Origin of the sequence: Mesorhizobium sp. B2-4-13 (assembly GCF_006658535.1) — a bacterium.
Classification (GTDB): Bacteria; Pseudomonadota; Alphaproteobacteria; order Rhizobiales; family Rhizobiaceae; genus Mesorhizobium; species Mesorhizobium australicum.
In genome coordinates, this window is record NZ_VFVB01000010.1 from 1 (window position 1) to 115,343 (window position 115,343).

Consider the following 115,343-nt stretch of genomic DNA (forward strand, 5'->3'; position numbering starts at 1 on the left):
GGGGCGGGGTGCGCAATGTGCTGGTGGGCGCCGCGCTGATCGGCATCCTGCTCAACGCCATGACCATCATCGACATTCCGCTGCTCTACCAGAACCTGATCAAGGCGGCGATCCTGCTCGGCGCCATCATCGTCGACGGCATCATCAATCCGCGCGACGAACAGACCGCGCAACAAGGTGACATTTAGAGCAGATGGGCTAGCCCATCTTGCTCTGGGGTACCCGGTGCGATCGCGATGATCGGCCGGCAATGAAACCGAACCAGAGGATGAGACATGAAACTGATCAGAACACTCATGGCGGCAGCCACGGCGCTGGCCGTCACCGCCTTCGTGGCGCCGACCTTCGCCGCCGACGATCCAGGCCCCGCTGCCTATGCACAAGCGCTGAAAGGCAAGCGCGTCATGCTGGTGCCGCTGGCGATGGGCTTCGACCTGGCGCAGGGCTGGGCGCATTATCTGAAGAAGGAAGTCGAAGCCTGGGGCGGCACGTTCGAAACGCGCGATCCCAACTGGGTCGTCGATGCCGGCGCGCAGGCGATCACCGACGCGATCTCGTCCGACACCCGACCTGATGTGCTGATCATCCATGCGCCGGACCTCAACTCCTATTCCAAGCTTATGAAGAAGGCGCAGGCCGCCGGCACCTATGTGATCCTGGTCGACAATCCGGCGAATTTTCCCGCCGATGCCTTCGTCGGCAGCGACTGGGACCGGCTCGGCCAGCTCGAGGCGGAAGCCGCGATCAAGGGCTGCGGCGAGAACTCCTCCAAGAAGATCGGGCTGGTGCAGGGCGACCAGGCCAACTCCTCCAGCCTTTACCAATATGCCGGCATCATGAAGGTGCTGGACAAGCATTCCGACTTCAAGGTCGTGGCCAAGCCCGATTCCAACTGGGATGCGACGACCTCGCGCAACGTGACCACGACCATGCTGCAGCAGAACCCGGACATCTGCTCGATCATCGACTTCTGGGATGGTGATGCCACCGGGGCGTCGGCCGCGATCCGCGACGCCAAGCTCGACGGCAAGGTGTTTTTGGTCACCACAGGCGGCGGCGAAAAGGCGGCCGATTGCGACAAGCTGAACGACGGCACCTACGGCGCCGTGGTGATGACCGATCTTGCCCGCCAATCGGGCGACATGAACGCCATCATCAAATTCCTGCTGCAGAGCGGCCAGCCGGCAGGCACCTCCCACACCTACATCTACACGCTGGAGAAGGCAACGACCAAGGCCGACCTCAAGCCCGACAGCTGCTGGGACCTGAAGGCGCTGCAGGCCGAAGCAGCGGCGAAGTAAGCTGATCGTCTGCAACCGATATCGACGAGGTGGCCGGATTGTCCGACCACCTCTTTCTCTTGTGGCCCTAGACCTGGCAGCAGTGACCCGATGAGCTTTCGCGAACGCCTCCAGTCCTGGCGCTACAATCTCGTGCCCGACCATCTCGTCGGCGAGATCCTGACCAAGCGCTGGACCGACAACGCCATTCCCTTCCTGGCGCTGGTGGTGACATTGGCGACTTTCGGCTCGATCATTCCAGGCTTCTTCAAGCTCTCTTCCCTGCAGGAATCGACCCGCCAGCTCGGCGAGTTTTCGATGGTCGTCACCGGCATGACGGTGGTGATGCTGGGCGGCGGCATCGATCTCTCGGTCGGTTCGATCTTCGCGCTGTCCTGCTTTTCCGCCGTCTATGTCTTCTTCATCCTCGAACAGTCGATCTGGCTGGCGCTGGCCGCCTCGCTCGCCACCGGCCTCGTGTTCGGCGCAATCAACGGCTACCTCGTCGGCTATCTCAGGCTGCGTGCCTTCCTTACCACGCTGGTGACCTTCATCTTCGGGAGGGCGCTGTTCGATATCCTGGTCACCACCTATGCCGCCGATGTGCAGCTTTCGACCGCTACGTCCGACGTGCTCGATTTCATCGGCGACAGCACTTTCTGGGGCCTGTCCGTCTCGGTGTGGCTGGCGATCATCCTCGCCGTCGTCACCCATATCGCGCTGACGCGCTCGCGGCCGGGCTGGCATGTACTGGCGGTCGGCGGCTCCCGGCGTTCGGCGCACAATGCCGGCATCCGGGTGCGCCGTACCGTGTTCATGACCTATGTCTTTTCCGGCTTCTGCGCCTCGATCGGTGGGTTTCTCATCGCCTGCCGGCTGAGCGGGGCAGGGCCGGGCACTGGCCTCAACCTCGAGATCATGGCGCTGACGGCGGCGGTGGTCGGCGGCGTCAGCCTCGGCGGCGGGCGCGGCTCGGTGATCAAGGGCCTGATGGGCGCCATCATCGTGCTGACCATGACCAACGGGCTGATCCGGCTGGGCTATGGCACCGGCACCAACCAGATGGTGCTCGGCATCATGCTGGCGGTGGCGGTGACCATCGACATTCGCTGGCTCAAGAACCGCCACAAGGTACTGAACGAGGTCTATGTCGCGCCGGTCTATCTCAAGATGGGCGAAACCCAGTCCGCGGTGCCGGGTTCGGGCACGCCTTACGCGCTCGACAACCGGCTGTCGGCGGCCGACCATATCGGGCTCGGCGAACTGGAAGGGCCGGAAGACGTCATCCTCGACCGCGACGACAATCTCTATTGCGGCACGCGCCATGGCGAGATCGTCCGCTTCTTCGCGCCGGATTATGTCAGGTCGGAGGTGTTCGCCCATATTGGCGGCTTTCCGCTGGGCTTGGCCTTTGACAAAGGGGGCAATCTGATCAGCTGCGTCGGCGCGATGGGGCTCTATTCCGTCTCTCCGGATCGCGCGGTCAAAAGGCTGTCGGCCGAGACGTCGCGCTCCTGGACCTCGATCGTCGACGACGCGCGGCTGCGCGATCCCAATGATTGCGATATCGCGCCGGACGGCCGGATCTATTTTACGGACTCGACCAAGCGTTATGACGCGCATGACTGGGCGCTGGACTCGATCGAGAACCGCGCCACCGGCCGCCTGCTGGTCTACGATCCCAGGGATGGGTCGACAAGGACGCTGCTCGACGGCTACCGTTACACCAATGGTGTCTGCATGGCGCATGACGGCAAGTCGCTGTTCTTCGCCGAAAGCTGGGCCTGCCGCGTGCATCGCTATTGGCTGGAAGGGCCGAAGGCGGGCACCGCCGAATGCGTCATCCGCGACATGCCGGGCTACCCCGACAACATCAACCGCGCGTCGGACGGCAATTACTGGATGGCGTGGCTGGGCATGCGCACGCCGAGCTTCGACCTGTCGCTGCGCCACCCCGACATGCGCAAGCGCATGACGCGCCGGCTGCCGCAGGACGAATGGCTGTTCCCCAACATCAACACCGGCGGCGTGGTGAAATTCAACGAGAAGGGCGGCATCGTCGAGGCGATGGGCGACTTGACGGGCGACGCGCACCCGATGGTCACCTCGATGCGCGAGCACAAGGGATATCTCTTCGTCGGCGGCATCCTCAACAACCGCATCGGCCGCTATAAGGTTTCCGGCGCCGACCCGAACTGGACCAGCTCCGCCTCGTATTGGGGAGCACAGCCATGATCCTCGACCCAATCCTGGATATGTTTCGCGGCAAGGCGGTGACCATCCCGCCGCTCGACGGCGCCTTCCGTCCCAACACGCTGCTCGACGATGCGCCGGCTTTTGTCGGATTGACCGAACCGGACAATCTACTGGTTGCCGACGGCCGGCTGCTAGCCTCCAGCGGCGGCGCCATCTATTCGCTTGCCGCCGACACTGAGCCGAAGGTTGTCGAGACCTTTCCTTCCCCAATCACGGCGCTGGCTCTGTCGCCATCGGGCCAACTGACGGTGGGGCTCGAAAGCGGCAGGCTGCTGACATCGGGCAAGGAAGTGTCGCTGCCGGCCGGTGTCAGCTGCATCACCGCTCTTGCCTATGCCGAGGACGGCACTTTGTGGTTGGCCAACGGGTCGACCGAGCATGCGCCATCGCAATGGGCCGCCGATCTGATGAAGAAGGGCGCATCCGGTTCGCTTTGGAAGCGAAACGCGGCAGGCGGCGAGTTCCGCAAGATAGCCGGCGACCTCGCCTTTCCCTACGGGCTCCACCCCATCGGCGGCGATGTGCTGGTCAGCGAAAGCTGGCGCCATCAGCTTGTCCGCTTCGACGGTGCGACCGGCAACCGTTCGACCGTGATGACGCATCTTCCCGGCTATCCCGCTCGGCTGTCGCCGGCCGGCGATGGCGGGGCGTGGCTGACCTTGTTCGCGCCACGCAACCGGCTGATCGAATTCGTGCTGCAGGAAACGCACTACCGCCAGGACATGATCGACCAGGTGCCGCCGGCTTACTGGATCGCGCCGGCGCTTGCCTCCAGCCGCAGCTTCCTCGAACCGCTGCAATGCGGCGGCATCCGTACCATGGGCATCCACAAGCCGTGGTCGCCGAGCCGCTCCTACGGGCTGGTGGTCAGGCTCGATCGAGACATGCAGCCGCGGTTCAGCCTGCACAGCCGCGCCAACGGCACGCGCCACGGCATTTGCAGCGTGGTGGAAAAGGGCGGCCAACTGTTCATTGCTTCCAGGGGTGGCGATTGCGTGCTGGCCGTCGACCTCGCCTCGGGAGGTTTCTGATGGAACCAATTATTCGCCTCGAAAACGTCACCAAGAATTATCGGGGCGTTCCGGCAGTCAAGAATGTCAGCTTCGAACTGCGCAAGGGCGAAATCCACGCACTACTCGGCGAGAACGGCGCGGGTAAATCGACACTCACCAAGATCATCGCCGGCGTGGTCGACGCCACATCCGGCAGGATGTTCCACAAGGGCCGGGAGATCGCCTACGCTTCGCCGCATGCCGCACTCGAGGCCGGCATTGCCATGGTGTTCCAGGAGACCAGCCTGGTGCCGTCGATGACGGTGGCGCAGAACCTCTATCTCGGTACTGAAAAATTCCTCAACCGGCTGCGCGGCACGTATATTTCAGCACAGCAGTTCCTGCAGTCGCTGAATTTTCCCGTTGATCCGAACGCGATGGTGGCAACGCTGGGCGCGGCCAAGCGGCAGATGGTCGAGATCGCGCGCGCGGTGCACCACAATGCCGAGATCATCATCTTCGACGAGCCGACGGCGACCCTGACGCCGGAGGAAAAACGGCATTTCTTCGCGCTGATCCGGCGGCTGAAGGCGAACGGTGTCTCGATCGTCTTCATCAGCCACGCGCTGGAAGAGGCATTGATGATTGCCGACCGCATCACCATCCTGCGCGACGGCGAGCTGGTCATCACCGACGACACGCCGGCCTTCGACCGCGACAGAATCGTCGCCGCCATGGTCGGGCGCACTTTGTCAGGGCAGATCTACCGCCAGCGCGACGAAGCCAAGCTGCGCAAGGCGGGCCGGAGAGTGCTGTCGGTGCAGGACATTTCGATGAGCAATGTCGTGCGCAACAACTCCTTCTCGATCTTCGAGGGCCAGATCACCGGCGTGTTCGGGCTGATCGGCTCCGGCCGCACCGAGACCTTCAAGATCGTGTCGGGCATCTACAAGCGCGATTTTTTGCGCGGTGGTACAATCGAACTCGACGACAGGCCGGTGCGCTATCTCGTGCCGAGCGAAGCGGTGGCGGACGGCATCGTCTATGTCACCGAGGACCGCAAGAGCGAAGGCATCTTCGAGACGATGAGCATCGCCGAGAACCTGTTTGGTGGCCTGCTGGCGGCCGGCCGTGAAAAGGCCTGGGTGATCAACCAGCAGGAGATGCACGTGCTATCGGCCGAATGGACGAAGACGCTCAACATCAGGGCGATCAACGACAATGCGCGCGTGGTCGAACTCTCCGGTGGCAACCAGCAGAAGGTGGTGATCGGCAAGGGGCTGGTGCAGCAGCCGCACATCGTCATTTTCGACGAACCGACGCGCGGCGTCGATGTCGGGGCCATCGCGGAGATCCACCAGATCATCAACCGGCTGGCCGACGAGGGATTGGCCGTGGTGGTGATCTCATCCTATTTGCCGGAGGTCATGAACCTGTCGGATCGGATACTCGTATGCCGGCAAGGCCGCATCGTCGAGGAGTTTTCTCCGGCGGAGGCCACGGAGGAGAAGATCATGTACGCGGCGGTGCACTAGGGGGCGGGGAAGGCGGATGATCGCACCGTTGGATGGAACACCGGAGGTTAGCCGCCTCATCCGCCATTTCGTCATCCACGGGCGGAGCAAGGAGCGTAGCGACGCGGCGCAGACCCGAGGATCCATGCCGGGACTTCGAAGCGTAGCAGCGGTGCAGAATTCTGCTTCGCTGCACTCCACGGCTGGCGTCACGGCATGGATCCCAGGGTCTCCGCGACGGCGCTTCGCGCCTGCTTCGCCCAGGGATGACGAAGTTTAGTGCTTCGGCAAATCTGCAAACGCTTTTGCTCATCGAAAGCTGAATTAGAAGGGCCGGTTAGCCGCCTTTGCTCGAGACCTGAATCAACGACCTGATCCGCCGATCCAACGAAAGGAAATGCCATGGCCACCACAAGACTGCTGAGCGATGCCGAGGTGGAAAAAATCCCGGCGGTGAAGGCGGTGTTCGACGACATCAGGGCGACGCGCAAATCGGATTTCGTCAACAATTTCTGGCGCGGGCTGGCCAATGATCCGGCGGCGCTGAAGCGGATCTGGGAGCAGTTGAAGGTCGTGATGGTCGCCGACAGCGCCATCGATCCGCTGACCAAGGAGATGATCTACATCGCGGTTTCTACCGCCAATGGCTGCTCCTACTGCGTGCATTCGCACACGGCGGCGGCGCGCGCCAAGGGCATGACAGACGCGCAGCACGGCGAGTTGGTGTCGATCATCGGGCTCGCCGGGCAGACCAATCATCTGGTCACGGCCATGCAGATCCCGGTCGATCCGCAATTCGAGGTGAAAAGCTAGCCGTCAGCCAGCCTATCGGCATGGCGGGGAACATTTGTCCCCTGCCTGTTAAGGAAGTGACATGTAACGGCACTAAGGAGACCCACGCGAAGTCGCGCCGGTGGGTTCCCGGCAGCCGGCTCTCGCAGTGGAGCCGGCATGAAAATCGTCCAGATCACCGATACCCATTTCAGCCCGACCAAGCCGCATTTCAACGGCAATTGGGAGCCGCTGGCCGCCTGGATCGCGCAAAGCGGCGCCGATCTCGTCATCCACACCGGCGATCTCAGCGTCGACGGCGCCGACAAGGACGACGACATCGGCTTCTGCATGGAGCTGATGCGGGAAATCTCGGTCCCGATGCTGCTGGTGCCCGGCAATCACGATGTCGGCCATCTCCCCGGTTCGTTGCAGCCGGTCAATGCGGAACGCCTGGACCGCTGGCGCCGGCTGGTTGGTCCTGATTATTGGACGGAGGACGCCGGAAACTGGCGATTTATCGGTCTCGACAGCCTGCTGATGGGCTTTGATGATGCCGAGGAAGAGGCCCAGTTCGAATGGCTGCGTGCGGCGCTGGAAAGCCGTGGCGGCCGGCGTGTCGCGCTCTTCGCCCACAAGCCGCTGTTCATCGACGCGCCCGGCGAAGATGACACCGGTTACTGGAGCGTCCGCCCGGCACAGCGGCAGCGTCTCTACGATCTCATCGGTGCCCATGATGTGGCGCTTTTCGCCAGCGGTCACCTGCACCGGGCATGGCAAGGCAAATACGAAAACACCGCGCTGGTCTGGGGTCCGTCGGCCGCCTTTGTCGTCGGCGACATGGAGCGCGACATGCCGGGCGAGCGGCTGCTCGGCGCCGTCATGCATGAATTCGACGACACGGTCGCCAGCGAGATCGTCGCCATACCCGGTATGACCGTCCACGTCCTCGATGACGTGGTCGAGGAAGTCTACCCGCACGAGGCGCACAAGGTCCGCAAGAAGGTCGCGTCATGAGCGCGCTCTCGCTTCGCGGCCTGAATAAATCCTTTGGCGGCAATGCCGTCCTGAACGGCGTCAGCCTCAATGTCGAAGCGGGCGAGTTCATCGCCCTGGTCGGTCCCTCGGGCTGCGGCAAGAGCACCTTGCTGCGCATTCTTGCCGGGCTTGATCATGCCGACAGCGGCGAGATCTTCGTTGCTGGCAAGGACATGTCTGCGGTCGCCGCGGCCGATCGCAACATCGCCATGGTGTTCCAGTCCTACGCGCTCTACCCGCATCTGACGGCCGGCCAGAACATCGCGGTTCCCTTGGCCATGAAGCGGCTGAGCCGGACGCAGCGCCTGCCGCTGGTCGGCTCCGCATTGCCGGGCCAGAAAGAAATCCGCGCTGGCATTTCGCGGGATGTCCGCGAGATGGCGACGGTACTCAAGATCGATCATCTGCTCGACCGCAAGCCTGGTCAGATGTCGGGCGGGCAGCGGCAGCGTGTCGCCCTGGCGCGCGCCATGGTGCGGCGCCCCTCGATCTTCCTGATGGACGAGCCGCTTTCCAACCTCGACGCCAATCTGCGGGTGCACGCCCGTGGCGAGATCGTCGAACTGCACCGCCGCGCCGGCGTGCCGACGCTCTATGTGACGCATGACCAGGCCGAGGCACTTTCGATGGCCGACCGGGTGGCGGTGATGATCGGCGGCAATCTGCTGCAACTCGCCGCGCCCGAGGCGATCTACAACGATCCGGCCCATATCGAGGTCGCCCGTTTCGTCGGCCAGCCCAGGATCAACATCATACCGGCACTTGCCGAAAATGGCCGTGTCAGCTTCGAAGGCATCCGGTTGGCCCTGATGGAGAAGGTGGCAAACGGCCCGGTCAGCCTCGGCATCCGGCCCGAATTCGTCAAACTGTCTCCCAGTGGGCGGAGCGGCCTTGCCGGGCGGATCGAGCGCCTCGAATTCCTCGGTTCGGAAGTCATTGCCCATTGCCGGCTCGATGCGACCGGCGACATCGTCATCGCCAAGCTGGCGCCGCACGAGGCGAGGGACCTGATTGCGGGAATGCCGGTGGGTATCCTCCTTCCACCCGAGCATGCCATGGTCTTCGGGCCGGAGGGAAAGCGGCTGCGCACGGCGAGCGCCGCGCCCGCACGCCAGGAGCCGGCCTATGTCTAGCGTCGCGCTGGCTGGCAATGTCCCGAGCGCCGCGGCCCTCCACAGGCGCAGCGAGGACCGCACCGCCTGGCTGCTGGCGGCCCCGGCGATCGTGCTCTTGCTGCTGTTCGTGCTGCTGCCGGTGGTCGCCGTCATCTTCCTCGGCTTCACCGATTTCGAACTCGGTTATGGCAAATTCCGCCTGGTCGGCTTCGAGAATTACGCGCATCTCCTGACCGACCGCACCTTCCGCAGATCGCTGTGGAACACATCGGTCTATACGGCGATCGTCGCACCGGTCTCGATCGTGCTTGGCCTTGGCGTCGCCTTGCTGATCGAAGGCGAACCTCGGGCGCGCGGTTTCTTCCGCACCGTCTATTTCCTGCCGGTCGCATCGCTGATCGTCGCTATGGCGACAGTCTGGCAATATCTCTTCCACCCGACCATCGGGCCACTCAACGCGCTGCTTGCGCTGGTCGGCATTCCTGGCCCGAACTGGCTCGGCGCCTCCAGCACCGTGCTCTACAGCCTGTCGATCATCGGCGTCTGGCAGTCGGTCGGCTTCAACATGGTTCTGTTCCTGGCTGGCCTGACGGCGATCCCGCGCGAGCTCTACGCCGCTGCTCACGTCGATGGCGCGAAATCGGCGCTCGACCGGTTTTTCCTGGTCACCTGGCCGATGCTCGGGCCGACGACGCTGTTCGTCGTCACGATCAGCATCACCAATGCGGTGAAGGTCTTCGAAACCGTGAAGATGCTGACCGATGGCGGGCCCAACAAGGCCTCCGAAGTGCTGCTGTTCACCATCTACCAGGAAGGCTTCGTCTACCTGCGCGTCGGCTATGCCTCGGCAATGACCGTCGTCTTCCTTGCGATCCTGGTCGTGCTGATGCTTCTCCAATACCGCGTGCTCGACCGGCGGGTGCATTACACATGACCAGCCTGCCTGCCGGCCGCATCATCCGTTTCGCGCTGCTTTCGCTGGGCGCGCTGATGATCCTCGCGCCTTACATCTTCATGATCTCGACCGCGGGCAAGACGCAGAGCGACATCTTCACCTCGTCGCTGTCGCTCATCCCGCAGCATTTCTATTTTGCCGAGAATTTCGCCAAGGCGCTGAGCAAGGTGCCGATGGCAACACTGCTGTGGAACGGCGTCGTCGTGTGCGGCCTGATCTTCTTCTTCCAAGTGCTGGTCGCGATTCCCTGCGCCTACGCCATGGCCAAGCTGAAATTCCGTGCCGCGCGGCTGATGATGGTGCTGGTCATGCTCGGCCTGCTGGTACCGATCCATGCCACGGCGCTGCCGCTCTATGTCGCCTTCGACAGGATGTCGCTGCTCAACAGCTACACCTCGCTGGTGGCGCCGTTCACCATCTCGGTGTTCGCGATCTTCATGTTCCTGCAGTTCTTCCGCGCCATGCCCGACGACCTCATCCACGCAGCAAGGCTCGACGGCATGTCCGAGCTCGGGATCGTCGCGCGCGTCATCGTCCCCAACGCCTGGCCGGCCGTCACCGCGTTTGCGATCTTCTCGGTGGTCGCCCACTGGAACGATCTCTACTGGCCGCTGATCGTCGTCAGCAAGCAGGCCTATGCCACGCCGCCGCTCGGCCTGATGTATTTCCGCGCCGCCGAGGCGGGCGACGACTACGGCGCGCTCATGGCCGCCACGCTGATCATCACCCTTCCACTCGTCGTCGCCTTCCTGTTCGCACAGAAGCGCTTCGTCGAAGGCATCACCATGACCGGTCTCAAAGGCTGACCGGGTCGAACCAGGAGCACGAGCACATGAAGCAACTTTCCAGGATACTTGCAGCGGCGGCGATCTCGCTGACGACAGCCCTTCCGGCCTATGCCGACACGACGCTGACGGTCCATTATCCGATGCCCGGCTTCTTCAAGAACGTGATGGACACGATCTCGAAGAAGTTCATGGAAGAAAATCCCGACATCAAGATCCAGTTCGCCAGCCCGTCCGCCACCTATGAGGAAGGCATCCAGACCATCCTTCGCCAGGCCGGCACCGACGAAATGCCCGACATCACCTTCATCGGTCTCAACCGTCTGCGCATGCTCAACGAACGCGACGTCGCCGTCGATCTTGGCCCGCTGGTCAAGAAGGAAGGCAACATGGCTGAGCTCGGCTTCTCCGACACGATCCTGAAGCTGGCGCAGGTCAACGGCAAGCAGGTCGGCCTCGCCTTCGCCACTTCGAACCCGATCATGTACTACAACGCCGACCTGGTGAAGGCCGCCGGCGGTGATCCGGACAATCCGCCCAAGACCTGGGACGAGGTGATCGCGCTCGGCGGCAAGATCAAGGCGCTCGGCAATGGCGTCGACGGCATCGACTTCCGCTGGCAGGGCGATGACTGGATGTTTTCGGCGCTGCTGTTCGGCGCCGGCGGCAAGATGCTGAACGAGGACGAAAGCAAGGTCGCCTTCAACGGGCCGGAAGGCGAGAAGGCAGTCGAGATCCTGCAGCGGATGGTGAAGGAGGGCGGCATGCCGGTCTTCACCAAGCCGGCTGGCGAGCAGGCGTTCGCGGCCGGCAAGGTTGGCTTCGAGTTCCAGACCACCGGCGCGCTGGTCAACACCATCAAGAACGTCGGCGACAAGTTCACGCTGCGGACGGCCAAGATCCCGCTGATCGATGCGGCCAACGGCCATCTGCCGACCGGCGGCAATGCCGTGGTCATCCTGACCAAGGATGCCGCCAAGCAGGACGCCGCCTGGAAATTCGCGAAATTCGCCGCCGGCCCTTATGGCGCGTCGGTCGTCGTGCCCGGCACCGGCTATGTCCCCAACAATGAACTCGCGGCGAAATCGCCGGAATATCTCGGTGATTTCTACAAGAAGAACCCGCTGTTCCAGGCCGGGCTCAGCCAGATGCCGCTGATGGTTCCGTGGTATGCCTTTCCGGGGACCAACGGTGTGAAGGTGACACAGACCATCGTCGACAATCTGTCGCGGATCGTCGACCAGTCGGCGACGCCCAAGGAAGCGCTCACCGATGCGGCAAGCGACGTCGAAGGCATGCTGCCGACGCAGTAAGGACTTGCCAGGGCATCGCCGCGCCAATGGCGCGGCGAACTCCCTGGCGGTCAAGCCGGCCGGTAGATCCGCTCCGCCGTATTCCAGAAGATATCAGCCTCGGCCGCCGGACCGTGCTTCGCTACAGCCGCGCGGTGGGCCTTGATCAGTTCGGCGTGGCTCGTCCACAACTTCTCGATGGGGAAGTTGGAACCGAACATCAGGTGATCCGCGCCCAATATCTCGATCGCGTTGTCGACGATATAGGCGATCAGCGCCGGGTCGTTGCGGTGGACGAAAGTGCCGAGGCCAGACAGCTTGGCGTAGACGTTCGGCGCCGCCGACAGCGTGCGCAGCCCAGCCTTCCAGTCTTCGGTGGTTTCCTGATCCATGCCGGTCAGCATGCCGGCGTGGGTGAGGATGAAATTTGTCTCTGGATTTTCTCCGACCAGCGTCAGCCCGTCCGTCATCTGGGCAGGAAAGAGCTGCAGGTCGAAGGACAGGCCATAATCCTTCAGCCGTGCCACATTGGCCCGTACCCTGGGGTCGATCACCTGATCGGGGCCAGTGGCGAAGCGGAAGGCCGGGGTCTCGTGCCAATGCAATTGCATGCGCACGCCGCGCAGCAGCGGATATTTTTTCAAGCGGTCGATCTGGGGTCTGATATCGTCCACCGTCATGTCGGTGTAGCCGACGATGGCGTGCGGCCAGCCGGTTTCATCTGCCGTTTTCTGCAGGAAGGCGACTTCCTTTTCGAAGTCCTCCTTCGCCCAGTTGGTCTGGACGTAGACCGCTTTCTCGACGCCGGACCCTTGCTGGTCGGCGAGAAACTCCTCGATCGGGTAGTCGCGGCGGATCGGCTCGTAGGGGCCGAAGATGCGCGGCACCATCGGCCCGACCAGCCAGGGCTGGTCCTGCTGGCGCCAGATGTGGAAATGCGCGTCGATGGCTTTCTGCATCACGATACCCTTTTCCAGATTGTCGCCGCCCGTGGAGCAGGGCGGGCGAGCGACAGGATGAAATCGGTGAGGCCGGCGAGCGACGAGCCGTCGACCAGATCGTCGAGATCAGGCAGGATGGCCCGCAGCGCGGCCGTTGCCGGCTGGAAGCGCGGGTCGCCGGCCAAAGGTGTCGCCAGCGACAGCCGGAAAGCACGGGCGCTCAGCCGGCGCATCGCCGTCTCCAGTTCGGCATGGTCGCCGCGCTCCAGCGCGTCGGACAGGATGATCACCGCCGCACCACGTGCGAAGGCGGAAAAACGCGGCACGGAGAGGAAAGCAAGCAGCGTTGGCCCCATGCGGGTGCCGCCGTCCCAGTCGTCGACCTGGACGGCCGCGCGCGCCAGCGCCTGCTCGCGGTCGCGGATGCGCAGCGCTGACGTGATGCGGGTCAGACGCGTGCCGAAGGTGAAGATCTCGGCGCGGTCAGCGCCTTGCACGGCGGCATGCGCGAGCTTGAGATAATCAGCAGTGTGCAGTTTCATCGAGCCGGACACATCGATCAGGATCAGCAGTTTGCGCGGCACGGTCTGGCGGCGGCGCAACAAGGGTGAGGGGACATCGCCATCGGCGCTGACGATTTCCCTGAGCGAGCGGCGCAGGTCGAGCTTGCCGCGCGAATGAGTGCGCACCGTGCGGAAGGAGCGGCGGGCAGGCAGGGCACTCGACAGTTGACGGCGGAAGGCGGTCAGCCTGTCGTCGTCGCGCTGGAAGGCGCGGCTGCTCAACTGTTCGATCGCCGAGGATAGCTCGCCGCCTTCCTGTCGCTGCTCGGCTTCGATCCGCTCGTCGTCGGCGCCGCCATCATCCTTGACGCGGGTTTCCTCGTCGCTGTCGCCTTCCACCACGGCTGATGTGTTGCCGTAAAAATGGCTTTGGAAATGCGCCTCGAATTCGTCGCGGCGGTCAGGTGGCGGCGCCAGGGTGGCCAGCGCTGCCTCACGGATATCGGCCATCGAACGGGGCCCGAGCAGCGTCACGGCCTGCATGAAGCCAGAGATTTGCTCCGGGGCGATTCTAAAGCCGTAGCGGCGCAGCAGTTGGCCGAAGCCAAGGAAGGGCGTGGCGGCGGGAGGTACGCTCTCCTCGCCCCGTTTACGGGGAGAGGATGCCGGCAGGCAGGTGAGGGGCAGCGCCGACTTCTGGCCATCGTGGCGCCGCCCCTCATCCGCCCCTTCGGGGCACCTTCTCCCCGTGAACGGGGAGAAGGGATCGTTGACGTCCCGGCTCACGCCAGTGCCTCCTGGACGATGCGCCCAAGCTCGGGGGCGATGTAGGAAAGATCTTCCTCGTCCTTGATCAATACGCCGATGGCGCGGCGGAAGGCTTCCGGCCACGGGCTGCCGCCCTTTTCCAGGATCGTCGCGGCATTGGCCCATTCGACGGCCTCGGCGATGCCGGGCGGCTTGGCGAGCGGACGGGCGCGGATGGTCTGCACGGCGGCCGCCACCGCGCGCGCGGTAGCCTCCGCGACATCGCCAGCACGCAGCATGATGATGGCGGCCTCGCGTTCGGCGTCGGGGTAGCCGATCCAGTGATAGACGCAGCGGCGGCGCAGCGCCTCGGCGAGTTCACGGGTGCGGTTCGAAGTCAGGATGACGATCGGCTGTGCGGCGGCACGGATGGTGCCGCGCTCGGGGATGCTGATCTGGAAGTCGGACAGGAATTCCAGCAGCAGCGCCTCGAATTCATGATCCGAGCGATCGATCTCGTCCACCAGCAAAATACGCTGCCGCGGCGCCTTCAGCACCTGCAGCAGCGGCCGGGCAATCAGGAAACGGTCGTCATAGATATCGATCTCGTGCTCGCCGGCATGGCGGATGGCGAGCAGTTGGCGCTGGTAGTTCCACTCATAAAGCGCATGCGCGGCGTCGATGCCTTCATAGCATTGCAGGCGCACCAGATCGCGGCCGAGCAGCTCGGCCATCGCCTTGGCGGCTTCCGTCTTGCCGACGCCCGGCGCGCCTTCGAGCAGCAGTGGCTTGCCCAGCCGGATCGCCAGGAAGATCGCGGTGGCGAGGCTGTCGTCGGCCAGATAGCGCGAGGCGGCGAGGCGCTCGGCCACCGCCTCCGGCGAGGTCGCGACCGTTTCGGCGTTTCCCTCGGGCATGTCGGTCCTCAGTTAGCCGCTTGCGCCTTGAGCGCGCGCAAAATGCGTTCGGGCGTGATCGGCAGCATGTCGATACGCACGCCGACGGCATCGAAGACGGCGTTGGCGACCGCCGGGATTTGCGGGTTGGCGCACATTTCGCCTGGTCCCTTGGCGCCATAGGGGCCATCTGCCGAGGGCCGCTCCAGCACGATGATTTCGGTTTCGGCGAGGTCGCCGGGACCAGGCATCAGATACTGGTTGAAGTCGGTGCCGCCATGGTCGCGGTTGGGATAATAGGGTTCCGTCGTCTCGTAGAGCGCATGGCTGATGCCCATCCAGGAGCCGCCGACCAGCTGCTGCTCGACCATTTTAGGGTTCAACGCGCGGCCGATCTCGAAGACGTTCTTGACCGTCAGCACCGTGACCTCGCCGGTTTCGTCGTCGACTTCGACCTCGGCCACCGTGCAGGCATGCGCGTAACAGGTCGACGGCTTCATCGCGCCGGTCTCCTTCTCCGGATAGGAGCGCGGGATCAAAAACATGCCACGACCTGAGATCGAGCGGCCGCGCTTGAAATGCGCCGACAGGGCGACATCGAAGATCGAGATCGATCTCTGTGGCGCGCCCTTGACCAGTATGTTACCCTGGCCGTCGGTTTCGAGGTCCGAGGCATTCACTTCCAGTTCCTCGGCCGCCACTTCAAGCATCACCTGGCGGGCTTCCCTGGCGGCCTGGATGACCGCGTTGCCGGCGCGGTGTGTGCCGCGCGAGGCGAAGGTGCCCATGCAGTGCGGGCCGGTGTCGGTGTCGGCGGTGTCGACGACGACGCGGTCGGTCGGCACGCCGATCGTCTCGGCGCAGATCTGCGCCATGATCTGCTTCATGCCCTGGCCGAGATCGACGCTGGAAAGTGTGACCATGAAATTGCCGGTCGGGGTCGAATGCACCAGCGCCTGGGTCGGGTCGCCGCCAAGGTTCATGCCGGTGGGATAGTTGATCGCGGCGACGCCGCGTCCACGCCTGATCGCCATCTCAAGCTCCGTTCTTGTACGAGGACATCGCCATGTATTTCTCCGCCACCGGCCAGTGGGCGGCGCGCGAGGCTTCCTGCATGCATTCGATGAGTGCCGCGCCCTCGGTCGGCTGGCGATGCGCCTTCATGTCGCCGTCGCGATAGGCATTGATGAAGCGGAATTCGAGTGGATCCATGCCGATCAGCCGCGCCAGCTTGTCCATCTGCACCTCCAGCGCGAAATCGCCGATGGTGACGCCGAAGCCGCGCATGGCCGACGACGGCGTGCGATTGGTGTAGACGCAGTAGGTGTCGATCCAGACGTTGGGGATGGTGTAGGGACCGGGATAGTGCCCGGCGCCCTTCTGCGCGCCATAGGGCGAGTGGCGGGAGTAGGCACCGGCATCGGTGTAGCCGGTGACCTTCCGTGCGACGATGCGGCCATCGTTCATGACGCCGTCCTTGATGACGACTTTTTCGGCCGCGCGGGGCGAGGAGATCTGCATCTCCTCCTCGCGGCTGTAGATAAAACAGACTGGTCGCCCGGTTAGTTTTGCGCCGAGGATGGCAATCGGCTCGACGATGACATCGACCTTGCCGCCGAAACCGCCGCCGACCGTGCCGCCGACAAAATGCAGCTTGCTGCCCGGCATCTGCAGGATGATCGAGGTGTTGTCGAGGGTGAAGAACATCGCCTGTGTGTTGGTGTAGCAGGTGAAGCGGTCATTGCCCTCGGGCGCCACCACGCAACCGGTGGTCTCGGTCGGCGCGTGCTCGATGGGCGAGGACTGATAGCTTTGCTCCAGCACGTGATCGGCCTCGGCAAAGCCCGCCTCGACATCGCCGAAGCGCACCTTGCGGCACGCGCCGCTGTCATAGAGGTAATAGTTCTGGCCGTGATACTCGTTGACGATCGGCGCGCCGGGCTTCAGCGCTTCCTCCATGTCGAACACGGCGGGCAGCACTTCATAATCGACCTTGACCTTGGCGGCGGCTTCCTGGGCGGCCCGCTCGGTTTCGGCCAGCACCGCCACCACGGCCTCGCCCTTCCAGCGTACCTTACCGTCGGCCAGGACCGTCTCGTCTTCCGGTCCGACCTGGATCAGGATCAGGATCGTGTAGACATTGTGCGGCACGTCCCTGGCCGTCAGCACCTTGACCACGCCCGGATGTTTTTCGGCCTCCGACGTGTCGATTGAGCGGATGCGGGCATGGTGATGAGGGCTGCGCACCATCTTCAAATGCAGCATGCCGGGAAAGTTGCGGTCGGCGAAATAGGCGGTCTTGCCGGTGACGTGGCCTGGCGAATCCGAGCGTGGCCGCGCCTGGCCGATCTCATGCAGATCGTCCTTGCGGACATCGGCGAAGTAGCTCTTGCGCAATTCCATTTCTTTGGTCCCTCAGAGCATGATGCCGAAAAGTGTGAAGCGGTTTTCGGGCGACATCATGCTCTATCTCTTTGATTTAGAGCCGGATTCGGATTTCAGGTCTGTTCGACCTGAAATCATCCGGCTCTAGGCCGCGTTCTGCGAATTGGCGCGGGCGGCGGTCAGCACCGCCTGGATGATCGGCTCGTAGCCGGTGCAGCGGCAGACGTTCCCGGACAGCGCCTCGACGACGTCCTCGCGGCTGGGATTGGGCGTGTGGTCGAGCAGCACCTTGGCGGCCATGATCATGCCCGGCGTGCAAAAACCGCATTGGCTGGCGAATGTGTCGAGGAAGGCACGCTGCAGCGGGTGCAGCACGCCGCCTTCGGCGAGGCCCGATGTGGTGGTGATCGTTGCATCGTTGCAGGTCTCGGCCAGCGTCAGGCAGGAGAGCCTCAACTCGCCGTCGATGATGACGGAGCAGGCGCCGCAGGTGCCTTGGTGGCAGCCGCCCTTCGGCGAGGTGTCGCCGACCTTGTCGCGCAAGGCATTGAGCAGCGTCGTGCCGCTTTCTATGAATTCGGCTTTTTCGGAGCCGTTGAGCGTGAATTGAACCGGGACCTTTGCCATTCTTCCTCCTTGCGCGCCTGCCCGAGGAGCGGGCAGGCGCGCGCCCTCCCACGGGTGTTATTCGCTCAGCAGCAATCGGCCGAGATGCACCGGCAGCACTTCGGCGCGATACCAGGCGCTGGCGATCGGGTCGGTGATGGGCGAGATGCCTTCAGCCGCGGCAGCCAGCGCCGGTGCGATGCCATCCGGGTCGAGCGTCCTGCCGAGCAGCGCTTTTTCCGCTGCCTTGGCACGCATCGGCCGATCGGCCATGCAGCCGAGCGCGACCCGCGCCGAGGACACGGTCCCGTCTCCAGCCTGTTCCAGAACGATGGCGATGCTCAGCACCGAAATCCCTTTGGGCTTGACCCGCGACACTTTGAGGAAGTGGAAGCTGTCGGCCTTCGCAAGCGTGAAACCGACCGACGTGACGATGGCGCGGCTGTCGTCCCGTGCGGCCAGGAAGGTCTCGATAGGCCTTTCGCCGTCATCGGTAGTGACCGTTGCGTCGAGCGCCAGGAGGGCCACGGCGAAATCGCCATAGGGCGCCGGCGCGAACAGATTGCCGCCGACGGTCGCCATGTTGCGGATCGCCGGGCCGCCGACGGCGCGCGCGGCCTTGGCAAGCTGGCCAAGCTCGGGATGGCGGGCGATCGCCGCCAAGGTCACCGAGGCGCCGATGCGCACCTTGCCGCCGGACAGGGCGATGGCCGATAGGGCCGGGTCGGTGGCGCGGACAAGAGTGGAGACGGAGATATCGCCTTCATTGGCGGCTCGAACTGCAAGCGTGCCGCCTCCGAGATAGCGGCTGCCAGCGACCGTCAGCGCCGCATTGGCGTCCTTCACGGTCGAGAATGTCTGCAATGCCAGCGCCATGGCGCGCTCCCGTAGTTTGCCTCAGCCTTGCTCGGCGAAATGGCTCTTCAACGCGTTGAAGCCGCCCTGGAAGACGTTGGTTCCCATGCCTTCGGCCAACTTGTCCGCTTCCTCGGCGGCGGCGTCGAAGCTGGCGGTCCATTCCGCATAGGTGCGGTCGCCGTCGGTGACGCGCCTGAGCTGCAGCGTCGCCTTGTGGTTGGTGAGGGGCTGCGGCGTTTCCAGGATGGAATAGCTGACGAGGAAGTCGTCATCGGAGAAGTCGAGCAGTTTTTCGCGCAGGCGGGCACCGCTGGCCAGCTGGAAGTTGCGCACGCAGCCGATCGTGCTGGCATCCTTGCCGTCCTCGATATGGCTCTCGACCATGCGTGGATGCCAATCCGGCAGCCCGTTAAAGTCGCGTATGCGCGCCCAAACCTTTTCGACCGGTGCGTCGATGACGCTGGAGATGGTGACTTTGGGCATAAGATGTTCCCTTGCGAATTTCGTTGCGGCAAGGGTAGGGCGCTAGAGCGCACAGCGCTTATCAATGCGTCTTGAGCATCTATCAACCAGTCTGAAAAACAGATGGCTGCCGGCTCAGGCCATTGCCCGCGCGGCCTCGCGGTAGAGCGTCGGCGGCACGCCGACATGGTCACGGAAGAAGCGCGAGAAATTGCCTTGCGTGGTGAAGCCGAGATTGCAGGCGACCGAGATCAGCGGCTCCCGCGACCATTGCAACTGCCGCACCGCTTCCTCCATGCGCAGCGTGTTCCAGTAGACGTTGGGCGTCAGGTTGGTCTGTTCCTTGAACAAGGCGAAGAAATGCGGCCGCGAAAGGCCAACGGCGCGGGCAACGTCGTCGAAGGAGATGCGTTCGCAGACATTGGCCTTCATCAGCTGGATCGCCTTGCGGACGCGGAAATCCTGCACGGTGTTTATGCGGCCGCGCGCTTCCTGCGGCGCCGAGGCGTCGGCGGCATCGAGCACCGAGTCGATGAAGCGCTCGATCTCGTAATTGGCGACATCGTCGACGCTCTCATTGTCGGTGAGATGGTCGAGCAGGCTGGCCGCCGCCTGGTGCAGCCAAGGTTCGAGCGCGATCGCCGCCCGCGAAAACAGCGGCGCGCTGGATGGCAGGTCGCGCCTGCGGCGGGCCCAGTCGGGATCGATGTAGAAGGCGAGAAACAGACCGGGCGTCCCGTTTTGCGCCAGGACATGGCTGTGGGGCTGGAAGGAATTGATGCCGGCGGCGGTGCGAGGGCCGAGGCGGACCGTCTCGCGGCCGATGGTCATCTCGCCGGCGGTGCCTTCGAGCCAGATGATCAGATGTGCCTCGACATGGGCATGGGTGACGAAGTCGCTCGCGACATTCAGGACAGAAACATGTCCGAACCGGCCCCAGTAGAGCCTGATCGCTTCCGTCATGGCATATCCTCCCGCAAGCGACTGGCCTCCCTTCGCCTGCAGGGAGGATTGTGCGGCCGGTTTTCGGCATCCGTCAAGGCATCGGCTGTTGGCCGCTACCAATGGAGGTTGGCTTCAGCCGATTTTCAGACTGAGCGATAGGATCAGAACGAATAGCGCTTCGACGGCGAAGAGCCCCTCAATCGCTGCGCCTGAAATTGCGGATACGGTCGAACAGAACCGCGAGCAGGATGGCGCCGCCGATGAAGGTGCCTTGCCAGAAGGCGTTGATGCCGAGCAAGCCAAGGCTGTTGCGGATCACCTCGATGAGGGCGGCACCGACGATGGCGCCAAAGGCGGTGCCGACGCCGCCGGCCAAATTGGCGCCACCGATGACGGTGGCGGCGATCACTTGCAGTTCCATGCCGTTGCCGAGATTGGTGGTGACAGCGCCGAGCCAGCCGGTTTCGATGATGCCGGCAATGCCGGCCGACAGCGCCGAGATCATGTAGACGGCGACCTTGATCTGGCGCACCGGCACGCCCGTCAGCGTCGCGGCGTGCTCGTTGCCGCCAATGGCAAAGATGTGGCGGCCGAACTTCGTCCAGCGCAGGACAAAACCGGTGATCAGGGCCAAAAGGATCGTGTAGAGCACCGGGTTGGCGATGCCGAACACCCAGGCGCCGCCGCCGAGTGCCAGCAGCTTGTCGTGGTCCGGGCCGAACTGGAAGACGACGGTGTTGTTGGAGGCGACCATGGCGAGGCTGCGGGCGATCGACAGCATGCCGAGCGTCACCACGAAGGGCGGAAAGCCCAGATAGGCGATAAAAATGCCGTTGAAGGCGCCGATGACGAGCGCGGTGGCGATCGAGGCCAGAATGCCGATCTCGATCGAATAGCCGGCATGCATGGTGACGGCCAGCACCATCGAGCACAGGCACAGCACAGAGCCGACCGACAGGTCGATGCCACCGGTGATGATGACGAAGGTCATGCCGAGCGCCACGATGGCGACGAAGGTGATGTTGCGGGTGATGTTGTAGAGGTTCTTCGAGGTGGCGAAGGCATCGGTGGCGAAGGACAGGAAGATGCAGGCCAGGATGACGGCGACCACCACCCAGAAAGTCTGGCTGGAGAACAGGCGCGACAGGAAAGTGTGCTGCTTCTGCGCGATCGTCTGGTCAAGGGTGACTGCCATTATCGACCTTTCCTGCCGGCAGCGAAACGCGCCAGCGCAATGAAACCCGGTTTTATCGCTCTCACGCCGCCTGCTCGATGGCGCCGGTGATCAGCCCGGTGACTTCCTCGGGCGAGCTCGACGCGATCGCCTTGTCGGCGACCTTCCTGCCGCGCCGCATCACGATAACGCGGTCCGCAACGTCGAAGACGTCGGGCATGCGATGGCTTATCAGCACCACCGCGATGCCCTGGTTACGCAGGTTGCGGATGAGGTTGAGCACTTCGGCGACCTGCCGCACCGAGATCGCCGCCGTCGGCTCGTCCATCAGCACGATCTTGGCCTGCGACAGCATTGTGCGGGCGATCGCCACGGCCTGGCGCTGTCCGCCCGACATCTGCTTGACGAGATCGCGCGGGCGCGTCTCGGATTTCAGCTCGGCGAAGATATGGCCGGCGCGCTTGTACATCGCCGCATAGTCGAGGATGCGGAACGGGCCGACGCCACGGCGCAGTTCGCGGCCGAGATAGACATTGGCCGCGGCCGTCAGATTGTTGCAGAGCGCCAGGTCCTGGTGGACGATCTCGATGCCGTGCTGGCGGGCCTCGACAGGCTTATGCAGGATGAGTTCCTTGTCGTCCATGCGCATCGTGCCGTGGCTCGGGCGGAAATTGCCGGCGATCATCTTGACCAGCGTCGACTTACCGGCGCCGTTGTCGCCCATCAGGCCGACGACCTCTCCGGGCTCGATCGACAGCGACACGTCGTTGACCGCCTGGATGGCGCCGAAATGCTTCGAGATGTTGGTGAGTTCGAGAACCGCCACCCGTCTTTGCCTCCCATGCCTGGCCCATCCGCACGCGGACAGGCGACAGCTTCCATTGGCTTTCCCCAGCTCCTCCCGGGGGCAGCGATGCGGTCATTTACGCGAATGGCATCGCGGGCGTCAATTGTCGAACAGGCAATTGTCAGACGAATAGTGCCGTGCAGATTTTGAAAAATCAGTTTTGTAGGACAAATCGCATTGACGTTGGCGGCAAGCCGTTATTAGTTGAGCGTCGGAGGAAGACATGCCGGCTTTGACGACGCCATCGGCGGCGCCAACGGCAAGAAGGTTTTGGCGATCGTGCAGCGTCGTCGCTGGGAGGGTCGCATCTGAAAATGCTTATCGGCCTGGCCGGATTGATTGGGCGCACGCGTCTCAGTCATCTCGCATCCCGGCTGGTTTGTGTGGCGGGCACGCCGTGTCCGTCTGGTTGCAAAGGGAGGACTGACATGAGGAAAACAGTATTGCTCGCCGCCGTCGCCGCCATGGCGTTGGGCGCCGGGCCGGCTTTGGCCAAGAAGCAGCTCGTCATCGTGGTGAAAGGTCTCGACAATCCGTTCTTCGAGGCCATCCACCAGGGCTGCGAGAAATGGAACAAGGAAAACGCCAGCTCGGAATATGAATGCTTCTACACCGGCCCGGCATCGACTTCCGACGAGGCCGGCGAGGCGCAGATCGTGCAGGATATGCTGAGCAAGGCCGACACGGTGGCGATGGCGATCTCGCCGTCCAACGCGCCACTGATCGCACAGACGATCAAGAGCGCCAATCCGTCGATCCCGATCATGACCGTCGACGCCGACCTCGCCAAGGAAGACGCGGCACTGCGCAAGACCTATCTCGGCACCGACAACTACCTGATGGGCAAGAAGATCGGCGAGTACATCAAGAAGGCCAAGCCGAATGGTGGCACGATCTGCACCATCGAGGGCAATCCGGCGGCCGACAACATCTTGCGTCGTGCACAAGGCATGCGCGACGCGCTGACGGGCAAGGAAGGCCTCACGGCACTTGCCGGCGAAGGCGGCTGGACGGAAGTCGCCGGCTGCCCGGTATTCACCAATGACGACGGAGCCAAGGGCGTTCAGGCGATGACCGACATCCTCGCCGCCAATCCCAAGCTCGACGCGTTCGGCATCATGGGCGGCTGGCCGCTGTTCGGCGCGCCGCAGCCCTACCGCGACCTGGTCGGACCGCTCAAGGACCGGCTGGCCAAGAACGACTTCGTCATCGGCGCCGCCGACACGATCGGCGACGAGGTGGCCATCGCCAGGGACGGCCTTGTCACCGCGCTGGTCGGCCAGCGGCCCTTCGAAATGGGCTACAAGGCACCATCGGTGATGATCGACCTGGTCGAAGGCAAGAAGGTTGACGATCCGGTCTTCACCGGTCTCGACGAATGCACCAAGGACACGGTCGACACCTGCATCCAGAAATAGGCCGCGATTTCGGGGCGCTCGCCAACGAGCGCCCCGTTTCCTCCAATTCTTCAACAGGACGCCTTGGTTGGGGCAATCGGAGCCCGGCTTTGACGCGTCAGTGGTTTGGATTTTCGGCAACGGGATCGGTGCGCCGCGCGGGTTTGGATCAATCCGGGTGACTGGCGGCCGACCTATTGGAACGTGGATGCCGGACGAGAAGGCAAAGAAAAAAGCCGGCCGGGCCAAGGCGCAAGCCAGCCACGACCCGGCAGCCATGCGCAGGGTGGATGCGGCGCACTTTCCCGGGTCCAGCGTCCATGCCTCGCTCGCCAGCGAGATTGGCCTCAGGATCGTGCGCGGCGACTATCCGCCTGGCAGCATCCTGCCCAATGAGGCCAAATGGGCCGAAACCTTCAATGTCAGCCGTTCGGCGGTGCGCGAGGCGATCAAGATGCTGATGGCCAAGAGCCTTCTGGCGTCGCGGCCAAAGATCGGGAGTTGGGTCGAGCCGAAGGAGCGCTGGAACCTGCTCGACCGCGACGTGCTGGCCTGGTACGCGACCGCGCCGGATCGCGAAGCGTTCCTTCGCACCGTGCAGGAGTTCCGCCACATCATCGAACCGGAAGCATCCGCCTTTGCCGCAATACGGCGCAGCGACGAGCAGATGGCCGAGATCAGCCTGGCCTGCCGGGAGATGGGCGAGGCGGCCAACCTGCCCGAGCGCATCCGTGCCGACACGCGCTTCCACCTCGCCATCCTGCGGGCCTCGGGCAACGACCTTCTGGTGCCGCTCGGCGTGTTGATCGAATCGGCGCTCGACCATCTCTTCATCTTCACCACACGCCAGGTCGGCGATCAACGGCGGGCACAGAAACTGCACGAGGCGATCGAGAAAAGCATCCGCCTGCAGCGGCCAGCCGCGGCGCGCAACGCCGTGCACAAGCTGCTTGCCGACACCGATGAGGGGATCGGAAGGGGCCGGCGCTAAGGCCAGCCGACCGTCCGGGTCTCAGATCGTCTGCTTCCTTCCATCCTTCGTCGGCATCAGGTCGATGCCATTGACCTTGGCGATGTGCGTGGCCAGCATCGGCACGAACTGCTCGGCCGGGCCGGTTGCGTGAGCGCCGGCGAAGGCGTTCTTGGTGGCGTTGCCGAGCGGATTGGCGATGCCCGCCGCCCCCGCCATCGATTCCAGATAAGTCAGGTCCTTGAAGGCATTGGCTATGGTGAATTTGTGGGCGTCGCGGTCGCCTTCCAGCGTCCAGCGCATGAAGGTCTGATAGAACCCGCAATCCATGCGGCCATTGCGGATGACGCTGTCGAAACGCGGCGGCGAGATGCCGACCTTCTCCGCCAGTGCCAAGGCCTCGGAATAGAGGGCGGCGTAGCCCAGCGAGATGAAATTGTTGAGCAGCTTCATGCGGTGGCCGTCTCCGGTATCGCCAATATGCACGATGCGGCCGGCCCAGGTGTCGATCACCGGCTTGACCCTGGCAAAGACGGCATCGGGTGCGCCGACCATGGCGTCGAGCGTGCCTTCCCAGGCTTCCTTCGGCGTGCGGCTGAGCGGCGCGTCGACATAGTCGACGCCGAGCGCCTTGAGTTCCGCGGCAAGTGCCACGGTCGAGACCGGATCCGAGGTCGAGCAGTCGACGACGACCGCCCCCTTCTTCAAACCCTCCTTGAGGCCATCGGGACCGCGAATGATAGCCTCGACCTCGCGCGAGCCGGTGACGCAGATGAAGACGATATCGGATGCCGCCGCCACATCGCGGGAAGTCGATGCCTCACGAGCGCCTCGGCCGAGAAGATCCTCCGCCGGTTTGCGGTTCTTGCGGCCGAGGAAGGTCAGGGAATATCCCTTGTCGACGATGTTCTTGGCGATGCCGTGCCCCATCAATCCGAGGCCGACAAAGCCGATCTTCTCACCCGTAGCGGTCGTGTTCATGCTGTCTGTCCTGTTCCGTGATTATCGATAATGTCGCCGCTGTTTTAGCCATAGACGGTTGCAGAAAGCAATATTGTCTGACAATACACGTAAATCCCAGGACTTTCGTGGAGACCAGAAATGACGAAGCGGATCATGTTCACCGGCGGCAGCGGCAAGGCTGGGCGCCACGTCGTGCAATATCTGGTGGAGCAGGGTTGCCAGGTGCTCAACATCGACACCAGGCCGCTCGACAATCCCAAGGTGCGCACGCTGATCACCGACATCACCGACAGCGGCCAGGTGTTCAACGCGCTGTCTAGCTATATGGGGCTGCACGAATTCGACCCCTCGCTACGCCCGCAGCCAGTGGACGCCGTGGTGCATTTTGCTGCCATTCCACGCATCATGATCACGCCCGACAACGAGGTGTTCCGCATCAATGCAATGGGCACCTACAACATCATCGAGGCGGCGGTGAAGCTCGGCATCCGCAAGGTGATCATCGCTTCCAGCGAGACGACCTACGGCCTGGTGTTCGCCAACGAGCCGCGCGATCCCGCGTATTTCCCGCTCGACGAGGACTATGACGTCGACCCGATGGACAGCTATGCGCTGTCAAAGATCGTCAACGAGAAGACCGCGCGCGCTTTCGCGCAGCGCAATGGCACGGATATCTATGCCTTGCGCATAGGCAACGTCATCGAGCCGCATGAGTATTCGCTGTTTCCGAAATGGTTCGCCGATCCGGGCTTTCGCAAGCGTATCGCCTGGAGCTACATCGACGCGCGCGACCTTGGCCAGATCACGCTGCGCGCCGTCGAGAAGGACGGGCTGGGCTACCAGGTGTTCAATGCCGCCAATGACGATACCTCGTCCGATCTGCCGACCGCCGAACTCCTGAAGCGGTTCTATCCCGACGTGCCGGTCAAGCGCGAACTCGGTGAATACGAGACGCTGCTGTCGAACCGCAAGGCGCGCGACATGCTCGGCTTCCGCCCAGAGCACAGCTGGCGCAAATACGTCAAGACCGCCTGAGCGAGCTCGAATCACGGCTGGGTTGTGCATAGAGGCCGGCTTTGTGGCCCCACGCCCGCACCGCGCTTGACAGCCTCCCTAAACCGGCCTTTCTGGAATGCATGCGGGACGCGAAGCCGAACAAGGAAAAATCGCCGAAAAAGGCTGTAGCCGCCGATCGTCCGGCCGGTGTTCGGCGAGCCGACGCGGCACGTATTCCGGGCTCCAGCGTGCACACATCACTGGCCAGCGAGATTGGGCTCAGGATCGTGCGCGGCGATTATCCGCCCGGCACCATCCTGCCCAATGAGGCCAAATGGTCGGAGACGTTCAGCGTCAGCCGCTCGGCGGTGCGCGAGGCGATCAAGATGCTGATGGCCAAGAGCCTGCTCGCATCGCGCCCCAAGATCGGCAGCTGGGTCGAACCCAGGGAACGCTGGAACCTGCTCGACCGCGATGTGCTCGCCTGGTACGCGACGTCGCCCGACCGCGAGGTTTTCCTGAAGACGGTGCAGGAATTCCGCCACATCATCGAGCCGGAAGCGACCGCATTCGCCGCCATGCGGCGCACCGACGAGCAGATGGCCGAGATCAGCCAGGCCTGCCGGGAGATGGGAGAGGCGAAAAGCTTGCAGGAACGGACCCGTGCCGACACCCGCTTCCACCTCGCCATATTGCGTGCCTCGGGCAATGATCTGCTGGTGCCGCTCGGCGTGCTGATCGAATCCGCCTTCGATCACCTGTTTGCCTACACGACCCGGGAGCTCGACGATTTGCAGCTCGCCCAGAAGATGCACGAGGCAATCGAAAAGAACATCCGCCTCCAGCGGCCGGATGCGGCGCGCAATGCCGTGCGCAAGCTGCTGGCCAATACCGACAACGTCATCCGTTCGCGATAGATTTCCGCGACACGGCCGTTGGGCGCGGGTGTTCGCGCCTTGGAATTCGAAGCAATTCGGGGCCGGACCGCACAAAATTCAAAAGCCTGTGTCGGATCGGCTGTGCGGTACCCGTCCTTGGGGCATCGAACAGAGACCACGAAGGAGTATCGACATGCCCAGCACCGTACGTCTGCACCGCGTCCTGACCACCAGCCCGGAGAAGGTCTACCGCGCGTTCCTCGAGGCCGATGCGCTTGCCAAATGGCTTCCGCCGAACGGCTTCACCTGCACGGTTCATCACTTCGAGGGCAAGGTCGGCGGTACCTTCAAGATGTCGTTCCGCAACTTCACCACTGGCGACAGCCATTCGTTTGGCGGTGAGTATGTCGAGCTCGTCGCGGGCGAACTCCTGCGCTACACCGACAGGTTCGACGATCCCAACCTGCCCGGCGAGATCCAGGTGACCGTGACGCTGAAGAAAGTGTCCGTGGGCACCGAAGTGAACATCACACAAGCCGGCATTCCAGACGCCATTCCCGCCGAAGCCTGCTATCTCGGCTGGCAGGAGTCGCTGCGGAACCTGGCCAAGCTTGTCGAACCCGAGATCAGACAATAGGGCGCGCAGACCGGCTGTTCCTCACCTCGTTTTTGATGGGGTGAGGAACAAGCTTGAGGAGCCATTGGCGGCGAGGGCCTAATCTTCTTTTGGCCGCCCGAATGCCGCACGCAATTCGTCCTTGGCGTCCTCGAGGATCTTCTTGCGAGCCGCGGGCAGGTTTTTTCCGGCTCTGTTGATATAGAAATTCAGCATCGACATGGCGGACTGGAAGGGCTCGGCCTTGCGGCGGTGGCTGTGTTCGGCCGAACGCTTGAGCGAGGCGGCGATCTTCTTGGCGTCGTCGGATTCGAACACGTGGTCCTCGAGATCCATAGCATCGCTGTGCTCGGTCACCTCGGCCGACCATTTCTGCTTGGTGGCGGTCATGGCTGGACTCCTTTGCGGGTTATCGATCGGAAACTCCAGATGCTGGCGCCGGTTCCCGCGCTCGTACCTCCCTGGAGCCACGGATTTGCCCGCCGTGGCGCTGCTGTGCGCCGAGAATGCGTCGATAGTGGCCAAAACAGCAGCGGTTGAGGCCGCCGACAGGAAACGCCTTTGTCACGAACCGACTTGAGCCGGCCCAGCCCCGGTATCGACAGTTCCTACGCCTGGATGCGCCTGGCCATCTCGATGCTGCTGGCGACGATCGGTGCGGTCGGCATGTGGGCCGTTGTCGTGGTGCTGCCGGCGGTACAGGCCGAGTTCGGCGTCGACCGCGCCGCGGCATCCATGCCTTACACCGCGACCATGGTCGGCTTTGCCGCCGGCAATGTGCTGGTCGGCCGCGCCATCGATCGCATGGGTTACTGGATTCCGGCGCTGTTTTCCTCGATCGCGCTCTCCGCCGGCCTTCTGCTCGCGGCTTTGTCGACCTCGATCCTGCAATTCACCCTTGCCCAAGGCGTGCTGATCGGTCTCGGCACATCGGTGATCTTCGGGCCGCTGATCGCCGATATATCGCACTGGTTCAACCGCCGCCGCGGCGTCGCTGTCACCGCGGCCGCGGCCGGCAACTACCTCGCCGGAGCGATCTGGCCGACCATCATGCCGACGCTGATCAAGGCGGAAGGCTGGCGCTTCACCTATGCCGCCATCGGCGTCTTCTGCCTGGTCACCATGGTGCCGCTGGTGCTTTTGCTGCGCCGCGGCGCTCCGGAAGCGGCAGCCGCCGGCCCGGCCGGAAGCCGGTCCGTGCAGCCGATGCCAATGTCTCCGGCCGCGATGCAGATGCTGCTGGTCGTCGCGGGACTGGGCTGCTGCGTGGCGATGTCGATGCCGCAAGTGCACATCGTCGCCTATTGCATGGATCTTGGCTACGGCATGGCGCATGGCGCCGACATGCTGTCGATCATGATGGCCGCGGGCGTCGTCAGCCGGCTCGCCTCGGGCTTTGTCGCCGACCGCATCGGCGGTGTCAAAACCTTGCTTATCGGCTCAGTGCTGCAATGCCTGTCGCTGCTGTTCTACATCCCGTTCGACGGGCTCGCCTCGCTCTATGTCGTGTCGCTGGTCTTCGGCTTGTCGCAAGGCGGCATCGTGCCTTGCTATGCGATCATCGTGCGCGAATACCTGCCCGCCAAGGAGGCCGGCCAGCGCATCGGCATCGTGATGATGGCGACGATTTTCGGCATGGCGATCGGCGGTTGGATGTCGGGTTGGATCTACGACCTGACCGGCTCCTATGCCGCCGCGTTCCTGAACGGCATCGCCTGGAACCTCTTGAACATACTGGCGATCGGACTGTTCATGTGGAAGGCAAGGCACAGGGCCGCCGTCGCCGCCTGAGGAAGGCCAAGCACGGCCACTTGGTGGCTCGGCTTGACAACGGGCAGTCACTGCGCGACGCCAGGGCGGATGGGTGCGGCAACAGGCCGGTGAGATGGCGACAGCAGGAAAGATCGCATTGCGGGCACGCTTCGATGGCCATGCGCATGGGCCAAGACCGTGATCAAGCCGCGTTCGCGCCGGGGCGGTGGCCGCCCAACCCTGTCGGATGTGGCACGCAAGGCCGGCGTCGGCGCCATCACCGTTTCACGCGCACTGCGCGACCCGGCACGCGTTTCCGAGGAGCTGCGCCGTCAGATCCAGGCCGCCGTCGACGAACTCGGCTATGTGCCGGACCCCAATGCACGCGCATTGGCCTCGGCGCGCGCCGAAGTGTTCGGCGTGCTGGTGCCTTCGCTGACCAACAACGTCTTCGCCGAGGTGGTGCGCGGCATCTATGACAGCCTGTCGGACAGCCCGTTCCGCATCCAGCTCGGCAATACGCACTATTCCGGACTGGAGGAAGAGCGGCTGCTGCAGCTGTTTGGCTCCCAGCGACCGGCCGCGCTCATCGTTGCCGGCATCGACCAGACGCCGGCTTCGCGAAAACTCCTGGAGAATGCCGGTTGCCCGGTGGTTCAGGTGATGGAGACCGGACCCGATCCGGTGGACATGATGATCGGCTTCTCGCATCTCGACGGTGGCCGGACGGCGACCGAGCACCTGATCGAAGCGGGATATCGCCGGATCGGCTTCATCGGTGCACGCATGGACCCGCGCTCGCAGCGGCGTCTGGCTGGTTACCGGGTGGCGATGGAGAAAGCCGGGCTCTCGGACCCGCGCCTGATCACCACAACGCCGGTGCTGTCCAGCGTGCCGCTTGGCCGTGAACTCTTCCGCGATGCGCTTGCCAAGATGCCGACGCTCGACGGCGTGTTCTGCAACAATGACGACATCGCGCTCGGCGTGCTGTTCGAATGCCATCGTGCCTCGATCGAGGTGCCGAAGACCATCGGCATTGTCGGCTTCAACGATCTCGACATGATGCAGGTGGCGTTTCCCTCGATCACCAGCATCCGCACCCATCGCTACGAAATCGGCAGTCGCGCGGTGGCCATGGCGCTTGCGGCGATATCAGGTGACAAGCCGCAGCAGCGGGTCGTCGACCTTGGCTTCGAGCTGAAGCGCCGCGAGAGCACAGCCCGCTGAAGCATTTTAGAACCTGCTGAATCAGCCTTTACAGGCATTCTTGGTAGCGCTACCATTCGAAACCGCACGACGTCAGCGTGTTGTTTATTATACATAAGCGACAGAATTTCCTTGTTTATTATTGATAATATGATACTTTCGCTACCGCTTAAGGAAGCAAGGAGGAGGAGCAGGTTGGCGCTGGCCACCTGACGTGCATGGGGCCAGGGCGGGAGGTGCTTTGGATCAACACGTCATTGCATCGCAGCTAAACAAACAAGTCAGAACTGCAACTGGGAGGAATATCGATGATCAAGTCACTCGTCGGTGGCATCGTTGCCGCCACTGCATTCGTCATGTTGAGCTCAGCGGCGATGGCCGCGGGCCCAGAAGTGGTCAAGGGACCAGCAGCCGAGCCGGACTGCTTTGCCCCATGGGCAGCCGATACGCAATTTTTCAAGTTCCCCAAAAAGGCCGGCCCATATCGCGTTGCGCTCGCCAACGGCTATATCGCCAACACTTGGCGTATCCAGATGGTGCAGACCGCCAAGGCGTATGCGGCACAGCCGGACGTCGCCAAAAAACTGAAGGAATTTAAGGTTGTGTCGACCGGCGAGGATGTCCCGGCGCAGATCTCCGCGATCAACAATTTCATCGATTCCGGCTTTGACGCCATTGTCGTCAACGCGCAGAATCCGACCGCCTTCGGGCCGGTCATCAAGCGCGCCAGGGAGGCGGGGGTCGTGCTGGTCGCCTTCGACAACATCCTCGACACCAAGGATGCCATCAACGTCAATGTCGACCAGAAGGGCCTTGGCGCATTGTGGGGCAAGTGGTTGGTCTCACATGTCCCGAACGGCGGAAAGGTGCTCGAAGTGCGCGGCGTCGCCGGCACCTCCGTCGATACGGACCGCCATGCCGGCATCCACGAGGTGCTCGACGGTTCGGGCAAGAAATGGGAAGTCACCGAGGTGGTCGGCAAATGGGACGATGGCGTTGCCCAGAAGGCTACGGCGGACGCGATTGCCACCAACGGACCGTTCGACGGCATCACCGGGCAAGGCGGTGACACCGGCATCGTGCAGGCGATGATGGATGCCAAGCATCCATTCGTTCCGTTCGGCGGCGAGACGGAGAACGGTTTTCGCAAATTCTGCGCCGCGCATGCCGGCGACGGCTTGAAGTGCTCTTCCGCCGGCACCGGCCCCGCCCAGGTGGCCGTGGCAATCAAGACGGCAATCGCGGCCCTCGAAGGCAATGTCGTGCCGCAATCGGTGAAGCTGCCGCTGGCCATTGTCGAGGATCCGAACTTCAAGGCAGGCCAGGATTTCTTCCCCGACCAGTCCGACAATTTCTTCGTCGGCAATTCCTTCCCGACCTGCGGCATCAATTTCAGCGCCCAGGAAATCATGGGGCAGACCAAGGAAAACCAGTAGTCGCTTTCTATCATCTGGCGCCGCGGCTGATCCCGCGGCGCCAGCCTGCAATCCACAATCGCCCTGGGAGGGTTGATGGACGGTGCGGCTCCACTCTTTCGCATGGAAGGCATTTCCAAGCGCTATGGCGGCGTGCGGGCGCTGGAAAAGGCCGACCTGACGGTCGAGGCCGGCAGCATCCACGCCATTCTCGGTGAAAACGGGGCTGGCAAATCGACGCTGATCAAGGTCATGGCCGGTGTCGTGGCGCCCGACGAGGGCCGCATGATGCTGGACGGGCGCGAGGTGACCTTCGCGTCGCCGGGTGCGGCGAACAAGGCCGGCATCGTCTGCATCTTCCAGGAACTGTCGCTGATCCCCGAACTCAGCGTCGCCGACAACATCGTCATTTCCGATCCGCCAAAACGCTTCGGCATGATCGACCGCAGGGCGCAGCGGCGCATCGCCGAGGATGCGCTGGCGCGCGCGGGTGCCGGCGACATCCATCCGCTGGCGCTGGTCAAGGACCTGCCGCTGTCACGACGGCAGATGGTGGAGATCGCCAAGGCGCTGGCCAGGAAACCGCGCATCCTCATCCTCGACGAAGCGACCTCGGCGCTGACGGCGGCGGATGTCGCGAAGATCTTCGGCGTCTTGAAACGACTGCGCTCGGAAGGGCTGGCGCTACTCTACATCTCGCACCGCATGAATGAGATCGCCGAACTGGCCGACCATTGCACCGTGTTCCGCAATGGCCGCAATGTCGCCAGCTACGAGGCCGGCTCGAAGAGCGACAACGAGGTGGTCGAGCTGATGATAGGCCGTGAATACAGCCATATCTTTCCGCCCAAGCCGGCGGCGGCACCCACTGGCGCCGCCCCCCGGCTCGAGGCGCGCAGATTGTCCTGGGCCGACCGGCTGCACGATGTCTCGCTGACAGTCGGGGCAGGCGAGGTGGTCGGCCTCGGCGGGCTCGACGGCCAAGGCCAGCGCGAATTGCTGCTCGCCTTCTTCGGTGTGCTGCGCGGCCTCTCCGGCGAGGTGCTGATCGACGGCAAGCCAGTGACGATCACCAGCCCGGCAGCGGCCCGCGAGGATAGCGTCGGCATGGCGCTCATCCCGGAGGACCGCAAGACCGAAGGACTGATGCTGCCGATGACGGTGCGCGAAAACCTGTCTTTCGCCGCGCTCGACCGGCTGTCGAAAGGCGGCATCATCGATCGCGCCGCCGAACAGCGGCTGATCGACGACATGGTCGGCCTGCTGGCGATCAAGACGGCGGGCCTCGACATTCCGGTCGGCGCGCTGTCGGGCGGCAACCAGCAGAAGGTGGTGATCGCCAAATGGCTGATGCGTCAGCCGCGCATCATCCTGCTCAACGACCCGACACGCGGCATCGATGTCGGCACCAAACAGGAGATCTATCAGCTGATGCGCAAGCTGGCGGATGCGGGCGCGGCGATCCTGTTCTATTCGACCGACTATGACGAACTGATCGGCTGCTGCGACCGGGTCCTGGTGCTCTATGACGGCGCCGTCAAGCGCGAGCTGGTCGGCGGCGAGATCACCGAGCGGGCGCTTATAGCGAGCGCGCTCAACATCCATGGCGAGGAGAGCCCGGTGGGCCTGGGAGCAAGCGTGTGAAAGACTGGCGCTACTGGCTGGCCGAGCAGCGCGGAACGTTGCTGGCTCTCGGCATCTTCATCGTCATGTTCGTCATCTACACCTCGAACCACCCGGCGGGCTTCACCGCCAATGTCGTGCAGACGGCGGCGAACAAGGGCGTGCTGCTTGCCTTTGTCGCCATGGCGCAGACGCTGGTCGTCATCACCTCCGGCATCGACCTGTCCGTGGGCATGATCTTCCTGCTCACCAACTGCCTGGCCTCCTGGCTGGTGGTAGGCACGCCGATGCAGACCACGCTCGGCGTCATCGCCGTGCTTGTGGCGGGCCTTCTGTGCGGCGCCGTCAACGGCGCCATCGTCATCTATGGGCGGCTGCAGCCGATCGTCGCCACCATCGCCACCGGGGCTGTCTACTACGGCATCGGACTGTTGTTGCGACCTTTCCCGGGCGGTTCGGTCAATGAGGACCTGGCCGACGCGCTGACCGGCCGCGTGTTCGGCTTTGTGCCGGCGAGCCTGGTGGTGCTGCTCGCCATCGTGCTGGTGATCTGGGTGCCGTTCAGCCGCTCGATCCTCGGCCGCGCGGCATACGCGGCGGGCTCTTCGGAAACGGCGGCCTATATGTCCGGCGTGCCGATCCGGCGCGGCAAGTTCGCCGCCTATACGCTGGCCGGGCTGCTGGCGGCGATCGGCGGGCTGTTCCTCACCTTCTTCACCTATACGGGCGAGGCTGCCTACGCGAGCGGCAACTCCTACACGTTGTTCTCGATCGCGGCGGTCGTGCTGGGTGGTGTGTCGCTGTTCGGCGGCAAGGGCAGCGCTATCGGCGCCATCTTCGGCGCCCTTGCCTTCCGCACCATTGGCGACCTGTTGTTCGTGTTCGACTTCGATCCGCTCTGGCAGCCGCTGTTTCAGGGCGTTATCCTGCTGGTCGCCGTCAGCCTCGGCGCCTTCGCCCTTTTTCGGGTCCGCAACCGGCTGGAGTGGTTCCTGTGAGCGAGACGACCTTGGGCGGCATTGCCGGCCGCATGCCGAAATTCATCCGCCGCGCCGACCCGGCGGTGCTGACCGCCTTTGCCTGCATCGTGGTGCTGCTGTTGGTCGGCAGTCTTTATTCGCGCAGCTTCCTGTCGCCTGAATATCTCCTGCAGCAGCTCAAGGTGGCCTCGTTCCTCGGCGTCATCGCCACCGGCATGATGCTGGTCATCCTGCTCGGCCAAATCGACCTGTCGGTGCCGTGGTCGGTGGCGGCGGGCGCGATGATGGCCTGCGCGGCGGCCGCCTACGGTCCGGCCGGGGTGGTGCTGGCGATCCCGTTCGGCATCTTCTGCGGCGTGCTGATCGGCATCGTCAACGGCATCGGCGTCGCCTATTTGCGCATTCCCTCAATGATCATCACGCTCGCCACCAATGCCGTCGCGCAAGGGCTGATGGTGGTCTATACCGGCGGCTTCTCGCCACAGGATTCGGCGACCGGCGCCATGCGCTACCTGGCCACCGGCTTCACCATTCCGGGCGTCCCCAACGCCGTCATCATCTGGGCGCTTATAGGGATCGCGATGGTGTTCGTGCTGACGCGCACCGGCTTCGGCCGCGCGGTCTATGGCATCGGCAACCGCGAGCGTGCCGCCTATCTCTCCGGCATCGACACGAGACGCGTGGTGATGATCGCCTTCGCTGTCTCCGGAGGGCTCTCCGCCTTCGGCGGCGTGCTGCTGGCCGGCTACGCCTCCAAGGCGGCGCAGTCGATGGGCGATGCCTATCTGCTACCGTCGATCGCAGCCGTGGTGCTGGGCGGTACCTCGATCCTGGGCGGGCGCGGCTCCTATCTCGGCACCGTCGCCGGCGTGATCCTGATCACGCTGTTGCAATCCATCCTCTCGGTCATGCAGATGCCGGAGGCGGGACGGCAGATCATCTATGGCGTCGTCATCGTCGCCATGCTCCTGCTTTATGGCCGCGCACCGGCGAGCCGCTGACGGTGGACGAAAACGCAGCGCAGGCGCCGACGGGCGCTTCCGGTTTGGCGCCTCCGGCCATCGTGGTGATGGGTGTCGCCGGCTGCGGCAAGTCAGCCGTCGGCATCGCGCTGGCCACCGCGCTCGATGTCGTCTTCATCGAGGGCGACAGGCTGCATCCGCCCGAAAACGTCGCCCGCATGGCACGCGGCGAACCGCTCACCGATCAACTGCGCGAAGGCTGGCTCGACGCGATCGGCGAGCAGATCCAGGCCTCGATCGGCAAGCGGCAAGGTGTGGTCGCCGCCTGCTCGGCGCTGAAGCGCGGTTATCGCGAGCGCCTGCGCGGTTTTTGCCCTGATATCGTCTTCCTCTATCTGGAGATCGATCCCGCCACCGCGCGGCGGCGCGTTGGCAACCGCAAGGGCCATTTCATGCCGGCAAGCCTGGTTGACAGCCAGTTCGCCATCCTTGAGCCGCCGGGGCAAGACGAGCGGGCACTGACGCTCGACGCGACACGGCCGGTCGACGAACTCGTCGCCCAGGCAATGCGCTTGATACGCCCGTCATGAGCCTTCTTCGGCGCTGATGCCGATGCCGTCCTGGGCTTCCGTCAACCGCTCATGGCGCGACCAGGACATCATCTGCTCGGGGCACTCTTTCAGCGCCTGCAGCAGGCGGTCGCGTTTGAGCAAGATGTAGCGTGCCTGCAGGGCCATGTTCTTGGCTCCGTCCCTGATTGTGTCCACTGACTGGGGCGCCGGTGCCGCCGGCACCAGTTCGGGGCTCAAGACGGCGCGATATTCCCGGAAGGGAACGACCTCGAATGTCGACATCGCAAACAGGGCCGTCTTGCCGCGGGCGGCGAAATTCGCCGGTGCCGAGGCAAGGTGCGTCCAGCCGCTTTCGCCAAGCGCGGTTTCGGTGAAGGTCGAGCCGGCGTGGATTGTGTTGGTCATCATCACGAGGCTGTTCTGCCTCAGCATCTTCTGAATGCGGATGGTGACCTGATAGGCGTCGTCACGGTCGAAGACGATCCGGCTTTTCAGGAACCGGTTCTCGACACGAACCATCGGTGGATTGAGAAAGCGCTGGCCGAATGCCGTCTCGGAAACGCCATGCGTGTTGACGCTGACCTGATGCGCTTCGATGCCGGCCTCATGCATGGCGCGCTTGCCGATCATTGTCTGGGCGGTGAACTGATCGCACCAGAGGATCGCGCCATGGCCGCGTTGCAAAGCGGCCTGCAAGTCCTCAAGCCCTTCCAGCCGGATCGCCGGCGTCCAGCGACGGGCGACCAGATGCGCGGCAAGCTGCATGCGGCGGCGATGGCGCGCCGCGAGCAATGCCTCGAACAGCTTGCGCGCATCGATGTCGCTGCCGAGCACCGCGCGCGTTGCGGCGGCATATCCGGGGAAATCCTTGCGCATATGGCGCTTCAGGCGAAACCTCGACGCCCAATCGCAGATCGGCGACCACCAGCGCACCGGCAGCACCGCCGCGACCGCGAGGTAGAAGAGGGCGGCCAGGCTTTCGCGAAGATCCCTGGTGGAGAAGCGGCGGAGCTTGCCGGCGTTAAGCTGCTTGCGGCTGAAGAACCGCACGTCCTCGGCATATTCGGGGACAAAGACGTCGGTGATGATCTCGGTGCGGAAGCTGGCTGCCGATGGCTTGCGGCGGGCTTTTCGGGATTTCGTGAACCGCGACAGCCTCATTCGCCCGGCTCTAGATCTGGGATGTCAACTCGACCGGAAAATCGTCGTTGTCGGCATCGCGCATGGCGGCGAGGCTGCGGTTGTCCAGCACCTCGGCGATCGCCTGGCGCACTTCCAGCATCATGTGCCGGACCTGGCAGGTCGCTTCGTCGCAATCCTCGCAGCGCTGGTACTGCGTGCGGCTGGCGCAAGGTATCGGCGCCAGCGGACCGTCCAGCACACGCACGACATGGCCGATCTTGATCTCGGAAGCGGGGCGGGCGAGGCGATAGCCGCCTTCCTTGCCCTTGCGGCTCTGGACGAAGCCGGCGTTGCGCAATTCGCCCAGTATGGCATCGAGGAATTTCTTCGGGATGTTGTTGGCGACGGCGACGTCGTTGACGAAGGCCAATTGGCCAATCGGAAGATTGGAAAGATGCACGAGGGCCTTGAGGCCGTATTTGCCTTTTTTCGTCAGCATGCCCGAGTCAACCCGTTGAAGCCCCAACCACCCCGCATCTGGCGGCTGTTTGTGTGCAAATGATGACGGCATTGCTTCCACCCTGCCGTTTCGCGAAAACAAGCCATTGGAAAGGCATGTTTGGCACATACGCGTTGATTGTTTGTAACGTTTTGCACGAAGGGCGCCGGATTTGCCTATCGGCTGCCTAGACAAGAAAAGCCGGCCCCGGGGCCGGCTCTCCTGATCTTTCTATCGGACCGCTGAAACTTTACCGGCTGCCATAAGCTTGGTCGAGCAGGCCGCCGGCGGCGAAATGCTCTTTTTGGACCTTGTCCCAACCGCCGAAGACGTCTTCCACCGTCAGCAGGCGCACGTCCGGAAAATCGGCCTTGTATTTGGCCGCTACAGCCGCGTCGCGTGCGCGCAGGCCATTCTCGGCGGCGATGCCTTGGCCCTCGGGCGTATAGAGGAAGTCGAGATAGCTCTTGGCGAGGTCACGCGTGCCGTGTTCGTCGGCGACCTTGTCGACGATCGCCACCGGGAATTCCGCCAGAAGGCTGACCGAAGGGGTGACCTGCTCGAACTTGTCGTCGCCATATTCCTTGCGGATGCCGCGCGTCTCGGATTCGAAGGTGATCAGCACGTCGCCGATCTCGCGCTGCACGAAAGTGGTGGTCGCGGCGCGCCCGCCGGTGTCGAAGATCGGCACGTTGTTGAACAGCTTGGTGATGAACTCCTTCACCTTGGCGTCGTCGCCCTTGAAGGCTTCCTTGGCGTAGGCGGTGGCCGCCAGATAGGTGTAGCGCGCGTTGCCCGACGTCTTCGGATTGGGGAAGATCACCTGCACGTCGTCGCGCACGAGGTCGCTCCAGTCCTTGATGTGCTTGGGGTTGCCCGCGCGGACGAGAAACGAAGGCAGCGAATAGAAGGGCGAGGCGTTGTCTGGAAAATCCTTCTGCCAGTCGGCCGAGACGAGGCCCTTCTTGACCAGGAAGTCGACATCGGTGACCTGGTTGAAGGTGACGACATCGGCGCCGAGGCCCTCGGCTATGGCACGCGCCTGCGCCGAGGTGCCGGCATGGGACTGGTCGATGCTGACGCCCGGATGCTTGGCGATAAAGGCCTTGTTGACCTGCACGAAGAGTTCGCGGCCGACGTCATAGGAGGCGTTGAGCAGCTTGTCGGCCGACCAGGCCTGGGAGGATGCGAGGATGAGGCCGGCTGCGACGGCAACGCCGAGGAAAAATCGCTTCATGAAAGGGCTCCGGATGTAATGTTTTATCGTTCGAGCATAGCGAGGGTACAAAGGGGCGGCGAGGCATAGATTCAGGGCCTGGCACTCGTTGCTAGAAAACCGTTTCCCAGACAGGCTGATCCTAGGTTTTTCTTTTGAGCGGCATCATATTGGAGCTCGGTTCACGTCAACCTTTTCCCAATGGAAAGGACAAATAGATACACATTGTGTATGCGGCATGTTATGGTGAAGGAAAGGAGCCCTCCATGGCGAAAGCCGCAGCCAAAACTCACGCTAAGCCTGTCAATCTGCGCATTCGCGAGGATATGCGCATACTGATTGACCGCGCCGCGAAGCTACGCGGGAAAACCCGTTCCGATTTCATGATCGATGCCGCCTACCGCGCGGCCGAGGATACGCTCCTCGACCAAACACTGATCAAGGTGGATGCCGAGAGTTACCGGCACTATCTCGACATCCTCGATGAACCGCCAAGCGGGGAAGGTTTTGCGCGTCTTATGAACGTGCCCAAGCCATGGCAGGACTGATGCTGTCGGCGCCCACGCCGCTGGCCGGGAACCACGATCTCGAACTTTTCCAAAGCGGAACGGAAAGTCTCGACCAATGGCTTCGCCGCCGCGCACGGGCCAACCAGGTCAGTGGCGCATCTCGTACTTATGTGGTCGCGGAAGGCATACGCGTTGTCGGCTACTACTGCCTGTCTTCGGGCGGGCTTGACCTGGCGGAAGCGCCCGGCATTATTCGGCGCAACATGCCGGATCCCATTCCAATGGTCGTGCTCGGGCGTCTCGCGGTGGACACAGGCTGGCAAGGGAAGGGACTGGGTGCAGCGCTTCTGCAAGATGCCGTCCTGCGCGCCGGTCAAGCCGCGACGATCCTCGGGATACGCGGAATTTTTGTTCATGCGATATCGGACGAAGCGAAAGCCTTTTATGAGCGCCATGGCTTTGCGGCTTCCCCGAAAAATCCCATGACATTGGTGCTGTCGTTGAAAGGCCTGGTGAAAGGGTAGGCGGCCGCCCTCGACCGGGATAGGGATTGACGGCGGTCCTATCGCTACGCAGCCGGAAACAGCTTCCAGCGCCCCGGCCGGAACGCCACGCGGCTCTTCTGCGCCGCCGGATGATCGACCGGCAGTTCGATCTCGACCCGCTGGCGTTCGCCGCCGATCTCGAGCTCGACGCGCCTTGTGCCGGCGACGCGGCGGCTGGCGGCCACGGTGCCGGCGATGCAGCCGCTGCAGCCGTCCAGCAGTTCGACGTCATGCGGCCGGAAGTAGAGCATCGCGTCGCCCTCGGGCGCATGCGGCGCCGACAATCCGATCGGACGGTCGGCCAGCCAGATCTCGCCATTCTCGACCTTGACGGGAAGGGAGCTGGATTCACCGATGAAGCCGTAGACGAAAGGCGAGTTCGGCGTGTCGTAGATGTCGTCGGCGGTGCCGACCTGTTCGATGCGCCCCTGGCTCATCACCACGACGCGGTCGGCAAGCTCCAAAGCCTCTTCCTGGTCGTGGGTCACGAAGACGGTGGTGTGGCCGGTGCGGTCATGGATTTCGCGCAGCCAGCGACGCAGTTCCCGGCGCACCTGCGCATCGAGCGCGCCGAACGGCTCGTCGAGCAGCAGCACCTTGGGTTCGATGGCCATGGCGCGGGCGAGCGCCACACGCTGGCGCTGGCCGCCCGAAAGCTGCGCCGGATAGCGCTTCTCCAGCCCTGAAAGCTGGACAAGATCGAGAAGCTCGGAGGCGCGGCGGCGGATTTCGGGGGTCGACGGCCGCGTCGGCCCGTGCCGCACCTTGAGGCCGAAGCCGATATTGTCGGCCACCGTCATGTGGCGGAACAGCGCGTAGTGCTGGAAGACGAAGCCTACGTTGCGCTCCTGGATCGATTTCTGCGAAGCGTCCTCGTCACCAAAGAAGATTTTCCCACGCGTCGGGCGCTCCAGTCCGGCGATCAGCCTGAGCAGCGTCGTCTTGCCGGAGCCGGACGGTCCGAGCAGCGCGATCAGTTCGCCCGACTTGATGTCGAGCGAGACGTCGTGGAGCGCCGGAAACCGCTCGAACTCCTTGCGCACGTTGGCAACGCGAACTTCCATGCAATGAACCTTCTAATGTCCGCGCGTCGCGGCGAGTTCGGCGCCGTAGCGCATCTCGAGCAGTGTTTTCAAGACCAGCGTGACGAGCGCCAGCCCGGCAAGCAAGGAAGCGACGGCGAAGGCGCCGACGGCGTTGTACTCGTTGTAGAGGATTTCGACATGCAGCGGCATGGTGTTGGTCAGGCCGCGTATGTGGCCCGACACTACCGAAACCGCGCCGAACTCGCCCATGGCGCGCGCATTGCACAGGAGCACGCCGTAGAGCAACCCCCATTTGACGTTGGGCAAGGTCACGTACCAGAAAGCCTGCCAGCCATTGGCGCCAAGCGACAGCGCCGCCTCCTCGTCACCATTGCCCTGCTCCTGCATCAGCGGGATAAGCTCGCGCGCGACGAAGGGGAAGGTGACGAAGACGGTGGCCAGCACAATGCCCGGCACGGCGAACAGGATCTGGATGCCATGTGCCTTCAGCCATTCGCCGAGCAACCCTTGAGCACCGAAGAGAAGCACGTAGACCAGACCCGAAATGACCGGCGAAACCGAGAAGGGCAGGTCGATCAGCGTGGTCAGGAAGGCCTTGCCCTTGAACTCGAACTTGGCGATCGCCCAGGCGGCCGAGATGCCGAAGACGATGTTGAGCGGGACCGAGATCGCGGCCACCAGCAAGGTCAGGCGGATCGCCGAACGCGTGTCGGCATCGCTTAGCGATTGCAGGTAGGTGCCGACGCCTTTGGCGAAAGCTTCCTTGAAAACGATGATCAGCGGCAGCAGCAGGAAGACGGCGAGAAAGACGAAGACGATGGCCATCAGCACGGCGCGTGCCGGCCGGCTCTCGGTCACCGCCGCCGAGCGGCTCTCATGATACGGTTCGTATGATTTGATCTCGGGATCAGCCATAGCGCTTGCGGCTCCATGTCTGCACCAGATTGACGATCAACAGCATGATGAACGACAGCGCCAGCATGATCGCGGCGATCGCGGTCGCCGCCGGGTAATTGTATTCCTCGAGCCGGATGACGATCAGAAGCGGCGCGATCTCGGATTTGTAGGGCAGGTTGCCGGCGATGAAGATGACCGAGCCGTATTCGCCGACGCCGCGCGCGAAGGCCAGCGAGAAGCCGGTGATGATGGCCGGCGCCAGGCCGGGAAAGAGCACGCGGGTGATGATCTGGAAGCGGCTGGCGCCGAGGGTGGCTGCGGCTTCCTCCACTTCCTTGTCGATCTCTTCCATGATCGGCTGCACGGTTCGCACGACGAAGGGCAGGCCGATGAAGATCAGCGCAATGACGATGCCGAGCGGCGTGTAGGCGACCTTGATGCCGAGCGGCATCAGCAATTTGCCGATCCAGCCATTCGGCGCGTAGAGCGTGGTCAGCGCGATGCCGGCCACAGCCGTCGGCAGGGCGAAGGGCAGGTCGACCATGGCGTCGACGATGCGGCGGCCCGGAAAACGGTAGCGCACCAGCACCCAGGCGACGAGCGTGCCGAAGACGACATTGACGACAGCCGCGATGAACGCCGTGCCGAAGCTGATTCGAAGGGCGTTGATCGTGCGGCGATCGGTGGCGATGGCCCAGAAATCGACCCAGCCGAGAGCGGCCGAACGCCAGATCAGCCCGGATAGGGGGATGAGGATGATGAGGGTGAGGTAGGCAAGCGAGAAGCCGAGCGTCAATCCGAAACCCGGAATGACGCTCGGCTGTCTGAACCGCCACCCCGCCCGCGCGGGTGCTGTGGTCATGTCGTCCCGATCTAGGTTTAGCTCACTGGGCCGGCTTGTAGATCTGGTCGAATATACCACCGTCGCCGAAATGATAAGGCTGCGCTTTCTTCCAGCCGCCGAAAAGCGGATCGTCGATGGTGATCAGCTTGATCGGCGGCAGCTTGGCGAGATCCTGGGGCGGAACCAGTTCGGGCTTGGACGGCCTATAATGGTTCTTGGCGATGATGGTCTGGCCTTCCTTGGAATAGAGGTAGCTCAGATAGGCCTCGGCCACCTTGCGTGTGCCCTTGGCGTCGACATTGGCGTCGACCACGGCCACCGGTGGCTCGGCCAGGATGGAGGTCGGCGGATAAACGATGTCGAAATTGTCGGCGCCGAACTCGTCGAGCGCCAGATAGGCGTCGTTTTCCCAGGCGATCAGCACGTCACCCAGGCCTTTTTGCGCGAAGGTCACGGTCGAGCCGCGCGCGCCGGTGTCGAGCACGGGAGCATTGGCGTAGAGCTTGCCGACGAAGTCCTTGGTCTTGGCTTCATCGCCGCCATCATTGGCGTTGGCATAGGCCCAGGCCGCGAGATAGTTCCAGCGTGCGCCGCCCGAGGTTTTGGGGTTGGGCGTGATCACCTGGACACCGTCCTTGACGAGGTCGTTCCAGTCGTGGATGCCCTTGGGATTGCCCTTGCGGACAAGGAAGATGATCGTCGAGGTGTAGGGCGCCGAATTGTTTTCGAATTTGGTGCGCCAGTCTGGATTGATCTTCTTTGACTTCGAGACGATGGCGTTGATGTCGCCTTCGAGCGCCAGCGTCACCACATCGGCGTCGAGGCCATCGATCACCGCGCGGGCCTGGGCACCCGATCCGCCATGCGACTGCTGGATGGTCACCGTCTCGCCGGTCTCCGCCTTCCAATGCGCGGCGAAGGCCTCGTCATAGGCCCTGTAGAGCTCGCGCGTCGGATCGTAGGACACATTGAGAATGGTGGTGTCGGCAAATGCGAAACCGAGCGTGCCGAACTGGATAGATGTGGCGACCAGTGCGCCGAGCAGTTTCCTGAAATGAGGTTTGGTCATTTCTGCCTCCGTTGAACCCGCGCCAAATCTAGCGAATTGATAGAAATAAGATGCATTGAATGTTGCCTTTTTTGTCCTTCTGAAGAAAATCTTCGGCGATCTGTCGCTGTTGTGAGAACTATTTTGCTCGCGGTCGCTCCGCGCCGGAGTCGGCCCAACATCCGGCCTATCTAGGGATGCGCGGTTGCCGGGCAAGGCTGGTTGGGCAAGGCTGGTTGGGCAGGTTACTCGACGGTCACCGGGAAATCGAAGCGCTGCTTTTGAAACGGCTCGCGGGCCAGCGCAAAATGCCACCATTCGCGCGCGTAGTTCTTGAACCCGCCAGCACGCATGGCATCGACGAGCAGCTTTCGGTTTGCCGCCGCTTCGGCGCCGGGCGGGCGATGCGCGGTCTCGCTCATCGGGTCGAAACAATCGAAGCCGGTGCCGAAATCGAGGGTGTCGGCATCGATCGCGCCGCAGGCCGGTTTTGGCACGGGCGTACTGTCGACAGGCGCGATGGCAACATCGACGGTGGAGCCGCGCGAATGGCTGGACCGATCACCGACATAGCCCTTGGCGATGAGATCGCCACGCTTGACCGTCGGATACCATTGCGGGTCCGGCGGTCCACCCGCGGCCGTCCATTCGCCCATGTCGGCAACGGCGCGGGCAGGGCGATAGCAGTCGAAGACGACCAGCGTCAGGCCTCTGGTGGCGATCGCCCGCTGGACTCTGGAGAGTGCCTCGGCGGCCTCCCGGGTCAAAATGCAGACCGGCGCGTCATAGCCATTCACCTTGCGGTGCAGAAAATTGTCGGCGTTGGCGTAGCGAATGTCCTGGCGGATCGATGGGGCGACATCGGCGAGGCGAACGAAACCCGCGGGGAGGGGATCGGCAGGCGCCGGCAGGGCCGAGCCGGCAATCATCAGCGCACAAAAGCCAATGCGCTGAATCGCCTGGCGCATTCTATTCAAGGATCGCTTTCACTGGACGAAGACCTTCACACTGGCAGCCCGTCCTGCGGCGTCGATGACGGTGAGCGTCGAATAGCCCGCGCCGTCGGGCAGCCAGGTCGCGGTGCGGCGGCGGTCGAGGCCGATGAGGGGCTTGCCATTGGCCAGCCAGCGGAACGGGGCGCGGCCGCCCTGCAATTTCAGCACCAGCGGCGAGGCGTCGGCCGAGTTGGTGGCGAGATCGACGCGGGCGCCGTCCGGCGGGAAGATGATGCTCGGTGCCGGTTCGGTCGGCGTCGCCTGCACCAGGCCATCCGCGCCGGCGCCGAAGCGGGCAAGCGTCACAGGCAGGTCCTCGCGCTTGGGTGTGAAGGCACCGGGCGGTTTGCCTGGCAGCGGTACGGTGGCGAGGCCGGAGCGGACAAAGCCTTCGAACAGGATCGGGGCGGCCGAGACATAGCCGGAGAGGCCCGGCACCGCGCCGGCATCGGGCCTGCCGACCCAGACGCCCAGCACATAGCGGCCATCGAAGCCCACCGACCAGGCGTCGCGGTAGCCGTAGGAGGTTCCGGTCTTGTAGGCGATGCCGCGCTGCAAGGCACCTTCCGGCGGTTTTACTCCGGAGAGGATGTCGATGATCTGCCAATTGGCCTGGTCGCTGAGGATGGTGGCGGTCGAACTCACGGCATCGGCCGGTTCGGTGCCGTCGCGCAGCGAGTGCGTCTTGCCGCCATTGGCGAGCCCCGTATAGAGCTGGACGAGGTCGCGCAGCGTGACGCCGACGCCACCAAGCCCGATGGCCAGCCCCGGCGCCTCATTGACCGGCAGGATCGGGTTGACGCCCGCCTGGCGGAAGTGTGCCGTCAGCCGCGCCGGACCGACCGCGTCGAGCACCCGGATCGCCGGCACGTTGAGCGACAATTGCAGCGCCTGGCGGATCGAGACATCCCCCTGATAGCCCATGTCGAAATTCTTGGGTCTGTAGCCGCTGAAATCGACCGGGCTGTCCTCGATCAGCGTCTCCTGCGCCACCAGTCCCTGTTCGAAGGCGAGGCCATAGATGAACGGCTTCAGCGTCGAGCCGGGCGAGCGCACGACCTTGGTCATGTCGATCCAGCCGGAACGGCTGGAATCGAAGAAATTGGCCGAGCCGACTTCGCCCAGAATGTCGCCGGTGCGGGCATCGGCCAGCACCATGGCGACCGACAGACGCGGCCCGAGCCTGGTGGCGGCGTCGCGGGCCACCTGCTCCAGTCCCTGCTGGACGCTTTTGCGAATCGTCAGCTTGAGCGGCTGGCCGGGGACGGCCTTGGGCAGCATCGCGTAAGAGGCATGCGCGGCGAGCGCCGGCAAGCGCCGGCGCAGGCCCAACACATCGTCAAGCGCCGCGCGTGCGGCCTCGCGTTCGCCGATCAGGCCTGATGAGACCATGCGGGTGAGCACACGGTCGCGAGCTGCGTGGGCGATCTGCAGGTTGCGGTCAGGACGGCGCTTTTCCGGCAATTGCGGGAGGGCCACCAGAAGCGCGGCTTCGGAAACGGTGAGCCGCTTTGGCTCCTTGCCGAAATAGGCGAGCGAAGCGGCACGCACGCCCTCCAGATTGCCGCCATACGGCGCCACTGTGAGATAGCGTTCGAGGATCTCGCGCTTCGACAACCGCCGCTCGATCTGGATGGCCCGCAGCATCTGCTTGAGCTTGGAGCCGAGGCTGCGGCTCTCGCGCGGCTCGATCAGGCGGGCGAGCTGCATCGACAGGGTCGAGCCGCCGGAGACGATGTGGCCGCTGGTCGCGAACTGGCCGGCGGCGCGCGCCAGCGCCAGCACGTCGACCCCCTCATGGTCCCAGAAGCGCTTGTCCTCATAGGTGACCAGCATGTCGACGAACTGCTTGTCGACCTGGTCGAGCCGGGTTTCCAGCCGCCAGTAGCCGTCCGGTGTGGCAAAGGCGCGCAACAGCTGGCCGTCGCGGTCCTGGACTTCCGTGGAGACGGTGAGCCTTTCAGGAAGCGGGGGCGGGAAGGCGCGGTCGAGTTGCCAGAGGGCGGCGGCGGCAATCGTGAAGAAGGCGGCAAGGGAGGCAACTGCGATGGCAGCGCGACGGAGGAGTTTCTTGGAAAGCATGGCGCCGCCCCTCATCCGGCTGCCGCCACCTTCTCCCCGTTTAGTGACGGGGAGAAGGGAGCTGTGGCATGCATTGGCGCCTTTCCTGCGACGTTTAAAGCTGGCGAAAGCTTTGGTGCAGGCTTCTTTCTCCCCGTCTCTATACGGGGAGAAATGCCCGGCAGGGCAATGAGGGGCGGCGCGAACCTCACGTTCATTTCCGCCAAGGCACCTTACGGTGCCTTGATCTCCATCATGCCGGTAGCTGTACGGGCCGAATATTGCGGACGGTACATGTCCTCCACCGTTGCCGCCGGATGGGCATAGGTGCCCGGCGTCACGGCGCGCACGACATAGGCAAGCGTCAGATTGTGGTCGTGGTCGCCATCGGCCGGGTTGAATGCCGCGACGAAGCGATCGTCGCGGAATTCCAGATGCGCGGCGTCGGTCTGTGCCAGCCAGGAGAAGTTCGTCAACTGGGCGCTGGAGACCAGGCCTGGATTGTCGATCTCGAAGCCGGCCGGCAACAGGTCGGTGACCAGCAGGCGCGACGGCCAGCTGTTCTGCTCGGTGACCTTGAGCACGACGACATAGCGTTCGTTCTGGGTTGCCTCGGTCACATTGGCTTCAGTGCCGTCGAGCTTGTAGTAGGTGCGGCTGATGGTGAAGCCGTCACCGCCGGCCGGCAAGGGCTGGATCGGCGACGCCACGGTGGTGACGACGGCCTGCAGCGGGGTCTTGCCGGTGTTGGCGATTTCGAGCGGGCTGTCGACCAGTTCGGAGCCGTTGACCTGGTTGGAATAGCCGCCGGAATGCGGCGCGCCATTGACGGTGAGCGCGATGGAGTCGTTGCCCTCCTTCAGCGCGCGCGCCGCCAGCAGCATCCAGGAATCGTCCTGGGTGCTGGTCCAGCGGGCTTCGGCGCGTTCCCTGGTCACCAGTTTGATCAGCTCGGGCACGATGGTCGATACCGGCTTCGATTCCGCCGCCAGCGACAGCATCGCCGCGCCGTCACGCAACGCCGAACCGTAGTCGGAGCGGTACCAGTCGTACTCCGTGCTCGACTTGGCGAGCTGCAGCGCGGTCTTGAACGTCGCCTCTGAACGCTGCGTGTCGCCGTAGAGCGCCAGGCTCGCCGCCAATTGGGCAACGGCCATCGGGCTCGAGAAGGCTTCGAGCTGGGTGTCGGCGTAATAGCGCAGATCGCCGATCGAGGCCTTCTTGTTGCGGGCGAGCACATAGAGGGCGTAGGCGATCTCGCTGCCGCGGTCCTGTACGCTCTGGTCGTAGCCGAGCGAGTTCTGCAGGTTGTTGAGGGCCTGGTTCATCGCCAGAGCCGGCACGTCGTATTTCTGCTCCCGCGCCCTGGTCAGGAATTCGCTGACATAGGCGTCGAGCCACGGGTCGCCGGAGCCCGGGCCCCACAGGCCGAAGCTGCCGCTCGAGGACTGGTAGCTCAGGACCTTGTAGATTGCGTCCTGGACGCGGCCGTGCAGGTCAGGGTCGCTTTCCATGCCGACGCCGGATGCCATCTCGTTGACGTAGAGAAGCGGCATGGCGCGGCTGGTGGTCTGCTCGGCGCAGCCATAGGGGTAGCGATCAAGTGTCATCAGCAGCGAGGGCACGTCGAAGGCTGCCGCCTGCGAAACGCCGACACTGACCGAAGCGCCGTCGAGCAGGCTGGCCGCCAAGAGTTCCTTGTCGACGCGCAGCGCGCCGCCATTGCCCTTGAGGTCGACCACAAGGCGCGTGGTGACCGGCAATTGCGCCGGGCGCACCGGCACATAGAGCGTCTGCTCGACCTTGGTGCCGTCGGCGTGCGCCAGCTTGATGGTGAGCGAGGCATCGCCCGCTGTCCTGGCGATCAGCGGCACGGTCAGCGTCTGGCGCTTGCCCTGGGCGAGCGTCAGCTTCTGGGGCAGGGGCTTGTCGCCCGTCGACAGGTCGCCCGTCGTATCGATCGACAGCGCGTAGTCGCCGGCCGGGCCGTCGGTGTCGGCCACGTCGAGGCGCATGACGGCGTTGTCGCCAGGCGCCAGGAAGCGCGGCAGGCCGGCGGTAATCACTATGGGATCGCGCACGATCACGTCCGCCTGGGCATGGCCGACCGCTTCCTTGGTCCAGGCGACGGCCATGACGCGCACGGTGCCGTTGAACTGCGGGATATCGAAGTCGATCCGCGCCTTGCCGTCGGCATCGAGCTGGACGATGCCGGAGAAGAAGGCGACCAGCTTTTCGGTGGGCGGGCTGCCCTGCGCCTGCATATTGGCGCCGTCGCCGCCGGTCCGGAGCTTGCCGGTGGTGCCCAGCGAGCCATCGATCAGGCGGCCGTAGATGTCGCGGATCTCCATGCCGAGCATGCGCTGGCCGAAGAACCAGTTCTCCGGATCCGGCGCCTTGTAGTTGGTCAGGTTGATGATGCCGACATCGACGGCGGCAACCATGACATAGGCGTTCGTGCCCGGCTGCACGCCGGCCACGGAAACCGGGATCGACAGCTGCTGGCGCGGCACGGTCTTTTCGGGCGGCGTCAGCGTGACGGCGAGCTTCTTGGCGCCCGGATCGACCGTCAGCCACTTCACGCCGATGGCGCGGGCCGGCATGCGCGTTTCCTGCGCATCGCCCGGCCGGAACAGGGTTGCCGTGACATAGGCGCCGGCACCCCAATCGTCACCGACGGGGATATCGACGGTGCCGCCACCTGCCGGTACGGTCGCCGTGATGGTCTTCAACAGCTTGTCGGAACCGATGTTGATCAGAAGTTCGCCGGCAAAATGCGGCGAGATTTTCAGCTTCGCCACTTCGCCCGCGGCATAATTGTCCTTGTCGAGGGCGATCTCAAGGCCATCAGGCGTTTCGGTGGTCGTCGAGGCGACATACCAGCCGGCGTCGAACTCGTAGCTGGTCGCCGGCCCCTCGGGATCGGATGTCTCGACCTCGAGCCGGTACTGGCCCCAATCGACCGGCACGGAGACGGTTGCGTCGCCGTCGGCGCCGAGGTCGACCTGGCCGTTGGCGATCGACTTGGTGAAGGAGACCGGCTCATAGTTCCAGGAGTTGTTGGAGCGGTACCACTGGTAATTGCGTTCGACCTTGACCAGTGTCCACTGCGCGTCTTTCAGCGCCTCGCGCTTGCCGTTGGGGTCGACGGCGATCAGGCTGAACTTGGCGGTGCCGCCCTGCGGCACTTCACCATCGGCGAAGTCCGGTCGGATGCCGATCATATGGCCTTGCGGGCGGATGCCGATGTTGAGCGAGCGCTCGATGGCGCGGCCGCCGGTTTCGCGCATGCGCACCGTCACCTTGCCGTCGACCAGCTTGGTGGTCGAGGGCAACTGGTCGACGGCAACAGGGAAGGTCGCCTTGCCGTCATCGCCGACCACCGGCAGGTCGGTGAGCGGCGTGACCGTCGGCTCCGCCGACTGCTCGTCGGCGAGGCCGAAGGAAAAGTTGGGAAAGCGGTCCCAGTCACGAGAGGTCGACAGCGTCAACTCCCCTTCCAGCGCAAGGCCCGCCGCCGGCGCGCCATAGAGGAAGCGGCCGTCGATGTCGATGTTGGCGGTTTCGCCCCGCGCAATCTCCTGCTTGTCGGCTTTCATGTCGAATTCGATGCGATCCGGCACGAAGTCCTCGACCAGGAACATCTGGCTGGCCACCGCCGGCTGCTTGGGATCGGTGTGGATCGACACCGACCATGTGCCGCGCATGGCGTTGGGTTCGAGCGGCAGGTCGACGGCATGGCCGCCGGCCGAGGCGCCGTCACTGACGATGCGGCGGTCCTCGACGCCATCGGGGCGCGAGAAGATGAAGGTCAGCGGCAGGTTTTCGACCGCCTTGCTCGCACCATCGCGGGCAAGGGCGGCGACATGGACGTCCTCGCCGGCGCGGTAGATGCCGCGCTCGGTCCAGGCATAGACATCGAGCGCGCCTGGTGCCGCGCGTCCGGTGACGCCACGGTCGGACAGGTCGAAGCCGGCCTTGGCCATGTCGAGGAAGACGAAGTCATTATCGCCCTGCTTGGCCATCAGCACGGCCGGCACCATGCCGCCGTCACCGCGCGTCAGGCCGGGGTTGAAAACGGCGTGGCCGTCGGCATCCGACGTCGCGGTGCCGAGAACCTCGTTGTTCCTGGCAACCAGCGTCAGTTCGGCGCCGGCAATCGGCTTGGCGCTGCCCAGCGAACGGGCAAAGACATTGAGCCCGTCCTGGCCGGTATAGGTCGACAGGCCGATGTCGGAGACGACGAACCACTGCGTGGCCAGCGAACCGTAGTCGTCACTCTTGTCGTTGACGGGCTGCGCGGTCAGCACATAGACGCCGGGCTTGCGCTGCGGCAGCGCTTCGTCGACCGGGAAGGAGGTAGTGACTTCCTTGTTGAGGTCGTTGCCGATGTCGAGCTGGCCCTGCCAGACCGGTGCGCCCATCTGCTCGGAAATGTTGGAGATGTCATAGCCGTCGAGCTGGTGCAGGAACTGGTAGCCCGACAGAAGCTGCGCCAGCGAACGGTCGCCGATGCGGTAGAGCTTCATTTCGGCGGCGTTCATGTTGACGGTGACGACCGGGATGCCGCGGCGCGCGCCGGCCGGCAGCACGAAGCTGTCGCCGGTGAAGCGGGCGGACGGCGCGCGGTCCTGCACGTAGATCGACAGCACCACGGGGGCGGCGGTCACTTCGCCGATCGCCGCCGGCAGGCCGGCGCGGAAGGTGACGTCGTAGTGCTGGCCATGCTCCAGGCCTTCGACGCAGATCTGCTTGTCCTTGGCCTCGACGCCTTTCGGCGGCGCGTTGTCGACGGTGACGAACTGCGCGTAGTCGACGCCGGTCTTGACCAGATCCTCGGAGAATTGCGCGCAGATGCGCGGCGCGCTGGTGTCGGCATCGATGCTGTGATCGACAACGCGGAACCCTTTGCGGGCCTTCAGATCGGCATAGTCGGCCTGGACCGCGGGCGAGCTTTCCAGCGCAAGGCTGGCCTCATAGGCCTGCAGCGCCGGCCGGTAGAGATCGCGCTTGTCGAGGCCGTTGCCGAGCAGCGCCAGCACTTCGGCGCGCGTCTTGGTGGTGCGCAGCAGCTTATAGGCGTTGAAGGCGGCCGACGTGCCGTTTGCCGGCAAAGTCGAGGCTTCGGAGGTGTTGGCGGCAGGCTGCACGGCCAGCGTTTCGCGCGCCAGCTTGAGCCAGAGCTGGCCATCGTCAGGCATGACCGAGACCGCGGCCTCGTATTTCTGCATGGCGGAGCGATGGTCGCCGGTCAATACGGCCTGTTCGGCGGCATTGGTCAGCGCCGCCATGCCCTCTGTCGGCTTGTCGAAGGCCGGGCCGAGCAGCTTGTTGCGGTATTGCTGGGCCTGGTCGGCCATCCAGGTGGGGAAGAAGGCGAGTTCTGGCGGGGCGCCGATATCGGGATCGCCGTCCATGTTGACGACCTTGCCGGCGACCGCGCCGGTGAAGGATTTCAACTGGTTATAGTCGGATTTGAGAAAGCACCATTTTGCCTTGGTGTTGTAGGTGAAGGCGCGGCAGGCGGGATCGCCGAGGCATGTCGTCTTGCACTGGTCGAGCGTGACGTTCTGGTCGGACCGGAGATCGAAGCCGAAATAATCGGAATTGTCCGTCGTCGCGATCCGCCGGGCCTCGGCCGCTTGCGCGACGCTACCCCAGGCAAGGAAAAAAAGGACGAGAATCGACAGACCACGAGCCGCGCGCATTGCCATTACACCCTCCAGACAATTGCAGACGTCCGGGCATGATCAAGCTTCAGTCGGGCTTGTCAACGCGCGAACGCGGCAGGTGCCGCCTGCCAACGGTTTATTTTCCGGCCAAGGACCGGTATGCGGACAGTAACCTCCATGGGAAAGGGGATCACGCTTTCTTGCGGAAACGCAGAAGGTGTGAATTCCAAGCCCGTCCTATTTCAGACAATTGGATTGTGGCCCCTTTACGAGCGCTTCAGAACTTCATTCCAATTTTAGTTTTACGAACTAGGTTGTCTTAATGCCGGCGTATGAAGAGCAGATGTCAGGAGGGATCGCGCCAGGGCGCGTGCTTCCGCGCGCCCTGCTTTTGGCCATGATGTGCTCGATGGCGCTGCTTTGCGAATCGAGGCCGGCGGCCGCATTCGAGCTTTTCGGCATCAAGCTGTGGGGATCGTCCAGCGACGAGGACGCCGACATTGTCGATCCCCTGCGCTATGCGGTGACCATCTCCGCGCCCGATGCCGACAAGGACCTGGTCAAGAAGCTCGAAAACGCCTCGGCGCTGAAAGGCGACGAGGACCGGCCGGTTTCGGGCTCGCTCGGGCTGATGGCCAAGGCACGCAGCGACCGTGAACAGCTGGTCGCCGCCCTTTATGCCGATGCCCGTTATGAAGGCGTCGTCACCGTCACCATTGACGGCAAGCCGCTCGACGAATTGCCGCCGGACGCCGAATTCAAGGGGCCGCAGCCCATTCCCGTGACGATCGCCATCTCGGCCGGCCCCAAATTCACGCTCGGCAACATCAGGCTGGAAGGCGACGCGGCGGGGCTGATGAGCGCCGATTATGGGCTGATATCAGGCGGCGACGCCGGATCGGGCGCGGTGCTCAAGGCCGAGGCGCTGATCGTGCGGACGCTGAAGGAGCAGGGCAGGCCGCTGGCCAAGGTGACCGGCCGGCAGATCGTCGCCGACCATGCCACCTCGACGCTCGACGTGACGCTGACGGTCGCGGCCGGGCCGGTAGCCGGCTATGGCGCGACCACGGTGGAAGGCACCGAGAAGGTCGACCGCGACTTCACCGAATACATGACCGGGCTGAAGCGCGGCAAGCAGTACTCGCCGCAGGAGATCAGCGACGCGCGCGACAGGCTGCTGGCGCTCGAGGTGTTCAACAGTGTCACCTTCAAGGAAGCCGACAAGCTCGACGCCGACGGCAACATCCCGATCGGCGTCCAGGTCAGCGAGCGCAAGCCGCGTTATTTCGGGCTGGGCGGCACCTTCTCGAACACCGAGGGGCTTGGCCTGGAGGGCTACTGGGGCCATCGCAACCTGTTTGGCCGTGCCGAAAAGCTGCGCATCGACGGTGCCATCAGCGGCATCGGCAGCAACAATCTGTCCGAACTGAACTACAACGCCGGCATCATGTTCGAGAAACCCGGCGTCATCGGGCCGGCGTCGAAGTTTTTCGCCAGCGTCAAGACGGTGCTGGAACATCCCGACGCCTACGACCATTTCTCGGTCAAGGGCAGCACCGGCCTGTCCTATGAACTCGATAAGAAGCAGACCGTGTCGGCCGAGGTCGCGCTCGATTATTCGCGCATTCACGACGCCTTCGGCAAGCACAAATACCTGATCGCCAGCATTCCGCTGCAGTATGTCTATGACAACAGAGACAACCGGCTCAATCCGACCACCGGCTTCCGTTTGCTGGCCTATGCCGAGCCGAGCTACGACATTTTGAGCGGTGCGGCCTTCCTCAAGCTGAAGGGCGAAGGGTCGGCCTATCAATCGCTGGACACGGCCTCGAAGTTCGTGCTGGCCGAACGTGTCGCGGTAGGCTCGATCGTCGGTACCGGGCTGCAGAGCGTCCCGGCCGACCGGCGTTTTTATTCCGGCGGCGGCGGTTCGGTGCGCGGCTATGCCTATCAGGGTATCGGCCCGAAGGACTTCACCGGCCAGCCGATCGGCGGTCTGTCCTTCTTCGAGACTTCGGTCGAGATGCGCATCGCCGTCACCGACACGATTGGCATCGTGCCGTTCGTCGATGCCGGCTCCGTGTCGACCAAGTCGGTTCCCAACTTTTCCGACGTCAAGGTCGGCGCCGGTGTCGGCCTGCGCTACGTCACGCCGTTCGGGCCGCTGCGCATCGATGCGGCCGTGCCGCTCAACCGCGACCCAGGTGATCCGCATTTCGGCATCTATGCCGGCATCGGACAGGCGTTCTGACGATGAAAACGGTCTGGCGCATCCTTCGAATTGTCCTTTACACGCTGCTGATCGTGGTCGCGGGTGCGATCGGCGCGCTGGTCGTGCTGACCAAGACCGAGCGCGGGCGCGACAACCTCGCCGGCATCATTTCTCGGCTGGCTTCAAGCGACGACCGCAAGGTCACCGTCAGCGGCATTAACGGCATCTGGTCGGGTAATCTCAGCGTCGACCATGTCGTGCTTGAGGACCGTGAGGGCGCCTGGCTGGTGGCGCGCAAGGTGGCCGTCGACTGGTCGCCAACCGCGCTTTTGTCCAAAAGCTTCAACGCCGAACGCATCGCCGCCGATCGCGTCGAACTGGCGCGCCTGCCGGTGGCCGGTACGCAGCCGCCCGCGCAGAGCGGCACGACGACGCTGCCGGTCTCCATCGACATCAAGCAGATCGAACTGCCGGAAATCGCGCTTGGCCAGCAACTGGCCGGCAGCGGCATCGCCGAGCTCGCGGCCAAGGGAATGCTCAAGGCCGATGCCGCGCCACTGGCGGTCCAGACGGTGCTCAATGTCACCCGTCATGACGGCAAACAGGGCAATGTCGACGCCAAGATCCATTTCGCACCCGCCGATAACAAGCTGGACCTCGACCTCAAGGCATCGGAGCCGGCCGGCGGCATCATTGCCAACCTGCTCAAGCTGCCGGATGCGCCACCAGTCGATATCGTGGTTTCGGGCAGTGGGCCGCTTGCCAACTGGAGCGGTGTCGGCACCTTCCTCGTCGACCATCGGATCGTCACCCAACTCACCGGCCGTCACCAGCTCACCGACAAGGGCAATCATGTCGAAGCAAAGGGTGACGGCGATTTTGCGCGCTTCCTGCCGGAAAACCTGAAGCCCCTGTTTGCCGGCAAGACCAGCTTCGATGTCGCGGGCACCGCCACGTCGGTCGGCGGTATCAGCATCGACCGGGCCAGCATCGAGAGCGATGCTGTGCACGGCACCGCGTCCGGCATTGCCGATCCTGCCGGCGCCAGCGACCTGTCGGTCGAACTCGCCGCCAAGGGCCCGCCCGTGGTGATCAGCGTCGGCAGCAAGGCGCAGCCGATCACGCTCGCGATCAAGAACGCCACCGCGCGCGCCTTCGGCGACGGCAAGGCGCCGATCGTCGACATCGGCGCCTCCTTCGTTTCGATCGTCGCCGGCGGCACGCGGCTGGACGATCTGGCGGCGCAAATCCATTCCGATGGTTTCGATATCCAGAACCGCGCCGGCCCGGTTGCCGTCAAGCTGGAGGCGGGCGGCCTGAAAACCGACGTCGCGACGTTGGCGCCGCTGATCACCGGCAAGGTCAATGTCGATCTGGCCGGTTCGATCAGCAAGGACGCCGTTATTGCCATCGATCAGGGTACGCTGCGCTCCGATGCGGTCAATGCCTCGCTGACCGCGACGGTGGCGCTCGCCGACATGTCGATGCAGCTCAAAATGAATGCCGATGCCGTGGCGACCGCGTTTCCCCAGCAGATCGCCTCGGTGCTCGGCGGGCGGGTGAAATTCTCGGCCACGGCATCGCGCGATCCGCAGGGATCTTTCGCCGCGAATTCCATCGAACTCACTTCAGGATCGCTCAGCGCCAGCGGTACGGCCAGCATGCAAGGCACTGACATCCAGGCCGACATCAAGGGCAAATTGGGCGACGTTTCGGTGTTGTCGCCGACGGTCGGCGTGCCGGTTGCCGGCGGGGTCGATTTCGCGCTGTCGGCAAGCGGCGCGATGACCGCGCCGGATTTCACCGTTAGCGCCAACAGCGAGAGCCTGACCGCTTCGGGCCGCACGGTGAAGGCCATCAAGCTGAGCGCGAGCGGCAAGGCCGACATAACGAACCCTTCCGCCAACGTCTCGCTGACCGGCGCCGTCAACGACCAGCCGCTCGACATCAAGGCGGCCCTGGTGACCAGCGAGGGCAAGCGTTCGATCAATGGCTTCCTGGTGTCGCTGGGCGACAACAAGGTCTCAGGCGACCTGGCGCTCGACGACAAGTTCATGCCCCTGGGCACGCTGACGCTCGCCGCACCTGCCATCGACCAGTTGGCCGCGCTCGCCGGCCAGGCGGTGACCGGCGACATCAACGGCACCATCCTGTTCGCCAAGGACGGCGATGCACCGTCCATTGCCATCGATGCCAAAAGCACGTCGGTCGCGCGTGGCGAGGTGACGGCCAAAGCGATCGCCATCAATGCGCTCGTCGCCAATTATCTCAAGGCGCCGGCGATCTCGGGCACCATCAAGGCCGATGCGGTCACTTCGGGAAGCACGGAAATCAGCAGCATCGGCGTCGACCTCAAGCGCGACGGCGACTGGACCGATTTCACTGGTGGCGCGACCATAGCGGGCATTCCTGCGACCGCTGCCGGCCGGGTGAAGATCGCCGAGGGCACCACCAGCGTCGAGATCGCCTCGGGCGACGCCACCGTTCGTGGCATCAAGACGGCGATTGCCGAACCGTCGGCTCTGACCATCGCCGACGGTACGGCCAAGATCGAGAAGCTGGTGCTCGATATTGGCGGCGGCAAGGTGGCGCTGTCGGGCAGCGCTGGCGAGACGCTCGATCTGGCGGCGCAGGTCTCCGCCTTGCCGGCAGCGCTTGCCAATGCGTTTTCGCCTGGCCTGGATGCCACGGGAACGCTTGACGGTATCGCTGAAGTGAGCGGAGCGCCGGCAACTCCCGATATCCGGTTCAACGCGAAACTGGCCGGTGCCCAGACCAGCCAGACCCGCCAGGCAGGGCTCGGACCGCTCGCCGTCGATGCGGCCGGCAGCTACACGATCGCCGGCGGCGTCGCCCTCGACCATGCAACCCTGTCCGGCGACAAGGTCTCCGGGCAGGCGACAGGCACCATCAATCCGAACGGGGCGAGCGATTTTGCCATCGATCTGACCTCGTCCGGCCCCAGCCTGCCGCTGACGGTCGGCAGCGCCGAGAGCCCCGTCAAGATCGAGGTCCGATCAGTATCGGCTAAAATCGCGGGCGAAAGCACGCATGCCCGACTGGACCTTTCCATGATCCTGCCCTCGGTCGTCACCAGCCCGGCGAAGGTGGACGGACTGACCCTGGCACTGCACTCGGACGCATTCGATCTCCGGAATCGCGCCGGGCCGGTTTCCGGAACGGTATCGGTGGACAAGGTTGGGCTCGACAATCCAACGATCGCGCCGCTTATCGCCGGCAAGGTCACGGCCGCGCTCAGCGCTCGGCTGAGCACCGACACTGTGGTCATCGACAACGGCTCGCTGAAAAGCGATGCGCTGAGCAGCCAGGTGGCCGGCCAGGTATCGCTGCGTGACGGTGCCATCGATCTCAACCTGAAGGCGGATGCGCCATCGTCGGCCTTGCCGGCGGCGGCACGCGGCATGCTTGGCGACCGCGCCCAGATAAGCGCCACGCTGAAGCGCGAACCCAACGGCAATCTCCACATCGGTGGATTGAAGCTGGCTTCCGGCGCGCTGAGCGCCGACGGACAGGCAAGCCTTGCCGACAACAAGATAACCGCCGATATCAGGGGGACGCTGAGCGACATCTCGCCATTGTCGAAGGATGCCACGGGCGCCATCGCCTTCGCGTTGAGCGCGCAAGGGCCGGCCATGGCGCCCGACCTGTCGCTTACCGTCAACAGCGACAGGCTCTCGGTGGCATCGCGCGAGATCACCGGATTGAAGCTCACGGCTACCGGCAAGGTCGATGCCGCCAATCCGGCGGCCAATGTCCAACTCACTGGCAACGTCGCCGGGCAGGCGCTGCAGGGGAGTGCCGTGCTGGCAACGGCGAACGGCAAGAGCGCCGTCAACGGCCTGCTGCTGTCGCTGGGCAAGAACCGGATCTCGGGCGATCTGGCGCTGGACGACAAGTTCGTGCCTGAAGGCACCATTTCGCTCGACCTTCCCGACATCGGGCCGCTTGCCGCGCTGGCACTGGAAAAAGCCGAAGGCGACGTTCGCGGCACGATCGCCTTCTCCAGGAATGGCGCGGCACCCCAGGTCGCCATCAAGGCGGCTACCGCCTCGATCACGCGTGGCGATCTCCAGGCAAAGGCAGTTTCCATCGATGCGTTGATCGCAAACTATCTTGCGGCGCCAGTCGTCTCCGGCAAGATCCGCGCCGACACGGTCACATCGGGCGGCACCGTGATCAGCGGCATCGACGTCGACCTCAGGCGCGACGGCGACTGGACCGGCTTCTCCGGCGGCGCCACGGTCAAGGGCATTCCGGCCAGGGCTGCCGGCCGCGTGAAGGTGGCCGGCGGCACCACAGCGATCGAGCTCGCTTCAGGGCAGGCGACCGTCCAGGGCATCAAGGCGGCCATCGCCCAGGCCTCGACCGTCAGCATCGCCAACGGCACGACGACATTGGACAGGCTGGTGCTCAACCTTGGCGGCGGCACCGCGACGGTGACCGGCAAGGTCGGACAGGCGCTCGACATCAATGCGGTGCTGGCGCGCGTGCCGATGTCGCTCGCCAACAGTTTTTCGCCCGGGCTCGATGCCGCGGGTTCCATTTCCGGCACTGTGAAGGTGACGGGCGCATCGGCGAGCCCCGCAGTTGCCTTCAACATAGACGCGGCCGGCGTGCAGACATCGCAGACCCGTGGCGCGGGCGTCGGCGCGGTGAACGTTTCCTCATCCGGCACCTTTGCCGGCAACAAGCTGGCCTTCAACGCCAATATCAGCGACGGGGCCGGCCTTGGGCTCAAGGGCGGCGGCACGGTGACGACGGTGGGCACCCAGGCGCTGGCGCTCGACTTCAACGGTGCGGTGCCATTCGGCCTTCTCAGCGAGAAACTTGCCGCGCAGGGCTTGTCGCTGACCGGCAACGCCAACGTCAATGTCCAGGTGCGTGGTCCGGCGACATCTCCGGTGATCGGCGGCAGCGTCAAAACCTCAGGCGCGCGGCTGGTCGATGCACGCTCGGGCCTTGCCATCAACGATATCGCGGCCGATGTCTCGATCGGCAATGGCGTTGCCAGGGTCAATCGGTTGACCGGAACCCTGTCGACGCGCGGCAGCCTGTCGGCCAGTGGCACGGTCGGCATCAATCCGGCGCAAGGATTCCCGGCCGACCTGTCGATCAAGCTCACGGACGGTCGTTATACGGACGGTCGCGTGGTGACCGCCAACCTTGGCGGCGACCTGACGATCAAGGGGCCGCTGACTTCGGCACCGGCGATTGCCGGCACCGTCAACCTGGCCAAGACCGTCATCACGGTCCCGGACAAATTGCCGGGCTCGCTCTCGGCGCTCGACGTCAAGCACAAGAATGCGCCGGGACCGGTCAGGGCGCAGGACAAGGCGCTGCGCCCGGCCACAACCAGCGGCAAGAGCGGTGGCAGCGGTCTTGCGCTCGACGTCACGGTCAACGCGCCGAACCAGATCTTCATCCAGGGTAGGGGTGTCGACGCCGAATTCGGTGGCTCGCTCAAGCTAACCGGCCCGGCCTCGTTGCCGCAAGCCGTCGGCACCTTCACCTTGCAGCGCGGCCGGCTGTCGATCCTTGGCAAGCGGCTGACCTTCACCGAAGGCACGGTCGGGTTCTCGGGTTCGCTGGTGCCTTACCTCAATCTGACGGCGACGACGACCACGACCGGCGCGACCGTCACCATCGTGGTGTCGGGCGAGGCGACCAATCCCAAATTCACCTTCAGTTCGGTGCCGGCGCTGCCGGAGGACGAGGTGCTGGCGCAGTTGATCTTCGGGCGGTCGATGTCGAACCTGTCGCCGCTGCAGATCGCGCAGCTGGCCGAGGCCGCCGGACAATTGGCCGGCGTCGGCGGTTCGACGTCGCTTCTGGAAAACCTGCGCAGCGCCATCGGCGTCGACGACCTCGACGTGACCACCGATGATAAGGGCGGCACGGCGGTCTCGGCCGGCAAGTACCTGAACGACCGCACCTATGTGACCATCCAGAAGGGCGACAAGCCGGGTTCCGGCAAGGCGACCATCGATCTCAATGTCGGGCGCGGCGTCAAATTGCGCGGCGAGGCGACGGACGCCGGCGAAGCCAAGGGCGGCATCTTCTACGAGAAGGAATATTGAGGGCCTGGCCTTCATCCTGGCCGCAACTGGCGCTGTCGTAACCAGTGCGAATGTCTCAATTTAATTGCCCGAAGAGATTTTGGCGAAATCTGGGCGCACTAGCAATTTTGCGCCAAGACTGTCGCTATCACGCGAACTGCCCCCCTTCCAAAGTTGCACATTCGCTAACATGTTCCCAATCCATGCCGTCTTTGACATCATGGCCCGGATGCGGAATGTTAATCGGCGGAAAGCCAACAATGGGAGTTAGTCATGACAATCTATAAGAGCAACGGCGACAGCGTTCCGGATCACATCCTGGCGATGGCCGAAGAAGCCAAGTCGGGCAAAGTCGATCGCCGCGAATTCCTCGCGCTCGCCAGCGTCTTCGGTGCCTCGACCGCCATGGCTTACGGCCTGCTCGGCCTTGCCGCTCCGACCCCGGCCAAGGCCGAGGACGTCCAGGGCAAGAAGGGCGGCGTGCTGAAAGTGGCGATGTCGGTCAAGGATCCCAAGGATCCGCGTACCGCCGACTGGTCCGAGATTTCCAACGCCGAGCGCCAAGCGCTCGAGCCGCTGGTGAAATACACCAAGGAGTACACATTCGCTCCATATCTGCTGGCAAGCTGGGACATCAACGACGACGCCACCGAGTACACGCTGCATGTGCGGCCTGGCGTCGAATGGAACAATGGCGACAAGTTCACCGCCGATGACGTGATCTACAATTTCACCCGCTGGGCCGACAAATCAGCCGAAGGCAACTCGATGCCTGGACGTCTCGGCAGCCTCGTTGACGAAAAGACCAAGAAGTTGCGCGAAGGGTCGATCGTTAAGGTCGACGACATGACCGTCAAACTGAAGCTGTCGAAGCCCGACATCGCCATCATCCCGAACCTGTGCGACTATCCCGGCCTCGTCGTCCACAAGAGCTTCGACGAGAAGGGCGCCAACTTCAAGAACTGCCCGATCGGCACTGGTCCGTTCGAGCTCGTCTCCTATGATGTCGGCCAGAAGGTGGTCTACAAGCGCCGCACGACCGGCAAGTGGTGGCAAGGCGAAGCCTTCCTCGACGGCGTCGAGTTCATCGACTACGGCACCGATCCGGCCGCGACCGTTTCGGCCTTCGAATCGGGCGAAGTGCAGACCAACCACGAAACGACCGCCGACTACGTCAAGATCATCGCGGACGTCGGCGCGCCGCCTTCGGAAGTGGTGACCGCGGCTACCGTGGTGTCGCGCTTCAACGTCAACGCCAAGCCTTATGGCGACCAGAAGGTGCGTCAGGCGATGTGCCTGGCCGTCGACAATTCGGTGGTCCTGCAGCTCGGCTACGGCAATGCCGGCACGCCGGCCGAAAACCACCATGTCGCGCCGATCCATCCGGAATATGTCGAACTGCCGAAGATCAAGCGCGACGTCGCCAAGGCCAAGCAGATGCTGACGGAAGCCGGCGTGATCGATTTCGAACACGAGCTGATCAGCAACGACGAGGACTACCACAAGAACACCACGGACGCGATCGCGGCCCAGCTGCGCGAGGCCGGCATCAAGGTGAAGCGCACCGTGCTGCCGAGCTCGACCTTCTGGAACGACTGGACGAAGTACCCATTCTCGGAGACCAACTGGAACATGCGTCCGCTTGGCATCCAGGTCATCGCCATCGCTTACCGCTCGGGCGAAGCCTGGAACGAGACGGCCTATGCCAATCCGGACTTCGACAAGAAGGTCAACGAGGCGCTCGGCATCGCCGATGCGGAGAAGCGCAAGGTGGTGATGAAGGACATCGAGCAGATGCTGCAGGATTCCGGCATCATCATCCAGCCTTACTGGCGCAAGCTCTACATCAACATCAAGCCCGAGGTGAAGAACCACTCGATGCACCCCACCTACGAGCACGATTTCGGCAAGGTCTGGCTCGATCAGGCGTGACCGCTGCTTGATGGATATGAGGGGCGCCTGCCCCTCATATTCGCAGGATCGTCGCCGTTGCATTGGATGCAGCGGCGGCGGGACGCTACAGGGTTTTCGTCACAGGGTTGACCATATCTGACCCCAACCCGGCCGGCAGGGGGGCACAATGTTCTCATTCATCATCAGACGCATCGGCACGATACTGCTCACGATGCTGTGCCTGACGCTGGTCGTCTTCTTCCTCGTCAATCTCGAACCCAATCTGAAAAAGCTGGCGATCAGCCAGACCGAAATGCACACATCGGCGGAGCAACTTGAAAGCTGGCTGGTCAATCACGGCTATCGCCAGAATTTCTTCGTTCGCTATGGCCAGTGGCTCGGCGTCGTGCCCAAGCAGCCGATCACGGATCCGGCGACCGGAAAGACCACGCAGCGCTTCTCCTTCTGCAATGACCCGGCCGTGCCGACATTCTCCGGCGTGATCGAGGGCGATTTCGGCTGCTCGACCAAGTTCAAGACCACGGTCGCGGCCAAGCTGTTCCCTGCGCTGGGCGCTACCGGCATTCTGATGCTCTGCGTGCTGGGCGTAATGGTGCCGGTGTCGCTGCTGGTTGGCATCCTTGCCGGCATGCGGGAGGGGTCGCGCACCGATCGCGTGCTGTCGATCGCCTCGATCGCCTCGACAGCGACGCCTGAATATGTGTCGGGTGTCATCTTCACCGTCATCTTCGCTTCGTGGCTCGGCTGGCTGAACGGGTCGGCCGCGTCCGCGAGCCAGGGCATCACCTTTTACAATTTCACCCTGCCGGTGATCACGCTGGCGATCTACGGCATCGGCTATATCGCACGCATGACACGCGCCTCGATGGTCGAGGTGATGACGCAGCAATACATCCGCACGGCACGTCTGAAGGGGCTTTCCTTCAAAAGCGTCGTGGTCAAGCACGCGCTGCGCAACGCCTTGATCGCACCGTTCACGGTCATCATGCTGCAGTTCCCCTGGCTGCTCACCGGCGTCGTCATCGTCGAGGTGATGTTCCGCTACCAGGGCTTCGGCTACACGCTGGTCGAGGCCGCCGGCAACAACGACATCGATCTTCTGCTCGGCTGTTCGCTGGTCTCGGTGTTCATCGTGCTGATCACCCAGCTCATTTCCGACGTCGGCTATGCATTCCTCAATCCGCGCATCCGCGTTCAGTAGGGAGAAGGCGCATGCAAGCTCAATATATCGGCGCCTCCACCATCGTCCTCGAAGTGCTCTGGCGCTTCTGGCCGGTCTGGGCCGCGCTCGCCATCGTCATGGGGGCGAGCTTTCTCTACAAGAAGAAGCTGGCGCTCTACGGCCAGTTGTTCGACAGCGGCGTCGGCATAGCGGGCGTGTTCATCTGCCTGTTCTGGCTGTTCACGGCGATTTTCGCCTCGACCATCTCGCCTTTCGATCCGCTCGGCCAGATCCCGATCATGAAGGACACGCTGCCGGGCGCCATCGAACCGCAATCGGGGCTCGTCTACTTGTTCGGCGGCGACAAGCTCGCCCGCGACGTGTTCTCGCGCATGGTCTATGGCAGCCAGATCGTGCTGATCATCGCACCCGCCGCGACCGGTTTCGCGCTCATGGTCGGCATCACGCTTGGCCTGCCGGCCGGCTACTACGGCGGCAAGATCGATTCCATCCTGTCGTTCCTGGCCAACCTCGTGCTGGCCTTCCCGGTGATCCTCTTGTTCTACCTGCTGGTGACGCCGGGCATCATGGACACGCCGATCCCCTATGCGCTGGCCGGCGTCTTCTTCCTGTTTCCGATCATTTTCTTCAGCGTGCTGTTCTGGACGCGCTACAAGAACCGGCCCGACCGGATTTATATCCTGCTCGGCCTGACACTGATCATCGGCGGCTGGATCTACCTCGGCCTTGTCTTCGACAGGGATCCGCTGCACATCGTCCACATCGATCCCAACCAGCTCAATATCTTCGTGGCGGTGGTGTTCGCCTCCAGCCCGGGCGTGTTCCGCATCGTGCGCGGCCTGGTGATGGACATCAAGACGCGCGACTATGTGGCGGCAGCGCAGACGCGCGGTGAATCGCCTTGGTACATCATGCTGTGGGAGATCCTGCCCAATGCGCGCGGGCCGCTGATTGTCGATGCCTGCCTGCGCATCGGCTACACCACCATACTGCTCGGCACGCTGGGTTACTTCGGCCTGGGCCTCGCGCCCGAGAGCCCGGACTGGGGTACGGCGATCAAGGATGCCAGCCGATTGCTGCGGTCCTTTATTCACCCGGCGCTGCCGCCGACGATCGCGTTGATGTCGTTCGTGCTGGGTCTCAACCTGCTCGCCGACTCACTGCGTGAGCAATCGATGAAGGATTGACGGCGGGGTCTCAGATCCCACTTGGCCAAGAATAAGGATTGGAGCGACCCATGAACGAGGCAGTTCGAAATCCGGCACAGCCGATCATCGAGATCGAGAACCTTTCGATCTCCTTCTTCACCCGCAAGGGCGAAATACCGGCCGTCATGGACTTTTCCTGCACGGTCATGCCGGGTGAGGCGATGGGCATCGTCGGCGAATCCGGTTGCGGCAAGTCGACCGTGTCGCTCGGCATCATGCGCGACCTCTCCAACATCGGAAAGATCGTCGGCGGCAAGATCAAGTTCCAGGGCAAGGACATGGGCGAGCTCTCCGACGAGGAGCTGCGCGCCATCCGCGGCAACAAGATCGCCATGATCTACCAGGAGCCGATGGCCAGCCTCAATCCGGCGATGAAGATCGGCCAGCAGCTGATGGAAGTGCCGTTGATCCACGACAAGGTGTCGACGAAAGAGGCCTACTCCAGGGCGCTCGAAATGGTGCGCTCGGTCAAGCTTCCCGATCCCGAGCGCATGATGCGCTCCTATCCGCACCAGCTTTCCGGCGGCCAGCAGCAGCGCATCGTTATCGCCATGGCGCTGCTGTCGAAGCCGGCGCTGCTTCTGCTCGACGAGCCGACGACGGCGCTCGACGTAACCGTGGAAGCGGGCATTGTCGATCTGGTCAAGGGGTTGGGCGAGAAGTTCGGCACCTCGATGATCTTCGTGTCGCACAATCTCGGCCTCATCCTGGAAACCTGCGACCGCATCACGGTGATGTATTCGGGCGAGGCGGTCGAGACCGGCAAGATCAAGGACGTCTTCGACCGGATGCGCCACCCCTATACGCAGGGGCTGTTCCGTTCGATCCCGCTGCCTGGCGCCGACAAGAACTCGCGGCCGCTGATCTCGATCCCGGGGCAATTGCCACTGCCGCACGAACGGCCCAAAGGCTGCAATTTCGGCCCGCGCTGCCACCATTTCGTCGAGGGCGTCTGCAACGCCGCCGAAATCCCGATGATCGAAGTCGCCGGACACGAGGGCCATTTCTCGCGCTGCGTGCGCTTCAACGAGATCGATTGGGAGGCGTTGCCGCCCGGCGCCAAGAAGGTGAATGAGCGCGTCGTGCCCGGTGCGCCAGTACTCAAGATCGAGGACCTGCGGAAATACTACAAGGTCGGCGGCAGCGAGGTGTTCGGCTCGAGCGAAGGCCGCGTCGTCAAGGCCAACGAGACGATCTCGTTCATGGCACGCGAATCCGAGACCGTGGCCATCGTCGGCGAATCCGGCTGCGGAAAGTCGACGCTTGCCAAGGTATTGCTCGGGCTGGAAACCGCCAGCTCCGGCAGCGTCACGCTCGGCAACAAGGAAATCCAGTCGACCGGCATCGAGAAGCGCAGCGTCGACACCGTGTCGTCGATCCAGATGGTGTTCCAGAACCCGTTCGACACGCTGAACCCCAGCCATTCGGTGGGGTCGCAGATCATCCGGACGCTGGAAAAATTCAATGTCGGCAAGACCGTCGCCGACCGGCGCAAGCGCATGCTGGAACTGCTCGACCTGGTGAAACTGCCGCGGGCGTTCGAAACCCGCAAGCCGCGCCAGCTTTCCGGCGGCCAGAAGCAGCGTATCGGCGTGGCGCGAGCCTTCGCCGGCGACGCCAAGGTGGTGGTGGCCGACGAGCCGGTTTCGGCGCTCGATGTCTCGGTGCAGGCGGCGGTGACGGAACTGCTGATGGACATCCAGCGCAAGAACAAGACGACGATGCTGTTCATCAGCCACGATCTCTCGGTCGTGCGCTACATCGCCGACCGCGTCGTCGTCATGTATCTCGGCTATATCGTCGAGCAAGGCACGACAGACCAGATCTTCGCGCCGCCCTACCATCCCTATACCGAGGCGCTGCTCTCGGCGATCCCGATTGCCGACACCAGCGTGGTCAAGAAGCACATCGTGCTGGAAGGTGACATCCCCTCGGCGATGAACCCGCCGTCCGGCTGTCCGTTCCAGACACGCTGCGGCTACAAGAAGCTGGTGCCTGACAATCTGTGCGAGACCAAGGTGCCGCCGGTCAAGAACCTCGGCGATGGCCATATGAGCCTGTGCTGGCTCTCCGACGACGTGCTCAAGACCATGGAGCCGGTGATCAAGTTCGACAGGGAACATGCTGCCCATGAAGGCGTGCCTGACGACGCGCCGCATGGCGAAGGTCCGGGCTTTGCCGGCGACCCGCCGAAGCGGCCACATGGCAAGGTAGCGGGTGCTGAGGCCGACGCGATCGGGGAGGCCGCCGAGGAGGCGGACGCCGTTTCGCGGGCCCGTCGCCACGAAGTCCGCGACGAGGTGTCGGAAACCGGTGATTCAAAACCGAAGGACACGACAAAGCCGCACTAGCGCGGACAGGACATCAGCTCCCGCATTGCTGCAGCTGAACAGCATAGTCGCGGGCCATCTTGTCGGTGGCCCGTGCGTAGCCCTGGACGCCCGCATCGCCACGATTGCCGCGGCCATAGGCGGTCCAGCCCAGGTAATAGGCGAGGTAGAGGTTGTAGGTGTCGTTGCGCGCGACGCCGTATGTGTCGGCTGTCTTGGAATGATACCAGCCGACGAAGTCGACGGCGTCGGCGAATCTCGTGCGCCGCGCCGCCCAGTTGCCGGTTTCGCGCTGATATTGCGACCAGGTGCCGTCCAGCGCCTGCGAGAAGCCGGTGGCCGAGGAGACATGTTTCCACGGAATGAAGCCGAGCAGTTTGGTGCGCGGCGGCCGGGCGTTGCTCTTGAAGCCGGATTCCTTGCGCACCGTTGCCATCAGCACCGGCACCGGCACGCCGTATTTCTGTGAAGCGCGCTCGGCACCCGACTGCCAATTGTCGAACCAGCCATCGTTCTGGTCGAAGACGGCGCAGACATTGTTGATGTGACTGGGTGCCGTCGCGCAGGCCGAAAGTGCCAGCAGCACGCCAACCGCTACAATTTTACTAAAACTCGACCTACGCATTGGATGAGCAATAGGCCGAAATCATAAAGGGAATCTTGCTGCCGCTGTTAACGCCTCGTCGGCACGGTCAGGTGAGAAAATGCCATAGCTGTATTCCGACGCCAATTGTCGCCTTTTATAAAGTCGTGCTGAGCATATGCCGCCTTGGCTAAAATCACGCCCGTAAACGGCGCATTTCTGACAGCTTGCGCTGTTTACCGAAGCTTTGATGCCGGCATGACCGAACCAAGACGCAAGCGCGGCGCCGAGCGCACCAGCAACCGGGGGCCAGCGCCCATCGCACAGCTGCGGCCCAGGCGGGTGATCAATCCCTATCCGCCGATGGCCTTGCTGTCACCAGACCAGATCGAGGCGATCCATCAGGCGTCGATGCACATATTGGAGAATTTCGGCATCGAGGTGATGAGCCCGCGTGCGCTGTCGCTGTTCGAGAAGGCCGGCGCCAAGGTCGATCACGCCTCGGCCAATGTGCGCGTCGATCGCGGCATGATCGACGAGGCGCTGAAGACAACGCGGTCCGGCTATACGCTGACCCCACGCAATCCGGCCAACACAATCCATCTCGGCGGCAACACCATCAATTTCACGCTGGTTGCGGGTCCTCCCAATGTGCATGACATGGAGCGGGGCCGCCGTGCCGGCAATCTGCGCGACTATACTGATCTGACCAGGCTGGCGCAGCATTTCAACTGCGTCCACATGCTTGGCAACCAGGTCTGCGCCCCCGTCGAACTGCCGGCCAACTCACGCCATCTCGATACGTACTTCACCAATCTGACGCTGACCGACAAGAGTTTTCATGTCTCGGCGATCGGCCGGGGCAGGGCGCTGGACGGCATCGAGATGATGGCGATCGCGCGTGGGATGACGCTGGCCCAGATGGCTGATGATCCCGGCATTGCCACCATCATCTCGGTCAACTCGCCGCGTCGCTTCGACGAGATGATGGCCGAGGGGCTGATGACCATGGCCGAGTACGGCCAGTCGGTGGCGGTGACACCGTTCACGTTGATGGGAGCGATGAGCCCGGTGACGCTGGCCGGGGCGCTGGCGCAGCAGAATGCCGAGGCGCTGTTCGGCGTCGTGCTGACGCAGCTGGTGCGGCCAGGCGCGCCCGTGATGTACGGCGCCTTCACCTCCAATGTCGACATGAAGTCGGGCGCGCCGGCCTTCGGCACGCCTGAAAACACCAAGGCCAACATCGCTTCGGGTCAATTGGCGCGCCGCTATGGCCTGCCATACCGGACGACGCCCGGTTCGGCTTCCAACGCCGCCGACGCGCAAGGCGCCTATGAGACGCTGATGGCGTTGTGGGGCGCGGTGCTTGGCCATGGCAATCTCGTCTACCACGCCGCCGGCTGGCAGGAGGGCGGGCTGACGGCTTCGTTCGAGAAATTCATCATCGACGTCGAGATGATCCAGCACATGATGGAGTTTTTGCGCCCGATCGTGGTCGATGAGGCCGAACTTGCCGTCGAGGCGCTGGGCGCGGTGCCGACCGGCGGCCATTTCTTCGGCGAGCCGCACACGCTGGAGCGCTACGCCACCGCCTTCTACCAGCCGATGCTCTCCAACTGGCAGAATTACGAAGCCTGGCAGGAGGCCGGCGGCCTCGACGCAACCGCGCGCGCGACGCGGCTGTGGAAGAAGGCGCTGGAGGATTATGTCGAGCCGGTGATGGACATCGCCGTACGCGAAGCGCTCGAGGCCTACGTGGCCAAGCGCAAGGAAGCGATCGGACAGGGCGAGCCGTGATGCGCCACGAACGTCCCGTTTTGAATCATCCCACCCATCCAACTAACTGATATCAGAGAAGAAACCATGAAATCGCATGCAAAGGTCGTGGTCATCGGCGGTGGCGTCGTCGGATGTTCGGTGCTGTTCCATCTCGCCCGTCATGGCTGGACCGACGTCGTGCTGCTGGAGCGCGACGAGCTGACCTCGGGCTCGACCTGGCACGCGGCCGGCGGCATGCACACGATCAATGGCGATCCCAACGTCGCCAAGCTGCAGAAATACACCATCAACCTCTACAAGGAGATCGAGGAGCTGTCGGGCCAGGCAACCGGCGTCCACCTGACCGGCGGCGTGCTTCTGGCGGCCACCGAGGCGCGGCTCGACTGGCTGCGCGGGGTGGTCGCCAAGGGCCGTTATCTCGGCATCGAGCTGGAGGAAATCTCCCCGAAAGAGGCGGCCGAACTGATGCCGCTGCTCGATCCCAAGCAGTTCGTCGGCGCCGTCCGCAACAAGGAGGACGGCCACCTCGATCCCTCCGGTGTCACCCACGCCTATGCCAAGGCGGCACGAAAACTCGGCGCCGAGGTGGAGCGCTTCACCAAGGTCGAGGATATCGTGCGCCGTCCCGACGGGCTGTGGCGCGTCATCACCAACAAGGGCGAGGTGGTGGCCGAGCATGTCGTCAATGCCGGCGGCCTGTGGGCGCGCGAGGTCGGCCGCATGGTTGGGCTCGAACTGCCAGTACTGGCGATGGAGCACATGTACCTGATCACCGAGGACATGCCGGAGGTTGCCGCCTGGAACCAGAAAACCGGCTCCGAAATCATCCATGCGGTCGATTTCGACGGCGAACTCTATCTGCGCCAGGAACGCGGCGGCATGCTGATGGGCACCTATGAGAAAGCCAACAAACCATGGTCAGAATACCAGACGCCGTGGAATTTCGGCCATGAATTGCTGGCGCCGGATATCGACCGCATCGCGCCGTCGCTCGAGGTCGGGTTCCGGCATTTCCCGGCTTTCCAGAACACCGGCATCAAGCAGATCATCAATGGGCCCTTCACTTTCGCGCCCGACGGCAACCCGCTGGTCGGGCCGGTGCGCGGCCTGCCGGGCTTCTGGGTCGCCTGCGGCGTCATGGCCGGCTTCAGCCAGGGCGGTGGCGTTGGTCTGGCGCTATCCAACTGGATGATCGAGGGCGATCCCGGCGCCGACATCTGGGCGATGGATGTTGCGCGCTACGGCGACTGGGCGACGATGGCCTACACCAACGCCAAGGTGCGCGAAAACTATTCCCGGCGTTTTTCGATCCGCTTCCCCAACGAGGAACTGCCGGCCGGGCGGCCGCTAAAGACGACGCCCGTCTATGACCTGTTGTCGGCCAAGGGTGCGCAGTGGGGCGTCGCCTACGGGCTGGAAGTGCCGCTCTGGTACGCGCCGGAAGGCGTCAAGGACGAATTCTCATGGCGGCGCTCGAGCGACTTCAGCCATGTCGCCGCCGAAGTCGCGACGGTTCGCGCAGGCGTCGGCTTGTCGGAGATATCGAGCTTTGCCAAATACAAGGTGACGGGCGAGGGGGCCGCGGCCTGGCTCGACCGGATGCTCGCCTGCAAGCTGCCGAAGCCCGGCCGGATGACGCTCGCCCCGATGCTGAAGGACGACGGCAGGCTGATCGGCGATTTCACGCTGGCCAATCTCAGCCCCCAAGGTCGGGAAGAAGGGGGCTGGTTCCTGGCCGGCTCCGGCATTGCCGAGCAATATCACATGCGCTGGTTCGAGCAGCATCTGCCCGATGATGGCTCGGTCCATATAGAAGCGCTGGGACAAAAGCTTACCGGCCTGTCGATTGCCGGCCCCAAGGCCAGGGACGTGCTGGCGAAAGCCACGCGCTCCGACATCTCGAACGCGGCATTTCCCTTCATGGCCGTCGGCAAGATGGATGTCGGTATGGCGCCATGCCTCGTTGGCCGCGTCAGCTACACCGGCGATCTCGGCTACGAGATCTGGGTGGTGCCGGAATATCAGCGTGCCGCCTATCAGGCGCTGATGGCGGCGGGGGCGGAATTCGGCATCGGTCTGTTCGGCTCGCGCGCGCTCAACGCGCTGCGGCTGGAGAAGAACTACGGCTCATGGGGGCGCGAATACCGGCCGATCTATGGGCCGCTGGAAGCCGGCATCGATCGTTTCGTCGCCTACGGCAAGGACGCGGATTTCATCGGCAAGGCGGCGGCTCTGGCCGAGCGCAAACAGGGCGGCAAGTTGCGGCTGCGCGCCTTCATCGTCGATGCCGACGATGCCGATGTCATCGGCGACGAACCGATCTGGTTCGGTGGCGCGGTGCGCGGCTGGGTGACGTCGGGCGGCTATGCCCATCATTCGAAGAAGTCGGTCGCTGTCGGCTATGTGCCGAAGGAGATCGCAGAGGAGAGCGACGGCTTCGAAATCGAATTGCTGGGCAAACGGCATGCGGCGCGCATTCAGGCGGCGCCGCTGTTCGATGCGAATTTCGAACGGATGCGGGGGTGACCCCCCGCATGGGATCATGCGCCGCGGCGGTTGTCGAGCGCGAAGGCGCCGGCGCCGGCAAAGACCAGATAGAGGAAGATGAAGCAGAACGAGATCGCCGAATCGCCGCTGTTGTTGACGGGGAAGAAGTCGCGCGGCATGTGCGCCATGAAATAGGCGATCGCCATTTCGCCGGCCAGAAGGAATGCGACCGGGCGGGTGAAAAGGCCCAGCGCCAGCAGAATGCCACCGGCGAATTCGAGGATGCCGGCTGCTAACGGCAGTCCGCTCAACGCGGTGGCTGCGTGGTCGCTGGCGGGGAAATTGAACAGTTTCTGCGTGCCGTGCTCGATGAACTGCAGCGCGGTCATGATGCGCAGAACGCCAAGCGCCTGCGGCTGGTATCTGGCAAGGCCATCGAAAAGCTTCATCCAAAACTCCGTTTGGCTTCTCGGACCGGCCATAGGTTATTGCCCGGCAGTGGACCATTCACATCCCATGGCCAGCCATCAACAATTGGTGATTGGAAATGTTCCCCGCCTTTCATATTGTTCTCGTAAAGGTTGCATTTTTGCCTGTTTGGTTGTATTGGTTGTAGGCGTCGATTTGGATGCTCTTCACATGTGGGTCCCCTTGCCATGAAAAAAGTCGCCATCAGCCTGTTCGCAATCCTTGTGAGTACCAGTTTAGCCATGGCCGAGGACGCCGGCTGCGAGGCCTTTAGATGGCCGGTGACGCGCGAACAGGCGCTGTTTGCAACGGCACCCTCAACGCCGTCCGGAGCGACACTGGCAGTAGGGGCGGCCGCGGATCTGGCGCTGGTGCCGGCCGAGAAGGCCGGCTTTGCGGTGCCGCCCGAACGCGCACCTGCGGAAGGCACATTCGGCGCTGTCGCCAGTGTGGCGGTGCCGCCGGAGGGGACCATCCAGATCAGCCTGTCGGGCGAGGCCTGGGTCGATGTTATCCAGGACGGCAAAGCCGTGAAATCGTCCGGCTATAGCGGCGTCAAGACGTGTCCCGGCATCCGCAAAAGCGTGCGCTTCAAGCTCGCGGCCGGCCAAGCCACCGTCCAGTTCAGCGGTGCCAAGAAAGAGACCCTCAAGGTCGCGGTGCTGGCACCGGAATAAGCCGACGCCAGCAAGCGTGATATCAGCGGTTGACGCGGGCGCTTATCGCACCGGCGCCATCAAAGCGAAGTGCGCGCCTTGCGGATCCTGGCATTGCACGACCCAGCTGCCTCCGGGGACCTCCATCGGTCCCATCAGGATCTTGCCGCCATTGTCGGTGACGCGTTTTGCGGCCGCGTCGATGCCGGTGACGTTAAAATAGAACTGCCAGACCGGCACCGGAATCTGCTCGGGCTTGTTCATGATGCCACCGCCGGATTCGGGGCCGGCGGTAAAGGTCTGGTAAGTGCCCATCGGCCCCATGTTGAATTCGCCGGCATTGGCCCAGCCGAACTGGCTGGAATAGAAGTCAAACGCGGCCTTCCAGTCGCTCGTATAAAGCTCATGCCAGCCGATATGGCCCGGCGTGCTGGCCGGCACGACGGGCTGGTCGGGGCCGTTCGGCTGCAGGAGCATGAAGGTCGCGCCTTGCGGATCGGCCACGACGGCAAAGCGGCCGACGCCTGGAATGTCGTCGGGCTGGCGGTGAACGGCGCCCCCCGCCTTTTCCAGCGACGCTGTTGCCGCGTCGACATCCCTGGCGTGGATGTAGCCCAGCCAGGCGGGCGGCATGCCCATATTGGCGGCATCCTGAGGCATCGTCATCAGGCCGCCGACGCCACGCTCGCCGGCATTCATGACGACATAGCGCGGCATGCCTGGAGCCTTATCGAAGGGCTCGGCCTTCCAGCCCACCACGGCGGGGTAGAAAGCCTCGGCGGCGTCGAGGTCTGATGTCATCAGTTCGTACCAGAAGAAGGGCATCGGGGATTGTGGCATGGTCGGTCTCCTCACCTTTGTGCGCCGATCGTCGTTCGATCCATCCTAGGACGATCTTGACGACGGAAATCCGACATCTGGGCTGGAAATCGGGAACGGCAAGGCGCACCCTCTTGGCAATCTTGCGTGTCTTGCGATTTTCGCCTTTGCTTGGCATCGAGGAGGAGGTCGTCGTTCCATGCGGCAGATGTCACTTACAGCCGAGCTTGTCGCACTGTGCCATCGCGACGAGGCCGATCCCGGGCCCAGCGGCGGCTGGACGCAACTGAGCGACGAGGATTTCCGGGTCCTTTCCGCGCGGCTCGCCGATGAAGCAGATGCGGGGCCGCTATGGGTGTTCGCCTATGGCTCGCTGATCTGGAAGCCGGCTTTCGAGTCCGTCGAACGCCAGCGTGCCACCGCCCATGGCTGGCACCGCTCGTTCTGCATCGACATGGTTCGCTGGCGCGGCAGCGTCGCGCAGCCTGGACTGATGATGGCGCTCGAACGCGGCGGGCGGTGCGATGGTGTGATCTACCGTTTGCCGGAAGGGGAGAAGACTGCTCAGATTGAAAGGCTGTTGCGGCGCGAGATCGACGATCATGAGAGCGTCGCTTCGGTCAGGTGGGTCCCGGTGCGTACGGCGCAAGGGCATCTGCGGGCGCTGGGTTTCTGGGTCGGGGTGACGGGCAGGGGCACTTCGCTCGGGCAGCCGCTGGAGACAGTGGCACGGGTGCTGGCGCGCGCCTGCGGCCATGTCGGCTCCGGGGCGGAATATCTTTACAACACGGTCAGCCACCTCGAGGAATTTGGCATTCGCGACCGCAATCTTTGGACGTTGCAGCAATTGGTCGCCGACGAGATCAGGTCTATCCACGGCAACGGCAGGGGTGGCGGCCTTATCCCAGTGCCACCGTCATTATAACATGAATACAAGTATCATATTTTCTTCCATTTTTTTCAACGGTTTGCGCCAAAAATTGACCAATTGATAAAAAAATAAAACGTGCTAGCCTTCCCCAAAACGAAAACATGGGGAACTGAGAATGCCAGAAGGTCAGTTCAAAGAGGGTATTGTCGGCGGCCGACTTCTGCCCGACCAATACGCGGATAATTTTTCCGACCTGCATCCCCCGCTCGATCATCACGAGGCGCTGGTCGAATCCGATCGCTGCTATTTCTGCTACGACGCGCCGTGCATGAACGCATGCCCGACCTCGATCGACATTCCGCTGTTCATCCGCCAGATCTCGACCGGTAACCCGATCGGCTCGGCCAAGACCATCTTCGACCAGAACATTTTGGGCGGCATGTGCGCCCGCGTCTGCCCCACCGAGACGCTGTGCGAGGAGGTTTGCGTGCGCGAGGTTGCGGAAGGCAAGCCGGTCCAGATCGGTCGCCTGCAGCGCTACGCCACCGATGTCGCGATGAGCGAGAGCAGGCAATTTTATCCGCGCGCCGAGCCGACAGGAAAAACCGTAGCCGTCGTCGGCGCCGGCCCGGCCGGTCTTGCCGCGGCGCACCGGCTCGCCCGCCATGGCCATGACGTGACCATCCTGGAGGCGCGCCCGAAGGCGGGCGGCCTCAACGAATATGGCATCGCCGCATATAAGAGCGTCGACAACTTTGCCCAGGCCGAGGTCGACTATGTCACCGCGATCGGCGGCATCGACATCCAGAATGGCAAGGCGCTCGGCCGCGATTACCAGCTCTCCGACCTGATCCGCAATTACGATGCGGTGTTCCTCGGCATGGGGCTTGGCGGTGTCAACGCGCTGCGCGCCGATGGCGAGGATGCCGCCGGCGTCACCAATGCGGTCGAATTCATTGCCGAACTGCGCCAGGCCAGCGACCTCTCAGGGTTGCCGGTCGGCCGCCGCGTCGTCGTCATCGGCGGCGGCATGACGGCGATCGACGCCGCCGTGCAGTCGAAGCTGCTTGGCGCCGAGGAGGTGACTATCTGCTACCGGCGCGGCCAGGAGCATATGAACGCCTCCGAATTCGAACAGGACCTGGCCGCCGCCAATGGCGTCACCATCCGTCACTGGCTGCAGCCGAAGCGGGTGATTGCCGAAGGCGGCAAGGTCAGTGCCATCGAACTCGAATACACGGCACTCGACGGCGACCGGCTTGCCGGCACCGGCGAGACGCTGACGCTGGTTGCCGACCAGGTGTTCAAGGCCATCGGCCAGAGTTTCGTGCCGGCTGCACTCAACGGCAGCGGGGCGTCGATCGATCTCGAAGCCGGCCGTATCAAGGTCGACGCGGAAGGGCGCACATCGCTGGCCAAGGTCTGGGCCGGCGGCGACTGCATTTTTGGTGGCGACGACCTGACGGTTTCGGCTGTGGCGCAAGGCCGCGACGCGGCGGAAAGCATCCACAGGAGCCTGACCCAGGGATAAGGACCATGGCCACGGTGGAACCGGGCATTGCCCGTCACTACGAGATTTCAGGCCTGGAGGAGCGGATTCTTGCCGCGCTTGCCGACACCGGCGTGGAAATTGACCATCTGAGCGCTGACGATCTCGCAGCGGTCGACGAATTCCACATTGGCGGCGTGGCCGCCACCAGGGAACTCATCGACCAGATGGGGCTGAAGCCTGGAGCCCGGCTTCTCGACATCGGTTCAGGCATCGGCGGCCCGGCCCGTTTTGCCGCGAACAATGCCGGCGCCGATGTCACCGGCATCGACCTGACCCAAAGCTATGTCGATATCGCGACCAGCCTGTCGAAACGGGTGGGGATGGCCGGCAAGACGCGCTTCGTGCAAGGCAGCGCGCTGGACATGCCGTTCGCCAAGGACAGCTTCGATGCGGCAATGATCCTGCATGTCGGCATGAACCTGCCCGACAAGGCCAAGCTGATGAGCGAGGCCGCCCGCGTGCTGAAGCCTGGCGGCGTCTTTGCCGTCTATGACGTGATGCGGCTCAAGGATGGAGCACTGACCTATCCGCTGCCATGGGCATCCGACGCGACCATGTCGTTCGTCGTCACGCCTGCTGATTATCGAGCCGCCGCCACCGCCTGCGGCTTTTCGGTAATCGCCGAGCGCCCGTGCGGCGCTTTCGCCATCGAATTCTTCGCAGCCTTGCGTGCCCGCATGGCTGCCGCGCAGGCCGAGGGCAAAAAGCCGCCGCCCGGCGTCGGCCTTGTCATGGGCGAGGATGCCCGCACCAAGATCGCCAATCTCACCGCCGCGCTTGAAGGCGGCAGTCTTGCACCCGTGGAAATGCTCCTTCGTCTCCGTTGAAAGGGACCTGTCATGGCTGACATCAGAAACAATTTCGTCGGCATCAAATCGCCCAATCCGTTCTGGCTGGCCTCGGCACCGCCGACCGACAAGGCCTACAACGTCATCCGCGCTTTCAAGGCAGGTTGGGGCGGTGTCGTCTGGAAGACGCTGGGCGAAGAGGGGCCGCCGGTGGTCAACGTCAACGGCCCGCGCTATGGTGCGATCTGGGGTGCCGACCGGCGCCTGCTCGGCCTCAACAACATCGAACTGATCACCGACCGCGATTTGCAGACCAATCTGCGCGAGATGAAGCAGGTCAAGATGGATTGGCCCGACCGTGCGCTGATCGCCTCCATCATGGTGCCCTGCGTCGAGGAGAGCTGGAAATCGATCCTGCCGCTGGTCGAGGAGACCGGCGCCGACGGCATCGAGCTCAATTTCGGTTGTCCGCACGGCATGTCGGAACGCGGCATGGGCGCGGCCGTCGGCCAGGTGCCGGAATATATCGAAATGGTGGTGCGCTGGTGCAAGCAATATACGCGCATGCCCGTCATCACCAAGCTGACGCCCAACATCGCCGATATCCGCAAGCCGGCGCGGGCAGCGCATGCCGGCGGCACTGACGCGGTGTCGCTGATCAACACCATCAATTCGATCACCGGCGTCGACCTCGACAGTTTCGCGCCGATGCCGACCATCGATGGCAAGGGTTCGCATGGCGGCTATTGCGGCCCGGCGGTGAAGCCGATCGCCATGAACATGGTGGCCGAGATCGCCCGCGATCCCGAAACCCGCGGCCTGCCGATCTCCGGCATTGGCGGCATCACCACGTGGCGGGACGCCGCCGAATTCATGGCGCTAGGCGCCGGCAATGTGCAGGTCTGCACGGCGGCGATGACCTACGGCTTCAAGATCGTGCAGGAGATGATCGCCGGCCTCGAAAACTGGATGGACGAGAAGGGCCACCGCTCGCTCGACGACATTATCGGCCGCGCCACGCCCAACGTCACCGACTGGCAGTATCTCAACCTCAACTATGTCGCCAAGGCGCATATCGACCAGGATGCCTGCATCAAATGCGGCCGCTGCCACATCGCCTGCGAGGACACCTCGCACCAGGCGATCACCAGCATGGTCAACGGCGTCAGGCATTTCGAGGTGATCGAGGCCGAATGCGTCGGCTGCAACCTGTGCGTCAATGTCTGCCCGGTGGACAATTGCATCACCATGGAGCCGCTTGCGGCCGGCGCGTTGGACCAGCGCACCGGCAGACCTGTGTCGCCGGTCTATGCCAACTGGACCACGCACCCGAACAACCCGATGGCCAAGGTGGCGGCGGAGTAGGGCAACCTTTCAAAAGCGGCGTCTCCGGGCGTCGCTTTTTCATTTTCCTATTGCAGATAAATCTTATCCAGGATAAGTTGTATCTACGAATTGGAGACTAGCATTATGAAGCTGGGCGAGGGCGTTGAGGCGGCCATCCACTGCGCGGCGACACTGGCGAGCGTCGACGGCAACAGCACCATGCCGGGCGCGGCGCTGGCGGAATCCTTCGGCCTGTCGTCGAGCTATTTGCTGAAGCATCTCAACGTGCTGACGGCGTCCGGCATTCTGGAATCGGTGCCGGGTCCCGCCGGCGGCTACCGGCTGGCGCGGGCTGCCGAACGGATCACGCTGCTCGACATCGTGCTGGCCATCGAAGGGCGCGAGCCGGCTTTTCGCTGCGGCGAGATCCGTCGCAACGGTCCGGTCAAGATCGATGCCTCTGCTTATGTGAAACCTTGCGGCATCAATGCCGCGATGCTCAAGGCGGAGCGCGCCTACCGGGCAGCGCTCGCCGAGGTGAAGTTGTCCGATATCGTGGCGGATTACGCTGCGGAAGGCGACCCCAGATCGTTTGCCGCGAGCTGCGCCTTTGTCGAGCGCCATCAACGGCGGCAGAAACCCAGTTCAACCAACCAAGCCTAAATTAACCTCCCCAAGGATGTGAAAGGAAAGACGATGAAACAGAGGCTGCAGTTCTTCGCCAAGGCGCCCGAGATCATGAAGGCCGTGTCGGCACTCAACAAGGCGGTCGACGAATGTGGACTGGAGGTGAGCCTGCTGCACCTGGTCAAGCTCAGGGCCTCGCAGATCAATGGCTGTTCCTTCTGCGTGGAGATGCACAGCCGCGAAGCCAGGCGCGACGGCGAGACCGAGCAGCGGCTCTATCTCGTCGCCGCCTGGAAGGAATCGCCGCTGTTCTCCGAGCGCGAACGCGCCGGACTGGCCTGGACCGAGGCGGTGACGCTGATCGCCAACGATGGCGTGCCGGACGAACTCTATGCGCGCACGCTGGAGCATTTCTCGGAAGAGGAACTGGTCAAGCTCTCCGTCGCGATCGGCATGATCAACACATGGAACCGACTTTGCATTCCGTTCCACGCCATCCATCCGATGCCGGCCGCCAAGGCGGCCTGACAGTCCGGACATCTGTTGGGGGCGCCGCCGGGGAAAGGCGGCGCCCCTACTGTTTCAAAGGGGGAGTTCAATGCCTGTCGATTTGCCTTCGACCTTGCTGTTTCTCGGTCGCCTGCTGCTCGGCGGTGCCTTTGTCTTCGCCGGCCTGCGCAACATCCAGAACGCGGATTTCCTGACCAGGTTGGTGGCCGCGCGTGGCGTGCCCCAGGCCCGGCTGGCGTTGTGGGCGGGCATTGTCCTGCAGATCATCGCGGGAGTGCTGGTGATGGTCGACCTCTGGACCGCGATTGCCTGCGTGGTGCTGGTGCTGTTCCTGATCGTGGCGACGCCGATGTTCCACAATTTCTGGAATCATCAGGGTCCGGAGCGTGCATCCGCATCAATGGCTTCGTCGGCAATGTCGCACTGAGCGGGGGTTTTTGTCGCTGATCGCGCAGTCGCTTTAACTCTCCAACGTTTTACGCCGCGAACCGTAGGCCGCCGTCGCAGGTCAGCACCTGGCCGGTCATGAAGCCGTTGGAGACGAGGAAGGCTATCGCCGAGGCGACGTCCTCGGCGCGGCCGATGCGGCCGACCGGCGTTTTCCCCGCATAGTCGGCAAAGACCGCCTGCCGCTGCTCTGCGGGCAAAAAGTCCCACCATGGCGTGTCGATGACACCCGGCGCCACGACGTTGACGCGCAGCGGCTTCAGCTCGATGGCCAGGATCGGCGCCACGGTCAGGAGCATGCCATTGATGGCGCCGATGCCGGCGACGCCCGGCGTGGCGAGTTGGGCCGATACCGCCGAGATGAAGGTGACCGACCCCGATTTGTTCAGCGTCGGCAAGGCGGCCTGCAGGCAGGAGAGTTGAGGCCGCACTTTCTCGTCGACGCCTCCGGCGATATCGGTGAGATCGAGGGTCTGGAACGGGCCGAGGCCCTTGCCACCGCTCGCCGCCAGAACGAGATGGTCGAACGGACCGAGGCGCTCGAAGAATTGGCGCACCTCATCCGGTTTCGAAGCGTCGAAGGCCGCCTTGTCGGCGGCTCCGCCAAGGCTTTTCCAGGCGCTGATGAGCTTGTCCTGGTTGCGCCCGGTGATCGTGACCTTCATGCCGGGACCGAGCAGTTTGCGCGCCGTCGCCAGGCCAATGCCGGATGAGCCGCCGATGATCACCGTGTGTTCGGTTCTGTTGGTCATGAATGCTGTTCCTTCGTTTCAGGGAAAGCCAGCCCGACAAGCTCGAGGCTCAGGCTTCGCAATTGTTGTCTTGCCTTGGCATCGTAAGCCTGGGCGTCGGCGCGGGATTCGCGCAGGCCGTCGAAATAGAGGCCGCTGCGCCCTTCCAGCGTGGGCGAGGTGGCGAGATTCAAGATAGCCTCAGCGCCGGTTTCAACGGAGCTCCACGGCGTCACGCCGGCCTGACGGACCATGGTGGTGTTCATGTAACTCGCCGGATGCAGCGCGTTGACGGTGACGCCGCTGCCTTCCAACTGCCCGGCCAGATCGACGGTGAACAGGATCTGCGCCAGCTTGCTCTGGCAATAGGCGCGCACGCCGCTGTAGCCGCGGGTCAGCATGACGTCGTCGAAATCGATCGCCTGCTGGCCGGCGGACGCGACATTGACGATGCGTGCCGGGGCGCTCGCCTTCAGCAGCGGCAGAAGCTCCGAGGTCAGCAGGAAGCCGGCGAGATAATTGACGGCAAAGCGCAACTCGTAGCCATCGGCGCTTGTCTGTCGTTTGTCGCCAGCGGTGCCGACGCCGGCATTGTTGATGAGGATGTCGAGGCGGCTCGTGCTGGCGCGCACGGCTTCGGCGAGGCGTCGTACCTCCGCCAGCGAAGCGAGATCGGCCGCGAAAAACTCGGCCTTGCCGCCGGCGGCTTTGATCTCGGCGATAACGGCGTCTCCGCGTGTGGTATCGCGGCCATGCACCAGCACCCGTGCGCCGGCGGCACCCAGCCTTTGCGCCACCACGCGGCCGACGCCGTCGGTCGAGCCGGTGATGAGGATGGTCTTGTCTTTCAATTCCATGTTCAGAGCCTCCTGTTGTTGCTCTGAACGCAAGATGGAGCGCTTCGCCCATGTCAAACAGTTCAAACTTTATCCTGGTATCGATACTGCTATAATAGCCGGTATGAACGCTCCCGTTGCCTCCACCCGATCAGCCGACGAGAGCCGCCGGCGCGAACTCGGCGCCTTCCTGCGGTCGCGCCGGGAAAGGCTGGCGCCATCGGCCACCGGCATCGCGACAGGTCCGCGACGGCGCACACCGGGTCTGCGGCGGGAGGAAGTGGCGATGATCGCCGGTGTCGGCACCACCTGGTACACCTGGCTTGAGCAGGGCAGGGACGTGCGGCCCTCGGCGGAAGTGCTGGCGGCGCTCTGCGAGGCCTTGCGCCTCGACGCCGTCGAGAAGCGACATCTGTTCATCCTGGCAGGCCGCCAGCAGCCGGAGCGTCGTGTGGCGGCGCCTGAAAAGGTCGACGCTACGCTGTTGCACATGCTGCAAAGCCTGGTGCTGCAGCCCGCCTATGTCGTCGGCCGTCGTTGGGACGTTCTTGCCTGGAACGAAGCGGCCGTGGCGGTGTTCGGCGATTACGGCCTCCTCGAGGGTGATAGCAGAAACATTGTCCACATGGTGTTTACCAACCCGCACCATCGCCGCCTGCTGGTCGACTGGGAAGAACTTGCCCGCGTGGTGCTTGCTTCGTTTCGTGCCGAAAGCGCCAAATATGTCGGCGATCCGGATTTCGAAACGGCTGATCGCGCTGATGATGAGTTCAAGTCCCGAGTTCCGTGACTGGTGGCCCCGGCGCGACGTGGCGCGCAGGCTGACCGGCGTGAAGCATGTCCGGCATCCCATGGTGGGCCTGATGGCCTTCGAGCATATGAGCCTGTCGATCGACGACGGCTCGGACATGCGGCTGATCGTCTACACGCCGCTCGCCGAGCAGAACTCGATCGCCAAACTTCAAAGATTGCTGGAGGCGATGCCGGCCGAACGGCGCAGCGCGTGAGCCGTCGTCGGATCAAGCCTTCGGCTTCAGCCCATCGAGGAACAATTGCTCGAGGAAGCGGGCAGCGTCCTCGAAGCGGCCGTCGCCGCCACGGTTCGGCCCCAGCACGGCGCGGACCTGGACATCGAAATCGGCGTAATGCTGCGTCGTCGCCCAGATCGAGAAGATCAGGTGCCAGGGATCGGTCCGGGCGATCTTGCCGGCGCGCATCCAGCCCTTGATGACGGCGGCTTTCTCGTCGACCAGCGTCTTCAACTCGCCCGCAAGCAGCGGCATGATGCGCGGCGCGCCTTGCAGGATCTCGTTGGCGAACAGCCGGCTCTCGCGCGGAAAGTCGCGCGCCATTTCCAGCTTGCGCCTGATGTAGCTCCTGAGTTCGGTCATCGGATCGCCGATGTCGTCAAGTTCCCGCAGTGGCGCCAACCAGGTTTCGAGCAGCCGTTCCATCAATGTCTCGTGGATGTCTTCCTTGCGGCGGAAATAGTAGAGCAGGTTCGGCTTCGACATGCCGGCGGCTTCGGCGATCTGGTCGATGGTCGAACCGCGGAAGCCGTTGGTGGAGAACACTTCGAGCGCGGCCTCCAAGATCAGTTCGCGCTTTTCCTGCTGAATGCGGGTGCGGCGAGGGGCTTGCGTGCTCGCGGTCACCGTTGCGGACCCTCGTATTGCCAAATCTCGCATTCAAGGTCATCTGGACCAATTCTCTGGACCAGTTTTTCCCCAGGCTGTGGAACGCACTTCAGGAGCCGCATTTCCGCTAGTAATCCATTGACCGCCGACATGGCGGTGCTAAACGTTTGTCCAATCGGTCAAAATTTGCGTAGCATGAAAGCGCGGCAAAGACCAAGCGTTGGACGCAGCGAAACAGGTTACAAGGGGAAGTCTTGGTCATGTCCAACCGGCTGAAAGTCACGCCGAACGATCTCAGCGCATTCTGGATGCCGTTCACGGCAAACCGGCAGTTCAAGCAGGCGCCGCGCATGTTCGTGTCCGCCAAGGACATGCATTACACGACCAGCGATGGCCGCAAGGTATTGGACGGCACCGCCGGCCTGTGGTGCGTCAACGCCGGCCATTGCCGCCCCAAGATCACCGAGGCGATCCAGCACCAGGCCGCCGAACTCGACTATGCACCCGCCTTCCAGATGGGCCATCCGATCGTGTTCGAGCTCGCGAACCGCCTGGTCGACCTCGCGCCCAAGGGCATGGACCATGTGTTCTTCACCAATTCCGGTTCGGAATCTGTCGAGACGGCGCTGAAGATGGCAATCGCCTATCACCGCGTGAAAGGCGAGGGCGCGCGCACCCGGCTCATCGGCCGCGAGCGCGGTTATCATGGCGTCAATTTCGGCGGCATCTCGGTCGGCGGCATCGTCACCAATCGCAAGATGTTCGGCACGCTGCTGGGCGGCGTCGACCACATGCCGCACACGCATCTGCCGGAGAAGAACGCCTTCTCCAAAGGCGTGCCGGAGTATGGCGCGGAGCTCGCCAACGAACTCGAGCGTATCGTCGCCCTGCATGACGCCTCGACCATCGCCGCCGTCATCGTCGAGCCGGTCGCGGGTTCCACGGGCGTCATCCTGCCGCCGAAGGGCTATCTCGAGAAGCTGCGCGAAATCTGCACCAAGCACGGCATCCTGTTGATCTTCGACGAGGTCATCACCGGCTTCGGCCGTCTCGGCGCGCCGTTCGCGGCCGATTATTTCGGCGTCACGCCCGATATCATGACCACCGCCAAGGGCGTCTCCAACGGCGTCATCCCGATGGGCGCGGTGTTCGTGAAGAAGGAAATTCACGACGCCTTCATGACCGGCCCCGAGCACATGATCGAGTTCTTCCACGGCTACACCTATTCGGGCAACCCGATCGCCTGTGCGGCCGCACTCGGCACGCTCGACACCTACAAGGAAGAGGGCCTGCTGACGCGCGGCGAGGAACTGGCGCCTTACTGGGAAGATGCACTGCATTCGCTGAAGGGCGAACCGCATGTCATCGACATCAGGAACATCGGCCTGATCGGCGCGATCGAACTGGCGCCGATCGCCGGCAGTCCGACAAAGCGGGCCTTCTCGGCCTTCGTCAAGGCGTTCGAGCGCGGCGCGCTGATCCGCACCACCGGCGACATCATCGCACTGTCGCCGCCGCTGATCATCACCAAGGGCCAGATCAACGAACTGATCGACCATGTGCGTGAAGTGCTTAGGATGATCGATTGAAGAACTGGGCGCCGAGATCCCTCCCTCTCGAGGGGAGGGTGGCCGCGAAGCGGTCGGGTGGGGTCGGTTCGACCGGGTGCCGACGTGATCTTTTGCCGCGAGGTCGCTTCTGATGCCCCGTACCCGCGTGAGCTTCGAAATGCGCCAAAAGGCGCGCGCGCTTCGAGTTCACGCGACCAAAGGCGAATCCCTTCTTTGGTATGAATTGCGTGAGTTGAAACCAAACGGAATCAAGTTTCGCCGACAATGTCCGATTGGGCCCTATATCGTTGACTTTGCCTGCTTTTCTACAAAGCTGGTTGTTGAAGTCGACGGCGATTTGCATGAGCACGAAAAGGGCAAGCAGCACGATGCCGTTCGTGACGCGTATCTACGATCGCTTGGGTTCGAGGTCTTCCGTATCGACGAACCCGATGTCATAAACAGCGCTTGGCATGTCGCGCAGGTGGTCAAGGAAAAAGTCGAGCGTATGTCAGCCGACCCCACCCGACCGCTTCGCGGCCACCCTCCCCTCGAGGGGGAGGGGGACGCCCCGCAATTGATGAGGTTTTGAATGGCCGCACCCGGCGAGAATTTGCGAATCAATTCAGACCGTTTGTGGGATTCGCTGATAGAGATGGCGAAGATCGGCCCCGGCATTGCCGGCGGCAACAATCGCCAGACCGTGACCGACGAGGATGGCGAGGGCCGGCATCTGTTCAAGCGCTGGTGCGATGCCGCGGGGCTCGAAATGGGTGTCGACGAGATGGGCACCATGTTTGCCCGCCGCGAAGGCACCGACCCCAGCCTTCCGCCGGTCTATGTCGGCAGCCATCTCGATACGCAGCCGACCGGCGGCAAATATGACGGCGTTCTCGGCGTTCTTGGCGGCCTGGAGATCGTGCGCTCGCTCAACGATCTCGACATCAAGACGAAACATCCGATCGTCGTCACCAACTGGACCAACGAGGAGGGCGCGCGCTTCGCGCCGGCCATGATGGCATCCGGTGTGTTTGCCGGCGTGCTCGACCAGGCCGACGTCTACGAGCACACGGACAAAAACGGCAAGAAATTCGGCGAGGAACTGGAGCGCATCGGCTGGAAGGGCACCGAGAAGGTCGGCGAGCGCAAGATCCACGCCTTCTTCGAACTGCATATCGAGCAGGGGCCGATCCTTGAGGACGAGGACATCGACATCGGCGTCGTCACCCACGGCCAGGGCCTGAAATGGCTGCAGGTGACGCTGACCGGCAAGGAGGCGCATACCGGCTCGACGCCGATGCCCAAGCGCCGCAATGCCGGGCTCGGCATGGCCCGAGTGATCGAATTGGTCCACGAGGTCGCCATGGACTATCAGCCCGACGCCGTCGGCGCGGTCGGCCACATGGAGGTCTACCCTAACTCGCGCAACATCATCGCCGGGCGCACAGTCTTCACCATCGACATACGCTCGCCGGAAAAGGAAGTGCTTGACGCCATGGATGGCCGCATCCGCGAAGGCATCGACACGATCTGCGACGCGCTCGACATCCAGTACAAGATCGAGCAGGTCGGCGCTTTCGATCCGGTCACTTTCGACAAGGGCTGCGTCAAGGCGATCCGCGATGCGGCCGAGCGGCTTGGCTACACGCACCGCAACATCGTCTCGGGTGCCGGCCACGACGCCTGCTGGATCAACCGCGTCGCGCCGACCGCCATGGTGATGTGCCCTTGCGTGGATGGGTTGAGCCACAATGAGGCGGAAGAGATCACCAAGGAATGGGCAGCGGCCGGCGCCGACGTTCTGTTCCATGCGGTGGTGGAGACGGCCGTTATAGTAGAGTGAACTTAGAGATTTACCTTCAACGCCGCTCACCAAGAAGCGGGAAGAGAAGAACAAGGGAACAGCAAAATGACCAAAGTCATCAAGAACGGCACCGTCGTCACCGCCGACCGAACCTGGAAGGCCGACGTGCTGATGCAGCACGGCAGGATCGTCGCCATCGGCTCGGACCTGCATGGCGACCATGAGTACGACGCCACCGGCTGCTATGTGATGCCGGGCGGCATCGACCCGCACACCCATCTCGAAATGCCGTTCATGGGCACCTATTCGGCCGATGATTTCGAATCCGGCACGCGTGCGGCCTTGGCCGGCGGCACCACGATGGTGGTCGATTTCTGCCTGCCGGCGCCGCAGCAATCGCTGCTCGAAGCCCTGCAGATGTGGGACAACAAGACCTCGAGGGCGTCCTGCGATTATTCGTTCCACATGGCGATCACCTGGTGGGGCAAGCAGGTGTTCGACGAGATGGCCACCGTGGTCGATAAGGGCATCACCTCGTTCAAGCACTTCATGGCGTACAAGGGCGCGCTGATGGTCGACGACGACGAGATGTACGCGTCGTTCCAGCGCTGCGCCGACCTCGGCGCGCTGCCGCTGGTGCATGCCGAGAATGGCGACGTGGTCGCGGCCCTGTCGCAGAAGCTGCTTGCCGCCGGCAATAATGGCCCCGAGGGACATGCCTATTCGCGCCCGCCGGAAGTGGAGGGTGAGGCGACCAACCGCGCCATCATGATCGCCGACATGGCGGGCGTGCCGCTCTATGTCGTGCATGTCTCGTGCGAACAGAGCCACGAGGCGATCCGCCGGGCACGCCAGAAAGGCATGCGGGTGTTCGGCGAGCCGCTGATCCAGCACCTGACGCTGGACGAGAGCGAGTACTTCGACAAGGACTGGGACCATGCGGCGCGCCGCGTGATGAGCCCGCCCTTCCGCAACAAACTGCACCAGGACTCGCTATGGGCCGGCCTGCAGGCCGGTTCGCTGCAGGTGGTGGCGACCGACCATTGCGCCTTCACCACCGACCAGAAGCGCTTCGGCGTCGGCAATTTCACCAAGATCCCCAACGGCACGGGTGGCCTCGAGGACCGGTTGCCGGTGCTGTGGACCAAAGGCGTCAATACCGGCCGGCTGACGATGAACGAGTTTGTCGCCGTGACCTCGACCAACATCGCCAAGATCCTCAACATGTATCCGAAGAAGGGCGCGATCGTCGAAGGCGCGGATGCCGACATCATCGTCTGGGACCCCCAGCGCAAGAAGAAGATTTCCGCCAAGAAGCAGCAATCCGTCATCGACTACAACGTCTTCGAAGGGGTCGAAGTGACCGGCCTGCCGCGCTTCGTGTTCTCGCGCGGCGAGCTGTCGGTCGAGGAGGCCGAGGTCAAGGCGAAGCCTGGCCATGGTGAGTTCGTCGGCCGCGAACCGAACGCGGCCGTCAACCGGGCGCTGTCGACCTGGAAGGAGATCACCGCGCCGCGCAAGGTCGAGCGGACAGGCATTCCGGCGACGGGTGTTTGAGGTGAGGTGCGCGGGGCTCTATCTCACCGCCGTTGTTGTTCTGGCAGCCGGCTCCGCCTCTGCGGCCGGCATCGACCTGTCCAAGCCTTATGGCAATAAGTCCGGCTGCATCAACAAGAACGGCCAGAAGGTCTATGCCGAAGACATGCTGCTGCTGACCGACACCGATTTTATCACCGCGACCAGTGCCTGCGCCTTCACCGGCAAACACGGTGGGGCCGATGGTTCGCTGACGGTCAAGGCAGAGTGCGAAGCCGAAGGCGAGGAGGGAAAGTCGCCCGCCACCTTCACGATCAAGCACAGCGCCAAGAATGCCAAGAAGTTGGTGATCGCCGACGAGGACGGCAGCGTATACGGGGAAGTGTCTCGGTGCAGATAATTGCCGAGGTCGGCGCCGCCCCTCATCTGCCTGCCGGCATCTTCTCCCCGTATAGAGACGGGGAGAAGGGGGCTGAGCGCAACCTCGGCGCTCTTTTTGCCAACGCTGGCGATTGGCGAAATCCTTCGCGACGGCGTCCTTCTCCCCGCCTCTATACGGGGAGAAGTGCCGGGCAGGGCGATGAGGGGCAGCGCGGACCTGGAGCTATTGAGCCTCGGCCGGCGAACCCGCCAATACCGCCCTCAGGCGACGAGCGCGTCCAGTTCCGGCAGCAGGACGACGCTTTCCTGTTCGTTGGGATCGGTGCGGGCGATGACGGCCGAGGACGGCGCATTGCTCAGATTGGCCGGCAAATGCGGCACGCCTGCGGGAATGTAGAAAAGGTCGCCGGCCTTGACGACGATGTGATGCTCCAGCCGGTCGCCATACCAGGTATGGACCTCGCCGGAGAGCACGTAGATCGCCGTTTCATGGTTCTCGTGCAGATGCGCCTTGGCGCGGGCACCGGGCGGCATGGTGAGCACGTGCATGCAGATGCCAGAGGAGCCGACCGACTCGGTGGCTATGCCGGCGAAGTAGGTCAGGCCCTGCTTGCCTTCATAAGTGCTTTCAGGGCGGATAAGATGACAAGTCGGTTTAGGCGACATCGGGGAAACTCCGGGCGTCGACCGAGCGGGACAAACTCAGCAGGACTGGGGCCAATGGGACGGGTCGAGTGGAAAACAACATCACGATAAAAGCAATCGGTTTCGTGCGGCGGAAGGCAGGCAGCAACCGATGACGGGACCTTCGCCAGCCGTCGTTTCGGCAAGCAAACTGGGCCTCACCTTCCAGACCAATGACGGGCCGGTACAGGCGCTGTCCAATGTCGACCTGACCATCGGCAAGGGTGAGTTCGTCTCCTTCATCGGGCCTTCAGGTTGCGGCAAGACTACTTTGCTGCGCGTCATCGCCGATCTGGAAAAGCCCACTTCGGGGACGATCTCGGTCAATGGCATGACGCCGGAACAGGCGCGCGAGAGGCGTGCCTACGGCTATGTCTTCCAGGCTGCCGCCCTGTTTCCCTGGCGCACCATCGAGCGCAATGTCGGGCTGCCGCTGGAAATCATGGGCCTGTCCAAGACCGAGCAAGCGGAGCGGATCAAGCGCACGCTCGACCTCGTCAACCTCAGTGGCTTCGAGAAGAAATACCCCTGGCAGCTTTCCGGCGGCATGCAGCAGCGCGCCTCGATCGCGCGTGCGCTGGCCTTCGATGCCGACCTGTTGCTGATGGACGAGCCGTTCGGCGCGCTGGATGAGATCGTGCGCGACCACCTCAACGAGCAATTGCTGCAACTGTGGGGACGGACGAACAAGACCATCTGCTTCGTCACCCACTCCATTCCGGAAGCCGTCTACCTGTCGACGCGCATCGTCGTCATGTCGCCGCGCCCGGGCCGCGTCAGCGACATCATCGAATCGACGCTGCCGAAAGAGCGGCCGCTCGACATCCGCGAGACGCCGGAGTTTCTGGCGATCGCCGCGCGGGTGCGCGATGGGTTGAGGGCAGGACATAGTTATGATGATTGAAGCGGGTGACAAGCGAGCGGCGTACCGCGCCTTCGTCATCCTAGGGCGGAGCAAGGAGCGAAGCGACGCGGCGCAGACCCTAGGATCCATGCCGTTGCCTCAACGTTCCGCAGCGGTGCAGACCGATGCACCTTACGCCGTGCGTTCGAAGGCGAACATTCTTGACCGCTTATACCCCTCGGCCAACGTCACGGAATGGATCCTAGGGTCTGCGCGACGCTTCGCGTTGCTCCGCCCTAGGATGACGAAGGCGAAGGTGGTCGGCCTTCGCTTCGCTCCGGCCACCCTCTCCCCGGCGGAGAGAGGAGAAGGCGCCCATGGATAGCTTCCGCTCCAAGATCATCCCCGTAACCTCCATCCTTCTGGGCGTGGTTGTGCTCTGGTATATGTTCGCCGTTATCCTCAACGCGCCGTTCCAGCGCGATCTCGACCGGCGTGCCAACGAAACCTCCACGTTCGGCGAACTCATCGACAAGACGCTGTCGCAGCCCAAGCCGACGCTGCCGGCGCCGCATCAGGTGGCGGTGAATTTCTTCGAGAACACTTTTCTGCGGCCCATCACCTCGAACCGCAGTCTCGTCTACAACGCCTGGGTGACGCTGTCCTCGACGCTGCTCGGCTTCGCCTTCGGCACCGCACTCGGCATCGTCATCGCCGTCGGCATCGTCCATGTGGCGACGCTCGACCGCAGCCTGATGCCGTGGATCATCGCCTCGCAGACCATTCCGATCCTGGCGGTGGCGCCGATGATCATCGTCGTTCTGGCGGCGATCGGCATTACCGGACTGATCCCGAAGGCGATGATTTCGACCTATCTGTCGTTCTTCCCGGTGACGGTCGGCATGGTGAAGGGCCTGCGCTCGCCCGAGATCATGCATCTCGACCTGATGCACACCTACAATGCCAGCCGCGCGCAGACCTTCTGGAAACTGCGTGTGCCGGCCTCGGTGCCGTTCCTGTTCACCTCGATGAAGGTCGCGGTGGCGGCAAGCCTAGTAGGCGCCATCGTGGGCGAACTGCCGACAGGCGCGGTCGCCGGCATCGGCGCCAAGCTGTTGGCGGGCGCCTATTACAGCCAGTCGATCGACATCTGGTCAGCGCTGGTCGCCGGCTCCATCGTGGCGGCGCTGCTGGTGATGGTGGTTGGCATCGCCGGCCGCGTCGTTGACCGCGCCATGGGTGGGAGGCCAGCATGAACTGGCTGAAACCTTCCTGGCAGGCTGTGCTGGCGATCGTGCTGTGCCTGATCGCGATTGCGCTCGGCGCCATGTCGAAGCCGGAAGCGGCAGCGCTTGCCGATCCGACGGCCAGTATCGACTACCCCTATCTCGGAATGAAGGGCTTGATGCTTGGCGTGGCCGTGCTGGCGGCGCTGATCTCCATGGTCAGGATTACGCCCCTAGTGGAGGCCGTGGTGCTCTTCATAGGCGCCCATCTCGTCGCCTGGCTGCTGATTTCGGGCATTGCAGGTTTCGAAGGGACGGCGCTGGCGCCGTATTTTCTTCTGCTCGCGGCTGCCTGGCTGCTTGGCTGGCGTTGTGTGGCGGTGCTTTCGGGGTTGCGGCCGACGGCAGGATGGGTCCGGACCGCACTGCGTCTGGTCATCCCCGCTATCTTCGGCGCCTGGATCCTGATCATCTGGGAAGCCGTCACACGCGGCGCCGGCATTCCTTTCATCCTGCTGCCGCCGCCGAGCGCCATCGGCGCGCGCATCGTCAGCTCGCTGCCGGTGCTCGGCGCCGATGTCCGGCAAACCATCTTCAAGGCGGTGCTCTTCGGTTACGTGGTGGGCAGCGGCGCTGGCTTCATCACCGCTGTTCTCGCCGACCGCGTACCGTTTCTGCGGCGTGGACTTCTGCCGATCGGCAATATGGTCTCGGCGCTGCCGATCATCGGCGTGGCGCCGATCATGGTCATGTGGTTCGGCTTCGACTGGCAATCCAAGGCGGCGGTGGTCATCATCATGACCTTCTTCCCGATGCTGGTGAATACGGTCGCCGGGCTCGCCGCGTCCGGCCATATGGAGCGCGACCTGATGCGCACCTATGCGTCAGGCTACTGGCCGACGCTCGTCAAGCTCAGGCTGCCGGCCGCCGCTCCCTTCATCTTCAACGCGCTGAAGATCAATTCGACGCTGGCGCTGATTGGCGCCATCGTCGCCGAGTTCTTCGGCACGCCCGTCGTCGGCATGGGATTCCGCATTTCGACCGAGGTCGGGCGGATGAACATCGACATGGTCTGGGCCGAAATCGCAGTTGCAGCACTTGCGGGTTCGGTCTTTTATGGCGTGGTCGCCCTTGTCGAAAGGGCCGTCACGTTTTGGCATCCCTCTGTCCGTGGTGGATAGGGGCGGTGGGTTTGGGCACTAACTTCAGAGGGTAAAAAAATGAAAAGACTTATTATTCCAGTTCTGGCCGGCGCGATGTCGCTGGCCGCGTTCCAGGCGATGGCCGCCGACAAGGTGACCTTGCAGCTGAAATGGGTCACGCAGGCGCAGTTTGCCGGCTACTATGTCGCCAAGGCCAAGGGTTTCTATGAAGCCGAAGGCCTCGACGTCGACATCAAGCCAGGCGGCCCCGACATCGCCCCCGAGCAGGTGATCGCCGGCGGCGGTGCCGACGTCATCGTCGACTGGATGGGCGGCGCGCTCGCCGCGCGCGAAAAGGGCGTGCCGCTGGTCAACATCGCCCAGCCGTTCAAGAAGGCCGGCATGGAGCTGGTCTGCCCGAAGGACGGCCCGATCAAGACCGAAGCCGACTTCAAGGGCCACACGCTCGGTGTCTGGTTCTTCGGCAACGAATATCCGTTCTACGCGTGGATGAACAAGCTTGGCCTCAAGACGGAGGGCGGCCCCGATGGCGTCACCGTGCTGAAGCAGAGCTTTGACGTGCAGCCGCTGATCCAGAAGCAGGCCGATTGCATCTCGGTCATGACCTACAATGAGTACTGGCAGCTGATCGACGCCGGCTACAAGCCCGAACAGCTGACCGTGTTCAACTACTCGGCCATGGGCAACGACCTGCTTGAGGACGGCCTCTATGCCTCGGAAGACAAGCTCAAGGATCCGGCCTTCGAGGACAAGATGGTGCGGTTCGTGCGCGCCTCGATGAAGGGCTGGAAATACGCGGTCGACAACAATGACGAAGCCGCAAGCATCGTCATGGACGGCGGCGGCCAGGACGAGAATCACCAGAAGCGGATGATGAGCGAAGTTGCCAAGCTGATCGACAATGCCGACGGCAAGCTCGACCCGGCGACCTACGAACGCACCGCCAAGGCGCTGCTCGACCAGAAGATCATCACCAAGGAGCCGAAAGGCGCCTATACCACCGCCATCACCGACAAGGCGGTCAAGTAGGCCTCGCAGGCGCGATCAACAGCGCCTGAGACCGGGTCTGACGATCAAAGGGGCGGGCGACCGCCCCTTTTCCATGCGCTCCAATCACAAAACCGTGTGCGGGGATACATTGCGCCGTCCAGCCGTTGCATTGAAGCATGCGCGCGTCGGGGAGCCGCGACGCACGCTTTTGTCAATCGGAGGTCCTTCATGCGCGCTCACTCCTTCCTGCCGGCGCTATCGGCGCTCGCCATTTCCACCGCTTTCCTGTTCGCATCACCGGCCATGGCCGAGATGGTAAAATACAAGGCGACCCTCGATGGCGGCCAGCAGAGCCCAGCCGTCACCACGAAGGGCAAGGGGACGGCCACTCTCACCTTCGATACCACCAAGAAGAAGCTCAGCTGGAACGTGAAGTATTCCGGCCTCAGCGGCCCGGCGACAGCGGCGCACATTCACGGCCCGGCGGCGGCGGGCGAGAATGCGCCTCCGGTGATCCCGTTCAAAGGCAAGCTCAAGAGCCCGATCAAGGGGTCGGCGACGCTGACCGATGCGCAGGCCGCTGACCTCGAGGCCGGCAAGTATTACGTCAATGTGCACACGGCGGCCAACAAGGACGGCGAGATTCGCGGCCAGATCGAAAAGGCGATGTAGAGCCCGAAGCGCGGCTAACGCTTGAAGCCTGGCGGGACAGCGCCGCCCTCTGTTCTGCCGGCCTTAAGCCCTGTCGCGTATCTGCGTCATCGTCCGGGTCGGGGTGATCGCTTCGGGATCGAGCCTGATCTCGACGATCGCCGGCTTGCCGCTGGTTCGCGCGCGCTCGAAGGCAGGCGCGAAATCAGCTGTCTTCTCCACCGTCTCGCCATGGCCGCCATAGGCGCGGGCAAGTGCTGCAAAATCAGGGTTCTTCAGATCGGTGCCGACGACGCGGCCGGGATATTCGCGTTCCTGGTGCATGCGGATGGTGCCGTAAATACCGTTGTTGACGACGATGACGACGATCGGCAGGTCATACTGTACGGCGGTGGCGAATTCCTGGCCGTTCATCAGGAAGCAGCCATCGCCGGCGAAGGCGACCACTGTGCGCTCCGGATAAAGCGCCTTGGCGGCGACCGCCGCCGGCGTGCCGTAGCCCATCGAGCCCGACGTCGGCGCTCCTTGCGTGGCGAAGCGGCGGAAGCGATGGAAGCGGTGTACCCAGGTTGCGTAATTTCCGGCGCCATTGGTGAGGATGGCATCGTCCGGCAGCACTTTTTCCAGGTAGTTCATGATAGGTCCCATCTGGACCGGGCCGGGACCGTTTTCAGGCGGAGTCGACCAGTCGAGATAGGCGGTATGCAGCTTGGCTGTTTCGGCCGCCCATGATGGCGTTCCGGCCGGCATGCGCTTGGTGAAAGCCTCGACGAAGGCCGCTGGCGAAGCATTGATCGCCAGGGTCGGACGGTAGACGCGGCCGAGTTCGCCGGCATCGGCATGGACATGCACCAGGGCCTGGTCGGGGTAGGGGCTCTTCAGCAGCGTGTAGTCGGAAGAGGGCATCTCGCCCATGCGCCCGCCGATCAAGAGAACGACGTCGGCCTGCTTGATAGCCGTCGCCAGCTTCGGATTGATGCCGATGCCGACATCGCCGGCATAGTTTGGATGAAGATGGTCGAACAGCATCTGGCGGCGGAAGGAACAGCCGACAGGAAGCGACCAGGCCTCGGCGATCTCATGCATCCGCGCCACCGCGTCCGCGTTCCAGCGCGTGCCGCCAAGAATGACGAAGGGGCGCTTCGCGCCGGCAAGCAGCATTTCCAGTGCGTCGAGTTCGGCCTCGCCGGGATAGGTTTCGACCGGCGTGTGCGGAAGTGCTTCCGGCGCGTCGACGACGCTGGTCAGCATATCCTCAGGCAGCGATATGACGACCGGGCCGGGGCGGCCCGACGTCGCCACGGCAAAGGCGCGCGTGACGAATTCGGGGATGCGCGAGGCGTCGTCGATCTCGACCACCCATTTGGCGATGTCGCCGAAGAACCTGACATAGTCCACTTCCTGGAACGCCTCGCGCTCCTTGGCGTGGCTGGCGACCTGGCCGATGAACAGGATGAGGGGAACCGAATCCTGCATGGCGATGTGGATGCCGGCCGAAGCGTTGGTGGCGCCGGGTCCGCGGGTGACGAAGCAGATGCCGGGCTTGCCGGTCAGCCGGCCCTGGCAGTCGGCCATCATGGCAGCACCGCCTTCCTGGCGGCAGACGATGGTGCGGATCGAGGAATCATGCAGCGCGTCAAGCACCGCAAGGTAGGATTCGCCCGGCACGCAGAACATACGGTCGGTGCCATTGGCTTCGAGGGCGTCGACGATCAGTTGTCCACCGGTCTTCATTTCCCAGACTTCTCCAGTTCGGCAAGGATTTCGTCAGTGTGCTCGCCAAGGCGCGGCGAGGGGCGTTCGTAAGTAAGCGGTGTGCCCGACATCACCATCGGCGCGCGCACCGACGGCAGGCGGTTGCCATGGCCGTCGTCGAGGTCGAGCCGCATGCCGCGGGCAATGGTCTGCGGGTCGTCGAACATCTGGCCGATCGTGTTGATCGGGCTTGCCGGCACGCTGGCGGCTTCGAGCTTCGCCAGCAGCGGATCGCGATCAAAAATCTTCAGCGCCTCGATGATGCGTGCGCGAAGTTCCACGCGATTGGCGACGCGGGCCGGATTGGTGGTGAAATCGGGATTGGCCGGCAAATCGCCCAGCCCGACCGCGGCGCAGAATTTGGCGAACTGGCCGTCATTGCCGACAGCCAGGATGATGTGGCCGTCCCTGACCGGAAGCACTTCGTAGGGGGCAATGTTCATATGGGCATTGCCCATCTGCACCGGCGACTTGCCGGAAACGAGATAATTGAGGTTCTGGTTGCCGAGCGCCGAGATCTGGGTGTCGAACAGCGCCATGTCGATGTGCTGGCCTTCGCCGGTCTGTTCGGCATGGCGAAGTGCTGCCTGGATGGCGATGACCGAATAGAGGCCGGTGAAGATATCCGAGATGGCGACGCCGGCTTTCTGCGGCTCGCGGCCGGGCTCGCCGGTAATCGACATCATGCCGGCCATGGCCTGGATAATGAAATCGTAGCCCGCGCGAGGCGCATAAGGCCCATCCTGACCGAAACCGGTGATCGAGCAGTAGACGAGGCGAGGGTTGATTTCCTTCAGGCTGCCATGGTCGAGCCCGTATTTCTTCAGGCCGCCGAGCTTGAAGTTCTCGATCAGCACATCCGCCGTCGCGACCAGCCGGCGCACCGTCTCGGCGCCTTTGGGCGTCGAGAAGTCGATGGCGATGGAGCGCTTGCCGCGATTGCAGGAATGGTAATAGGCGGCCGACAGGTTCTCGCCGTCGTGGCTCATGACGAAGGGCGGACCCCATTTGCGGGTGTCGTCGCCGCCGTCCGGGCTCTCGACCTTGATGACATCGGCGCCGAGATCGGCAAGCAACTGCCCGGCCCAGGGCCCGGCAAGAATGCGGGCGAGTTCGACGACGCGGACGCCTTTCAGCGGGGGTTCGGCCATAAATCACCGTGGTTGCTGCAATCATCCTGATCGCTGCGAAAGCAGAGCCTCTATCAAGCCCGGCGGCGGCTGTCACGGTTCTTGCGATGGGCCAAACCGTCAGGCTTTCAGGACAGCGTCCGCCCAGTTGGCGAAATCGTCCATGACGATGTCCCGGTTCACCTCGTTCAGGCTCTCGTGGCGGGTGTCGGCGTAAACCTTCGAAACCAGATTAGAAAAGCCCATCTTGTGCATGCGGTTCGCGAGATGGGTGATGCCCTTGCCGTAGTCCGAGGCAGGGTCTTTCTCGCCGCCAACGATGGCGACGGGAAGGTCGCGCCGGATGCCGGCAAAGCCTGCATCCTTGCCACCGTTCAGCGCCATCGCGACCACATCGCGCCACATCGATATGGAGGCATCCCAGCCGCAGAGCGGATCGGCGATGTATTTCGCGACCTCCGCCTCGTCGCGCGAAAGCCAGTCGAACAAGGTGCGATGGTCGGGGACCGCCTTGCCCCAGGCCTGGAAGGTGAGTTTCGGCAGCAGGCGCGACGGGACATCGGAGCCCAGCCGCATCCGTTCCCAGGCCAGGATGCCGAGCGCCACCTGGCCGAGCAAGCCTTGCGAGAAATTGCCGTTCCAGATGGCTGCGGCATGGATCCGATTCGAGTGCCGTAACAAGTAGTTCAGCGCCACGGACGCGCCCATCGAGTGGCCGAAAAGGATCACCGGCAGGTCAGGCTGCTCGCGGGCGATAAGATCGCGGATGGCGTCGACATCGGCGATCACCTTGGCCGGGCCGTCCTTGTCGGCGAATCTGCCGAGCGGCGCGTCGGGCGCCCTGGTCGTCCCATGGCCACGGTGATCATGGACATAGACATGGAAACCCCGAGCGGACAGGAAACCGGCGAAGCGGTCGTAGCGCCCGGCATGCTCGGCCAGGCCATGATTGATCTGGACCACCGCACGCGGAGAGCTGTCGGCCTGCCGGACGAACAGATTGAGGTCGGCGCCGGTCGGCGAGCGGACCACGCGCTGCTGGCTGAATGGCATGCCGGCTGGCCTCCCCCTGGTTCCGCCCTTGCAATGTCCAACGTGTGCGCCGGCGCCTGATTTGCGTCAATCGGGCCTGCCGGCTTTTCCGCGACGATCTTTCTTGCCACGAGCCCGCAAAATATCGCAATTCTGACATGGAGACAGTTTCAGTCTGTCGCCCACTTTCCAGCAGGGGAATCTCCATGCGCATTGCTGTTGTTTTCGGATTGGCCTTGCTGGCGGGGTCGCTGGCAGGCGCGGCGCATGCCGACGTCAAGATGAGCGGCACCTTCGTGGCCGACGCTGCCTGTCCCGCGACGCAGGCGATCAAGAACGCCAAGAACCCCGGCAATGTCTCGACCGATGCGGGCAAGACCTATCAATTGCTGGCCGGCAACAAGGACGCTCCGACCCACTACCTCATCCTGGTGCCGGGCGCCGATCCCGAGCGCCGTTGGGTGAAGGTCAGCTGCGGCCATCTCTCGGGCAGCAGTGCGGTGACCGCGCCGGCGGCACCGGGCGGGCAAGGCAAGCCGGCGGCCTCGGGAAAACCCGAATATGTTTTCGCGCTGAGCTGGCAGCCGGCCTTCTGCGAGACCAAGTCGAACAAGACCGAATGCAAGGCGCAAAGCCCTGGCGAATTCGACGCCACCAATTTCACGCTGCACGGCCTGTGGCCGCAGCCGAACGGCAATTTCTATTGCCAGGCTACTGCCAGCGACAAGGCCAATGACAATCCGGCTCACTGGCAGGACCTGCCACCGGTCAACCTCGATGCCGAGACCCGCGCCGAACTCGACAGGGTGATGCCGGGCACCGCCTCGAAGCTGGAACGGCATGAATGGATCAAGCACGGCACCTGCTATGGCAAAAGCCAGCAGGAGTATTTTTCCGACGCCCTTCATTTGATGCGTGAGGTCAACAGCTCGCCCGTGCGCGACCTCTTCGCCAAAAATATCGGCGGCAAGCTGACCGCGGACCAGATCCGCAGCGCCTTCGACCAGTCCTTCGGCGCGGGAGCAGGGGACCGGGTGCGTGTGTCCTGCCTTATCGATCCGTCGAGCGGCCGGCGGCTGATCGGGGAACTGACGCTTGGCCTTGCCGGCCCGATCGGTCCGAACAGCTCGCTCAAGGATCTGCTGCTGGCCTCCGTGCCGACCAACAAGGCCGGTTGCCCGACCGGCACGGTCGACGCGATCGGGTTCCAGTAACGCACGGGCACGGATTTAGGCAGCCAGCCGGGCTTTCGCTTGCCGTGCCTGCTGTTATGTTGGCATGGCGGTGTTCATTCAGCGGGGGTTGCATGAGTGGCATGACGAGCAGCGCGCCGGCACGGCAGGGGAAATCGTAGCGACAAGGTTGGGTCTGGACTGACTTTGGCTAGATCTGCGCGGACCTGGTCCAGGCGATATCGGCGTCGGCTTCATGCCCGCCGGGTTCGCCGACGACGCGGTCGCGTCCGGTCGATTTCGCCTTGTAAAGGCGTTGGTCGGCGAGCGCGAACAGGTCGGCCAGGCACTGCGTCGTTTCGCTGACGGTGGAAACGCCGGCGCTGACGGTCAATTCGAACCGGCTGGTGGCGGCCGATGCCTTGAGCGCGGTGCGGACGCTTTCGCCAAAGAGCCTGGCGACGGAGTGTGGACGCGAACTCAGGATCGCGAATTCCTCGCCGCCGATCCGGAACACCTGGTCCTCGGCGCCTGCCGCCTCGCAAAGTACGGTTGCGACCGCCTTCAGCACCTTGTCGCCTTCGGCATGGCCGAAACGATCGTTGATCGACTTGAAGTGGTCGACGTCGACGATGAGCAGGCTGAGCGGCCTCGCCGTGCGCAGGCTGGACTGGACGGCGGCCTCGCCATCGGCATCGAAGCGTCCCCTGTGCAGCAGTCCGGTCAGGCCATCGCGGCCGACATGTTCGACCAGCGCCTCGTAGCGTTCGCGATAGGTCAAGGTCTCGAAGATGTCGGTCAGCCCACGCGGCATCTGGACATCCCGGACCTCGAACCATTTGAGATAGGCGACCAGCATGGCGCTGAAGGTCAGTGCTGCCGCCATCTTGGCGAACCAGCCGCCGAAGAAGACCGCGATCGGCGCGCCGGCAACGAAATGCAGCGCGGTGAAGAACCCCGCCTGATCGAAAGTCAGCACGCAGGCGACGCAAATCAGGATGCGTGCGAACCGCGCCTTGCGCAGGACGCGTCCAAGTTTCTCATAGAGAAGGATGATCAGGATGGCATCGACGAACAGCAGCGTCGTGCCCCAAACCATCAGCCAGCCCATCTCGTCGATGAAGCCGATATCGGGGAGCCGGCCATCGGGAAGCGGAGCGATGGCGTGCAGGCGCAGGAGCAGAACCAGACCGATCATCAGCGCATTGCCGAGCAGCAGGCCATAGATCGGCTGGCGCACGGTGGCGGCATCCTCCTTCATGTAGAGCAGAAGGAGCATCACCAGCTTGCCCGAAAACAGCACCGCCGAGCCCGGCGACACCATGCCAAACGGCAGCGCGACGTAGAAGACGCTGGCGAGATAGGTTTCCAGGAAATGCATGACGCCGAGTGCGCAGATGAAGACGCCCAGGCCGATGCGCTTGCGGAAGCGGAAAAGCGTCACCATGACGCTGAAGTAGACAATCGCTTCGGCAAGGAGCAGGAAACTGTTCAGCAATGCCGTCGATCCGCTCTCTTTTCGAAATCGCGGCCAGCCAGCGATTCCACTTCGGTCCTGTTTTGACGTGGAAGGGTTAACCGGAGATTTCCGCGCGCCATCGACCGGTTGAAAACCTGGCTGTCGGTGCACACTTGTCCGTGTGGTTGGCCTGATATGGCAAAAGCGATTGCCGTTCGGCGCCGCATCGCCTACATAGCGGCCAACCTCCATTCAATTCGACAAATCCAGTCATTTTTCAGGGAAAGCGCGCGTGGCACGCCAGTTCATCTATCACATGGCCGGCCTCAACAAGGCCTATGGCACCAAGAAGGTGCTCGAGAACGTTCATCTGTCCTTCTACCCGGACGCAAAGATCGGCATCCTGGGCCCAAACGGCGCCGGCAAGTCGACGATCCTCAAGATCATGGCCGGCATCGACAAGGACTGGAGCGGTGAGGCGTGGCTCGCCGAAGGCGCCACTGTCGGCTACCTGGCGCAGGAGCCGGCGCTCGATCCGGACAAGACCGTGTTCGAGAACATCATGGAAGGTGTCGCGGCCAAGACCGCCATCATCGAGCGTTACAACGAATTGATGATGAACTATTCCGACGAGACGGCCGACGAATCGGCCAAGCTCCAGGACGAGATGGACCGGCTGAACCTGTGGGATCTCGAACAGCAGGTCGAGATGGCAATGGAAGCGCTGGGCTGCCCGCCAAAGGATGCCAACGTCACCAAGCTGTCGGGTGGCGAGCGCCGCCGCGTCGCGCTCTGCCAGCTGCTGCTGCGCCAGCCTGATCTTCTGCTGCTCGACGAACCGACCAACCATCTCGATGCCGAGACGACGGCATGGCTGGAAAAGCATCTGCGCGCCTATCCGGGCGCCGTGATGATCATCACCCACGACCGCTACTTCCTCGACAATGTCACCGGCTGGATTCTCGAACTCGATCGCGGACGCGGCATTCCTTATGAGGGCAACTACACCAAGTACCTCGAAGCCAAGGCCAAGCGCCTCAAGCAGGAAGGCCGCGAGGACGACGCCCGCCAGCGCGCCATCGGCCGCGAGCGCGAGTGGATCCAGTCGAGCCCGAAGGCTCGCCAGACCAAGTCCAAGGCGCGTATCCAGGCGTTCCAGGATCTGCTCGATGCAGCTGACAAGCGGCGGCCGACGGATACGCAGATCGTCATCCCGCATGGCGAGCGGCTCGGCAACGTGGTCATCGAGGTCGAGGGCCTGTCGAAAGGCTTCGGCGACACGCTGTTGATCGAAGGCCTCGAATTCAAGCTGCCGCCGGGTGGCATTGTCGGCGTCATCGGCCCGAACGGCGCCGGCAAGACGACATTGTTCCGCATGATCACCGGCCAGGAAAAGCCGGATGCGGGTTCTGTCCGCGTCGGCGAGACGGTCAAGCTCGGCTATGTCGACCAGAGCCGCGACGCGCTCGATCCGTCAAAGACCGTGTGGGAAGAAATCTCGGGCGGCGCCGAAGTGGTCAAGCTCGGCAAGTTCGAGGCCAACACCCGCGCTTATTGCGCGTCCTTCAACTTCCGCGGCGGCGACCAGCAGCAGAAGGTCGGCAACCTCTCCGGCGGTCAGCGCAACCGCGTGCACCTGGCCAAGATGCTGAAGACCGGCGGCAATGTTCTGCTGCTCGACGAACCGACCAACGATCTCGATACGGAAACGCTGGCGGCACTCGAAGACGCGCTGGAAAATTTCGGCGGCTGCGCGGTCATCATCTCGCACGATCGCATGTTCCTCGACCGCCTGGCGACGCACATCCTCGCCTTCGAGGGCGACAGCCACGTCGAATGGTTCGAGGGCAATTTCGAGGATTACGAGCAGGACAAGATCCGCCGGCTCGGGCCCGAAGCCGTCAACCCGCACCGCATGACCTACAAGAGGCTGACGCGGTAAGGCTTGCCGGCTTAGCCTAATTCGCTCCCAACTGGGCAAATCGTTTCGCCAGTGCCTCGCTGGCGAAACGTCCGGCCTCTTCATAGTCTGGACTGTGTTCCGCAGTGTCGGGCGATCTTACTACTACGAATTCGCCCGCTTCCGCCAAGATTTGCAAGGTAAGGTCTTCACTATCGATTGGCGTTGCATGACGCGCGCCGCAATTCGGACATTCGTCATCACACATGCACGACCATTCGTCGGTCCAGTGCTCGCTGCATCTGTAGCATTCGTAGTGATTTAGATACCACGCCATTTGGACAACCCCTCCCATTGTGACGTCACGGCCGACTACTCCTAATGCGATAGCGGCCGCGGGATATAAAATCGAGGTATCCGCTATCTCTGAGGCGTTGCAATTGCTGACGAATTTTTGGCCTCACATTCATGTTGTGTGGGTATAGGGCACCCAGTCGTCCTTCGAACGCATAAACTTGTTCGATATCAAATTCTACCGTGCCAATTAAGTCGAGGCATTTCATTACTTCGATTAGCCAACCACGAGCATCCGCGTCTTCTTCGCGAAGAAAAAGGGTTTTTTGCCATTGTGCGATGACGGTTTCCTTTGGAACCGGAACCCCATCTCGAACAATACAAATTCGCCCCGATTGCGGTACGCGACCAAGCAATATGTTGGAGCCGATCCAACCGGCTCTTCTGGCTGTAGAGGCCAGTGGATTTCTCTTCTCGATGATTTCTGGGACGAAGAAGTGTTTTGGCACCATGCAAACGTTCAATACCGCCATCGTTCCCAGGCTATAGTTGAGCAATATCAAATTCGGGTTAGTTGAGGACGCCAGCCTCTCAATCTTGGTAAAATAAGCTCCGTCTGCTACCTTTGCGCCGAAGGCCTTCCTTTGGCTTTTTAACTCGAATTGATCGTTGCAATTACCGCAGAGGAAGTCGGCAACTGGCAGATTGGCAGGAAACTGACTCAGACGCGAGTTCGCGCAATTAGGACAATAAATCCATCGGGAAACCCACTGCTCCGTCCAAATTCTGGCTCGTTGCGAACCACTGCTGTATTTTGTTTGTGCCTCTTCGAAACCAAATTTCATTAAGGCCCCAAACTGTCGGAAGACGTTGAAAGACGAAGCTTACCGTTCGGTGACAAAAGCAATCAAGAGGCTGACAACGCAATAGGGGACCAGTTGCCCTTAGCTTCGAATGATACCGGCATTGTCGGATCAAATCATAGGAAACGGATATGACGACAAACGAAGGTAGGGATTGGTCCGCCGCCCAGTATCTGAAATTCGAGGACGAGCGCACGCGGCCCGCGCGCGACTTGGCGGCACAGGTTCCGGTCGACTTCCCGCGCCGGGTTGTCGATATCGGCTGCGGGCCGGGCAATTCGACCGAACTTCTGGTCGAGCGCTGGCCGGATGCGCAAGTGAGCGGCTTCGACACGTCTCCCGACATGATCGAAAAGGCGAGGGCGCGGCTGCCCAATGTCAGCTTCGACCTCGCCGATGCGTCGACATGGCATTCGGTCGAGCCGGTCAACGTGATCTTCGCCAACGCCGTCTTCCAGTGGCTGCCGGAGCATCCGGCGGTGTTCCAGCGCCTGATGGGTTTTCTGGCGCCCGGCGGCGCGCTGGCCGTCCAGATGCCCGACAATATGGCCGAGGATTCGCATCGCCTGATGCGGGAAACCGCCGCCGAAGCGCCTTTCGCGGCAAAGATCAGGGATGCGGCTCGTGCGCCGCTGCCGCCAGTGTCGTTCTACTACGACCTGCTGTCGCCGCTCTCGGCTCGGCTCGACATCTGGCACACCATCTACAACCATCCGCTGGCCGATGCCGAGGCGATCGTCGAGTGGGTGAAGTCGACAGGGCTGAAGCCCTTCCTCGATCCGCTGGACGCGGACGAGCGCAAGCTGTTCCTCGACAGCTACACGGCCAAGATCGCCAAGGCCTATCCGAAGACCGCCGATGGCAAGGTGCTGCTGCGTTTCCCCCGCATTTTCATCGTCGCCAAGGGGGCGGGATAGGCTGGCGAAAAACCTTGGTTTAAGCCGGCCTAAACCTTGGTTTAAGCCGGCGTAAACCGGCCGAGTGAGAAAAATGTTGCGCCGGAACGTTTCGGCGCCCACATCAAGCCGCAACGCCCGCGGATGGACGGACTTAAACATGCATCGCGTCATCATCAGCGGCATCGGCGCTGAAATTCCCAAGCCTGTCATCACGAATGAGGAACTGGTCGCCAGCTTCAATGCCTGGGTCGACACGGAGAACGCGCGGCGCCAGGATACCGGCGAGACGCTGCTGCAGAAATCGGATGCCGACTTCATCGTTCATGCTTCAGGTGTGAAGTCCCGCCACGTGGTCGAGCGTGAAGGCATTCTCGACCCGACCCGCATGGCGCCGCGCATTCCGGCGCGTCCGGACGACGCGCTCTCGCTGCAGGCGGAATTCGGCATCGCTTCGGCTGGGAAGGCGATCGACCACGCCGGGGTCGAGGCCTCGGACATCGATCTGGTGATCTGCTCGTCCTCTCATCAGCAGAGGCCATATCCGGCGATCGCCATCGAAATGCAGGAGGCGCTGGGCACGAGGGGTGCGGGCTTCGACATGGGGCTTGGCTGTTCGTCGGCCGCGGCTGCGCTGCACATGGCGGTCAATCTGGTGCGCTCGGGCGCGCACAAGCGCATCCTGGTGACGACGCCGGAAATCATCACCGGCCATCTCAATTTCCGCGACCGGCAGACGCATTTCATCTTCGGGGATGCTTCGGTGTCGATGGTGGTGGAGGGGCTTGCCCAGGGTGAGAGGCGGCCGGGCCGCTTCGAGGTGCTGGACACGCGCATCTGGACGCAGATGTCGAACAACATCCGCACCAATCTCGGTTATCATACCCGTACCGCCCAGGATGATCCCTACAGGATCGACCTGGAAGGCAACCTCATCAAGCAGGTCGGCAACAAGGTGTTCAAGGAAGTCACCGTCGCCGGGCATAAATTCATCGTCGAATTCCTCGCCGAACACGGGCTGACGCCGCAAGCGGTGCGGCGCTTCTGGCTGCACCAGGCCAATGCGCGCATGAATGCGATGATCCTGAAACTGGCGTTCGGCCACGATGTCGGCCATGACCGTGCACCGATGGTGCTGGAGCGGCTCGGCAACACGGCGGGCGCCGGAGCCATCATCGCGCTGTCGGAGAACCATGCCGACATGAAACCGGGCGACCACGGCCTGATCTGCGCCTTCGGTGCGGGATATTCGATCGGTGGCGCGCTGCTGAGAATGCTCTGAGGTGATGCCGGGCTAGGCCGGCGTGAAGGGAACCAGCATCGGCACCCGCTTGGCGTAATCGTCATAGGCGGGTCCGAGTTCGTCGCGCAGGAAGTGCTCCTCCAGCCTCGCCTTGATGACGACGCCGATGATGAGCAGGGCCGTACCTGCAATGCCCCAGACCGTGCCCTTTGCCGCCATGGTGGCAAGCACAGCCAGCAGCAGCCCGGTATAGATCGGATGCCGGACCAGGCGATAGGGGCCGGTGTCGACCACGCGATGATCCGCCTTGGCTGTGACCGTGGCGGACCACAACCGCCCGAGATGGATGCGTGCCCACCATGCGAAGCCGATGCCGACCGCGATCAGGGCAACGCAGACCCAGGCTTCGGCAAGGGTCGGCGTCCACAATCTCAGCCTGCCTTCATAGCCGTGCGCTGGAACGAACAGCAGGACGGTGCCGGCCAGCCAGAAGACGCGATAGCGGGCCTCCGCCCCGATGGTGGCGCGCTTTTGGGCTGGATCGGCCCAGGATGCAGCGACGATCCAGGATACCACCCAGAACAGCCAGAGCGCTGCGATGGCCTGTCCAACCTGCATGCGAACTCCTCCTCCCGACTGGCGCCGAATATATATAGGCGGCGCGGCGGCAATGGGACGCGCTCGCTGCAACATGACGGCATTTCCGGTAATAACGTCGTGATCGGCATCAAACGCAGTGATCGGATCATCAGCGCTTTAAACTGGACCGTATTGTCCGAGGCCTCTAGACCAGCAGCATGCAGGAAACAAACCTAGAACTTTTTCCAACTGCTGAGCCCACGATCGACATCGTCCCGGGCCGCAAGCTGACGGCAAAGGCAGTGGCGCTCTATGCCGCTCCGTCCGATCATTTCGAGACGAAAGCCGTCGAGGAATTGCATCTTGGCTTCGACGGAATCGCGAATGACTTCCATTCCGGAACGACGCGGCGTTCCGGTGGGCGCGAGCCTTGGTATCCGCGCGGCACGGAGATGCGCAACGAGCGGCAATTGTCGCTGGTCGCCGCGGACGAGCTTTCGATCGTCGCCGAGCGCATGGGCCTGGAGGAGATCAAGCCGGAATGGATCGGCGCCAATATGCTGATCGGGGGCGTGCCACGTCTGTCGATGCTGCCACCCGGCTCACTGATGTTCTTCCAAGGGGGCGTGACGATCAAAATCGACGCGCAGAACAAGCCGTGCCGGGTCGCCGGGCAATCCATCGCTACGCATGTCCATGCATCGGATCGCGATGCAGCCGCGCTGCTCTTCCCGCAGACGGCGAAGCGGCTGCGTGGCCTTGTCGCCTGGGTTGAAAAACCCGGCGTGGTCAGGGTCGGCGAAGAGATTTCGGTGCGTGTGCCGGAGCAATGGATTTACAAGGCATAGCTACGCCGCCCGTAGGCGGCGCAGCTACTACGTTGGGCGTCAGCCCTTGCGGTTCTTGTTAACGCCTTGCGCCATGACGGAGACGTGGTCCCACTTGTCCCAGGTGGCGAGGCGGTTGGCGTATTCCTGGCGTATCATCGGCAGGCCGCCATCGCCGAAGAACACCCTCAGCGGCGGCTCTGCCGCATCGACGATGGCCAGCATCGCCGGCCCGGTCGCCTCGGGATCGCCAGCAACCGAGTTGGCGCGGCGCTCGGCCATCTTGGCGCGGGCGGGCGCATAGGCCTCGATCGGCTTGGAGACCTTGGCCGATGCTCCCGACCAGTCGGTGGAGAAGCCGCCCGGCTCGACCAGCGTGACATGGATGCCGAATTCCGCGACCTCGATGCTGAGCGACTGGCTGAAGGCTTCCAGCGCCCATTTCGAGGCATGGTAGAGGCCGAGCGAGGCAAAGGCATTGACGCCGCCGATCGACGAGATCTGGATGATGTGGCCGGAGCGCTGCGCCCGCATGATCGGCAGGACAGCCTGGGTAACCCACAGCGCGCCGAACACATTGGTCTCGATCTGGTCGCGGGCTTCCTGTTCGCTGACTTCCTCGATGGCGCCGAAATGGCCGTAGCCGGCATTGTTGATGACGACGTCGAGCCGGCCAAAGCGCTTGTGCGCCTCGGCGACAGCGGCATCGACGGCTTTCTTGTCGGTGACGTCGAGCTTTATGGCGGCGATGTTGTCGCCGTATCTATCGACGAGATCGGCGAGCGTGCCGGTGTCGCGAGCGGTCGCTGCAACGCGGTCGCCACGCGCCAGTGCGGCCTCGGCCCAGACGCGGCCAAAGCCCTTCGACGATCCGGTGATGAACCAAACCTTAGATGTCATGATGTGGAATCCTTGCCCCTGCGGGCGCAATTTCTGGATGGAAGCGGAGGCTTCTCCGCTTTCGGGCATATACGGCCTGTCTCGTGATTTTCCAGAGGCGAGGGGGAATCTTTTTGAACAAGACGCAGAGCGCCATCTGCCCGGCAGTGGCCTCATTCCTCCTCGTCGTCGGCGTCGAGCAGGCGCGTGGCGCGCCAGCGCGTGAGCATGGTGTTGGTTTGCTCGATGACGAAGAAACGGGCGGAGTCGCGGTCATAGCCCTCGGCCAGCAGCTTTTCGTAATCGGTGTGCATGTGGCGGATGTGGGCGATCGTCGCCAGCCATACCGCGATCGTCGGCGGCAAGGTTTTCATATGGACCGAGCCGGCGTCGGTGCGGATCTTCTCCATGTCGGCATAAGGCGCCAGCGGCAGAAGTGCTGTCAAAGCCTTGGCGATGGCGCGGCGGCGGCCGGTGGGCGCGGTCATTGCTCCCCGCGCCCCTCAACGGTCGCCTCGGCAAAGGCATCGGTCGAGGCGAAATACGGTTTGATGTCGATGACCGGCGTGCCGTCGAGCACGTCGATGGCGTCGAGGCCGATGCGCCCGGTGCCGATGTCCAATCCGACGAGTTTGGCTATGTGCAGGCCGATTGGGTTCGGCCGGGCAGGGGAGCGCAGGCCGAATACGCCTTTCGCTTCAGCCGCATGGCGGGGTTTCTGCACAATCAGATTCCGCGGCGCGTGATGCAGCCAGGACAGGATGACGACGTGGCTGGCGCGCTCCAGCCCGCGCAGGCCCGCACGATAGGGCGCATCGATGGCCAGCACCGCGGGCTGTCCCGCCTCGCGCGCGGCGCGCATGTTCTTCGGGCAGCTATCCCGGGTGATCCACGGCGAGGCAATACGGCCGATGAAGATGATGCCGGCGTCCGGCGGCGCCAAGGCAGGATCCTGGTCCAGTCTCTGCTCGCCTTCGCGTGCCTCGAACATCTCACGCGGTTCGGTCATTGCCTGTCTCTGTGCTGGTGCATGCCATTGTCTCAAACCGCTAGACGTTTCGGGCTGACCCGGACCGGGAAATCACGCATGCGGCATTTTCTGGTCCGGAAGCGACATAGCGCTTGCAAGGTCGCCGAATTCGACATAAACATATGTTTATATCTTTTTCAAAGAGAATACGCTGATGCATGTCTCGCTCGACACCATGGTGGATACGCTGAAGGCGGCGGCCGAATCCAGCCGCCTGCGGATATTGGCATTGTTGTCGCGTGGCGACCTCACCGTTTCCGACCTTACCGAAATTCTCGGCCAGTCGCAGCCGCGTGTCTCGCGCCACCTGAAGCTGCTGCTCGAGGCGGGGCTGATCGGCCGCTACCAGGAAGGGTCGTGGGCGTTCTTCCGCCTGTCGGACGCCGATTCGGCGCGAGACTTCGTGATGAGGCTGGTTGCCGGCATTCGCGGCGCCGATCCGCAGGTCGAGCGTGATCTGGAGCGACTGACCTCGGTCAAGCGCAAGCGCCAGGACCGCGCCACCGCGTATTTTTCGCAGAACGCCGCAAGCTGGGATCATATCCGCTCGCTGCATGTGCCCGACCGTGCCGTAGAGGCCGCGATGCTGAAGCTGGTCGGCAAGCGGCCGTTCCAGTCCATGCTCGACCTTGGCACCGGCACCGGGCGGCTGCTCGAAATCTTCTCGCCGCTTTACCGGCGCGGCATCGGCATCGACATGTCGCGCGAGATGCTGACCGTGGCGCGCGCCAATCTCGACAAGGCCGGCGTTTCGAACGCGCAGGTGCGGCAGGGCGATATCTTCTCGCCGCCGGTCGAGCGCGATGCCTTCGATCTCGTCACCATCCACCAGGTGCTGCACTATCTCGACGACCCGGCCCGCGCCATCCATGAGGCGGCGCGGCTGCTTCGGCCGGCCGGCCGTCTCGTCATCGTCGATTTCGCGCCGCACACACTGGAATTCCTGCGCGACGAGCATGCGCATATGCGGCTGGGCTTTTCCGACCGGCAGATCGGAGAGTGGTTCTCCGAAGCCGGCCTCGATCTCGAGGATGCCCAGGAGTTCGAACCGCGCGGCGGCAACGAGGCCAGGCTCACCGTCAAGCTTTGGCTTGGCCGCGACCGGCGCCTGCTGATCGCCGATCCTGCCAATGCCAGCCAGCAGACCAGAGTGAGCTCGATAGGGGAAATCGCCTGATGAACCAGTTTCGTTTTTCCCGCCGGCCCGATATCGGCGACAAGGTCAGGGTTTCGTTCGAGTTCTTCCCGCCGAAGAACGACGAGATGGAGGCAAGGCTGTGGGATACGGTCACAAGGCTCGAGCCGCTGCAGCCGAAATTCGTCTCGGTGACCTATGGCGCCGGCGGTTCGACGCGTGAGCGCACGGCTCGCACCATCGGCCGTATCCTGAAAGAGACCAGCCTGACGCCGGCCGCGCACATGACTTGCGTCGATGCCGCTCGCCATCAGGTCGACGCCGTGATCCAGGAATTCACCGACATGGGCGTGAAGCGCTTCGTCGCCTTGCGCGGCGATCCGGCGGAAGGCGTCGGCGCCGCCTACCGACCGCATCCGGACGGCTACGCCAACGGCGCCGAGCTGGTCGGGGCGCTGAAGGACGCCGGCGATTTCGACATCTCGGTTTCGGCCTATCCGGAAAAGCATCCGGAAAGCCCTGACTTCGCCACCGACATCGACATGCTGAAGCGCAAGGTCGACAACGGCGCGACGCGGGCGATCACCCAGTTCTTCTTCGACAACGATCTCTACGAACGTTACGTCGAGCGCGCGCGCCGCGCCGGCATCTACATCCCGATCGTTCCGGGCATCCTGCCGGTGCACAATTTCACCCAGGTCGCCAATTTCTCGGCGCGCTGCGGCGCGCTGGTGCCGGCATGGCTGGCCGAGCGTTTCGACGGCCTGCAGAACGACCCTCAGACGCATGCGCTGGTGGCATCCGCCGTGGCCGCCGAGCAGGTTCTGGACCTGGTCGAGCGCGGCGTGGGCGATTTCCACTTCTACACAATGAACCGGGCCGACCTCGTCTTCGCGGTCTGCCATATGATCGGCATCCGCTCGCATGAGGTGGCGGGCTCCGCTGCTGCCTGAGGATCAGTCAGGTAAGCAAAAGGCCGGGTAAAAACCCGGCCTTTCGAATCGGTTGGACTATTTGCTGCTGGTCTTCCCCGTCTTGGCGGGTTCAGGGAAGGACGCCCATAATGAGGGCGCCGATGAAAGCAAACGCAGCACAAATCATCAATGCGTTGATTGGCCTCGTAAGTCCCATGACATAGCCTCCTCTTAAAGAGCTATGCCCTGGAGTCTAGGTTCATTTGTGCCACAGGCAAGCGGAAAATGTGCTGCATTGCGACGTGATTGTGGATTTTGCGACTTCGGTTTCGCCGTTAGCCGTTGAAACTCCTTGGCAAAACTCGCTTCATGCCTGTGAATAAATTATGGCGGTGGCGTGTCGATGCTGTGTCATGGCAGCGCTACCCTCGCAAAAGTCGCCTTCGACTTTCGCGATTGCATATGCCGAGCTCTAACGCCGTCCGAACACTCGCCCGTCGATTGTCAGAAGACCAAGTCCGATCAGCACCACACCGCCGATCTCAAACGATTCCAGCCGCTCGCCAAGGAAAAGAAAGCCGAGCAGCATGGCACTGGCCGGCACGATCAGCGTGACCAGCGAGGCGTTGGTTGCCCCGGCCGAGGCGACGAGGTTGAAGTAGAGGATGTAGGCGAAGGCCGTGGACAGAAGCGCCAGCGCCAGCACCGCCGCCCACACCGGCGCCGAGGCGGAGAACAGGCCGGCCGGGCCATGGGCGAAGAGCACCACCGGGATCATGATGATGGTCGAAGCCGTCAATTGCCCGGTGGCGACGACTGGCGAGGGCACGCCCTTGAAACGGCGGGCGACCATCAGCGCGATACCGTAGGACAGCGAGGCGCCGATCAGCGCGAATTTGGCCCAGACAGGGCCGCCGAGCCCCGCCAGCAGGCCGGGACCGATCATCACAGCGGTGCCGGCGACACCGAGCCCAATGCCGGCGAGCTTGTTCCAGGACAGCTTTTCATCTGATGTCAACGCGTTGGCTAGGATCAGCGTCCAGAACGGCGTCGTGGCATTGAGGACGGAAGCGACGCCGGCCCCCAATTGGGTTTGACCGGCAAAGATCAGCGAGAAGGGGATGACATTGTTGGTGAAGGCCAGCAGGAAGAACAGGCCGGCATGCGGCAGAGCGAGGCGGAAGGACGGTCCGCGCAGGCCGAGATAGAGCTGCAGGGCTATCGCCGCGATGGCGACGCGAAACAGCACCAGCACCAGCGGTTGGAGTTCCGCCACCGCGATGCGGGCGAAGAAGAACGAGCCGCCCCAGATGGCGCCGAGCAACAGCAACTGCCCCCAGTCCCTGAGCGTCATCGGTCCGCGTGGCGCAGATGCAGCGGTCACTGCCATATAAATCCTCCCCCAGACAGCCGGAATGCCAGCCGACAGGCGGAAGCCATATCTGGTCCGGCGGCAAGGGCCACCCGAAACCCGACCGGCAACCAATCCTTTCGGCAAGGCTAGTGCCGTGCGGTCAGGAGCAGGGGACACAGAATTGTTTCATTACAGCGCCGCGCGCCTCCAGAGACGCGCAAAGGACGCTGCAAGGTTCATCCCTGGCGCATGATCCTTTCCGAAAGTCGAAATTACCTTTCGGGGTCATGCGCTAGCCGCTAGCTTGGATTAATTGTGCGAGCTGAAGTCGAGGATTCGTCCATGCAGCGATTCGAGAATGCAAGCGAGGCTGCACTGGCGCTTCGCCCGGACGACCCGGTCTACTGCTTCCGCCCGCAGGTCTTGAAGGCTGATGCGAAGCAGTTCATGGGCATGTTCCCCGGCAAGACCGCCTACGCGGTCAAGACCAATGGCGAGCAGATCGTGCTGAAGACGCTGGTCGAGGCCGGCGTCACCGCCTTCGACGTCGCTTCACCAGGCGAGTTCGCCGCCGTGCGCGCCGTCTCGCCCGATGCGGAGATGCTCTACATGCATCCGGTCAAGGCGCAGTCGGACATCAAGCTGGCTTTGGAGAAATACGGCATTCGCGTCATCTCGCTCGACCATGAGGACGAGATCACCAAGCTGACCCGTGTGGTGCGGGCGCTCGATATCGACCCGGGCGCGGTCAGCGTCTTCGTGCGCGTGCAGACAAAGGGCCATGCCGCCTACGAGCTGTCCAAGAAATTCGGCGCCGGGCCTGCCTATGCGGTCGAACTCGCCGAGCGGCTGAACCGCACCGGCTACAAGGTCGGCCTGTGTTTCCATGTCGGCAGCCAGATCGAGGATCCCGACACCTATGAGCGGGCGCTGGCCTCGGCCGACTGGGTTCGCAACCGGCTGACCTTCGACATTGCCGGGCTCGACGTCGGCGGCGGCTTTCCGGCCGAATACGGACATGATCCCAACCGCAAGCAGATCGAGATGCCGTCGCTCGGCCAGATCATGTCACGGCTGTCAGGCGACCTGAAGGAGTACCAGTTCGATCAGATGCCGCTGGTGGCGGAGCCGGGCCGGGTGATCGTGGCGCGCTGCCTGTCGCTGATCGTGCGGGTGCTGTTGCGCAAGGGCAAGCGGCTCTACATCAATGACGGCATCTGGGCCTCGTTGTCGGATTCGTGGACCGGCAAGATCACGCTGCCGGCGCGGTTCATTCCCGATCCGGCGATCCGTACGCGCAATGGCGATGAGAAGAACATCGTGCCGTTCAAGGTCTGCGGCGCGACCTGCGATTCCGTCGACATCCTGTCGCGGCCGTTCTGGCTGCCGGAAACCGTCGACACCGGCGACTGGATCGAGATCGGCCATATCGGCGCTTACTCGCTGTCGCTCAGAACCCGCTTCAACGGCTTCTATCCCGACACCTTCGTCGAGGTCACGACGCCCTTCGACGAGGGCGACGCGCCGGTGGGGTTTGCAAGTTTGGAGACGATGGCGGATTAGGAAAAAAGGGGTGAGTAGTCAGTAGTCATGAGTAGTCAGTAGTCAGCAGGGAATCTCTATATCTCACTACCCACTACCCACTACCCACTACCCACTACTCACTACTCGCTCTCTTCACAATTTTCCCAGCAGCTCCGGCGTCGGCCAGCCATCCACCGGCAGGCCAAGCCGCATCTGCTCCTTGCGGATGGCTTCACGGGTGTTGGTGCCCAAAATGCCGTCGACGGTGCCGACGTCGTAGCCCCTGGCCTCGAGCTTGGTCTGCAGTTCTTTCATCTGCTCATTGGTGAGGCCGGGCTCGG

At 63.4% G+C, this 115,343-nt stretch carries 98 protein-coding genes and 3 pseudogenes (1 of these 101 running past the window's edge); 60 read left to right on the plus strand and 41 right to left on the minus strand.

Translation table 11 applies throughout. The features are described from left to right. The 11 genes and pseudogenes from FJ936_RS23940 to FJ936_RS23990 form a co-directional block, all read left to right on the plus strand. A pseudogene (locus FJ936_RS23940) lies at positions 1-188 on the plus strand (ABC transporter permease); the annotation flags it as partial. Positions 189-275: 87 nt separating this feature from the next. Further along, positions 276-1,301, plus strand: a complete 1,026-nt coding sequence (locus tag FJ936_RS23945; RefSeq protein ID WP_140790362.1) for a sugar ABC transporter substrate-binding protein — start codon at positions 276-278, stop codon at positions 1,299-1,301. A 90-nt stretch (positions 1,302-1,391) separates the two neighbouring features. Next, positions 1,392-3,515: an SMP-30/gluconolactonase/LRE family protein gene (locus tag FJ936_RS23950; RefSeq protein WP_140790360.1), complete on the plus strand. Its 2,124-nt coding sequence runs from the start codon at positions 1,392-1,394 to the stop codon at positions 3,513-3,515. Continuing rightward, positions 3,512-4,567 (plus strand): hypothetical protein, encoded by a 1,056-nt coding sequence (locus FJ936_RS23955; protein WP_140790358.1) that lies wholly within the window; start codon positions 3,512-3,514, stop codon positions 4,565-4,567. Before FJ936_RS23950 ends, FJ936_RS23955 begins: the two co-directional genes overlap by 4 nt. Beyond that, on the plus strand, positions 4,567-6,063 hold the full coding sequence (locus FJ936_RS23960) for a sugar ABC transporter ATP-binding protein (RefSeq protein WP_140790356.1): 1,497 nt from the start codon (positions 4,567-4,569) through the stop codon (positions 6,061-6,063). Before FJ936_RS23955 ends, FJ936_RS23960 begins: the two co-directional genes overlap by 1 nt. 381 nt (positions 6,064-6,444) lie before the next feature. Further along, complete coding sequence (locus tag FJ936_RS23965; protein WP_140615468.1) at positions 6,445-6,855, plus strand: carboxymuconolactone decarboxylase family protein; 411 nt, start codon at positions 6,445-6,447, stop codon at positions 6,853-6,855. A gap of 138 nt (positions 6,856-6,993) precedes the next feature. Further along, positions 6,994-7,830, plus strand: coding sequence for a metallophosphoesterase (locus FJ936_RS23970; protein ID WP_140790354.1), 837 nt, complete (start codon positions 6,994-6,996; stop codon positions 7,828-7,830). Further along, positions 7,827-8,984: an ABC transporter ATP-binding protein gene (locus FJ936_RS23975; protein ID WP_140790352.1), complete on the plus strand. Its 1,158-nt coding sequence runs from the start codon at positions 7,827-7,829 to the stop codon at positions 8,982-8,984. Before FJ936_RS23970 ends, FJ936_RS23975 begins: the two co-directional genes overlap by 4 nt. Continuing rightward, a complete protein-coding gene (locus FJ936_RS23980) occupies positions 8,977-9,900 on the plus strand; it encodes a sugar ABC transporter permease (RefSeq protein WP_140790350.1) in 924 nt (307 codons plus the stop codon). Before FJ936_RS23975 ends, FJ936_RS23980 begins: the two co-directional genes overlap by 8 nt. After that, the gene (locus FJ936_RS23985) at positions 9,897-10,727 is read left to right on the plus strand and encodes a carbohydrate ABC transporter permease (RefSeq protein WP_140790348.1); all 831 of its coding nucleotides are present in this window, start codon (positions 9,897-9,899) and stop codon (positions 10,725-10,727) included. Before FJ936_RS23980 ends, FJ936_RS23985 begins: the two co-directional genes overlap by 4 nt. Before the next feature lie 26 nt (positions 10,728-10,753). Beyond that, entirely contained in the window at positions 10,754-12,019 is a 1,266-nt protein-coding gene (locus FJ936_RS23990; protein WP_140790346.1) for an ABC transporter substrate-binding protein, read from the plus strand. 50 nt (positions 12,020-12,069) lie between these two features. On the opposite strand, the gene FJ936_RS23995 is transcribed toward FJ936_RS23990, so the two are convergent. The 11 genes from FJ936_RS23995 to FJ936_RS24045 form a co-directional block, all read right to left on the minus strand. Beyond that, positions 12,070-12,957: an amidohydrolase gene (locus FJ936_RS23995; protein WP_181171279.1), complete on the minus strand. Its 888-nt coding sequence runs from the start codon at positions 12,955-12,957 to the stop codon at positions 12,070-12,072. Then, a complete protein-coding gene (locus FJ936_RS24000; protein WP_246680524.1) occupies positions 12,957-14,228 on the minus strand; it encodes a VWA domain-containing protein in 1,272 nt (423 codons plus the stop codon). The genes FJ936_RS23995 and FJ936_RS24000 overlap by 1 nt, the downstream gene beginning before the upstream one ends. Beyond that, a complete protein-coding gene (locus tag FJ936_RS24005) occupies positions 14,225-15,106 on the minus strand; it encodes a MoxR family ATPase (protein ID WP_140790342.1) in 882 nt (293 codons plus the stop codon). Before FJ936_RS24005 ends, FJ936_RS24000 begins: the two co-directional genes overlap by 4 nt. Positions 15,107-15,114: 8 nt before the next feature. Beyond that, the gene (locus FJ936_RS31180; RefSeq protein ID WP_140714467.1) at positions 15,115-16,119 is read right to left on the minus strand and encodes a molybdopterin cofactor-binding domain-containing protein; all 1,005 of its coding nucleotides are present in this window, start codon (positions 16,117-16,119) and stop codon (positions 15,115-15,117) included. Position 16,120: 1 nt separating this feature from the next. Then, the gene (locus FJ936_RS31185) at positions 16,121-17,488 is read right to left on the minus strand and encodes a xanthine dehydrogenase family protein molybdopterin-binding subunit (RefSeq protein WP_140790340.1); all 1,368 of its coding nucleotides are present in this window, start codon (positions 17,486-17,488) and stop codon (positions 16,121-16,123) included. A 126-nt stretch (positions 17,489-17,614) separates the two neighbouring features. After that, complete coding sequence (locus tag FJ936_RS24020) at positions 17,615-18,097, minus strand: (2Fe-2S)-binding protein (RefSeq protein ID WP_140790338.1); 483 nt, start codon at positions 18,095-18,097, stop codon at positions 17,615-17,617. 57 nt (positions 18,098-18,154) lie between these two features. Further along, positions 18,155-18,952, minus strand: a complete 798-nt coding sequence (locus FJ936_RS24025) for an FAD binding domain-containing protein (RefSeq protein ID WP_141907090.1) — start codon at positions 18,950-18,952, stop codon at positions 18,155-18,157. A gap of 21 nt (positions 18,953-18,973) precedes the next feature. Further along, positions 18,974-19,417 carry an SRPBCC family protein gene (locus FJ936_RS24030; protein WP_140790334.1) on the minus strand — a complete coding sequence of 148 codons (444 nt, stop codon included), beginning with the start codon at positions 19,415-19,417 and terminating at the stop codon, positions 18,974-18,976. Positions 19,418-19,531: 114 nt separating this feature from the next. Further along, positions 19,532-20,359: an AraC family transcriptional regulator gene (locus FJ936_RS24035; RefSeq protein WP_140615490.1), complete on the minus strand. Its 828-nt coding sequence runs from the start codon at positions 20,357-20,359 to the stop codon at positions 19,532-19,534. Between the two features lie 178 nt (positions 20,360-20,537). Next, positions 20,538-21,536: an ABC transporter permease gene (locus FJ936_RS24040; protein WP_015317104.1), complete on the minus strand. Its 999-nt coding sequence runs from the start codon at positions 21,534-21,536 to the stop codon at positions 20,538-20,540. Positions 21,537-21,597: 61 nt separating this feature from the next. Beyond that, positions 21,598-22,341: an ATP-binding cassette domain-containing protein gene (locus FJ936_RS24045; RefSeq protein ID WP_140615494.1), complete on the minus strand. Its 744-nt coding sequence runs from the start codon at positions 22,339-22,341 to the stop codon at positions 21,598-21,600. A gap of 449 nt (positions 22,342-22,790) precedes the next feature. Between FJ936_RS24045 and FJ936_RS24050 the strand changes: the two genes are divergently transcribed. Further along, complete coding sequence (locus FJ936_RS24050) at positions 22,791-23,780, plus strand: sugar-binding protein (protein ID WP_140615496.1); 990 nt, start codon at positions 22,791-22,793, stop codon at positions 23,778-23,780. 187 nt (positions 23,781-23,967) lie between these two features. Continuing rightward, positions 23,968-24,750, plus strand: a complete 783-nt coding sequence (locus FJ936_RS24055; RefSeq protein ID WP_140615498.1) for a FadR/GntR family transcriptional regulator — start codon at positions 23,968-23,970, stop codon at positions 24,748-24,750. 21 nt (positions 24,751-24,771) lie between these two features. On the opposite strand, the gene FJ936_RS24060 is transcribed toward FJ936_RS24055, so the two are convergent. Further along, positions 24,772-25,710: an NAD(P)-dependent oxidoreductase gene (locus FJ936_RS24060; RefSeq protein ID WP_140615500.1), complete on the minus strand. Its 939-nt coding sequence runs from the start codon at positions 25,708-25,710 to the stop codon at positions 24,772-24,774. 120 nt (positions 25,711-25,830) lie between these two features. Between FJ936_RS24060 and FJ936_RS24065 the strand changes: the two genes are divergently transcribed. The 3 genes from FJ936_RS24065 (at position 25,831) to FJ936_RS24075 (ending at position 28,203) form a co-directional block, all read left to right on the plus strand. Continuing rightward, positions 25,831-26,727: an NAD(P)-dependent oxidoreductase gene (locus FJ936_RS24065; RefSeq protein WP_140790331.1), complete on the plus strand. Its 897-nt coding sequence runs from the start codon at positions 25,831-25,833 to the stop codon at positions 26,725-26,727. Positions 26,728-26,828: 101 nt separating this feature from the next. After that, on the plus strand, positions 26,829-27,605 hold the full coding sequence (locus FJ936_RS24070) for a FadR/GntR family transcriptional regulator (RefSeq protein ID WP_140790328.1): 777 nt from the start codon (positions 26,829-26,831) through the stop codon (positions 27,603-27,605). Positions 27,606-27,759: 154 nt separating this feature from the next. Continuing rightward, on the plus strand, positions 27,760-28,203 hold the full coding sequence (locus tag FJ936_RS24075) for an SRPBCC family protein (RefSeq protein ID WP_023769571.1): 444 nt from the start codon (positions 27,760-27,762) through the stop codon (positions 28,201-28,203). Positions 28,204-28,281: 78 nt separating this feature from the next. On the opposite strand, the gene FJ936_RS24080 is transcribed toward FJ936_RS24075, so the two are convergent. Then, positions 28,282-28,572: a DUF3175 domain-containing protein gene (locus FJ936_RS24080; protein WP_015317112.1), complete on the minus strand. Its 291-nt coding sequence runs from the start codon at positions 28,570-28,572 to the stop codon at positions 28,282-28,284. A gap of 171 nt (positions 28,573-28,743) precedes the next feature. Here FJ936_RS24080 and FJ936_RS24085 point away from each other — a divergent pair, with 171 nt between their 5' ends. The 7 genes from FJ936_RS24085 to FJ936_RS24115 all read left to right on the plus strand — a co-directional run bounded on the left by FJ936_RS24085 (position 28,744) and on the right by FJ936_RS24115 (position 36,710). Further along, positions 28,744-29,973 carry an MFS transporter gene (locus FJ936_RS24085; RefSeq protein WP_140714483.1) on the plus strand — a complete coding sequence of 410 codons (1,230 nt, stop codon included), beginning with the start codon at positions 28,744-28,746 and terminating at the stop codon, positions 29,971-29,973. A 159-nt stretch (positions 29,974-30,132) separates the two neighbouring features. Continuing rightward, on the plus strand, positions 30,133-31,161 hold the full coding sequence (locus FJ936_RS24090; protein WP_141907091.1) for a LacI family DNA-binding transcriptional regulator: 1,029 nt from the start codon (positions 30,133-30,135) through the stop codon (positions 31,159-31,161). Positions 31,162-31,448: 287 nt separating this feature from the next. Beyond that, a complete protein-coding gene (locus FJ936_RS24095; RefSeq protein WP_023769574.1) occupies positions 31,449-32,576 on the plus strand; it encodes a sugar ABC transporter substrate-binding protein in 1,128 nt (375 codons plus the stop codon). Between the two features lie 75 nt (positions 32,577-32,651). Next, positions 32,652-34,199, plus strand: a complete 1,548-nt coding sequence (locus tag FJ936_RS24100; RefSeq protein ID WP_140790323.1) for a sugar ABC transporter ATP-binding protein — start codon at positions 32,652-32,654, stop codon at positions 34,197-34,199. After that, the gene (locus FJ936_RS24105) at positions 34,196-35,176 is read left to right on the plus strand and encodes an ABC transporter permease (RefSeq protein WP_140665363.1); all 981 of its coding nucleotides are present in this window, start codon (positions 34,196-34,198) and stop codon (positions 35,174-35,176) included. The genes FJ936_RS24100 and FJ936_RS24105 overlap by 4 nt, the downstream gene beginning before the upstream one ends. Beyond that, entirely contained in the window at positions 35,173-36,159 is a 987-nt protein-coding gene (locus FJ936_RS24110; protein WP_015317118.1) for an ABC transporter permease, read from the plus strand. Before FJ936_RS24105 ends, FJ936_RS24110 begins: the two co-directional genes overlap by 4 nt. 2 nt (positions 36,160-36,161) lie before the next feature. Further along, positions 36,162-36,710, plus strand: coding sequence for a gluconokinase (locus tag FJ936_RS24115; RefSeq protein WP_140790320.1), 549 nt, complete (start codon positions 36,162-36,164; stop codon positions 36,708-36,710). Here FJ936_RS24115 and FJ936_RS24120 read toward each other — a convergent pair. The 3 genes from FJ936_RS24120 to FJ936_RS24130 all read right to left on the minus strand — a co-directional run bounded on the left by FJ936_RS24120 (position 36,705) and on the right by FJ936_RS24130 (position 39,550). After that, positions 36,705-37,853, minus strand: coding sequence for a hypothetical protein (locus tag FJ936_RS24120; protein WP_140790318.1), 1,149 nt, complete (start codon positions 37,851-37,853; stop codon positions 36,705-36,707). The genes FJ936_RS24115 and FJ936_RS24120 overlap by 6 nt on opposite strands. A gap of 10 nt (positions 37,854-37,863) precedes the next feature. Further along, complete coding sequence (locus tag FJ936_RS24125) at positions 37,864-38,313, minus strand: Rrf2 family transcriptional regulator (protein WP_140790316.1); 450 nt, start codon at positions 38,311-38,313, stop codon at positions 37,864-37,866. Positions 38,314-38,563: 250 nt separating this feature from the next. After that, positions 38,564-39,550, minus strand: a complete 987-nt coding sequence (locus tag FJ936_RS24130) for a sulfate ABC transporter substrate-binding protein (protein ID WP_140790314.1) — start codon at positions 39,548-39,550, stop codon at positions 38,564-38,566. A 245-nt stretch (positions 39,551-39,795) separates the two neighbouring features. Here FJ936_RS24130 and FJ936_RS24135 point away from each other — a divergent pair, with 245 nt between their 5' ends. Both FJ936_RS24135 and FJ936_RS24140 read left to right on the plus strand, forming a co-directional pair. Beyond that, a complete protein-coding gene (locus FJ936_RS24135; RefSeq protein ID WP_140790301.1) occupies positions 39,796-40,077 on the plus strand; it encodes a DUF1778 domain-containing protein in 282 nt (93 codons plus the stop codon). After that, a complete protein-coding gene (locus tag FJ936_RS24140; RefSeq protein WP_140790414.1) occupies positions 40,077-40,562 on the plus strand; it encodes a GNAT family N-acetyltransferase in 486 nt (161 codons plus the stop codon). Before FJ936_RS24135 ends, FJ936_RS24140 begins: the two co-directional genes overlap by 1 nt. A gap of 44 nt (positions 40,563-40,606) precedes the next feature. On the opposite strand, the gene FJ936_RS24145 is transcribed toward FJ936_RS24140, so the two are convergent. The 7 genes from FJ936_RS24145 to FJ936_RS24180 all read right to left on the minus strand — a co-directional run bounded on the left by FJ936_RS24145 (position 40,607) and on the right by FJ936_RS24180 (position 53,188). Then, positions 40,607-41,647: a sulfate/molybdate ABC transporter ATP-binding protein gene (locus tag FJ936_RS24145; RefSeq protein WP_015317125.1), complete on the minus strand. Its 1,041-nt coding sequence runs from the start codon at positions 41,645-41,647 to the stop codon at positions 40,607-40,609. A gap of 12 nt (positions 41,648-41,659) precedes the next feature. Next, positions 41,660-42,544 carry a sulfate ABC transporter permease subunit CysW gene (cysW, locus tag FJ936_RS24150; RefSeq protein WP_015317126.1) on the minus strand — a complete coding sequence of 295 codons (885 nt, stop codon included), beginning with the start codon at positions 42,542-42,544 and terminating at the stop codon, positions 41,660-41,662. Further along, positions 42,537-43,388, minus strand: a complete 852-nt coding sequence (cysT, locus tag FJ936_RS24155; RefSeq protein ID WP_015317127.1) for a sulfate ABC transporter permease subunit CysT — start codon at positions 43,386-43,388, stop codon at positions 42,537-42,539. The genes cysW and cysT overlap by 8 nt, the downstream gene beginning before the upstream one ends. Before the next feature lie 22 nt (positions 43,389-43,410). After that, positions 43,411-44,439, minus strand: a complete 1,029-nt coding sequence (locus FJ936_RS24160) for a sulfate ABC transporter substrate-binding protein (protein ID WP_140790299.1) — start codon at positions 44,437-44,439, stop codon at positions 43,411-43,413. Positions 44,440-44,663: 224 nt separating this feature from the next. Next, positions 44,664-45,386 carry a M15 family metallopeptidase gene (locus FJ936_RS24165; RefSeq protein ID WP_140790297.1) on the minus strand — a complete coding sequence of 241 codons (723 nt, stop codon included), beginning with the start codon at positions 45,384-45,386 and terminating at the stop codon, positions 44,664-44,666. 18 nt (positions 45,387-45,404) lie between these two features. Beyond that, positions 45,405-47,495, minus strand: a complete 2,091-nt coding sequence (pbpC, locus tag FJ936_RS24170; protein ID WP_246680525.1) for a penicillin-binding protein 1C — start codon at positions 47,493-47,495, stop codon at positions 45,405-45,407. Positions 47,496-47,707: 212 nt separating this feature from the next. Then, positions 47,708-53,188 (minus strand): alpha-2-macroglobulin family protein, encoded by a 5,481-nt coding sequence (locus tag FJ936_RS24180; RefSeq protein WP_141907092.1) that lies wholly within the window; start codon positions 53,186-53,188, stop codon positions 47,708-47,710. A gap of 280 nt (positions 53,189-53,468) precedes the next feature. On the opposite strand from FJ936_RS24180, the gene FJ936_RS24185 reads away from it, so the two are divergent. From FJ936_RS24185 to FJ936_RS24210, 6 genes are all read left to right on the plus strand, one after another. Beyond that, positions 53,469-55,397 carry an autotransporter assembly complex family protein gene (locus FJ936_RS24185; protein WP_140790291.1) on the plus strand — a complete coding sequence of 643 codons (1,929 nt, stop codon included), beginning with the start codon at positions 53,469-53,471 and terminating at the stop codon, positions 55,395-55,397. Positions 55,398-55,399: 2 nt separating this feature from the next. Continuing rightward, a complete protein-coding gene (locus tag FJ936_RS24190) occupies positions 55,400-61,456 on the plus strand; it encodes a translocation/assembly module TamB domain-containing protein (protein WP_141907093.1) in 6,057 nt (2,018 codons plus the stop codon). 252 nt (positions 61,457-61,708) lie between these two features. Then, positions 61,709-63,367: an ABC transporter substrate-binding protein gene (locus FJ936_RS24195; RefSeq protein ID WP_015317134.1), complete on the plus strand. Its 1,659-nt coding sequence runs from the start codon at positions 61,709-61,711 to the stop codon at positions 63,365-63,367. A 148-nt stretch (positions 63,368-63,515) separates the two neighbouring features. Next, positions 63,516-64,550: an ABC transporter permease gene (locus FJ936_RS24200; protein ID WP_015317135.1), complete on the plus strand. Its 1,035-nt coding sequence runs from the start codon at positions 63,516-63,518 to the stop codon at positions 64,548-64,550. Between the two features lie 11 nt (positions 64,551-64,561). Further along, the gene (locus FJ936_RS24205; RefSeq protein ID WP_140793861.1) at positions 64,562-65,719 is read left to right on the plus strand and encodes an ABC transporter permease; all 1,158 of its coding nucleotides are present in this window, start codon (positions 64,562-64,564) and stop codon (positions 65,717-65,719) included. Between the two features lie 50 nt (positions 65,720-65,769). Beyond that, entirely contained in the window at positions 65,770-68,091 is a 2,322-nt protein-coding gene (locus tag FJ936_RS24210) for an ABC transporter ATP-binding protein (protein WP_141907094.1), read from the plus strand. 13 nt (positions 68,092-68,104) lie between these two features. Here the strand turns inward: FJ936_RS24210 and FJ936_RS24215 are convergent, their stop codons facing one another. Then, positions 68,105-68,695, minus strand: coding sequence for a transglycosylase SLT domain-containing protein (locus FJ936_RS24215; RefSeq protein ID WP_015317138.1), 591 nt, complete (start codon positions 68,693-68,695; stop codon positions 68,105-68,107). Between the two features lie 216 nt (positions 68,696-68,911). On the opposite strand from FJ936_RS24215, the gene FJ936_RS24220 reads away from it, so the two are divergent. After that, on the plus strand, positions 68,912-70,450 hold the full coding sequence (locus tag FJ936_RS24220) for a trimethylamine methyltransferase family protein (protein WP_141907095.1): 1,539 nt from the start codon (positions 68,912-68,914) through the stop codon (positions 70,448-70,450). Positions 70,451-70,516: 66 nt separating this feature from the next. Further along, the gene (locus FJ936_RS24225; protein WP_140793717.1) at positions 70,517-72,958 is read left to right on the plus strand and encodes an FAD-dependent oxidoreductase; all 2,442 of its coding nucleotides are present in this window, start codon (positions 70,517-70,519) and stop codon (positions 72,956-72,958) included. Positions 72,959-72,972: 14 nt separating this feature from the next. Here FJ936_RS24225 and FJ936_RS24230 read toward each other — a convergent pair whose 3' ends face one another. After that, complete coding sequence (locus tag FJ936_RS24230; RefSeq protein WP_140665323.1) at positions 72,973-73,368, minus strand: DoxX family protein; 396 nt, start codon at positions 73,366-73,368, stop codon at positions 72,973-72,975. A 207-nt stretch (positions 73,369-73,575) separates the two neighbouring features. Between FJ936_RS24230 and FJ936_RS24235 the strand changes: the two genes are divergently transcribed. Further along, positions 73,576-74,064, plus strand: a complete 489-nt coding sequence (locus FJ936_RS24235; protein WP_140615536.1) for a hypothetical protein — start codon at positions 73,576-73,578, stop codon at positions 74,062-74,064. Between the two features lie 42 nt (positions 74,065-74,106). Here FJ936_RS24235 and FJ936_RS24240 read toward each other — a convergent pair whose 3' ends face one another. Continuing rightward, positions 74,107-74,883, minus strand: coding sequence for a VOC family protein (locus tag FJ936_RS24240; RefSeq protein WP_140793715.1), 777 nt, complete (start codon positions 74,881-74,883; stop codon positions 74,107-74,109). 178 nt (positions 74,884-75,061) lie between these two features. On the opposite strand from FJ936_RS24240, the gene FJ936_RS24245 reads away from it, so the two are divergent. The 7 genes and pseudogenes from FJ936_RS24245 (at position 75,062) to FJ936_RS24275 (ending at position 81,000) form a co-directional block, all read left to right on the plus strand. Next, positions 75,062-75,787 (plus strand): gamma-glutamylcyclotransferase, encoded by a 726-nt coding sequence (locus FJ936_RS24245; protein WP_140793713.1) that lies wholly within the window; start codon positions 75,062-75,064, stop codon positions 75,785-75,787. A gap of 121 nt (positions 75,788-75,908) precedes the next feature. Continuing rightward, positions 75,909-77,264, plus strand: a complete 1,356-nt coding sequence (locus FJ936_RS24250; protein WP_015317145.1) for an NAD(P)-dependent oxidoreductase — start codon at positions 75,909-75,911, stop codon at positions 77,262-77,264. A 5-nt stretch (positions 77,265-77,269) separates the two neighbouring features. Further along, positions 77,270-78,112, plus strand: coding sequence for a methyltransferase domain-containing protein (locus FJ936_RS24255; RefSeq protein ID WP_140793711.1), 843 nt, complete (start codon positions 77,270-77,272; stop codon positions 78,110-78,112). A 12-nt stretch (positions 78,113-78,124) separates the two neighbouring features. Then, positions 78,125-79,438, plus strand: coding sequence for an NAD-dependent dihydropyrimidine dehydrogenase subunit PreA (gene preA / locus FJ936_RS24260; RefSeq protein WP_140615544.1), 1,314 nt, complete (start codon positions 78,125-78,127; stop codon positions 79,436-79,438). Between the two features lie 105 nt (positions 79,439-79,543). Further along, positions 79,544-80,062 (plus strand): Rrf2 family transcriptional regulator, encoded by a 519-nt coding sequence (locus FJ936_RS24265; protein WP_141907096.1) that lies wholly within the window; start codon positions 79,544-79,546, stop codon positions 80,060-80,062. Positions 80,063-80,095: 33 nt separating this feature from the next. Next, positions 80,096-80,554 carry a carboxymuconolactone decarboxylase family protein gene (locus FJ936_RS24270; RefSeq protein ID WP_015317149.1) on the plus strand — a complete coding sequence of 153 codons (459 nt, stop codon included), beginning with the start codon at positions 80,096-80,098 and terminating at the stop codon, positions 80,552-80,554. A 70-nt stretch (positions 80,555-80,624) separates the two neighbouring features. Next, positions 80,625-81,000 (plus strand): annotated as a pseudogene (locus tag FJ936_RS24275) (DoxX family protein). 12 nt (positions 81,001-81,012) lie between these two features. Here the strand turns inward: FJ936_RS24275 and FJ936_RS24280 are convergent. Continuing rightward, positions 81,013-81,735, minus strand: coding sequence for an SDR family oxidoreductase (locus tag FJ936_RS24280; RefSeq protein WP_140793705.1), 723 nt, complete (start codon positions 81,733-81,735; stop codon positions 81,013-81,015). After that, positions 81,732-82,571 (minus strand): SDR family oxidoreductase, encoded by an 840-nt coding sequence (locus FJ936_RS24285; RefSeq protein WP_140793703.1) that lies wholly within the window; start codon positions 82,569-82,571, stop codon positions 81,732-81,734. Before FJ936_RS24285 ends, FJ936_RS24280 begins: the two co-directional genes overlap by 4 nt. Positions 82,572-82,674: 103 nt before the next feature. Between FJ936_RS24285 and FJ936_RS24290 the strand changes: the two are divergent. Beyond that, positions 82,675-83,557 (plus strand): annotated as a pseudogene (locus tag FJ936_RS24290) (helix-turn-helix transcriptional regulator). Between the two features lie 12 nt (positions 83,558-83,569). On the opposite strand, the gene FJ936_RS24295 reads toward FJ936_RS24290, so the two are convergent. Then, positions 83,570-84,205: a TetR family transcriptional regulator C-terminal domain-containing protein gene (locus FJ936_RS24295; protein WP_140793701.1), complete on the minus strand. Its 636-nt coding sequence runs from the start codon at positions 84,203-84,205 to the stop codon at positions 83,570-83,572. 242 nt (positions 84,206-84,447) lie between these two features. Here FJ936_RS24295 and FJ936_RS24300 point away from each other — a divergent pair, with 242 nt between their 5' ends. The 5 genes from FJ936_RS24300 (at position 84,448) to FJ936_RS24320 (ending at position 89,477) form a co-directional block, all read left to right on the plus strand. Beyond that, the gene (locus FJ936_RS24300; protein ID WP_140793699.1) at positions 84,448-85,776 is read left to right on the plus strand and encodes an aspartate aminotransferase family protein; all 1,329 of its coding nucleotides are present in this window, start codon (positions 84,448-84,450) and stop codon (positions 85,774-85,776) included. A 112-nt stretch (positions 85,777-85,888) separates the two neighbouring features. After that, complete coding sequence (locus FJ936_RS24305; RefSeq protein ID WP_141907097.1) at positions 85,889-86,329, plus strand: endonuclease domain-containing protein; 441 nt, start codon at positions 85,889-85,891, stop codon at positions 86,327-86,329. Further along, positions 86,330-87,580, plus strand: coding sequence for a Zn-dependent hydrolase (locus tag FJ936_RS24310; RefSeq protein ID WP_140789119.1), 1,251 nt, complete (start codon positions 86,330-86,332; stop codon positions 87,578-87,580). Between the two features lie 66 nt (positions 87,581-87,646). Further along, positions 87,647-89,098 carry a dihydropyrimidinase gene (gene hydA, locus FJ936_RS24315; RefSeq protein ID WP_140665302.1) on the plus strand — a complete coding sequence of 484 codons (1,452 nt, stop codon included), beginning with the start codon at positions 87,647-87,649 and terminating at the stop codon, positions 89,096-89,098. Next, the gene (locus FJ936_RS24320) at positions 89,091-89,477 is read left to right on the plus strand and encodes a hypothetical protein (RefSeq protein ID WP_246677688.1); all 387 of its coding nucleotides are present in this window, start codon (positions 89,091-89,093) and stop codon (positions 89,475-89,477) included. The genes hydA and FJ936_RS24320 overlap by 8 nt, the downstream gene beginning before the upstream one ends. A gap of 242 nt (positions 89,478-89,719) precedes the next feature. On the opposite strand, the gene FJ936_RS24330 is transcribed toward FJ936_RS24320, so the two are convergent. Continuing rightward, on the minus strand, positions 89,720-90,124 hold the full coding sequence (locus FJ936_RS24330) for a cupin domain-containing protein (protein ID WP_015317160.1): 405 nt from the start codon (positions 90,122-90,124) through the stop codon (positions 89,720-89,722). A 130-nt stretch (positions 90,125-90,254) separates the two neighbouring features. Between FJ936_RS24330 and FJ936_RS24335 the strand changes: the two genes are divergently transcribed. The 5 genes from FJ936_RS24335 (at position 90,255) to FJ936_RS24355 (ending at position 95,037) form a co-directional block, all read left to right on the plus strand. Continuing rightward, positions 90,255-91,046: an ABC transporter ATP-binding protein gene (locus tag FJ936_RS24335; protein ID WP_015317161.1), complete on the plus strand. Its 792-nt coding sequence runs from the start codon at positions 90,255-90,257 to the stop codon at positions 91,044-91,046. Between the two features lie 317 nt (positions 91,047-91,363). Next, on the plus strand, positions 91,364-92,242 hold the full coding sequence (locus FJ936_RS24340) for an ABC transporter permease (protein ID WP_140789122.1): 879 nt from the start codon (positions 91,364-91,366) through the stop codon (positions 92,240-92,242). After that, positions 92,239-93,393 carry an ABC transporter permease gene (locus FJ936_RS24345; RefSeq protein ID WP_141907098.1) on the plus strand — a complete coding sequence of 385 codons (1,155 nt, stop codon included), beginning with the start codon at positions 92,239-92,241 and terminating at the stop codon, positions 93,391-93,393. Before FJ936_RS24340 ends, FJ936_RS24345 begins: the two co-directional genes overlap by 4 nt. A 39-nt stretch (positions 93,394-93,432) precedes the next feature. Next, positions 93,433-94,404 carry an ABC transporter substrate-binding protein gene (locus tag FJ936_RS24350; RefSeq protein WP_015317165.1) on the plus strand — a complete coding sequence of 324 codons (972 nt, stop codon included), beginning with the start codon at positions 93,433-93,435 and terminating at the stop codon, positions 94,402-94,404. A gap of 189 nt (positions 94,405-94,593) precedes the next feature. Next, a complete protein-coding gene (locus FJ936_RS24355) occupies positions 94,594-95,037 on the plus strand; it encodes a CHRD domain-containing protein (RefSeq protein WP_015317166.1) in 444 nt (147 codons plus the stop codon). A 63-nt stretch (positions 95,038-95,100) separates the two neighbouring features. Here FJ936_RS24355 and FJ936_RS24360 read toward each other — a convergent pair whose 3' ends face one another. From FJ936_RS24360 to FJ936_RS24370, 3 genes are all read right to left on the minus strand, one after another. Continuing rightward, positions 95,101-96,750 carry a thiamine pyrophosphate-binding protein gene (locus FJ936_RS24360; RefSeq protein ID WP_141907099.1) on the minus strand — a complete coding sequence of 550 codons (1,650 nt, stop codon included), beginning with the start codon at positions 96,748-96,750 and terminating at the stop codon, positions 95,101-95,103. After that, positions 96,747-97,922, minus strand: a complete 1,176-nt coding sequence (locus FJ936_RS24365; RefSeq protein WP_140615574.1) for a CaiB/BaiF CoA-transferase family protein — start codon at positions 97,920-97,922, stop codon at positions 96,747-96,749. Before FJ936_RS24365 ends, FJ936_RS24360 begins: the two co-directional genes overlap by 4 nt. Before the next feature lie 99 nt (positions 97,923-98,021). After that, positions 98,022-98,954, minus strand: a complete 933-nt coding sequence (locus tag FJ936_RS24370; RefSeq protein ID WP_140726049.1) for an alpha/beta hydrolase — start codon at positions 98,952-98,954, stop codon at positions 98,022-98,024. A gap of 185 nt (positions 98,955-99,139) precedes the next feature. Here FJ936_RS24370 and FJ936_RS24375 point away from each other — a divergent pair, with 185 nt between their 5' ends. Then, on the plus strand, positions 99,140-100,147 hold the full coding sequence (locus tag FJ936_RS24375) for a ribonuclease (RefSeq protein WP_140615578.1): 1,008 nt from the start codon (positions 99,140-99,142) through the stop codon (positions 100,145-100,147). Between the two features lie 169 nt (positions 100,148-100,316). Here the strand turns inward: FJ936_RS24375 and FJ936_RS24380 are convergent, their stop codons facing one another. Then, positions 100,317-101,603: a GGDEF domain-containing protein gene (locus FJ936_RS24380; protein ID WP_015317171.1), complete on the minus strand. Its 1,287-nt coding sequence runs from the start codon at positions 101,601-101,603 to the stop codon at positions 100,317-100,319. A 253-nt stretch (positions 101,604-101,856) separates the two neighbouring features. Here FJ936_RS24380 and ettA point away from each other — a divergent pair, with 253 nt between their 5' ends. Beyond that, a complete protein-coding gene (ettA, locus tag FJ936_RS24385) occupies positions 101,857-103,506 on the plus strand; it encodes an energy-dependent translational throttle protein EttA (RefSeq protein ID WP_015317172.1) in 1,650 nt (549 codons plus the stop codon). A 320-nt stretch (positions 103,507-103,826) separates the two neighbouring features. Here ettA and FJ936_RS24395 read toward each other — a convergent pair whose 3' ends face one another. Continuing rightward, complete coding sequence (locus FJ936_RS24395; protein ID WP_141907101.1) at positions 103,827-104,603, minus strand: DpnI domain-containing protein; 777 nt, start codon at positions 104,601-104,603, stop codon at positions 103,827-103,829. Positions 104,604-104,752: 149 nt separating this feature from the next. Between FJ936_RS24395 and tam the strand changes: the two genes are divergently transcribed. After that, complete coding sequence (tam, locus tag FJ936_RS24400) at positions 104,753-105,538, plus strand: trans-aconitate 2-methyltransferase (RefSeq protein WP_140789156.1); 786 nt, start codon at positions 104,753-104,755, stop codon at positions 105,536-105,538. A gap of 139 nt (positions 105,539-105,677) precedes the next feature. After that, positions 105,678-106,799: a beta-ketoacyl-ACP synthase III gene (locus FJ936_RS24405; RefSeq protein ID WP_140822279.1), complete on the plus strand. Its 1,122-nt coding sequence runs from the start codon at positions 105,678-105,680 to the stop codon at positions 106,797-106,799. A gap of 12 nt (positions 106,800-106,811) precedes the next feature. Here the strand turns inward: FJ936_RS24405 and FJ936_RS24410 are convergent, their stop codons facing one another. Next, the gene (locus tag FJ936_RS24410) at positions 106,812-107,378 is read right to left on the minus strand and encodes an isoprenylcysteine carboxylmethyltransferase family protein (protein WP_141907102.1); all 567 of its coding nucleotides are present in this window, start codon (positions 107,376-107,378) and stop codon (positions 106,812-106,814) included. Between the two features lie 179 nt (positions 107,379-107,557). Here FJ936_RS24410 and FJ936_RS24415 point away from each other — a divergent pair, with 179 nt between their 5' ends. Then, on the plus strand, positions 107,558-108,187 hold the full coding sequence (locus FJ936_RS24415; RefSeq protein ID WP_141907103.1) for an MOSC domain-containing protein: 630 nt from the start codon (positions 107,558-107,560) through the stop codon (positions 108,185-108,187). Positions 108,188-108,226: 39 nt separating this feature from the next. Here FJ936_RS24415 and FJ936_RS24420 read toward each other — a convergent pair whose 3' ends face one another. The 3 genes from FJ936_RS24420 to tsaA all read right to left on the minus strand — a co-directional run bounded on the left by FJ936_RS24420 (position 108,227) and on the right by tsaA (position 110,036). After that, positions 108,227-109,066 (minus strand): SDR family oxidoreductase, encoded by an 840-nt coding sequence (locus FJ936_RS24420; protein WP_015317179.1) that lies wholly within the window; start codon positions 109,064-109,066, stop codon positions 108,227-108,229. Positions 109,067-109,218: 152 nt separating this feature from the next. Continuing rightward, entirely contained in the window at positions 109,219-109,533 is a 315-nt protein-coding gene (locus FJ936_RS24425; RefSeq protein WP_140714547.1) for a DUF2293 domain-containing protein, read from the minus strand. Continuing rightward, complete coding sequence (tsaA, locus tag FJ936_RS24430) at positions 109,530-110,036, minus strand: tRNA (N6-threonylcarbamoyladenosine(37)-N6)-methyltransferase TrmO (RefSeq protein ID WP_246680526.1); 507 nt, start codon at positions 110,034-110,036, stop codon at positions 109,530-109,532. Before tsaA ends, FJ936_RS24425 begins: the two co-directional genes overlap by 4 nt. A gap of 193 nt (positions 110,037-110,229) precedes the next feature. Here tsaA and FJ936_RS24435 point away from each other — a divergent pair, with 193 nt between their 5' ends. Together FJ936_RS24435 and metF are read left to right on the plus strand one after the other, a co-directional pair. Continuing rightward, the gene (locus tag FJ936_RS24435; protein WP_015317182.1) at positions 110,230-111,252 is read left to right on the plus strand and encodes a metalloregulator ArsR/SmtB family transcription factor; all 1,023 of its coding nucleotides are present in this window, start codon (positions 110,230-110,232) and stop codon (positions 111,250-111,252) included. Continuing rightward, entirely contained in the window at positions 111,252-112,163 is a 912-nt protein-coding gene (gene metF, locus FJ936_RS24440; RefSeq protein WP_023769638.1) for a methylenetetrahydrofolate reductase [NAD(P)H], read from the plus strand. The genes FJ936_RS24435 and metF overlap by 1 nt, the downstream gene beginning before the upstream one ends. A 433-nt stretch (positions 112,164-112,596) precedes the next feature. Here the strand turns inward: metF and FJ936_RS24445 are convergent, their stop codons facing one another. Further along, positions 112,597-113,514, minus strand: coding sequence for a DMT family transporter (locus tag FJ936_RS24445; RefSeq protein ID WP_141907105.1), 918 nt, complete (start codon positions 113,512-113,514; stop codon positions 112,597-112,599). Positions 113,515-113,820: 306 nt separating this feature from the next. On the opposite strand from FJ936_RS24445, the gene FJ936_RS24450 reads away from it, so the two are divergent. After that, entirely contained in the window at positions 113,821-115,041 is a 1,221-nt protein-coding gene (locus FJ936_RS24450; RefSeq protein ID WP_140615602.1) for an alanine racemase, read from the plus strand. A gap of 114 nt (positions 115,042-115,155) precedes the next feature. Here the strand turns inward: FJ936_RS24450 and FJ936_RS24455 are convergent, their stop codons facing one another. Then, on the minus strand, positions 115,156-115,343 hold the 3' portion of the coding sequence (locus FJ936_RS24455) for a lytic murein transglycosylase (RefSeq protein ID WP_141907106.1). It continues 991 nt past the right edge of the window; 188 of the gene's 1,179 nt are visible here — the last part of the coding sequence; its start codon lies off the right edge, out of view — the gene reads right to left on this strand; its stop codon occupies positions 115,156-115,158.

Excerpts from the sequence above, each read along its gene's own strand:
- FJ936_RS24200 (WP_015317135.1), top strand. The coding sequence starts at position 63,516 with ATGTTCTCATTCATCATCAGACGCATCGGCACGATACTGCTCACGATG.
- FJ936_RS24285 (WP_140793703.1), bottom strand. The coding sequence starts at position 82,571 with ATGGAATTGAAAGACAAGACCATCCTCATCACCGGCTCGACCGACGGC.
- FJ936_RS23945 (WP_140790362.1), top strand. The coding sequence starts at position 276 with ATGAAACTGATCAGAACACTCATGGCGGCAGCCACGGCGCTGGCCGTC.
- FJ936_RS24075 (WP_023769571.1), top strand. The coding sequence starts at position 27,760 with ATGCCCAGCACCGTACGTCTGCACCGCGTCCTGACCACCAGCCCGGAG.
- FJ936_RS24030 (WP_140790334.1), bottom strand. The coding sequence starts at position 19,417 with ATGCCCAAAGTCACCATCTCCAGCGTCATCGACGCACCGGTCGAAAAG.
- FJ936_RS24180 (WP_141907092.1), bottom strand. The coding sequence starts at position 53,188 with ATGGCAATGCGCGCGGCTCGTGGTCTGTCGATTCTCGTCCTTTTTTTC.
- FJ936_RS24060 (WP_140615500.1), bottom strand. The coding sequence starts at position 25,710 with ATGAACACGACCGCTACGGGTGAGAAGATCGGCTTTGTCGGCCTCGGA.
- FJ936_RS24020 (WP_140790338.1), bottom strand. The coding sequence starts at position 18,097 with ATGGCAAAGGTCCCGGTTCAATTCACGCTCAACGGCTCCGAAAAAGCC.
- FJ936_RS23980 (WP_140790350.1), top strand. The coding sequence starts at position 8,977 with ATGTCTAGCGTCGCGCTGGCTGGCAATGTCCCGAGCGCCGCGGCCCTC.
- FJ936_RS24435 (WP_015317182.1), top strand. The coding sequence starts at position 110,230 with ATGCATGTCTCGCTCGACACCATGGTGGATACGCTGAAGGCGGCGGCC.
- FJ936_RS24410 (WP_141907102.1), bottom strand. The coding sequence starts at position 107,378 with ATGCAGGTTGGACAGGCCATCGCAGCGCTCTGGCTGTTCTGGGTGGTA.
- pbpC (WP_246680525.1), bottom strand. The coding sequence starts at position 47,495 with ATGCTTTCCAAGAAACTCCTCCGTCGCGCTGCCATCGCAGTTGCCTCC.
- FJ936_RS24195 (WP_015317134.1), top strand. The coding sequence starts at position 61,709 with ATGACAATCTATAAGAGCAACGGCGACAGCGTTCCGGATCACATCCTG.
- FJ936_RS24080 (WP_015317112.1), bottom strand. The coding sequence starts at position 28,572 with ATGACCGCCACCAAGCAGAAATGGTCGGCCGAGGTGACCGAGCACAGC.
- FJ936_RS24130 (WP_140790314.1), bottom strand. The coding sequence starts at position 39,550 with ATGAAGCGATTTTTCCTCGGCGTTGCCGTCGCAGCCGGCCTCATCCTC.
- FJ936_RS23955 (WP_140790358.1), top strand. The coding sequence starts at position 3,512 with ATGATCCTCGACCCAATCCTGGATATGTTTCGCGGCAAGGCGGTGACC.
- FJ936_RS24280 (WP_140793705.1), bottom strand. The coding sequence starts at position 81,735 with ATGACCAACAGAACCGAACACACGGTGATCATCGGCGGCTCATCCGGC.
- FJ936_RS24040 (WP_015317104.1), bottom strand. The coding sequence starts at position 21,536 with ATGGCAGTCACCCTTGACCAGACGATCGCGCAGAAGCAGCACACTTTC.
- FJ936_RS24345 (WP_141907098.1), top strand. The coding sequence starts at position 92,239 with ATGAACTGGCTGAAACCTTCCTGGCAGGCTGTGCTGGCGATCGTGCTG.
- FJ936_RS24370 (WP_140726049.1), bottom strand. The coding sequence starts at position 98,954 with ATGCCATTCAGCCAGCAGCGCGTGGTCCGCTCGCCGACCGGCGCCGAC.
- FJ936_RS24450 (WP_140615602.1), top strand. The coding sequence starts at position 113,821 with ATGCAGCGATTCGAGAATGCAAGCGAGGCTGCACTGGCGCTTCGCCCG.
- FJ936_RS23970 (WP_140790354.1), top strand. The coding sequence starts at position 6,994 with ATGAAAATCGTCCAGATCACCGATACCCATTTCAGCCCGACCAAGCCG.
- FJ936_RS24120 (WP_140790318.1), bottom strand. The coding sequence starts at position 37,853 with ATGAGGCTGTCGCGGTTCACGAAATCCCGAAAAGCCCGCCGCAAGCCA.
- FJ936_RS24100 (WP_140790323.1), top strand. The coding sequence starts at position 32,652 with ATGGACGGTGCGGCTCCACTCTTTCGCATGGAAGGCATTTCCAAGCGC.
- FJ936_RS24190 (WP_141907093.1), top strand. The coding sequence starts at position 55,400 with ATGAAAACGGTCTGGCGCATCCTTCGAATTGTCCTTTACACGCTGCTG.
- FJ936_RS24340 (WP_140789122.1), top strand. The coding sequence starts at position 91,364 with ATGGATAGCTTCCGCTCCAAGATCATCCCCGTAACCTCCATCCTTCTG.
- FJ936_RS24035 (WP_140615490.1), bottom strand. The coding sequence starts at position 20,359 with ATGACGGAAGCGATCAGGCTCTACTGGGGCCGGTTCGGACATGTTTCT.
- tsaA (WP_246680526.1), bottom strand. The coding sequence starts at position 110,036 with ATGTTCGAGGCACGCGAAGGCGAGCAGAGACTGGACCAGGATCCTGCC.
- FJ936_RS24265 (WP_141907096.1), top strand. The coding sequence starts at position 79,544 with ATGAAGCTGGGCGAGGGCGTTGAGGCGGCCATCCACTGCGCGGCGACA.
- FJ936_RS24255 (WP_140793711.1), top strand. The coding sequence starts at position 77,270 with ATGGCCACGGTGGAACCGGGCATTGCCCGTCACTACGAGATTTCAGGC.
- FJ936_RS24375 (WP_140615578.1), top strand. The coding sequence starts at position 99,140 with ATGCGCATTGCTGTTGTTTTCGGATTGGCCTTGCTGGCGGGGTCGCTG.
- FJ936_RS23950 (WP_140790360.1), top strand. The coding sequence starts at position 1,392 with ATGAGCTTTCGCGAACGCCTCCAGTCCTGGCGCTACAATCTCGTGCCC.
- FJ936_RS24215 (WP_015317138.1), bottom strand. The coding sequence starts at position 68,695 with ATGCGTAGGTCGAGTTTTAGTAAAATTGTAGCGGTTGGCGTGCTGCTG.
- FJ936_RS24415 (WP_141907103.1), top strand. The coding sequence starts at position 107,558 with ATGCAGGAAACAAACCTAGAACTTTTTCCAACTGCTGAGCCCACGATC.
- FJ936_RS24225 (WP_140793717.1), top strand. The coding sequence starts at position 70,517 with ATGAAATCGCATGCAAAGGTCGTGGTCATCGGCGGTGGCGTCGTCGGA.
- FJ936_RS24425 (WP_140714547.1), bottom strand. The coding sequence starts at position 109,533 with ATGACCGCGCCCACCGGCCGCCGCCGCGCCATCGCCAAGGCTTTGACA.
- FJ936_RS24025 (WP_141907090.1), bottom strand. The coding sequence starts at position 18,952 with ATGGCGCTGGCATTGCAGACATTCTCGACCGTGAAGGACGCCAATGCG.
- FJ936_RS24245 (WP_140793713.1), top strand. The coding sequence starts at position 75,062 with ATGCGGCAGATGTCACTTACAGCCGAGCTTGTCGCACTGTGCCATCGC.
- FJ936_RS24355 (WP_015317166.1), top strand. The coding sequence starts at position 94,594 with ATGCGCGCTCACTCCTTCCTGCCGGCGCTATCGGCGCTCGCCATTTCC.
- FJ936_RS24050 (WP_140615496.1), top strand. The coding sequence starts at position 22,791 with ATGAGGAAAACAGTATTGCTCGCCGCCGTCGCCGCCATGGCGTTGGGC.
- FJ936_RS24055 (WP_140615498.1), top strand. The coding sequence starts at position 23,968 with ATGCCGGACGAGAAGGCAAAGAAAAAAGCCGGCCGGGCCAAGGCGCAA.
- FJ936_RS24125 (WP_140790316.1), bottom strand. The coding sequence starts at position 38,313 with ATGCTGACGAAAAAAGGCAAATACGGCCTCAAGGCCCTCGTGCATCTT.
- FJ936_RS24365 (WP_140615574.1), bottom strand. The coding sequence starts at position 97,922 with ATGGCCGAACCCCCGCTGAAAGGCGTCCGCGTCGTCGAACTCGCCCGC.
- FJ936_RS24240 (WP_140793715.1), bottom strand. The coding sequence starts at position 74,883 with ATGCCACAATCCCCGATGCCCTTCTTCTGGTACGAACTGATGACATCA.
- FJ936_RS24310 (WP_140789119.1), top strand. The coding sequence starts at position 86,330 with ATGGCCGCACCCGGCGAGAATTTGCGAATCAATTCAGACCGTTTGTGG.
- FJ936_RS23965 (WP_140615468.1), top strand. The coding sequence starts at position 6,445 with ATGGCCACCACAAGACTGCTGAGCGATGCCGAGGTGGAAAAAATCCCG.
- FJ936_RS23990 (WP_140790346.1), top strand. The coding sequence starts at position 10,754 with ATGAAGCAACTTTCCAGGATACTTGCAGCGGCGGCGATCTCGCTGACG.
- hydA (WP_140665302.1), top strand. The coding sequence starts at position 87,647 with ATGACCAAAGTCATCAAGAACGGCACCGTCGTCACCGCCGACCGAACC.
- FJ936_RS31180 (WP_140714467.1), bottom strand. The coding sequence starts at position 16,119 with ATGGCGATCAGGCGTGGACGCGGCGTCGCCGCGATCAACTATCCCACC.
- metF (WP_023769638.1), top strand. The coding sequence starts at position 111,252 with ATGAACCAGTTTCGTTTTTCCCGCCGGCCCGATATCGGCGACAAGGTC.
- cysW (WP_015317126.1), bottom strand. The coding sequence starts at position 42,544 with ATGGCTGATCCCGAGATCAAATCATACGAACCGTATCATGAGAGCCGC.
- FJ936_RS24270 (WP_015317149.1), top strand. The coding sequence starts at position 80,096 with ATGAAACAGAGGCTGCAGTTCTTCGCCAAGGCGCCCGAGATCATGAAG.
- FJ936_RS23975 (WP_140790352.1), top strand. The coding sequence starts at position 7,827 with ATGAGCGCGCTCTCGCTTCGCGGCCTGAATAAATCCTTTGGCGGCAAT.
- FJ936_RS24300 (WP_140793699.1), top strand. The coding sequence starts at position 84,448 with ATGTCCAACCGGCTGAAAGTCACGCCGAACGATCTCAGCGCATTCTGG.
- FJ936_RS24235 (WP_140615536.1), top strand. The coding sequence starts at position 73,576 with ATGAAAAAAGTCGCCATCAGCCTGTTCGCAATCCTTGTGAGTACCAGT.
- FJ936_RS24070 (WP_140790328.1), top strand. The coding sequence starts at position 26,829 with ATGCGGGACGCGAAGCCGAACAAGGAAAAATCGCCGAAAAAGGCTGTA.
- FJ936_RS24305 (WP_141907097.1), top strand. The coding sequence starts at position 85,889 with ATGCCCCGTACCCGCGTGAGCTTCGAAATGCGCCAAAAGGCGCGCGCG.
- FJ936_RS24140 (WP_140790414.1), top strand. The coding sequence starts at position 40,077 with ATGCTGTCGGCGCCCACGCCGCTGGCCGGGAACCACGATCTCGAACTT.
- FJ936_RS24005 (WP_140790342.1), bottom strand. The coding sequence starts at position 15,106 with ATGCCCGAGGGAAACGCCGAAACGGTCGCGACCTCGCCGGAGGCGGTG.
- FJ936_RS24250 (WP_015317145.1), top strand. The coding sequence starts at position 75,909 with ATGCCAGAAGGTCAGTTCAAAGAGGGTATTGTCGGCGGCCGACTTCTG.
- FJ936_RS23995 (WP_181171279.1), bottom strand. The coding sequence starts at position 12,957 with ATGCAGAAAGCCATCGACGCGCATTTCCACATCTGGCGCCAGCAGGAC.
- FJ936_RS24350 (WP_015317165.1), top strand. The coding sequence starts at position 93,433 with ATGAAAAGACTTATTATTCCAGTTCTGGCCGGCGCGATGTCGCTGGCC.
- FJ936_RS24135 (WP_140790301.1), top strand. The coding sequence starts at position 39,796 with ATGGCGAAAGCCGCAGCCAAAACTCACGCTAAGCCTGTCAATCTGCGC.
- FJ936_RS24165 (WP_140790297.1), bottom strand. The coding sequence starts at position 45,386 with ATGCGCCAGGCGATTCAGCGCATTGGCTTTTGTGCGCTGATGATTGCC.
- FJ936_RS24065 (WP_140790331.1), top strand. The coding sequence starts at position 25,831 with ATGACGAAGCGGATCATGTTCACCGGCGGCAGCGGCAAGGCTGGGCGC.
- FJ936_RS31185 (WP_140790340.1), bottom strand. The coding sequence starts at position 17,488 with ATGGAATTGCGCAAGAGCTACTTCGCCGATGTCCGCAAGGACGATCTG.
- FJ936_RS24160 (WP_140790299.1), bottom strand. The coding sequence starts at position 44,439 with ATGACCAAACCTCATTTCAGGAAACTGCTCGGCGCACTGGTCGCCACA.
- preA (WP_140615544.1), top strand. The coding sequence starts at position 78,125 with ATGGCTGACATCAGAAACAATTTCGTCGGCATCAAATCGCCCAATCCG.
- tam (WP_140789156.1), top strand. The coding sequence starts at position 104,753 with ATGACGACAAACGAAGGTAGGGATTGGTCCGCCGCCCAGTATCTGAAA.
- FJ936_RS24185 (WP_140790291.1), top strand. The coding sequence starts at position 53,469 with ATGCCGGCGTATGAAGAGCAGATGTCAGGAGGGATCGCGCCAGGGCGC.
- FJ936_RS24210 (WP_141907094.1), top strand. The coding sequence starts at position 65,770 with ATGAACGAGGCAGTTCGAAATCCGGCACAGCCGATCATCGAGATCGAG.
- FJ936_RS24220 (WP_141907095.1), top strand. The coding sequence starts at position 68,912 with ATGACCGAACCAAGACGCAAGCGCGGCGCCGAGCGCACCAGCAACCGG.
- cysT (WP_015317127.1), bottom strand. The coding sequence starts at position 43,388 with ATGACCACAGCACCCGCGCGGGCGGGGTGGCGGTTCAGACAGCCGAGC.
- FJ936_RS24445 (WP_141907105.1), bottom strand. The coding sequence starts at position 113,514 with ATGGCAGTGACCGCTGCATCTGCGCCACGCGGACCGATGACGCTCAGG.
- FJ936_RS24230 (WP_140665323.1), bottom strand. The coding sequence starts at position 73,368 with ATGAAGCTTTTCGATGGCCTTGCCAGATACCAGCCGCAGGCGCTTGGC.
- FJ936_RS24420 (WP_015317179.1), bottom strand. The coding sequence starts at position 109,066 with ATGACATCTAAGGTTTGGTTCATCACCGGATCGTCGAAGGGCTTTGGC.
- FJ936_RS24335 (WP_015317161.1), top strand. The coding sequence starts at position 90,255 with ATGACGGGACCTTCGCCAGCCGTCGTTTCGGCAAGCAAACTGGGCCTC.
- FJ936_RS24395 (WP_141907101.1), bottom strand. The coding sequence starts at position 104,603 with ATGAAATTTGGTTTCGAAGAGGCACAAACAAAATACAGCAGTGGTTCG.
- FJ936_RS23960 (WP_140790356.1), top strand. The coding sequence starts at position 4,567 with ATGGAACCAATTATTCGCCTCGAAAACGTCACCAAGAATTATCGGGGC.
- FJ936_RS23985 (WP_140790348.1), top strand. The coding sequence starts at position 9,897 with ATGACCAGCCTGCCTGCCGGCCGCATCATCCGTTTCGCGCTGCTTTCG.
- FJ936_RS24405 (WP_140822279.1), top strand. The coding sequence starts at position 105,678 with ATGCATCGCGTCATCATCAGCGGCATCGGCGCTGAAATTCCCAAGCCT.
- FJ936_RS24145 (WP_015317125.1), bottom strand. The coding sequence starts at position 41,647 with ATGGAAGTTCGCGTTGCCAACGTGCGCAAGGAGTTCGAGCGGTTTCCG.
- FJ936_RS24205 (WP_140793861.1), top strand. The coding sequence starts at position 64,562 with ATGCAAGCTCAATATATCGGCGCCTCCACCATCGTCCTCGAAGTGCTC.
- FJ936_RS24330 (WP_015317160.1), bottom strand. The coding sequence starts at position 90,124 with ATGTCGCCTAAACCGACTTGTCATCTTATCCGCCCTGAAAGCACTTAT.
- FJ936_RS24095 (WP_023769574.1), top strand. The coding sequence starts at position 31,449 with ATGATCAAGTCACTCGTCGGTGGCATCGTTGCCGCCACTGCATTCGTC.
- FJ936_RS24360 (WP_141907099.1), bottom strand. The coding sequence starts at position 96,750 with ATGAAGACCGGTGGACAACTGATCGTCGACGCCCTCGAAGCCAATGGC.